Below are 115,343 nucleotides of genomic sequence, written 5' to 3' on the forward strand. Positions count from 1 at the left end.
AGTAGAGGTTGTTTATAAAATATATAAGAGGTAAAAAGGTGTTTCCACATAGGGAAACACCTTTTTTGTAGTTAAAATTGAGTGCTGGAAGGATCTTGAATAGTAGTCATGTTTTGTTTCACATCCCATAATAATTAGTTTGTAAAATACATTCGCTTTTCGGTGTGATAAGTCCTTTTTGTATCTTTGAATAGATATTTTTATAAAAGTTTATAAAATAGGCAAACGGAATGTTGAAATGTTTATTTTCAATGTGTTAAGATGATGAAGTGATAATAAACGATATTATAATTTGTTTGTTTTTAAATAAACCTTTTGGAGGAATGTTTAGTATGGGTGATATTTCAGAGAAGTTTTGGGATGCGTCGGTAGGGGAATTGAAGAAAGGGTATGTGTTTGATACGGAAGCAGAAGAATATATTTGCTTAGCTTGTGGAGAGACATTTATAAAAGGGGTTATTTATCAAGATAATCAAGTTTTGTATGAAGCAGAGAAGTTTGTACAGTTGCATATTCAAAACGAGCATACGTCTATGTTTGATTATTTATTAAATCTAGATAAGAAGTTTACAGGTTTAACCGATTTGCAAAAGAAAATGGTTCAATTCTTCCATATGGGACTTAATGATAAAGAAATTGTAAAAGAGATGGATGGTGGGAGCACATCAACAATCCGTAATCATCGATTTACATTACGGGAGAAGATGAAGCAAGCAAAAGTATTTTTAGCATTAATGGAATTATCAGAAGAAAAATCAAAAGTTCAATCTAAATTTGTTCCGATTCACAGAACAGCTACGATGGTAGACGATCGCTACAATATTACAGAAGAAGAAAACGATGAAGTGTTAAAAGCGCATTTTATAGAAGGATTAGATGGACCGCTGTCTAAATTTCCTAAAAAGCAAAAACGTAAATTAATTATATTGCGTCATTTAGTGAGAAAGTTTGATAGTAATAAAAAGTATACTGAAAAAGAAGTAAATGCAGTCTTAGAAAATGTATATCCGGATTTTGTGACTTTAAGAAGATATTTAATTGAATATGGTTTTATAGATAGAACAGCTGATGGAAGCCAATATTGGGTGAAATTATAAGAAATAGAGAAGGAAAATGAATAGAAGCACATAATTAAAACAACTATACAAAGAGATAAAAGTTAAAGAGAGTGTATGAAGTGAATAGTAAGAGTACGATTTGAAGTGTTAGAAGTTAGTATTTTAATGAGTAGACAGAATTGAAAAATTAGAAGAGAAATGGTTGGTGCAATTTCAACCATGTGGAGCACGGATATAGCCGTGTGGTCTCGAATTAAAAGGAGAAATGAAATTTGAAACCACCTACAGATAACAATAAAGAAGGTGTAGAGTCACAGAAGTCAGAAAAGGAAAATAAACCGATATGGAAATCGATGTCCATGTTTTTAGTTCCGTTACTATTAAGTAATGTATTACAATCAGTAGGACAATTATTTGGTATGGTAGTAGTAGGAAGATGGCTTGGTGTAAATGATTTAGCAGCTATATCGGCATTCTTCCCGTTATTTTTCCTACTCGTTTCATTTGTAATTGGAATTGGTTCTGGTAGTTCTATTTTAATCGGTCAGGCGTTTGGTGCTAAAAATGAAGAACGTTTAAAAGCTATCGTTGGTACGACGCTTACGTTTACTTTTATTATCGGAGTTGTATTGGCGATAGTAGGAAGTGTGTTTGCACTGGATATTATGCGCATTATGGGAACACCAGAAAACATTATTGATATAAGTGTACATTATGCGCGTATTTTATTTATATCTATGCCAGTTTTATTTTTATATTTTGCGTATACAACTTTTATGCGAGGGACGGGAGATTCCAAAACACCATTTTACTTTTTAATAGTTAGTACAGCACTAAATATGTTATTATTACCGATCCTTATTTTTGGTTGGTTAGGACTTCCGAAATTAGATGTTTACGGAGCAGCCTATGCTTCGGTTATATCTACAGTAATTACTTTTATTGTCATGCTAATGTATTTAAAGAAGAAAAATCATCCACTACAATTAGATAGGACAGTAAGAAAATATCTTCGTATGGACTGGGAGTTATTAAAGTTATTGTTACGCCTCGGTATTCCAGCGAGTATTAATATGATATTAGTTTCATTATCAGAAATCGCGGTAATCGCATTTGTAAATCGATATGGTTCAGATGCAACAGCGGCGTATGGCGTTGTGAACCAAGTAGCAAGTTATGTACAAATGCCAGCGGTTAGCCTCGGTATTACAGTATCAATTTTTGCAGCGCAATCAATTGGTGCGAACCAATTTGGTCGATTGCAGAAAGTTGTTAAGGCCGGAATTATTATGAATTACATCATTGGCGGTGTATTAATATCTCTTATTTATTTGTTCTCAAGAGATATTCTAGCACTATTTTTAACGAGTCAGAATACAATTGAAATTGCTCATAGCCTAATCATGATTACATTATGGAGTTACTTAATTTTCGGTCATGCACAAATTATTAGTGCGACAATGCGAGCTAGTGGTACAGTACTATGGCCAACTATAATCGGTGTTGTATCAATTTGGCTTGTTGAAGTACCTGTGGCGTATTATCTTTCTTACCATACGAGCCTTGGCATAGAAGGGATATGGATTGGGTATCCAGCTGCATTCATTGTCAGCTTAATATTACAGTATGCATATTATAAGCTTTCATGGCAGAAGAAACGAATTACACGATTAGTAAGTTAGAAGATGAAAATGAGGTGATGCCCTTTTGATTTCGTGCAATAGTAAATGGAATTATATCAATAATTTTTCGAATATATCTATCATAACTTGCAATATATCGGCAATTAGACAAAGTATATCGATTTACCAACAAATACTGACAATAGTAACAAGGCTATAAAAAGAAGAGGCGGTGCCAAAATATCATTTGGCACCGCCTCATTTTTTGTTAGCAAATGTCTATAAATAACTTTTCAAAGTTATGTCAAAATGTTGTCTAATGAGTTTTCCATTATTCATATAAAACTCCCAAGCTTTCTCTGGTTCACCGATAATTTCAAATGAATCTTCTGTAATATATAAAGCGCAATTATCTTCTAATGCAATGCCCTCTATATGACCTTGGTGAGTTTGTAAAAACGTATGGAAGGCATTCATTCTATTTAATTGATTGTAATGGGGGCAAAATCTTTTGTTAACAATACTCCAGCCACTACTTTCTATATAACCAGAACCTTCATAATCTGAACGGATGCTAGATGTGAACCAGCACATAGCACCGGCACTACATCCTGCAATAAGTGTTCCATGTTGTAAAGCAAATAGTAACTTTTCATCTAGTTTATGTTCTTTCCATTGTTCCAGCATTTGAACGTAATTTCCACCGCCAAGATAAATTAAATCGGCGGAATGAATCATCTCATCTATTTCATATTTAGTAGGTGTTTCGTTTATAATACGTAAAATTTGAACCTCACAATGTAATTGCTTTTCAAACGTTTCTAAAAATAATTTTATATAGTCTTCATCATCATGACTAGCTGTTGGAATAAATAATACTTTTGGGTATTGTTTATTTGTTAATTTTATAAGTCGTTCATTAATATGCAAGTGATTTGAATCTTGTAAATCACCGCCACCAATGACAGCTAATTTCATAGGAAAGCACCACCTAATAATATTTGTTATGTAAAAATTCGATAGCGGGGAGTTACATTCCTTCTGTGATTTAATGAATTAACAAGTGGAATGAATAATAAAAAATACAATTTAAAATATATTGAAATAGTAAGGGCTGTCGGTAGCTGTAGATAGCAAGGGATTAGAAGCAGTTTATTGATATATAATACTGGATACTATCGTTTCAAAGTATGGAAGTAATATGGTTAAATGAATATAACGACGTATTAATTAATATTGAATGAGTTTTTATAGTTAAAAGGTGCGGGAAATACCAGAGAATTTACAAAAGTGGCTTTTACTTTTTATAGGAACTTATTTTATTATATGGTAAAGTTATATCAATATATTTATTTGGTGTGAAATGAAAAGAGGGAGCGTGAAAGAGTGGATTTTCGATTTGAATTTACAACAAAACTGAGAGAATATTTAGATGATGAGAAGGATGAAAAAATAATAAAGGATGGACACAGAGATATAATTTTTCAGTATTTATATCCTTTAGAGAGTGAAATTGGCTTTGTTAAAAATCCTAATTTTACTTTTTTGGCATCAGGAAGACGTTCACATATAGTATTAGAAAATATTGAATTTAAAACAGAAGTAAACGTAGAAAGTAATGTAATTGAAATTATAAAAATAGTGGATAATGTCGTTATTCCATTGGATACTATCGTAGCAAAGGATCGGGAATTATTTGCACTAGGGCGTAATGAGAAATTTAGTGTGCAAATATTAGAATATTATCTCTTTGAGACATTTGGTGAGAAGTTAGGTTTACAATAACAACTATGTTGGCAGAAGATTAAGGTTTACAATGAACCTAACACGGTACAGGCTAATAATTAGTGGAAATTGTTAAAAAGCTAATTAAAAGTATCGTTTTACATCATTCATGTTTGACCTTTTATTTATTTCGTACTACAATCTGTAGTGTGAAAGGAGTTATAATATGTTTACTCAAAACTACAAGTTAAATGAGCAAGGATTAAATCACTTTTTCGGACCGCTTGAAGCGAAAATTATGGAAATTGTTTGGTCTACTCAAGGTATTACTATTAAAGAAGTACAGCAAAAATTAAGTGAAGAATCCCCGGTGAATTTTAATACTGTAATGACAGTTATGAACAGATTAGTAGAGAAAGCACATTTAGAAAAACATATTGTGAAAAGAAGTGGCATATATCGTGCTGCACAAACGAAAAAAGAATTTTTATCTAATCAAACGAAGAAAATGACACAGGAATTAATGGGTGAATTTGGAGATCTTGTTGTGAACCATATGATAGATGAGTTAGAGCAAGCTGATCCGTCTTTAATAAAAAGGTTAGAAGAGAAATTAAATCAGCTAAAAAAAGAGGACCGATAACATGAAGTGGCAAATGCGTAAAATCGTTTTGTTAGCAGTGAGTATTAGTGTTCTTTTTTTTAGTATGTTAGTATACTACGTCACATACCCATTTCTTTTTCAAAATAAAGCATTTTTTCTTTCACAGTTTTGTTTATTTGAATTGCAAAAGCATATGAGGGAACTATCAATACTCCGCATTATGATGGCTGGATTACTGTTATTTACTATATTCATTATAAGTAAAAGAATTTGGAAGCAGTTTTTTTATAGTAAAAGATTGAAGAAAAATCTCGTGTCTATTACAAGAAAAGGAAAGCGAGTATACGTATTATCGACGTTACAGATTACAGCATTTACAATTGGGTTATTTCGACCGAAAATTGTAATTTCAGAAGGGATGTTTCAGTCGTTTTCAGAGGAAGAAATTGATGCGATTGTTTTACATGAGGAGTATCATCAAAAAAATCGAGATCCATTAAAATTATTTTTCTTTACACTGTTAGTGGAAGGAATGATGTATATTCCTATATTAAAAGGGATGCTACAGCGTTATCATGTGTATCAAGAGCTATCAGCTGATAAATATGCGATGCAAAAAATGAAATCTTCATTCGAGCTAGGTAGTGCGTTATTAAAATTAATTAAAATAAAGACGATGGAAAATAAATGTATTACAGCTTCATTTGCGAAAACCGCAATTAATTTACGGATCGAGCAAGTGTTGAATGAAAAAGTTGTTAAGCTCAATATACCATTACATACAAATTCAGTATATGTTACGTTAGGGCTATTTTGTATGTCGATTGTACTTATTGTCGGAGAGTGCATATAGCCTCTTTTTTTACTTATTAGCACTACAACTCGTAGTGCAATGCGGAGGAATAAAATGAATGCAGCGGATCTAACAATTTGGCTAGTAGTGGGGCCAGGGGTACTTTCATTTATATCACCATGTTCTTTACCACTATATCCATCTTATTTATCATATATTACAGGATTTTAGAAATGAGGAGGCAGAAAAGTGAAGAAACTAATTGTTATTATATTAGCCGGGGCATTAATTTGGGCAGGAGCTAACTTTTATAATACTAAGAAAGAAGAAAAAGAAAGAAAAGCGAAACAAGCGGAGTTACAAGAGAAAGAAGTATTACCACAAGTGGGATTTAAAGCGCCGAACATAACATTAAAAGGATTAGATGGGAAGCTTTATTCGTTAAATGATGCAAAGGGAAAACCATATATTATTAATTTTTGGGCATCATGGTGTGGCCCATGTGAAATGGAGGCTCCTGACTTAGTTCGTTTGTATGATAAATATAAAAAGGATGTTGAAATCTTTGCGGTAAATGCAACTATCGGGGATCCAGTACAAGAAGCGAGCGCATTTGCAGATCGTCACGGATTTAAATTTCCTGTTCTATTAGATATGGATGGAGTAGCTGGAATCGATTATAAAGTATTCTCGTTACCAACGACATTTTTTGTTAATAAAGATGGAATTATAGTAGATCAAGCACGAGGGGTATTACCTCCAGAACAATTAGAAGAGAAGTTTAAGAAATTAATTGAGAATTAAGAGGGGATTTTATAGTGATGGAGTGGATAGTGAGGTTACAACCAGTATCGCTTATAATAGGAAGTCTATTTGGATTTATAATGATGAAACGAAAGATGAGGCACCAAAATGTATCATATGAAAAAATGATGGATGTTGTAACAAATGCTTTTCTTATCATCGTATTTGTATGGAAATTTGCACCGGCAATTTTAAATCCAGTATGGGCAATAGGATCGCCATTGCAAGCGTTATTAGCTGTAGGAAGTATTCAGCACATTATAGTGGGGTGCATAATTGCAAGTATATACATTGTTTGGAAAAGTAAAAAGAAGCAATTTTCGCTTCGTATTTTACTTGATGCATTGCCTTTTGGACTATGCATGAGTATTATTTTTTATTTTCTATTTCATCAAAAATTAGGTGTACAAACTACAGTGCCTTGGGGTGTGAAAATATATGAATCTAAATTTTTATATCATCCTATTTTCGTGTATGAAATTGTACTCGCACTTTGTATAATAGGCTCGTTATGGTTAAAGAATGAAAGATTAGGAAATAGAAAGAATATAAGCTTCTTTCTAATCTGTGAAGGAATAGCTCATATACTCCTTTCGCTAATTAGTGAACAAAACTCGATTCTATTGGGTCTGTCTATACAGCAAATAATGAGTTTTTGTGTTATTAGTTTAGGTATTTTGTTAGTGCCAAAAAAATAAAAATAGCCATGTACGGAGAGCATCCGTGCATGGCTATTTTTAATAGTTATTTTGTAATAGTTTGTTGTAAAAAGAGAATTATATTTCTCTCTTTACAAGTACAATTCAGAGGAGTATATTTACAGACAGAATAGCTCAATTTGTATTTGGCAGCCGAATATGTATCGCTTAATCCATTATGGAGCGGGGGAACCAAATTTGTGCATATGGCACTAGGGGTGAATCCTTTTTATAGGTAGGGCTACTCTCAAGGTCCGAATCCGACAGCTAACCTCGTCAGCGTTTTGAGAGGGGGGACTTGTGTATATAAAAACACTAGGTGCAACCTAGTGTTTTCTTTTTTTATTCTCTTAGTAGCAAAAAATGAAAATATGTATTCTTAAAGAGAGGGAGAAAAGAATGAGCTGGTTTACAAGTCTAATTACAATTGGTCTATTCGTGTTAATCGCAAAACCTATGGGAGATTATTTATATAACGCTTTTCAAAAGCATCATTCATTTCAAAAAGTATTTGGACCGATAGAAACAGTATTATTTAAAGTGACTGGAGTTAAAGGTCATAGTCAAAGTGGTAAAAGATATATCTTTTGCTTATTAATGACGAATTTTTCTTTTATTGTAGTCGTATATACTATTTTTAGGTTACAAGGAATATTGCCGTTAAACCCTAATCATTTTGAAGGATTAGAACCTACTTTAGCTTTTCATACAGCGATTACGTTTATGACGAATGCAAATTTACAACATTATGGTGGTGAAAGTAGTTTATCGCATTTTTCTCAAATGATAGGCGTAACGTTTATGATGTTCGCGGCTCCAGCAACTTCAATGGCGGTAGGTATTACATTTATTCGTCTATTGGCTGGGAAAAGAATTGGGAACTTTTTTGTTGATTTTGTTCAATCTATTATACGTGTACTTCTGCCGATTGCGTTTATAACATCATTGTTATTTGTATTATTAGGAGTACCGCAAACCCTTGATCCAACAGTAACTGTGAAAACGGTAGCAGGAACAATACAAGAGCTTCCACGCGGGCCGGTAGCTTCTTTATTATCTATTAAAGAACTAGGTGACAACGGTGGCGGATTTTTTGGAACGGTTTCTGCACACCCTTTCGAAAATCCTAATATGGTCAGTAATGTGTTGCAGATGGTATTACAAATGCTAATGCCAATGGCGTTTCCATTTGTATATGGGAGAATGGTCGGTAATCGAAAGCAAGGAAGAATGCTTTTTATATCAATGCTTATTCTTTTTATAATTGGTTTCTCGGTTCTTGCTACGACTGAATTAAAGGGGAATCCGCTGTTAAATCAATTAGGATTAGAAAGTTCACAAGGAAATATGGAAGGGAAAGAAACGCGTCTCGGTGTTATTTCTTCAGCTCTTTACGCGAATGTTACAAGTGCCTCTGGTACTGGTGGGGTCAATACGACTCATGACACGTTAACGCCAATTGGAGGGATGGTCCCGCTTGTAAATATGCTTTTAGGAGCAGTGTTTGGTGGTATTGGAGTTGGGTTTATGAATATAATCATGTATGCGATGATTGCTGTGTTTTTAGCAGGATTGATGATCGGCCGTACACCGGAATTTTTGAATAAGAAATTGGAAGGAAAAGAAATGAAGTTAATCGCGATTACGATTGTATCTCAGCCATTACTTATTCTTGGAGCGGCGGCAATTGCTTTTTCGACTTATCATGGAACGGATGCCATTTCCAATCCTGGTTTTCACGGTTTAACTCAAGTAATATATGAATATACGTCGTCAGCTGTTAATAATGGATCTGGATTTGAAGGGTTAAAAGATAATACACCGTTTTGGAATCTTTCAACTGGTATTGTAATGTATATTGGTAGGTATTTTGGAATCATTACAATGCTTGCTGTTGCAGTAGGGCTTAAAAAGAAGAAGATTATCCCTGAAACGATAGGAACCTTTCAAACTGATACTCGTTTATTTGGCGGGATTTTGTTAGGGACAATATGTATAGTAGGTGCATTAACATTTTTACCAGTGCTCGTACTTGGCCCAATTGCTGAATTTTTAACGATAATTTAACTGTATCATGTAATAAAGAAGGGTAATCCGTGTTTTTTAGGATTACCCAGTTTTCATTTTCATAATATGAACTAAAAAATCGGCGGAGTAACAGAAAATAAAACAATTGCATTTTTCTCGAATTGATTCACCCATTTATGCTTTAGATAAGCCGGTATTTTTACACTATCACCAGTTTCTAATATGTATTCCTCGTCATTTAAATACAATGTAATCTTCCCGTCTAATACAAATGCTAATTCTTCTCCTTTATGTTCTAAAGGATTTTCTGATGAAGAAGTATTTGGAGGAACAGTCATAATTGCTGTTGCTAAATTTCCTGTGAAATCAGGCGATAACAATTCATATGATAAATTATCAATAATCATTTTTTTTCGTTTATTAGAACGAACGATTAAATCGTCTGTATTTGTTTCTTCAAGTAAAAAACTAAATGTTGGAACATCAAGAGCTTTTGCGAGTACCTTTAATGTTTGAATGGAAGGATTAGCAGAACCACGTTCAATTTGACTAAGCATAGATGGTGTAATTTCAGCCAACTTTGCTAGTTCTTTACTAGTTAACCCTTTTTCTTTTCTTTGTCTTTCAATTTTTTTACCAATATCTATATTTTCCATAATAAATTCTCCTTAATATTTATTAAATTATATTTAAATAAATTAAATTAAAATTAACTAAAACTGAATTTTGTGTTAAACTATATTAAAATTAATTCAATTATAATTTATTGTATGGCTAGCTACAAGGATATGAGGAGGAAGAGGAATGAAGGAGATAGAGGCATTAAAAGAACGATACCCACTATTAAACAACCTTATTGCAACGGAAGAAGTATTTTGGGTGAACCCGAATACGGAAAAGTATGAAACGGCGATAAAAGGTTCACCGCTTAATGAAGAAAATGTAAAAAATGCAGAAGAGAGGTTAAAACGCTTCGCACCATATATTGCAAAGGTTTTTCCTGAAACGCAAGAAACGAGCGGAATTATAGAATCTCCTTTAGTGAAAATACCTACTATGAAACAATCTTTAGAGAAAAATTACGGGCAATCTATTTTAGGAGAATTATTATTAAAGTGTGATGGTCATCTTCCAATATCAGGATCAATAAAGGCAAGAGGTGGCATAAATGAAGTGTTGAAACATGCTGAGCAATTAGCTTTGCAGCATGGAATGTTAACTGAGCAAGATAATTATTCAATTTTAGATAGTGATAGATTTAGAGAGTTTTTTGCGAAATATTCTATTGCGGTAGGTTCGACAGGAAATTTAGGGCTTAGCATCGGTATTATGAGTGCGAAATTAGGTTTCAATGTGACAGTTCATATGTCAGCAGACGCAAAAGAATGGAAAAAAGATTTATTAAGAAGCAAAAATGTAAACGTTATTGAATATGAAGCTGATTATAGTAAAGCGGTAGAAGAAGGACGTCAACAAGCAGATGCTGATCCTAGTTGTTATTTTGTTGATGACGAAAATTCACATGACTTATTTTTAGGATACGCAGTAGCAGCGTCTCGTTTGCAAAAACAATTAGAAGAGTTAGAGATTGTAGTAGATGAAGAACATCCTTTATTCGTTTATCTTCCGTGCGGAGTCGGTGGGGGCCCAGGTGGAGTAGCATTCGGTTTAAAGTTATTGTATAAAGACAATGTTCATTGTTTCTTTGCTGAGCCTACGCACTCTCCATGTATGCTACTAGGTTTAATGACGGGACTTCACGATAAAATTTCCGTTCAAGAAATCGGCATTGATAATGTAACAGAAGCTGATGGACTTGCGGTAGGAAGACCATCAAGATTTGTCGGTAAAACGATGGAACCGTTTTTGAGCGGGAATTATACAGTAAGCGATGAAGAGTTGTATAGATTGTTAAAAGAACTGGCTGATACTGAAAACATTTACTTAGAGCCTTCTGCGTTAGCAGGTATGATAGGTCCGTTAAATGTATGTAAAGTTGAAAATGAGTATTTACAAAAACATCAGTTAATGGAAAAGGTAAAGAAAGGTACACATATTGTATGGGGAACTGGTGGGAGTATGGTACCAGAAGATGTAATGAGTGAGTATTATAAAAAAGGTGTGAAATTGACGTTAAAAGAAAAATGAGGCTATTTGCAGCCTCATTTTTCTTTTATTTATATGGAATGTTTAAAAAATAGGGAGGAGTAAATTATTATGACGAGTGTAAAAATAAAAGTGTATAGCAAATGTTCAACAAGAGCAGCTCCTATCCAGTCTCCTAGCTCTTTAGAAGTATCACTTTAAATACTCGGCATAAATGAATGAGTAATTCCCAAAAATGTATAAGTAAGAAATGTTCCATAAAACCTTCCTAATAAGATAACTAACCTTGACAAAAGGTATCCTCCAAATATAATTTCTTCTTCAATACCAATATTTTAATTAAATAGTAATAGAGATAATAAAACATTTCTAAATTTAGCCCATTTATTTTTTTGATACTTATAGGAATCATTATAAAAACTTTGTTATTTTCACCCTAGTTCTTTATAGTATAGATATAAAGGATTGCTAATATTGATTAAATATAATAAGAAAAGCTTTATTTTATATAATAAGAGGATGTGTGTATACGATGTCATTACAGACAAAATATATAGCGGGTATTTCGCTTGGAGTTATGGGGATAGGCTTTGCGGCTTCTATCCCTTTTCAAGGAACGGTAGCAGGGGAAATTATACAAGGGGGATTTGAAGCGGGATTAGTCGGCGGGCTTGCGGATTGGTTTGCGGTTACAGCTTTATTCCGTCATCCGTTGGGAATTCCGATTCCACATACAGCATTATTACCTAAAAATCGGAAGCGGGTAACAAAGGGGCTCGTTTCTACGTTAGAAAATGAATGGCTGACGAAAGAAAGTATTACAAGTAAAGTAAAAGAAATGCAGCTAGCACAAATGGTACTGCAAATTGCTGAAAAAGAGTTGCAGTCTGATGCTGTGAAAAAAGGGATTGTAACAATTGCTGAGAAAGCGATTCTTCAAATAGATACGGAAAAATTAGCGGTTATTATTGAAAAAGAATTAAAAACATATTTGCATACAATTGACACAAGTAACATATTAAAAATGCTTGTTGATCAATTAGTAGTGCAAGAATATGATGAAAAAACACTTGATTACATATTAGTAAAAGTGAAAGATTGGACGGCTCAAGATGAAGCTCGTTATCAGCTCGGAAGCTTAGGGATGAAGGCGATGGAAAACATAAAAGTAGATGGATTTTTACAGTTTACTTTGAAATCGTTTATGAATATTGTAGATGAAGATAAAATTGGAGGCATTTTGCAAAAGTTTATTATTAGCAATATTAACAGCTTGCAAGATGCTGATAATAGTACAAGACAACTTATAGTAATGAAGATTCGTCAAGAGCTTATAAATGTGAAAGAAAACGAAGCTTTATTACAGGAATTAGAGAATTGGAAAGAAAAATGGATTGCCAATTGGAATGCTACTGACAAAATAAAAGAGATGCTAGAGCAAGTACAACAAAGAGCAGTTACCTTCGTGCAAAATGAAGAATTTGCTAATAAATACCTTGTTCCATTTTTAAAAACACAAATTAATAAAGTAAAAGAAGACGCACTGACTGTTCAAAAAATAGAAGAGTGGTTACAAAAGCAAGTTGTCACGCTTGTTGAAAAAAATCATTCGAAAATTGGAAAGCTCGTACAAGAAAATCTTGATAAGCTAGATGATAAAACATTAATCGAAATGATTGAAAATAATGTGGGGAAAGATTTGCAGTGGATCCGTGTGAACGGGGCTGTTTGTGGCTTTATGATTGGATTAGTTTTAGAAGGAATTAAAGCGATTATATGAGAAAAACCTTCCACAAATGTGGAAGGTTTTTTACTTTTCGATAACGCTCATATTTAAATTATAAGCCTTCTCAATATTTACTTTATATGTCCCATTTCCTGTTTTAACCGTGTTTTTATACCAATGTTCTCGTTCGTTTAATTCTGGATTTTCTTCCGAAGAATTATCTTCTTTTTTCGTTAAGTTTTCTACTTGTTCCCAAGGTGTATTTCCGTAAGTTTCTTTTTGATTTGTTACGGCTGTTAAAGATACATCACTTTCTTTTGCTAAATGAACAGATACATTGGAACTTTCTTGTACAAACCAATTATTTTGTAATTGACCTGGATAAAGAGATAGTTCGTTATTTGAAGCGCGAATTTCCACATTTTTATTTTGCGGGAGTACAAGCGTTGGTTTCACCTGTGTTGCGGAGTTAAATAACGTATGCTGAACTGGTAATGATTTTAATGTTACGTACATCGTTTCTCCAGCCGTTTGAACTGAAAGAAAATCCTCTTGTTTTAAATTGAGTTTTTCATTTGCTTTCGTCGTCATTTCATATGTTCCGAGAAGATGAACTTGATTCGTGTTGCTACCTTCTATCGTTAGAGGATGGTTACCCGCATCTACTACAATTTTTGTAATAGATTCAGGCATACTAAGTTGCTCGGTAGGAATAGTACCAGTTTGTCTCGTTGTATTAATAGAATGACGTATTTCGTCTAGTAATCCAGTGGATAGTAAACAATAAAAAGCAATTCCTACGCTTCCTAAAACACCGATAAAGAAAATACTAAAAATATCATATTTAACAAAGGATTGCTCCTTCTTAGAAAATAGAAGGTAAAGTAAAATTTCAGTGCCAAGTATGATAAGTAAAACAGGCCACCATGCTGTTAGTATATCTAATGCTTGGACGCCTTTTACGACTGAAAATAGTAAAAAGCAACCTAATAAAATAATGGAAATCCCCATCGAGATGGTTCCAACACGCCATGTCCTCATTCTTTTGTCCCACCTTTGTTTTCTTTATTTCCAAGTAACAATTTAAAGCCGCCACCAATTAAGAGGAGCGCAACGATAGATGTTTGGAAATAGCGATAATACAGTTCGCTAAGATGAATATTAAATATAGTTGCAAAATAATCGTCTAAAATAGGAAGAAGAGTTTGATCTAATAAATAATAACCACCTAATGCAATTAACCCAATGCCGATCCATCTTTGATGATTTATAAAATAATCGATGATAGGTTCGTCATTTACGCGTTCTTTTCCGTATTTTGCTGTTTGCTGTAATGTGTCAAAAAAGCTATAAAACCAAATAATTGGTACTAAAAATAAAAACGCAGAGAGTCTTAATAAATCAAGTAAATAAATAGATAGTAAAAAGGCTGCCATAAGCTGAAGGCCACGGCGCTGTAAGCCTAAATACATATGTCCTGCTCCAGGAAACATTGCTAAAATAGAAGCGAATGTTTTACTTTTCTTTCCTTGTTCTCGATGCTCTTCAAATTCTTCAAAAATAGTACGATCATCTAGTTGCTCATCAAGTTCTTTTTTCTGTAGTTGCTGAACAACGTCAAAGAAGTTATAAATCCATAAAACAGGTAGCGTAATAAGGAAAATAAGGAAACCTTCTTGATGAGTTAGTAATGTAACAAATACAATCATGCTACCTAGGCCTGTGCATGCAACTAAAAATGTAAGACCACGCTGCATAAGTCCTAACTGAAAATGTCCAAGTCCAGGGATGATTGATAGGAGAATGATATAAAATCTTTCACTTTCTTTAGTAGTTTCTAGATTTTGTTCTGCATCTTGTTTTTGTGATTGATTTATAAGAGTAATGACTAGGTCAATTAAATTGATTGTCCATAAAGCTGTAAATAAAAATAGGAGAAGAAAAATAATTTTATGATCTCCGTAGAGAACTGTAATACCTGCTGTAGCAATAAATAGTAATAAAGCTCCTCCACTATATAAAATAAACCGTCCTATCTTTTTTAAATATAAATGTCCAAGCCCAGGAATTAGCCCTAATACAAGTGCTAAAAAGGGATTTTTATTCATGCTTTAAACCTCCGTCCTTTTTGGATGTGTGCACTGTTTTGTTTACAATTTGTTGTGAGATAGAAGTTTCATTTTCTTTAGAAGATTTCTCGAAATTAGATGTCGCTGTGAAAATATAATGGAATAAACCACTTACCATAAAAATGATTGTAGCCGCAGTCGCAATTATGTAATGAATGACCGTGCGCTTTAGCTGGTTTGATTTCATATTTTCATTAGGCTGTAACGTTTCAAAATTAATTTGCGCCATAACTTCGTTTGTAAATGAATCATCATTTATCATTGGAAGGTTTTCATGTTGTTCATCAATACTTTCCATATAAAGTGCTAAACAATGATCACATTCATAAAGGTGTTCTTCCATAGATTCACGTTCATTGCTTGCTATAAGATCTAGCGTATAATTGCTCCAATCTTCTTTTGCATAATGCGTCATAGAAACTCTTCCTCCTTCCAATGTTTTTTAATCCATTTTCTTGCCCTATACAGTTTCATTTCGACGTTCTTTACTTCGAGGTTTTCCTGTAAAGCAATTTCTTGATAGCTTTTTTCTTCTAAATAATGTGCGAGAACAACATCACGGTAATTTTCGGGTAGTTCTCTCAGTTTTTGAGCAATCAGTAATTTTTGCTCTTTCGTCAATAATAAAGCCTCAATATTATGAGAGGATTTTATATTTTCTTCAGTTTCTTTACATAAGGAGAGTTCTTCGTTTTCTCTAGCTTTTTTCCTCTTATAATCAATAGCGTGATTGGTGGCAATACGTGCCATCCACGTTTTTAAACCGCGAAATTGATAATTAGGGAGAGAGGCGTGAATTTTTACGAATACTTCTTGTGTCACATCTTTGGCATCTTCTTCATGTCTTAAAATAGAAAATATAACTTGGAAAATATAATGACGATACGTTTGTACAAGGATACGAAAAGCATGCTCACTTCCTTGTTGTGCTTTTTCAATTAATTGTCTTTCCTCAATCGTTCTCTCCCTCCTTTTTGACGCATTCTATTATATAGACGTCAGAAATGATAAGTCACCCTACACATGTTGTAAAAAAAGAATAATATATTTTTAGAGAAGGGGCTATATGAAAAAGGTGTGAAAAAATGGTAAGCAGAAGTATATAATGAGCAAGTAGGCAATGATACGAGGAGAAAGGATGTGAATGTTAGTAGGGGGAGGTCCATACTAGCAAACATGAAAATTAAAATATTAATAGCGGATGATAATTCATTTATAAGAGAAGGTATGAAGATTATTTTAAATACATACGAAGAATTCGAGGTATTAGAAACTGTAAATGATGGAAAAGAGGCTGTAGCGTATTGTAAAAAGCATGAAGTTGATATTGTGCTTTTAGATGTTCGTATGCCAAACATGAATGGGGTAGAGGCGACGAAGTTAATTTGTGAAGAGACAAAAACGAAACCTCTTATTTTAACGACGTTTGATGATGATGAATATATTTTGGACGCAGTGAAAAACGGAGCGAAAGGTTATTTATTAAAGAATAACGATCCGGAGCGTATTCGTGATGCAATAAAAGGAGTATATAACGGCCAAACTGTTATGCAAGATGTGGTGCTTGATAAAATTAAGAGTAATTTACTAGAAAATAAAGAAACGGAGTCTAAAATAGATAAGAGCCTTTTCACAGAAAGAGAGCTTAGTATTATCGCATTAATTGCAAAAGGATTTTCGAATAAAGAGATTTCAAAGCAACTTTTCATATCAGAAGGAACGATTGCAAATTATATTACATCTATTTTAGGGAAAACTGGACTTGAACATCGCACACAAATTGCGATTTATTACTTAACAGGGAAAGTAGATTAATGATATGGAATTTTGGTTAACTGTAAGTAAACTTATTGTCTTTTTATATATAGTGTTCAGCTACATTCATTTAAATGTTACGAACTTACCGTGGATTATACTTACTTTGCTTATATATCTTTCTATAAATGTGATGATTTCTATATTAAAAAAAGATACGTACAATAAGGCTTTAATCTGCGTGTCAGTTGGCGTAATCATACTGTTTACGTGGAAGATTCATCCGTTTTTTATTTTGTTTTTACCTTTGAACTTATATGAAATTGCAACTTATTATATAGAAAAGAAATGGTTAATCTTTTTCATTATGATCCTTCCTATTATTTTTATAGGTGAAGATATTCAAATGACGTATGGACTTATTAGTGCATTTTGTTTTTTTTCCTTAACGATAGCCCACCGCTATATAGCACGATTATTAAAACTCGAAATGCAAAATGATAAAATGAGAAAAGACATACAAAGACTTACGAAAAGTTTAAATGAAAATAAAGATTACATAAGGCAATCAGAATACACATTTAAGTTGGAGGAGAGAAATCGATTATCTCAAGAAATTCATGATAAAATTGGTCACTCGATGACGGGTGCGCTTATTCAAATGGAAGCAGCGAAGAGATTAATGGAAATAGATAAAGTGAAATCTGCTGAGTTATTACAAAATGCAATTCATATTTCGAAAGACGGCATTGAAAGCATTCGGATTACATTAAAAAATATGAAGCCACCAACAGAGCAAATCGGCATTCATCGTATGAAATTATTCATAGAGGAATTTGCCGGTAAGCATGATGTGAACATTCCTTTCGTATATAAAGGCGATTTAGATATGATTTCTCCAATTCAGTGGAAGATTATTGGTGAAAATGTTACGGAGTCGTTAACAAATGCGATGAAATATGCTGATGCAACAGTCATTTCAATAGATATTCACGTGTTGAACAAGGTGATTAAAGTTCAAGTAAAGGATAACGGGAAAGGTGCAGTTCTTGTTAAAAAAGGTCTCGGTATTATGGGGATGGAGGAGAGAACAGCGTCTGTAAACGGGAAAGTTATTGTAGATGGGACAAGTGGTTTTTCAGTAACAATGTTGTTGCCGATATAAGGGAATGGGACGAGGATGAATCATCTCATATGAAAAAAGTGAATAATCTCATGTGAAAAGAATGAACTTCTGCACTGAGCAGGTTCATTCTTTTTGTTTATAATAACAGCAGAGAAACCGAAATAGGGGTGAAATGATGAATACATTGGAAATTAAAAATTTAACGAAAAAATTTGGTGATTTCATCGCGGTAGATAATATGTCTTTATCTATTAAAGAAGGAGAAATATTTGGATTTTTAGGATCGAATGGTGCTGGTAAGAGTACAACGATAAATATGATTGCTGGGCTGTTAAGAAGTAATGAAGGTGAAATTAGCATACTAGGAAAAAATATAAAGAAAAATAATCGATTTGCGAAAATGAACATCGGTATTGTTCCGCAAGATATAGCAATATACGAAGAGCTAACTGCCTATGAAAATGTGAAATTCTTTGCCGGATTGTACGGACTAAGAGGAGCAGAGTTAAAAGCGAGAGTAGAGGAAGCACTTCAATTTGTAGGACTAAGTGATAAACAGAAAAGCTATCCAAAGAACTTTTCTGGCGGGATGAAACGAAGACTAAATATCGCTTGTGCAATCGCACATAGACCGAAGTTAATTATTATGGATGAGCCAACAGTTGGAATTGATCCGCAGTCAAGAAACTACATCCTTCAGTCTGTTCGAAAATTAAATGAAATGGGAAGCACAATCATTTATACGAGTCACTACATGGAAGAAGTAGAAGAGATTTGTACGAAAATCGCGATTGTAGATCACGGTAAAGTGATTGCAGAAGGAACGAAAGAACAGCTAAAAGCGATTATTACAGATACGAAAGATATTTGGATTGAAGTGAAGTCAGTAGAAAATCTAGAAGTAGAAAAATTAAAAGAGATAAACGGTGTGAAGGCTGTTCAAATTGAAGAGAACGTAATTAAAGTAAATTCTGATGCAGGATTAAATAATTTAAATAAAATTATTCAACACTTTATTAATCATGACATTGAAATTCGTTCGTTAGAGGAGCAGGCTCCGAACTTAGAAACAGTATTCCTTACATTGACTGGAAGAAACTTACGAGATAAATAAAGTGATTGTAAGAAAAGAAAAGGGAGGTCCATCGATTGAACATCTTTAATATTGCAGTTATGCACATTAAAAGAGATTTCAGAGACGTAAGAACTTTAGTTCTTATGTTGGCATTTCCGATTGTGCTTATGCTTGTATTAGGAACAGCGTTAAGTAACGCATTTAATAGCGATAGTCATTCGATTAAAGATATACAAGTGCTTTACAAAGATGAAGCGAGTAGCACGTTTTCTCAATCATTTGAAGCATTTACGAAAGAAGTCGATAAATCGGGTATTCATTTTAAAAAAGCTTCCGAAGGTATAGATGGGAAAGAAGCAGTGAAGCAAAATAATTATGCTGCATATGTAGAATTAAATAAAGATGGTGCGAAATTTTACGGAAGCGACAGAAGTAGTATTGAGGGAAGTATTGTTGAAGGAATGCTTACGACATTTGTTGATAAGTACAATGTAGCAGTTGAAGTTGCAAAAGTAGATCCGAGTAAGGTTAGTGCAGTTATTTCAAACGGAAATCATAATGATTATATTAAAGAAACATCTTTACAAGCTGCTAAAAAACCTGGTTCTATGGATTACTATGCGGTTGTAATGACGACAATGATTGCATTATATGGTGCGATGGGGGCAAGTTATTTAATTCGTGGAGAACGGGTACGTAAAACAGGAGATCGTTTAATTGCAGCACCTATAAGTAAGGCTGAAATTTTCATTGGGAAAGTGCTTGGTAGTCTTGTAGCGAATGCACTTTGTCTATTACTCGTTGTTTTATTTAGTAAATTTGTTTTTCAAGCGAATTGGGGCGACCATCTTGGAATCATATTTATTATTTTACTAACAGAAGTCTTTCTAGCAATTAGCTTCGGTTTAGGGATCGGATATATTACAAAAACAGGTGAGGCATCTAGAGCAATTATTATGGTTGTTGTGCAATTAGCTTCTATTTTTGGCGGTGCTTATTTCGTAGTGGAAGAAAATGTCGTTACGAATTTATCGCCATTAACATGGGCCAACACAGCCATTATGAAAATTATTTATGCAAATGACATAGGGGCGGCGCTACCGGTAATATCTTTAAACCTCGGAATTTCAGCAATCTTTTTATTAATTGCGATTATTGCATTACGTAGACGGGAGGGGCTATAGTATGAAAGATATTTTATGGCTCATACAAAAAACGTTATCTGTACTTCTGAAAAATAAAAAAGGGTTACTAATCATTATTAGCTTGCCGATAATAGGAACGCTCATCTCCTTTTCGATATATGGGAATGTAGGGCAAGGAACGTTAAATATCGGGGTTATAAATAAAGAAAATCAGCCTATCGCAAATGATACAGTGAAATTTTTAGAAGGACTCAATCATGTAAATGTTAGTAAAATTAAGGAATCTGAAGTGGAAGATAAACTCACTTCAAAAAAACTTGATGGTGTTATTACATTACAGTCTGGTTTTTCCGAAAGTGTTCGAGCAGGGAAACCGAGTCATATTGAAATTTCATCGATTAAAGGTGATCAAGTAACGGGGTTTATAAAATCATATTTATATAACTATGTTGATAATATCGCTGCGATTAGTAAAGTGGCAGGGACGGATCAAAGTACGTTTGACAGTATGTACGCTGGTTATCAAAAAAGTTCATTTAAAGTAAAGTCTGAGACACTTGAAGATACTTCGAAAAATAAAGATATGACAAATCAAACGATTGGTTATCTTATCATGTTTATGCTATTTTCAGCGATGAACTTATCAGGGTTTATTTTGAAAGAAAAAGAGAATAGAACGTATTTTAGATTATTGTCAACACCGATAGATGGAAAGAAATTTATATTATCTAATGTCGCGGTGAATATGATTATATTAACAGTGCAAATTGTCATTGCAGTATTATTTATGACGAATGTTTTTCATACGAATATAAATATGCCTTTCACAGTAATGATTGGTGTACTCATGATATTTGCTTTAATCGCAATTGGTTTATCATTAGTCATTGTGTCTTTTTCAAAAAGTTCAACTGCTTCAAATGCAATGCAGAATGTAGTTATTGTACCGACATGTTTATTAGCGGGATGTTATTTCCCATATGATATCATGCCGAAAACGGTACAAAAAATAGCTGATTTTTTACCGCAAAGCTGGCTAATGGACACGATTTCGAAATTGCAGCAAGGAATTCCGTTTTCAGAGTTGTATTTAAATATTTTAATCTTATTCGCCTTTGCGATAGCATTCTTCTTAATTGCGATTTATAAGTTTGGAAGAAATAATGATGCGAGGAATTTTGTTTAATATGAAAAGGTGTGGCGTGATGCCACACTTTTTTTGTTCATAATTTAGAGTATCTTTTGTAATATAGGAATACTTTTGTAGAGAACTTCATTATGTGAAGCATGCAAAATGTATTTATTACCATCTAAAAGAAAAACACTATGTAAAACAGCGTTACCGTCACCGTGTTTTGTAAGTATATCACCGACGACTTTGCCGTCTTCACATTCCAGCTTGGAATGTGAAGGGACGACTTGTAAATATTGAATTGTTTCCTCTCCATCCCCTGCAATGAGTGTAGTTTCAATATTTCTTTTCTGTATAATAAATCTATTTTCATTTAATGTATCGAGGAAAGGGTTTTTCGTTTGCATCTTACTATAAGGAAGAAATGTAATAAAAGAACCGGATCTTATAAATAAATAATTTCCGTAATCTTTACAAGGAATAACATCTTGTAATCCTGGAAAGTAACGGTGTATCGCCGCAACTTTATTCATTTTGTGTAATGTGCTTAAGTAGTGAATGTATTGTTCCATATAAAAATGAACGATATTTATTTTAGAAGAGGCATGGACAGGGAGACTACCTCCAGTCCAATAACTATAATTAGGCGGAGATCCAGCGCTTGGTGTACAAAGTATAATAAGTTGCTCCACATCATTTTCATATTCTTCACTTTGAATGTAAGAACGTGCAAGAAGTCCCCCCATACTATGACAAACTAAATTCAGTTTATCGCACCCTGTAAATTTTTTAACATAAGCAATCGTTTTTAATAAATATTTTTGAGTAGAGAAAGCTATATGCTGCCGCCAGTCATAAAAACAGATAAACAGGTTTTTATTTCGTTCATAGCCCATACTTTCTAACATCATGATGAATGGTTCGTAAACAAATGCAGAAAGTCCAAAGCTCCAATTACCAGTACCGGGAATAATAACATTACTCATTGAACCGAAAAGACCGGGTATAAAAATAATAGGAGTTTTTCTTATTTTCATATTCTGCTGCTCCTTTAACTTTTTAACATCCCCCAAAAGTGGGGAATACATTTTGTATGAAAATGTATTTTAATGAAACACTACGGATTAGAAAGTAATTTGAGCGGAAGGAAATTAAAATGATAAAAAAGATATTGCGAGTTGCTTCTATTATTATTGGTATATTCGTTTTTGTTTTAATTGGGATGCATATTGACGTTACGCTCGGACGGAAAATGGAAGCTGGGAAAAATATGCCGACAGAGTATACGCCTCATTATAGTGACTTTCAATTATATGTAGAAGGGAAATCATTATATGAGCAGCTATTTGAAGATATTAAAAAAGCAAAAAGCTCCATCTACACTTATTTTTACATTTTGTCGGATGATAAAAGTAGTTATACTTTTTTAAATTTATTAAAGCAGAAGGCGAGAGAAGGAGTAACCGTATATTTGTCGGTCGATTTAATTAATGATTTATCTTTTGACAGAAAGTTAAAAAATGAATTGAAAGAGCACGGTGTTCACTTTACATATAGTAGGAAACCTGAATTGCCATTTGGATTTTATTCTCTTCATCATCGGAATCATCGTCGTATTACGACGATTGATGGAGAAATTGGTTATACGGGTGGTTTTAATATAGGGGATGAGTACTTAGGAAAAGATAAGCGATTTGGATATTGGCGTGACTATCATGTACGGATAAGAGGAGAAGGAGCGAAAGATTTAGAAGAGCAATTTGCTTTAGATTGGAAACGAGACACGAAAGAAGATATAAAAAGAAGTACGAATAAGGCTAATAAGGGGAACACATTACATACTATGGCTAGTTACAATGGGCATCACGTCGCTGAAAAGTATATAGAGTTAATAAAACAAGCGAAGCATTCGATTGTAATTGCAACGCCGTATTTTATAGCGAAAAATAAAGAGTTAATGAATGCTTTAATTGGAGCACAAAAACGTGGTGTTACAGTAAAAATCCTTTGGTCATATAAACCAGATATTCCTCTTATTAAAGAGGCGGCATATCCATACATACGTCAAGCTGTTAAGCATAGAATTACTGTATATGGATATAAAAAAGGGATGTTCCATGGGAAGTTAATGCTTATTGATAATGAATTAACCGTTATCGGTACAACAAACTTTACTGCACGTAGCTTCTATATAAATGATGAGATGAACTTGTATATTCACGGTGGTCCTATCATAGCGCAAGCAAATGATGCGTTAACGCAAGATTTTCATGATTCGAAAGAGATGACGAAAGAATTTTTTGAGAGGTTATCTTTTTGGGAGCGTTGTAAGGAGAAATTGGCGGGATTAGTTGATTTTTATTTATGATAATTAAGGAAGAAAGGGCGTCTATAAAGGACACCCTTTTTTGATGAAAATGGTTATTTTTCATGTACAAGCTTAGTAACCTCATCATTAATCAACGTCCCCACATGTTCCCCTAAACATATTTTCTTCATGACTCCAGGCTCATCAAAGTTAAAGACGTGTGCCGGTAAATTGTAGTCCCGAGCAAGTAATAAAGCGGCTTGATCCATGACTTGTATGTTTTGCCTAACAACATCATTATAGTTTAGTTTTCGATACATTTTTGCGGATTTATTATGTTTTGGATCACTTGTAAATACCCCGTCTACGCCTTGTTTTGCGACTAAAATGGCGTCACTATTCATTTCAATGGCTCTTTGTACACTTGGATAATCTGTCGTAACGAACGGTTGCCCGTTACCACCACCGAAAATGACGATATAGCCGTTATCTAAATGATGTACTGCGCGTAGGCGAATATAAGGTTCAGCCACCGCATTAAAAGGGATGGAAGTCATAACGCGCACTTCTCTATCAGTTTTACTTGTTAAAACGCCGCGAAGCATTAAGCTGTTAATTATCGTACCTAACGTCCCGATATTATCAGCTTCTACACGATCAATTCCCCATTCTTCTGCTAGATGACCTCTGAAAATGTTACCGCCGCCAATGACGATAGAGACTTCGATATCTAAATCAACAATGGATAAAATTTCGTTTGCAATATGTTCTAATCGTTTGGAGTTAAAGCTATTTCCAGATTGATCAGCAAGTGCACCACCGCTTAATTTAATTAAGACACGTTTATATGGCTTCATAACAATTCCCCCTATATAAATGACAATAAAAAAGGAACAAAGGCGAATGCCCTTGTTCCTTACTAAGAAAATGAAAAAGAAAAGAAGAAGATAGGATGAATTGCTGTACATAATTTTTCATACCATCCACTCCTCTTCATTTCGATTTGTTGTAAGTATATATCTTTTTGATTATACGAAACAATCTGATTACTTATCAAGTATATTTTATCGTTTTTTAACAAAATGGTGTCAATGAAAAATAAAAGAAAAATATTTGAATTTTTTGTGACAAACTTGTAGGTTTTTGTATGATTTTGTAGGTTCGCTTATATCATGTGTGAGTAAGCTTTTATAAATTCAAATTGAAAGCGTTCGCATGAAGGGGATGAACATAAATGAAAAAATTCGGATTGGCAACACAAATTTTTGTCGCGCTTGTTTTAGGGATTGTAGTAGGGGCAATCTTTTATGGCAATAAAACGGCGATTTCTTATATTACACCAATTGGGGATATATTTATTCATTTAATTAAAATGATTGTAGTACCAATTGTTATTTCAGCATTAATTGTTGCGGTAGCTGGTGTAGGAGATATGAAGAAGCTTGGGAAACTGGGTGGTAAGACAATTCTTTATTTCGAAATCATTACGACGATTGCTATTTTAATGGGATTACTTGCAGCGAATATATTCCAACCAGGTACTGGCGTTGATATGAATAATTTACAGCAAAGTGATATTTCTTCTTATAAACAAACAGCAGATGCTACAGAGAAGAAAGGTTTTGCTGAAACGATTGTTCATATTGTACCAAAAAATATATTTGAATCTATTGCGCAAGGTGACTTATTACCGATTATATTCTTCTCAGTATTATTCGGTTTAGGAGTTGCGGCAATTGGAGAAAAAGGAAAGCCTGTTTTTAACTTTTTTGAAGGCGTACTCGAAGCGATGTTTTGGGTTACAAATCAAGTTATGAAATTTGCACCATTTGGTGTATTCGCATTAATTGCTGTTACGGTTGCGAAATTTGGTGTGGCCACACTACTTCCTTTAGGAAAACTAGTGCTAGCTGTATACGTAACTGTTATACTATTCGTTGTGATTGTATTAGGTATCAATGCGCGAATGGTAGGAGTAAACATTTTTACATTAATGAAAATTTTAAAAGAAGAACTTATTCTTTCATTTACGACAGCAAGTTCAGAAGCTGTTTTACCTAATATAATGAGAAAGATGGAAGAGTTCGGTTGTCCAAAGGCAGTTGCCTCTTTCGTAATTCCGACAGGTTATACATTTAACTTGACTGGATCAGCTATTTATCAAGCGTTAGCGGCATTGTTTGTTGCACAAATGTATGGTGTACACATGTCATTAACGGAGCAAATAACGTTATTATTCGTTCTCATGTTAACATCCAAAGGTATGGCGGGAGTTCCAGGTGCATCGTTCGTTGTTGTATTAGCAACGTTAGGATCAATGGGCTTACCGTTAGAAGGTATCGCATTAATTGCGGGAATTGACCGTATTTTAGATATGATTCGCTCAGCTGTCAATGTATTAGGAAATGCATTAGCTGCCATTGTTATGTCGAAGTGGGAAGGCGAATTCGATAATGAGAAAGCAAAACAATATGTAGAAGCAGTCAAACAAACAGAAGCAGCATAAGAAATCGTTAAGGAGTGAATAATCATGGCAACATTAACTGAAGTTAAAAATGGTGTACGAATTGAAAAAGATTTTCTAGGTGAAAAAGAAGTACCAATGTATGCGTATTATGGTGTACAGACTATGCGTGCAGTAGAAAACTTCCCAATTACAGGATACAAAATTCATGAAGGCTTAATTAAAGCGTTCGCAATTGTAAAAAAAGCAGCAGCACTTGCTAATGCAGATGTAGGAAGATTGGAATTGAAAAAGGGCGGTGCTATTGCAGAAGCATCACAAGAAATTCTTGATGGGAAATGGCATGATCATTTCATCGTTGATCCAATCCAAGGCGGTGCAGGAACTTCAATGAATATGAACGCAAATGAAGTCATTGCCAATCGTGCCCTTGAATTATTAGGAATGGAAAAGGGAGACTATCATTATATTAGTCCAAATAGTCATGTAAATATGGCGCAATCAACAAACGATGCATTCCCAACAGCGATTCATATTGCAACATTAAATGCATTAGAAGGCTTATTACAAACGATGGGTTATATGCATGATGTATTTGAATTAAAAGCAGAACAGTTCGATCATGTTATTAAAATGGGTCGTACACATTTACAAGATGCTGTGCCAATTCGTCTTGGACAAGAATTTAAAGCATACTCTCGCGTACTTGAACGTGATATGAAACGAATTCAGCAATCACGTCAACATTTATATGAAGTAAATATGGGAGCAACTGCAGTTGGTACAGGCTTAAATGCAGATCCAGAGTATATTGAAGCAGTTGTAAAACATTTAGCCACAATTAGTGAATTACCGCTTGTTGGTGCTGAAGATTTAGTAGATGCAACGCAAAATACTGATGCGTACACTGAAGTATCTGCAGCATTAAAAGTATGTATGATGAACATGTCTAAAATTGCGAACGACCTTCGACTAATGGCATCAGGTCCACGTGTTGGATTAGCAGAAATTATGCTGCCAGCTCGTCAACCAGGTTCATCTATTATGCCAGGTAAAGTAAACCCTGTTATGCCAGAAGTAATTAATCAAATTGCGTTCCAAGTAATTGGTAACGACCATACAATTTGCCTTGCTTCAGAAGCAGGACAATTAGAACTAAATGTTATGGAACCAGTACTTGTTTTCAACTTACTTCAATCTATTAGCATTATGAATAACGGTTTCCGTGCCTTTACAGATAATTGCTTAAAAGGAATTGAAGCGAATGAAGATCGCTTAAAAGAGTATGTTGAGAAGAGTGTAGGAATTATTACAGCCGTGAACCCTCATATCGGTTATGAAGCAGCAGCTCGCGTTGCGAAAGAAGCAATCGCAACAGGCCAATCCGTTCGAGAACTATGTGTGAAAAATGGTGTATTATCACAAGAAGATTTAGAATTAATACTAGATCCATTCGAAATGACACATCCAGGGATTGCAGGAGCAACTCTTTTAAAGAAAAATTAAAAGAAGAGGGGGGACAATCCCCTCTTTTTTGTTTACAATATAGAAATGCTATATATGAATAGAGGTAGGGATGTTATGAGTAAGTTTACAGTGGCTTCTAATGGTTCATTAGAAACGACATTAAGAGGAGTAGAAGTATTAGCAACACCACTTTTAAATAAAGGGGTAGCTTTCACGCAAGAAGAAAGAGAAGAGTTAGGGCTAAAGGGACTACTGCCGCCAGCGGTTTTAACGTTAGAAGAACAAGCACGCCGTGCATATGAACAATTTTGTTCTCAGCCGGATGATTTATTAAAGAATGTATACTTAACTGCGTTACATGATCGAAATGAAGTATTATTTTATCGTATACTAACAGATCATTTACGTGAAATGTTACCAATTGTATATACACCTACTGTTGGTGTAGCAATTCAAAGATATAGTCATGAATATCGTAAACCGCGCGGGGTTTATTTATCAGTTAACGATCCTTCAGGTATTGAAGAAGCGTTCGCAAATATCGGTGCAACAGCTGAAAATATTGACTTAGTCGTTGTAACAGATGGAGAAGGCATATTAGGAATTGGTGACTGGGGTGTTGGTGGTATTAACATTGCGATCGGAAAGTTAGCTGTTTATACGGCTGCAGTTGGAATCGATCCTAGTCGCGTATTACCGGTAATTTTAGATGTAGGTACAAACCGCGAAGATCTATTAAACAATCCATTTTATATTGGAAATCGCCACCCTCGTGTAACTGGTGAAGCTTACGATGAATTTATTGATACATTTGTACAAGCTGTAGGTAATAAGTTCCCGAAAGCACTTTTACATTGGGAAGATTTCAGTTCTCGTAATGCACGAAAAATTTTAGATAAATACCGTCATGACGTATGTACGTTTAATGATGATATTCAAGGCACAGGTGCAGTTTCACTTGCTGCAGTATTATCAGCAGTGAAAGCTTCTGGTGTACCTTTAAATGAACATCGTGTCGTTGTGTTTGGTGCTGGTACGGCTGGAATCGGTATCGCAGATCAAGTAAGAGATGCGATGGTTCGCGTAGGATTATCAGAGCAAGAAGCGCATGAACGTTTCTGGTGTATTGACCGTAACGGGTTAATTACAGATAATATGGAAGATCTTCTTGATTTCCAAATTCCGTATGCTCGCAAAGTAGCTGAAGTGAATGAGTGGAAGCAAAGTGATGCTATCGGACTTGCTGAAGTTGTGAAACATGTAAAACCGACAATTTTAATCGGTACATCAACTGTTGCTGGTGCATTCAAAGAGGAGATTATTAAAGAAATGGCTTCTCACGTAGAAAGACCAATTATATTACCAATGTCGAATCCAACGCCACTTGCTGAAGCGAAACCAGTAGATTTAATCGAGTGGACAGAAGGAAGAGCGTTAGTTGCAACAGGAAGTCCGTTTGAACCAGTTACATACAATGGTGTAACGTATGTTATTGGACAATCAAATAACGCACTTATTTTCCCAGGGCTTGGTCTTGGAACAATTGTTGTTCGTGCAAGCGTAATGACAGACGGTATGTTTGCGGCGGCAGCAGAAGCGGTTGCAAGTATGGTAGATACAAGTAAGCCAGGTGCGCCTATCTTGCCAGAAGTTGAAGAGTTACGTAATATTTCTGAAATGGTTGCAATTGAAGTAGCGAAAGTTGCAGTTGCAGAAGGTGTCGCTAGAGAAAGCTTAAGTGATAACGATATTAAGATAGCGGTAAAAGAATCAATGTGGAAGCCTGAGTATCGTCAAATAAAAGCGGTAGAAAAGGTTAGAATATAGAGAAAAAGCCCGTTTATAATAATAAGCGGGCTTTCCTTGTTCATTTTTGAAAAAATACATAGGAAGTGGCCCTTTTGAATTGGAATCAAATATGGAAGAAAGATATGTCTCTTGTAATCATTTTAATGGTAGTTGTTCCGATTGCTGGAGAGCTGAATTTTCATCCTTTCAACGATACGTTTCGTGTTAGCTTCGGGACACCGCTTTTCTTCTTTTTATTACTATTTTTAAGAAGAATACCAGCAGCAGTTGCAGGTATTCTTGTCGGGGTATTTGTAGTATTATTTCGCGTATGCCTGGACTGGATATTACAAGGGTCATTTCATATGACAGAATCATTTTATTTGCGCTATCCCGTGTTCTTTTATTATTTTATTTATGGAAGCCTATTTTCGCTTTGTAGGGTGAACAAATTCCATCAGAGGCCAATTATTATAGGTTGCCTCGGTATTACAATTGAAATTATTGCAAGTATGTCAGAACTTGCGTTTTATCACATGTTAGTGCTTGGCACAACAATAACAGTTTCTGAAGTGAATAAACTAATCATTATTGCTATTTTTCGTAGTTTCTTTGCGCTTGGTTTTTTAAATATGATGAATTTGTATGAAACAAAATTAAAAGAATCACAAGTGCGAAAAGAAAATGAGAAAATGTTGATGCACCTTTCTAATTTATATGTGGAATCTGTTCATTTGAAAAAAACGTTACAAAATGCGGAGTTAATTACACAAGAAGCGTATCAATTATATCGTAATTTACAAGCGAACGATGATTCGAGTAGTAAAACAGCATTGAAAATAGCGGGGGAAGTACACGAAATAAAAAAGGATAATCAAAGGATTTTTGCAGGGCTATCTAAATTGTTATTAGATAAAAATGTGGCTGAGTATGTAGAAGGTCATGAGCTTGCGGAAATGATTGTGAGAATAAATGAGAAGTACGCTGAAATGTTAGAAAAAGATATACGTTTTTCCAAACATATAGAAGGCGAGCATGCAGAATATCATGTGTATACGGTCTTATCAATTTTTAATAACTTAGTTGCAAATGCAGTTGAAGCAATTGAGGGTAGTGGTGTTATTATTATTAAGTTATATAAACCTGATAAACGTATATTTTTTGAAGTAATTGACGATGGACCTGGTATTGCGCAAAAATATAAGAAACTAGTATTTAAGCCGGGGTTTACTTCAAAGTATGATCAAACGGGAACACCGTCAACAGGAATTGGTCTTTCCTACATAAACGAAATGGTAACAGAACTCGGAGGAGAAGTAAGATTAGAAGATCGAGAAATTGGCGAAGGGTGTAAGTTTGTAGTTTGTTTACCGGAGTGCAGTTTAAAGCGGGAAGGGGAATAAAGTTGTTTTATTATATCGTAGATGATGATGAAGTTTTCCGCTCTATGCTTTCACAAATTATTGAAGATGGTGATCTTGGGGAAGTGATTGGAGAATCGGAAGACGGAGCTTTTATTGAAGCAGATCAACTAAATTTTAAAAAAGTAGATATTTTATTTATTGATTTATTAATGCCAATGCGAGATGGGATTGAAACAGTTCGCCATATTGCATCTTCTTTTTCAGGGAAAATCATTATGATTTCTCAAGTTGAATCGAAGCAGCTTATAGGTGAGGCGTATACACTTGGTGTTGAATATTATATTACAAAACCACTAAATAAAATTGAAGTTGTATCTGTTGTACAGAAAGTGATGGAACGTATTCGTTTAGAGCGTTCTATATATGATATTCAAAAATCATTGAATAACGTTTTCAAATGGGAACAGCCGCAAGTTCGAAATGAGCCAATGCAAGAAGGGAAAAGAATAGCAGATTCAGGACGCTATTTATTATCAGAACTCGGTATTGCGGGAGAGAATGGAAGTAAAGATTTACTTAGTATGCTGGAATATTTATATGGACAGGAAAAGGCACAAACATTTGAATTTGGATTTCCTGCGCTAAAAGATATCTTTCACCATATAACGATAAGAAAGTTAGAGAATATAGCTTCAGATGCAGATATAGATAAAGAGAGAAAAGCATCTGAACAAAGGGTACGAAGAGCGATTTATCAATCGTTAAACCATTTAGCTTCTCTTGGACTAACAGACTTTTCGAATCCGAAATTTGAAAGCTATGCGCCGAAATTTTTTGATTTCACTGTAATTAGAAAACGGATGACAGAAATGACGAAAGATGAAGTAGCAACTTCTGGGCATATACGTATTAATACGAAAAAATTTATTCAAGTGTTGTATTTTGAGGCGAAACGGTTGATGGAGATAGAATGAAAAAAGGTGCTTATAAATAAGCATCTTTTTTTGTTAAATCCGTATTTTATATTTTTGCGCATAGCATGTAAAATGTTAGTTAAGAGAAACTGGTTTTAAATTAAGGAAGTGTCAAAACAATGAGTTTTACATTAAACAAATCGATTATTAAAGAAGTATGCGGAGAGACCTCATATAAAAGAGGCGAAGCTTATTATAAATCAAATAAAGTGATAGTAAATTATTATGATGAAAATAAAGAAATTTGCGAAGCGACGGTAAAAGGGAACGAAGATTTTCATGTCACAGTAGAAAAAGCTAAAAAGGGTGATGTTGTTGCGAAATGTAGTTGTCCTTCATTAGCCTCTTTTCAAACGTACTGTCAACATGTTGCGGCTGTATTGTTATATATGAACTATAATCAGAAAACAGGTGGAAAGTTGCCCATTAGTAGCGAAAACATAAGCGGAAATGATCAATTAACGAGCGGTATGTTTCAGTTATTTGCAGAAAAACCATTAAGACCAAAAAGTAAACAACACCGTTTTGATACACGTGAAATACTTCATGTTGAATTTATATGTACACCAGTAGTTACGAAAAGTGGTGGGGCACTTCTAGGGATTCAGTTGAAGCTTGCCAAAACGTATTTCGTAAATCATATTAGAGAATTTCTTTCCAAAGTGGAGAAAAGAGAGTACTATAATTGTTTGAATGAATTTACATATACACCGGATGTACATAGCTTCAGGCAAGAAACCGATGCGATTATTCAGCAGCTCATTAAAATTTATCACAACGAAAAAATGTATGAGGATACGCTGGAAGTACATGCAAAACAAGATGATAGTATGATTTTAATACCGCCAGCGTCTTGGTCAGATATGCTTTCTTTACTTTCTAAAGTTGAGTTTGTGAGACTTAATCAAGATGGACAACCTTTTCATGGTTTACATATTTCAAAAGGACTACTTCCTTTACATTTTGAGTTTAATAAAGGGAGTAACGGTGGATTTACACTGTATATTGATGGTTTGCAACAAGTGGAAGTAATGGATACATACAGTTATGCTCTATTCGAAGGGAAACTGTATCGGTTGAACATGGAGGATTGCAAGCGGCTTATCGAATTACAAAAAATGATGAAGCGTTCTAGTAGTAATCAATTGTATATTCCGGCGGATAAGATGGAGCACTTTGTAGCAAAAGTTGTTCCAGGTTTAATGAAGCTTGGAACTGTGCGAATAGATGAGATAATATCAGATCGTGTTGAAACGCCCGCACTAAAAGCGAAATTATATTTAGATCGAGTGAAAAATCGTTTGTTAGCGGGTTTGGAATTTCATTACGGAAATGTTGTTATAAACCCGTTAGAAGAAGAGGGACAGCCGTCTGTTTTTAATCGTGATGAGAAAAAGGAAAACGAGATTTTAGAAATGATGAATGATAGCGCCTTTGCAAAGACTGAAGGCGGTTATTTTATGCATAACGAAGAAGCTGAGTATAACTTCTTATATCACGTCGTTCCAACGTTAAAAGGTTTACTTGATATTTATGCGACGACAGCAATCAAATTACGAATTCATAAAGGAGACACAGCTCCTCTTATAAGAGTTAGAAGGAAAGAGAGAATTGATTGGCTATCATTCCGTTTTGATATAAAAGGTATTCCAGAGGCAGAAATTAAAGGTGTATTAGTTGCTCTTGAGGAGAAACGAAAATATTATCGTTTAGCAAGTGGTTCTCTATTATCACTGGAGAGTAAAGAATTTAATGACATTAATCAGTTTATAAAAGAATCGAGTATTCGAAAAGAATTTTTAAAGGGTGAAGAAATAGATGTCCCTCTTATTCGTAGTGTAAAATGGATGAATTCACTGCAAGAAGGAAATGTTTTAAGTTTAGATGAATCTGTTCAAGAATTGGTAGAGAACATTCAAAACCCTAAAAAGTTAAAATTTATGGTGCCAAGTGGTTTAAGTACGATAATGAGAGAGTATCAAACATATGGATTCGAGTGGATGAAAACACTTGCTTATTATCGTTTTGGAGGTATTTTAGCAGACGATATGGGACTAGGGAAAACGTTGCAAAGCATTGCTTTTATAGATTCTGTTTTGTCTGAAATTCGAGAAAAGAAACTGCCTATATTAGTTGTTTCTCCGTCTTCCCTCGTTTATAACTGGCTTAGCGAGTTGAAAAAATTCGTTCCACATATTAGAGCTGTTATTGCAGATGGAAACCAAGTAGAGCGCCGAAAACTTTTAAAAGATGTATCGAAATTTGATGTAGTGATTACGTCATATCCTTTACTGAGAAGGGATATAAGGTTATATGCGCAGCCATTTCATACGCTATTTCTTGATGAAGCACAAGCATTTAAAAATCATACAACGCAAACTGCAAAGGCAGTAAAAACGATTCAAGCGGAGTACCGTTTTGGATTAACGGGAACACCTGTAGAGAATTCATTAGAAGAGCTATGGTCCATCTTCCACGTCGTCTTCCCAGAATTATTACCGGGGAGAAAAGAGTTCGGTGATTTAAGACGTGAAGATATAGCGAAGCGCGTAAAACCATTCGTGTTAAGAAGGTTAAAGGAAGATGTATTACAGGAGCTACCAGAAAAAATTGAGCACTTACAATCATCAGAACTATTACCGGATCAGAAGAAGCTTTATGCGGCTTATTTAGCGAAGTTAAGAGAAGAAACGTTAAAACATTTAGATAAAGATACGTTACGTAAAAATAAAATTAGAATTTTAGCTGGTTTAACGAGGTTAAGACAAATTTGTAATCATCCTGCATTGTTTGTTGATGATTACAAAGGAAGTTCAGCTAAGTTTGAACAGCTTCTAGAAATTTTGGAGGAGTGCAGAAGTACAGGGAAGAGAATTCTTATCTTTTCTCAATTTACGAAGATGCTTTCGATAATCGGGCGAGAATTAAACCGTAAAGCTATTCCATACTTTTATTTAGACGGAAGTACACCAGCGCAAGAACGTGTAGAGCTATGCAATCGGTTTAACGAAGGAGAAGGAGATCTATTTCTCATTTCTTTAAAAGCTGGTGGTACGGGTCTTAACTTAACTGGTGCAGATACGGTCATATTATACGATTTATGGTGGAATCCAGCTGTTGAACAACAAGCAGCAGATAGAGCGTATCGAATGGGACAAAAAAATACGGTGCAAGTTATTAAGTTAGTAGCCCACGGAACAATTGAGGAAAAGATGCATGAACTTCAAGAGAGTAAGAAAAATTTAATCGCTGAAGTGATTGAGCCAGGAGAAGAGAAATTATCCTCTATAACTGAGGAAGAAATTCGGGATATACTTATGATTTAAAATGAAAAAAGCTATTCTTTCAAATTTATGAGAGCATAGCTTTTTTGTTGTAATAATTATATTTTGTTTTGTACAAAGTAAAGAAATCAAATGCTATTTAGATTACTTCTTTGTGCCTTTACTTTTGTATGGTTTTGCAGCTTTTTTTTTCTTTGCACTAGATTGCCAACGGTTCCATCCTTTACTTCCTGTACCTTGTCCTACACCTTTTTTTGGTTTCGCTTTCGTTTTACTCATATGATCACTCCGTTATATAAAAAATCTTATTTGATAATAGCCAATGTTTTAGAAAAATACTCTCGATAAATGACTATGTTTGTTTTAAGTAAAAACAAACTGCTTGAATGCTATAGTATATCATGAAATTGCGAGTAAACTGAAAGGAATTATAAAGAAAATGAAAATAATAAGAAATACTGCGGATTCTATATTTCGAACGATTACATTAATTGTTGTGTATATGTTAGTTTCAGTTAGTGAGACGTTTTTTGGGGTGTCAAGGCAAAAGAAGTAAAGAGGCTATATTGGAAACAATCAATCAAGCCGTAAAATAAAGAATTGAAAAATATTTTAAAACTTTTTGTTGACTTTCTCTGTTTTTTGTATAGAATAATCATTAATAAAATGTTTCAGAGATGTGACAACAAACGACTATGAAAGGACGAGTAGTAGTAGGATGTAGTTTAAGCGAGTCAGGGACGGTGTGAGCCTGATACGAAGCCTATTATGAAGAACCTCCTGGAGTCGCTAACCGAAATCCTTTATAGGAAAGTAGACTTAGCCGGGAACTTCGCCGTTACAAGAAGAACAGTATCGAGATTTTTAATCTCCGTACTGTATAAGTGAGCAACCTCTGTTGCTAATTTGGGTGGTACCGCGGAACCAAAGCCTTTCGTCCCAGTTTTTTGGGAAAGAAGGGCTTTTTTTTGCTGGCTTTTTTCCACAACATCCAAACATTTTAGGAGGAAACCACCATGTATCAATCATTAATGACAGTAAGAGAGACTCAAATCGCAATTAAGGAAGTTAAAACATTTTTCGAGGATCAATTAGCAAAACGCCTTGAACTATTCCGCGTATCTGCACCATTATTCGTAACGAAAAAGTCAGGTTTAAACGATCACCTAAACGGTGTAGAACGTCCAATTGAATTTGATATGTTACATTCAGGAGAAGAATTAGAAATTGTTCATTCACTAGCGAAGTGGAAAAGATTCGCATTACATGAATACGGATATGAAGCTGGTGAGGGTTTATATACAAACATGAACGCAATTCGTCGTGATGAAGAACTTGATGCAACGCATTCTATTTACGTTGACCAATGGGATTGGGAAAAAATCGTTCAAAAAGAATGGCGTACTGTAGATTACTTACAAAAAACAGTACAAACAATTTATGGAATATTCAAAGATTTAGAAGATCACTTGTTTGAAAAGTATCCGTTCCTTGGAAAGTATTTACCAGAAGAAATTGTTTTCGTTACTTCTCAAGAACTAGAAGATAAATATCCAGAATTAACACCGAAAGATCGTGAACATGCAATTGCGAAAGAACACGGTGCAGTCTTTATTATTGGAATTGGTGATGCACTTCGTTCAGGTGAAAGACATGATGGACGCGCAGCTGATTATGACGATTGGAAGTTAAACGGTGACATTTTATTCTGGCACCCAGTACTACAAGCTTCATTCGAATTATCATCAATGGGAATTCGCGTTGATAGTAAATCACTTGACGAACAGTTAACGAAAACGGGTGAAGACTTCAAACGAGATTACGATTTCCACAAAGGAATTTTAGAAGACGTACTACCATTAACAATCGGTGGTGGTATCGGCCAATCAAGAATGTGCATGTACTTCTTACGTAAAGCACACATCGGTGAAGTCCAATCTTCTGTATGGCCTGACGATTTACGTGAAGCTTGTAAAAAAGAAAACATTCATCTGTTTTAATATAAAGTGAAACTTTAATCAGTGGGGGGCATCCCACGCTGATTATTAATTGAACCAATCGGGCTTTTACGGGCAGTTGATCTTCCACCTAACTTCTTTGTTTTACAGCCGAATGTTGAGGTGGGAGTCTTACTGCCCGTTAATGCGGGACAACTGTGAGGGAGAGTAGCTCAAACATAGAGCTATTCTCCCTTTTTTTATTATGTAAACGAATGGTTTACAGTGATTTTTACTAATAGTTACTTTTATTGATTATGAAGGAATGCAAGGGATTTTATTAGGAGTTGCGCTATTCATGATGGTTTTTTACTCTGATGTGAAGAGAGTTATTTGGAATGAATATAGATCGTTTTTTCAAGGGGAACAGCGAAGTGGTATAAATGATAAAAAGTGAGAAGGGTCTGTAATATTTCCTAGGAAAAGGGTATAACGAATAATTTAATTATTTTGTTGTGATTTTCGGATGTCGATAATATGTTAAAAAGCTGTTTGTATAGAGTGTTGAAATCTATACAAAGCAGCTTTTTATTTAGATAGGAAGGAAATAGATTAATATGATTTTTTGTAAGCTTTACTGAAAAATATTAAATTAGCCCATTTGCACTAAAGGCTCAATTTTCGCCATAAATGATTGATGAAGCGCTTCAACACCATCTACTAAGTGAATTCGGTCAATGACAACCGATACTTTAATTTCAGATGTACTTACCATTTTAATATGAATACCTGCTTCTTTTAAAGTAGTGAACATATTCGCAGCAACACCTGGGTTAGATACCATACCAGATCCTACAATTGATACTTTTGCTAAATGATTTTCATATTCTACAGATTCATAGTTAAGTGTTTCTTGATTTTGTTCTAACACCTCTAATGTTTCTCTTAAATCATTAGAATGGATTGAGAAGGAGAGGTGAACAGTTCCTTCATTTGTAATGCTTTGAATAATAATATCTACATTAATATGTGCTGCTGCTAATGTAGAGAAAACAGTTGAAAGGGAACCTTGTTCTAATCCTTTGATTGTGACGCGTGTAATATTATCTTCAAATGCAATACCTTTTACGATTGATTGTTGTTCCATGTTACATTCTCCTTTTACAATTGTTCCGTTTTCTTGTTCCATACTTGAGCGTACTTCTAAAACTACGTTATGATTTTTAGCAAATTCAACAGCGCGTGGGTGTAATACGCCAGCGCCGAGGTTTGCGAGCTCTAACATTTCGTCATAAGAAATTTCATCTAATTTATAAGCATCTTGTACTACGCGTGGGTCAGTCGTGTACACGCCTGTCACGTCCGTATAAATATCACATTTTTTTGCTTTTAGTGAAGCGGCTAATGCGACAGCAGTTGTATCGGAACCACCGCGACCAAGAGTTGTAATTTCATTTTCTTCACTGATTCCTTGGAAACCAGCGACTATAACAATCGTACCTTCAGTAAGATAGGACTGAATACGCTCAGTGTTAATGTCAGTAATCCGTGCACTACTATGTACAGATTCTGTCGTAATACCAGCTTGCCATCCTGTTAATGAAATTGCGTTATAACCTTTTGTTTGTAGTGCCATTGTTAATAAAGAAATGGTTACTTGTTCTCCTGTAGATAGAAGCATATCCATTTCACGTTTACTTGGACTTTCCGTAATAGCATTGGCGAGTGCTACAAGTTCATCTGTATTTTTCCCCATTGCTGAAACGACAGATACAACGCTATGACCTCGTTTATATTCTTCAATAATTAAATTTGCTACATGTTGAATACGTTCAATACTTCCGACAGAAGTACCACCAAATTTTTGAACAATTGTTTCCATTACGAATTCCTTCTTTCGTCCATTTTTAAGAATAGGTTAGGACATATACAAATCCCAATATCCCTGTAGTTACCAGAAAGACAAACAAAAAACACCACCTCAAATAAGTGAGGATGGTGCTGTTACAGGAAAAGGGAAACAGAAAACGGAGCTAATAAAAAAACCGCCAAAAAAGGAATATCATAAAAATGATATCTCTTTTTTGTAGATAGCTCTTCATATGTACACGTCTGTACATATGACAGTTCTGTTTCTATTCGAAAACAGCCCCAATCGATAAATGCAGAGAAATTTATCAATTTCGGCAACACTTCCTTTCTTCTAAACTCATAGACATCTCTGTGTCTCCTTTAGAATACTCATAAGCATTGCAACCTCTATCTCACGTTTTAGGCGAGAGTGTTTGAATTATAAAGTTGTTGGTAACATTTGTTTTATAATAATTTAAATTTTTCAGGGAATCAAGTGTTTTATATATTTTTTAAAAATTCTTTCTTTTTATTGAACTAGTTTGTGAAAAATGTAGCAAAATTAATTCATTGCCTGTACATTAAAAATATAGTACATAGGAGGTGGGAGAATGAAAAGGAAAAAGCCTATTTATGTTGCGACAGAAATGAAAACAACAATGGAGAAATTATGGGAATATACGCAGCAACCAGACATACATACAGAGTGGGATGCTCGTTTTACTGAAATTTCGTATTTAGAGAAAAAAGAAGGAGAACCACAGAAGTTTTTATATAAAACAAAGATTGGTTTTGGCCTTGAAATAGCTGGAGAAGGGGAATCGATAGGTGAAATAAGAAAAGAAACTGGAGAACGTATTTCTTCTTTAAAATTTTGGACAGACAATAAGCTATCACTTATACAAGTAGGGCGTGGTTATTGGAAGTATACACCGAATGGAGAACATATTCATTTTGAAACACAGTATGATTATGATACGAGATTTGGTCGTATAGGAAATTTGATAGATTTATATATTTTTCGTCCGTTATTAGGTTGGGTAACTGCATGGAGTTTTGATGCCCTCAAATTATGGTTGGAAAAAGGCCTTCATCCTAGTATGTTAATTAGAAGAACGATGACGTATTGGCTTGTTTGTTTTTTATTTGCTTTCGTATGGTTATATCAAGGAATGGTACCGAAAATGATTTTTATGCATCCAGAAGAAGTGAAGATGCTTTCTATACTTATTGGTTCAACTGAAAATAGTATTTTTGCTCTTAAAATAATTGGGTTATTAGAAATTATTTTTGGTGTTATATGGATATTCCCACTTCAAAAACGAAAACTATTTATATTGCATATTATATTGTTGATAGTCTTAACATTAGCGGCAGGATCTACGAATATCGCTAGTTTTACGCAACCATTTAATCCAATTACATTGAATTTTCTTTTAATGGGATTATCGATTGTCGGTTATATGAATAGTAGCGATTTACCAAGCGCAAAAAATTGTAAGAGGAAGAGAAAGGGATAAATGTATGGTTAATATTTATGAATGGTTATTAGGGAATGTCTATAAAAAACTTCATCCAAAATTACAGAAACGCTATGCGATTACAGAAGAAAATAGTTTTATAGGGGAAGGGGAAATGGATGAAATTTACGGAGGCTCTTTTTTCGTTAAATTGATATTAAAAGTTGCATCGAAGTTTCGAATGTTTTTCTCAGAGCGGGGAGAGAAAGTTCCATTTACGATACATAATACCGCTGAGCAGGATGAACATGGAAATGAATTTGTACGGTGGAATCGTACTTTTTATTTTCATAATAAGAAAAGATATTTTAACGCCGTTATGCAGTTGGATGAGGAGGGAAAAGAAATTGTAGATTATTTTGGTGAACCACATTTACTTGTTTCTACATTGAATTTTCATATTGATGAGGCGGGGGCAATGCATATTTCTTCAAAGAAGCAATGGTTTTTTATGTTTGGAAGAAAAATTCCGTTACCAAAATTTTTATACGGAGAGGCAAAAATTATTGAAAGCTATGATGACGCACTACAATGTTTTCGAATTCATGTACAAGTACGAAATTCGTTAATTGGTTCACTATTTTCATATAAGGGAACATTTGTGGAAAGGAAATAAATGAAATGACGAATATAATAATTGGACTTGCTTGTTATATTATATTTCTAATAGGCGAGTGGTCGAATTTAAATCCTGTTGAAGCAATTATACTATTATCTATTTTGTTATTCATACCGATGTCATTTTGTATTATTGATAAAAAAACAAGAAATAGATCGTATGTATTAATTTATAAATTTGTATCGTTTTTATATCCGATTGCTGCAGTTAGTGCGATGCTAGCTTTCATAACAAATCATTTCATCTTTGCGTTCTTTTGGTTTATGTATACAGGGATTATTGCATTATTTGGAGTAAGTAGATTGTTAGAAAGAGGATGGAAACCTATAGAAGAAACAGCTATTGATAGTGCGTTTATTTATTTGTTTTTAGGAGGTTCTTGGTTCTTTGCTTCTGTAGCGAAACTTCCAATTATGCACTTTAGTTCTGACATAGTATTACTCACAGCTGCACATTTTCATTACTCGGCATTTTTATTGCCGTTATCGGCTGGTTTACTTGGAAGGAAAAGAGAAAAGAGAAGTAAATTATATGACGTTATTATGTTTATCATCGTTGTTTCTCCTATGACAGTTGCGATAGGAATTACGTATTCGAGGGTATTTGAATTCTTTGCAGTGTTCATATATTTATGCGCCATTTATGGATATGGGATTTACGTTTGGAAAGCGAAATTCAATGTAATAAGTGCAAAGGTTCTCCTTACTATTTCATCTAGTACGCTTATGGTAACAATTATGTTTTCACTTGTATATTCATATGGGAATTTCAAACAAGTAATGACGATTACAATTGCACAAATGGTTTGGATTCACGGTGTTGTAAATGGAGTTGGAGTTGCATTACCGGCTTTTCTCGGTTGGATGATTGAAAAGAGTACTCCGAATTATAAGTACTATGGGAAACCAATGAGCCAATTAAGAGGGGATTCTACAGTTGGAGAGAGTTTTTTACATAATCAAAGCGTAGTAGATAGCAAGCGATACAGTGGTCTAGTTGATAAAATGAATGATTTTCATAGTGACACATTTGATGGAATGAAGGTTCCTTTAAGTATTATTCATTTTTATGAGAATACGAGGGAGTATCAGTTGCAAGCGAATATTAACTGGGCACGTTGGTGCCGTCCATTTGCATTTTGTTATGAAAAAATGAGTAAGCGTGTAGCGCAAATTCATTTAGGGATGGGCGGTAAGTGGGAAAAGATGAAAGGCTCTATCGTTAGTGTAAAAGATGAAAGTGATGGAAGAGAAAACGTAAGAGCTTGGCTAAGAAAAAATGAAGCAGGAGAGTCTATTTTTGTAGCTCTTTATTCAACACATACACACGAGAAAGAGACATACATGAATATCGCATTGCCTTTACCATATTCGAATATGACTGGTATTTTGAAATTGTACAATGATGCTAACCGCTTAATTATTACTAGTAAGCTAAGAAATAGTGGCAAGGGAGATGAAGGGATTTACTTACATACTCGTTTCTTTACACTACGTTTACCATTAGCAGAAACTTTTATTATTAAAGATGACGGGGATCTAATGCTAAAAGCTCACCATAGAATGTGGATATTCGGAATTGAGTTTTTAGAGATTCATTATGAGATTAAGAAAATAGAGAAGAAATAAGAAAAGCTTGGAGAGATGTCCAAGCTTTTTACAGTTTAAATATAATTTTATATTCCAAAATATACAATAATAATTGAACATGAAAAAGATAGTCGTATGTTAGCAGAAAAAATACAAAAACGACTAGTTTAAGCTCTAGATACAAGAGATTGTGGTGTGAAAGAAGACCTTTATGTAATAAGAGAAAATGAGATGCCTGCAGTATTAACTGAACTAGCATTTTTAGATAATAGTGCAGATTATGAGAAGTTGGCTTCAGAATCAGGAAGACAAATCGCTACAGAGGCAATTTATGCTGGTATTTTAGATTATTATGAGTGGAAAGGTTTCAATGTTTCAAAGTATCGTTTAGCTAAATAAAAATCATCGATTGCTAAGCCCATCGTCTATATAGAGATGGGCTTTTTATATAAATTTATGTAATTTTGTATCGGAATAAAAAGATATATTGTATTATGCTGATTATAAATAAAATAATGGTAGATTAGTTTATTTTTATCACGTATACTTTTACTGTTGACTAATTAAGAGTTTGTTAGTTTGATAGGGAAAATTTTATTATAAAGGGAGGCAAGTTAACACGGGACAAGCATATACATAACGTGTTAAAAAATTATGAAAAAAGTTATTACTAATGTGTTAGCAGCGACAGTCGCACTTCAAGTAGTGATGGCTCCAGCAGCTGCATTTGCAGCTGAAAAAGAATTTCCTGATGTTCCGAAAGGGCATTGGTCATATGAAGCAATTACAAATTTAACGTCAAAAGATATTATTGCAGGGTATGATAATGGTAAGTTTGGATTTGGTGATGTTGTAACTCGTGAACAAGTGGCAGCATTAATGTATCGTGCATTAAAACCAGAAGCGAAAAGCGAGTATAAAAATCCATACTCTGATATTAGTGCAGGAACAACAATGTTCCAAAAAGAAATTTTGACTTTAACGGATATGGGGATTTTTGTAGGTGATGGCAAAGGGACGTTTAGACCGAAAGATTCTCTAACTCGTGCTGAAATGGCTGTTATTTTGCAAAAAGCATTTAAATTAGAAGTGAAAGCACCACACACATTTAATGATGTAGATACAACTCCTTGGGCGAAAGATGCAATTAGTGCTTTGCAATCTAATGGTGTAGCAGCAGGGAATAATTTTGGCGGATTTGATCCATCAGGTGTATTAACGCGTGAAAGTTATGCACAACTTTTATATAAAGCAATGCAAGTGAAAAACGATATTCCGGTTGAACAACCATCATATATTAATCTAGATGTAACATTACCATCTAACGTAAAGGCACAAGAGATTGATAATTTCATTGGAAAGTATCATTCAGACAGTCCACTTGTTGGAACCGGACAAGATTTTATTAAAGCGCAAAATGAATATGGCGTGAACGCTTTATATTTAGCAGCACATGCAATCTTAGAATCTGGATACGGGAAATCAGAAATTGCATATCGTAAACATAACTTATTTGGATTAAGAGCGTATGATTGGGATCCATTCGCACATGCAAAATATTTACCGTCTTACGGATTAAGTATTTCATACAATGCTGATTATGTAAGAAAGAACTATTTAGAACAAGGTGCTAGGTATTTTAATGGTTACACATTACCTGCAATGAACGTTATGTACTCAACTGATAAAGAATGGGCTGGCAAAATCGCTAATATTATGGAGCGTATTAAACCTTTTAATAAGGCAGATTATCAAAATGCAAAACGCCTACCGAAAAATCCTAATACATTAAATGTAGAGGTATTAAGTGAAGCAATTCCATATAAAGATTATGCAAAAGATGCAACAGCTACTGTTCAATCGGTAGGATCTTACTATCAAGTTCCATTCCCGTTTAACAACCCAATTAAGAGTGTACCGAATGTTACACAAAATGAAGTTGGAAAATTAGAAAATGGTACAAAAGTAAATGTATATCGTGAAGATCCAAATGGCTGGGTAGAATTCTCACTTGAAAATGCTCCGGAAAAATATTGGACATTGAAGAAGAATTTAAAATTATAAAGTGGAAAGGTGTTTTCATATATGAAAACACCTTTTTTATTTATATTCATCACGTGATACTCCATATTATGTAAGAGCGATAGAATCATTATGATGTTCTCCTTTATGTTTTTGATATTTTTACCAAGAAGTAAATAGTTTCATATATAATTAAAATCAATGAAGAACGAATTTTCAGTATTTAATTTTAGAGATTAAGGTCTTTTGAAAAGAGGTGAGAGACATGCAAGGTGAAATACAAAAGGAAAAAAGTTTAGGTTATGTAGGAAAATTATTATTACCAGCTAAAGTATCACCACACTTTAAGTTTTTATGGATTGGACAATTACTCTCGACCTTGGGTAGTTCAATAACGATGGTGATTCTTCCTGTCGTTGTTTATTCATTAACTGGTTCAACAGTTGTAATGGGAATGACTATGGCAATGTACATGCTTCCTAATATTCTTGCGTTACCGTTTGCTGGATTAGTCGTGGATCGGATTGACCGGGTGAAATTAATGTTATTTACAGATATAATCCGCTGTATATTAATGCTATTACTTGCAACACTTATATTTATGGATTTGTTAACGATTACGCTATTATATGTACTCGTTGCATTATATGGACTTATGGAAGGTATATTTCAGCCGGCGTATTCAGCTGTAAGAGCGAAAGTATTTGTACCGGAAATTCGAAATGCAGCTAACGCATTAACGCAAATGAGTAATCAAGGTATACGACTAATCGGACCAGCTCTTGGAGGATTAATCGTTTCAGTTACATCTGCTGGAATAGGGTTTGGATTGGATGCAGTAACGTACTTGCTATCATTTTTATGTTTATTATTTTTAAAAGAAATAAAGTTTAATAAAGTACAGAAACTAGAAAAGAATAAAGTGAATTATAAAAAGGATTTTATGGAAGGTTTCCTCGTTCTAAAAAGTCATCCATGGTTATGGATTACAATTTTAGTTTTTTCATTCGTTAATATTTGTTATGCAGGAATTATAGTTGTATTAATTCCATGGTTGTTTAATGTTCATCATCATTTTGAAGCTTACGTGTATGGCTTGGGTATGGCTTCTTCTGGTGCTGGAGCTGTAATTGCAGCACTAATTTTTGGTGGGAAGCAGCAGTGGCATAAGAGAGGACTACTTGCTTATGGTGGTGTTTTAATAAGCGGATTGGCACTTTTAATTATGCCTTTCATTACTTGGGCACCTGCTTTAATAGCTTTAATGGCAATTGAAGGGTTCGGTATGATGATATTTGGGCTCATTTGGGAAACGAGTTTGCAAGAGCTTGTACCAGAAGAAGCATTTGGCAGAGTAGCGAGCCTTGATATGTTAGGATCTTTCGCTTTATTACCATTAGGGTATGTGGTCGTAGGCTGGTTAGCTACTGTAATAGGCGGCGAGGTAACAATTATAACGCTAGCCATTTTAGTAATCGTAACAATTGTATTGGCATTGTCTGTACCAAGTATTCGGCGGTTCGATTGATTATGTAGGCTAAAAGGAGATATGGCATATAATCGATTCATCTTAATTAAGCATTTGTCTAATGAAGAGCCTTCCGTACATATTTGGGCTAAAAAATTTGTGTGGATGCTACGAAAATGGATATTGCAAAAGAATTGACTGAAGCGATTCAATCTGGCTTTGTAAATAAAGACTAAGCCCTAATCTAATTAGGACTTAGTCTTCATTAAATACAAATGTTTGTTTCATTTTTTTACTCTCATTTACCGGATGACCGTTGTAAGAGAAAGTCGTTTCTTCCCAAGTAATAACGACTTCAAAATTATGGCTATTAAAGTCTAATGGGAATACCATGTAGTCAAAGCTCGTATGACTTTTTGAAACGTTCGAATTTGATGTAGTAGGTTTAAAGGTAGCTTTAGATGTAGGAGTGTTATCAAGTATTTCCACAGATACATTCGATACATCATTACCGATGTTTTTTACGAGTAAACTATACGTATCATATACACCTTGTTTTGGTTGTATCGCTTGCTTGTTTGAGTTATGAGATTTGTCAATTTCGATATACCATTGTTTAGACTTTGATGCAATTGGTAGCGACTGAAATGTATAGGCACTAGCTTGCATCGGGAGTGCTAAACATATAAGCGTAAAGAGAGTTACTATTTTTCGTTTCATGTTTTGAGAGCTCCCATTCTTTAATGGATTTATTTGTTATTATCTTCTCTTTTTGAGATAATATACCATGCTATTTAGAGGGAGGGTATATTGAAGGAACTAGCAAGTATGGGAAGCGGTATTTTTCTACAACTGTTATTTTTGTATATATTTATTTCTGGTGTTTTATTGGAACTCAATCCATGGTATGCGGTAGAGGTTTTTCGGCATAATTTCCTTGTTTTGTTTTTGTGATTAATAATAAATGCTTGCTAAAGGATGCTAAAAAGCATATCAGTGGGATTAATTTATTAATATAAAGAAGAGTCTAACCTCCAAAGGATAGATGCAGGTGGAGAGGTACGAGCGTTAGTCAAAAGGAATAAGAATATGAAAAAATTCCCAATAAATATGTTGAAATAACATTGTCATATAATAAGGGGGATTTGTTTTATGGAAAAAGAGCATCTTGCTAAAGTAGATTTAACGAAAAGTGTGGACTCCAAATCTAAGTACAATAAGAAACTCGAAAAATATCAAATGCGCTTATTGGCACTACAGCAAATTTTAAAAGAAGAGAAAATAGCTGTTATGCTTGTTATGGAAGGTTGGGATGCAGCAGGTAAAGGCGGAGCGATTAAGCGAGTAACTGAGCATCTTGATCCGCGTGGATTCCAAGTAAATCCAATTGGGGCGCCTGCTCCTCATGAAAAACGGTATCATTATTTGCAACGTTTCTGGCGGAAAATTCCTCAATATGGGCAAATTACTATATTCGACCGTTCATGGTATGGTCGTGTATTAGTTGAACGTGTTGAAGGGTTCGCCACAAAAGAAGAGTGGACGAGGGCATATGGTGAAATTAATGATTTCGAGAAGCTATTAACAGATGATCATTACATAATAGGAAAGTTTTTCTATCACATTAGTAAAGACGAACAGTTGAAACGATTTAAAGAAAGAGAGAACAATCCTCTTAAAAGATGGAAAATTACAGATGAAGACTGGCGAAATCGTGAAAAATGGGATGAGTATGTCGAAGCAATGGAAGACATGTTTGAAGAAACAAATAAGCCGAATGCTAAATGGAATATTATTGCGAGTAATGATAAATTATACGCTCGTTTGAAAACATTGAAAGAACTTATTTCATTAATTGAGGATCATTTTTTAGAACATAATATAGAATTACCTTCTTATTATTATGAAATAAAAGAAGGTAAGAAAGAGAAAAATGAGTCTATGCAAGATGCAGGGGTTAAATAGTAAAAAGGTTTGTATAGGAAATATGAAGGGAAGCTGTCTTGTAATTTGGTAAAACAAAATTACAGGACAGCTTTTTTAGTTAGAAACATTTTACAATTTACAGAATAAGGTATATAATCAATAATCATATTAACAATGTTAATATGATTATTGATTATATACTATGTGGGGGTCTTATTTTGAAGGGAAGAGATGTTGTTTTAGGTTTATTGATGGAAAAAGAATTGTCTGGTTATGATATTAAAATTGTGTTTGAAGATGTATTTACTCACTTTTTTGATGGAAGCTTTGGAATGATTTATCCAACTTTAAGACAATTGGAAAAAGAGGGGAAAATAAAAAAAGAGGTTGTTATGCAAGAAGGGAAACCGAATAAGAAAATGTACTTTATTACAGATGAAGGGCGTGAAGAATTTTATCAATACATGCAAATGGATGTAGAGAAAGATGTTTTACGTTCAGATTTTTTAATGAGGATGTATTTTGGTAATTATAGTGATGGTGCGACGATAAAACAATGGATTGAAGACGAAATTGAGAGGAAAGAAGCGTACATTGCAGATCTTCGTTTGAAATATGAAAAGTGGAGAGAAGGTATTACTTTTGTCGAGGAAATTTCACTCGATGTAGGTATCGCATCGTATAGTGCGCAAGTAGAGACGTTGAAGAGAAAATTAGAGCAGTTAGAAGCGAAAGAAAACAATAAAATAGAAGAATGAAAAACACGTTCACAATAAATAAAGGGGTAAATAAACATGGAGCAATCAAAAGGTATTAAGATTGTTTTTTTAATGTGCTTAGGTATTTTTCTTTGTATGATTGATACGACGATTATGAATATAGCCTTACCAGCTATACAATCAAGTGTGAATACTTCATTAGAAAAAATGTCTTGGGTATTAAATATTTATACAATGACGATTGCAGTACTTGCAATTCCACTAGGGCGAATAGCTGATATTTTTGGGAAAGCAAAGATGTATATTCTCGGTCTAGTAATATTTGGTGGCGGCTCAGTGCTTTGTGCTTTTGCAAATACAGGTGACTTCCTCATTTTTTCTCGTTTTATACAAAGTGTTGGAGCAGCAATTTTATTTCCGACAAGTATGGTAATTGGTGTATCAGCTATGCCTTTAGCAAAGAGGCATGTTGCACTTGGCATTTTAGGAGTAACACAGGGGTTGTCAGCTGCAATTGGTCCAGTAATAGGCGGGGTTATTACGCAAAATTTAGGATGGAGATGGGTGTTCTTCGTCAATGTTCCAATTTGTATTATTGGAATTATTTTATGCTGCATTATGCTACAAATAAAAAATGAAGAACGTATTATCTCGAAAGTTGATTGGATTGGACTTATATTAAGTAGTTCAGCAATTTTCTCTTTTACTCTCGTATTAGTGAAAGGGAATGCGTGGGGATGGCAAAGTAATATTGCTTGGTATTGTTATATAATTAGTATTATTTCTCTTGTTCTATTTGTTTTAGTCGAAAGAAAGATTCATAATCCGATGGTGAACTTAAAACTATTTAAAGATAGGATGTTTGTAGGAGCATCTATTGTTGTTGTATTAAGTAATTTATTTTTAATTGGCGTTACTGTATTGCTTCCAACTTTTTTGACAAAAATACAGCACCGAACGGAAATTGAAGCTGCCTTTCTGGTGACACCTATTTCAGCGATGATATTTCTTGTTTCACCATTTGCTTCACTATTAATGAGAAAACTTGGAAAAATAACTATTATTTTGTCAGGGTTTCTTGTTATGAGCCTAGCGTATTATTGGCTACAGATGATTGGAGTAAATTCAACAAATATCGAAATTATTATTCCATGTATGATATTAGGTGTTGGATATGGTTTAGTAGTGGGACCAATTACAGTTTTAAGCGCATCTTCATTTGAAGGAGAGTTATTAACAGCTTCTCAAAGTGTCGTATCGATGTTACGGCAAGTAGGTATTGTCTTAGCGGTAGCGATATTCGTATCTAACTTAACTCACAATTTATCTATAAATAAAGAGAATGTATATCATTATGCGGAAGAAAAAGTACGTAATATTCATGTGGATAGTGCTCAGCAAGCCGAGATATTACAAGTAACAAAAGAAAAAATAGAGAATCAAAGTATAGAAACAAATGTAGAAAAGAAACAAAATGAAACAATGGTGGGGTTAAGTAAAGAGAAAAAAGACGAATTAATTCACCAAAAAGTGGATGAGGTATTAATTGGAGTTCCAGTAGAATATAGAGATATAAAAAGAGAAGAAATTACGAGTCAAGTAACAAAAGAAGTTGAAAAACAAGAGGAGAATATAAAGAAAGAAATAGTCGTACTTTCAAATGATGTGAATCATTATGCTCAGAATCAGATGGCCACGAGTTTTACTGATTTATATAAAGCGAGTGTGCCAATTATTTTAGTTTGTGCTTTAGTAAGTTTGTTATTTTGGGAAGGAAAAGCTTTCAGTAAGAGAAAAGGGGAAAAGGGTAGTAGGGGAATTGTAAGGGAAATAGGCTAAATATGAATTGTATTTTAATTATGGGAAGTTAGCAGTCAAAAAAATAGTATAGAGTTATTTTGGGAACTCCTCGGTAATGGGCGAAACGTAAACTGTGGGGTTCTTTACTTTGTTCCTATCGGCATATGTATCACTGTCATTAAGTATTTGCTTTCATTCATTATCCGTCAAAATCACGTTTTCGAATTTTAGAAAGATAAATTGAATAGTATTAATAAGTTGTATAATTGTTTTTTTACATGTAATGAATGGGCACGTATCAAGTTCAAATAAAGGATGCATAATATTATTTTCATAGGATTTTAAACATATTTTTCAAAGGAGTGTTCTTTAAATGTTTATAAAACCTATAAATTTAGCGATTCGATTTTTTCTAGAATTATGTGCTCTTGCATCACTATGTTATTGGGGCTTTCAATTTTGGGAAAGTGTATATGTAAAATTTATTTTTTGTATTGGCTCACCACTACTTTTTGCGATAATATGGGGGATTTTCATTGCACCTAAAGCATCATTGAAATTGCCAGAACCATATAGGTTTATGTTGGAAATCATATTGTTTGGAGTTACCTCTGTTGCTCTATATGTTGTTGATCAAACAACCTTAGCTATTATTCTTGGAATGGTATTTATAATAAATCGCACTTTAATTATCGTTTGGAAACAATGATTTTTCTGCAGTATCTGTATAAAATCATATATCATGTAGTCTCATACTGTATTTTAATGCTAAGTTTCTTCACGAAAGAAACTTAGCATTATTTGGCTTTACTAATAGGAGAGAAATGGCAGTGTTAAAAATGGCAACCTTAAAAAATTATTTAAAATGTAGGAGTGACGAAATATGGATAAATTTAAATGTTTTAAATTTTGGGATTTTGTTGTTTTATAGTACATTAACAAGAGATATTAGTTTCATAGGGAGGTTGAGGAAATGATAGATACAGCAGATGCTTTAATAAGTAATCGTATGTATACAACAGAAGAGCAACAAAAATTATATAAACGAACGTTAATTATCGTAAGCATTTCACAAATGTTTGGCGGGGCGGGGTTAGCTGCTGGAATTACAGTAGGTGCACTTCTTGCGCAGCAAATGCTTGGAACGGATGCATTTGCAGGATTACCGGCTGCTATGTTTACTTTGGGATCTGCGGTAGCGGCTTTCATAGTAGGAAAGCTTTCGCAACGATATGGACGCCGAGTAGGACTTGCAACAGGTTTTATGGTAGGTGGACTTGGTGCTATTGGAGTTGTAATGGCAGCTGTAACAAAGAGTATTATTCTCTTACTTGCTTCTTTACTCATTTATGGTGCAGGTACAGCTACAAATCTACAAGCTCGTTATGCTGGTACGGATTTAGCGGATAAGAAACAACGAGCAACTGCTGTTAGTATTACGATGGTTATGACGACTTTCGGTGCGGTAGCAGGCCCGAATTTAGTAGGTGTAATGGGGAGTTTTGCTCATTCGATTGGAATTCCTGAACTTGCAGGTCCGTTCATCTTATCAGCAGCAGCTTTCATGCTTGCGGGTCTTATACTTTTCGTTATGCTTCGTCCAGATCCATTAATTATTGCTAACATAATAGAAAAATATAAACAAGAACATACATATAAAGGGCATGCGGTAACAAATGAAATGGTAGAAAATAAACGGGGCATTGCCGTTGGAGCAATTGTTATGATACTTACTCAAGTAGTTATGGTTGCGATTATGACTATGACCCCAGTACATATGGGACACCATGGTCATGGACTAAGTGAAGTAGGGCTTGTCATTGGATTCCATGTAGGGGCAATGTATCTACCATCTCTTGTTACAGGAGTTCTTATTGATAAAATTGGCAGAGCAGCGATGAGTATAGCTGGTGGAGTTATATTACTAGCTGCCGGTGTACTAGCTGCGATGGCACCAAACGACTCTTTAATACTATTAGTTGTAGCACTTTCTCTACTTGGATTAGGATGGAACCTTGGATTAATAAGTGGTACTGCTCAAATCGTTGATTCAACAGAGCCTTCTACACGTGCAAAAACACAAGGGAAGATAGATGCTTTTATTGCGTTGGCAGGAGCTTCTGGTGGAGCGATGTCAGGTATGATAGTAGCTAATTCAAGTTATGCGGCATTATCATTAGCTGGAGGGGCTGTAGCCTTATTACTTATTCCTGTTGTGATATGGTCTCGGAAAGGTGAATAAATTTCATGAAATTAAAAAGAGGTTCTAGTTATTTCTAGAACCTCTTTTAATACATTTAACTTAAATCCCACTCTACAATAAGCCCTAAATGCGTAAGCCCACCGCCAAATCCGTACAGTAAAAGTGTATCTCCATTATTTAATTTCCCTTCTTTTCTAGCTAAATCTAAAGCGAGTGGAATGGAGACGGAAGATGTATTTCCCAAATATTCCACACTCGTTAATGTTTTTTGAATAGATATTTTTGATTTTTCGCAAATGGATTCAATCATTCGCAGGTTAGCGCTATGTGGTATGAACCAATCTATATCATCTATTTGCAAATTTGCAGTATGTAATAGTTCTTTTATGCCGTGTGGTACAGTTCGTACGGCCCATTTATATACTTCTCTTCCATTTTGAACGATTTTTTCATTTGTTTGTAGTGGCGTGCTATTCATAGTAGTAGATAAATTTGTTCTGTACAGATGAATACCGCCTTCACCGTTTGTTCCCATGTGAGCAGCGATAAAACTTGGTTTGTTTTCGTCTTTTTCTAATAAAATAGCTCCAGCACCATCACCGAACAAAATACAGGTCGTTCTATCTGTGTAGTCTGTTACTTTAGATAATGTTTCAGTCGCTACGACTAGTACTTTTTGGTGGGTACCAGCAGTAATTAAGCTGTTACCGACATGTAGCCCATAAGTGAAGCCAGCACAGGTAGCGTTTAAATCAAAAGCAAGTGTATGGGGGATATTGAAGTGTTGTTGTATTTGACAAGCAACGCTAGGAAAGACATAGTCAGCAGTTGTTGTAGCGACGATAATGCAGTCAATATTTTCTAAGCTTTTCTTATACGTTGTACATAAGTTTTCGATTGCTTTAATGGCTAAGTGAGAGGAGTATTCTTCTTCACCAGCGATTCTTCTTTCCTTCATTCCTGTTCTTTGCACAATCCATTCATTATTCGTATGGACTATCTTTTCTAAATCGTTATTAGACAATACTTGATTTGGAACATAAGTGCCAATTGCGGTAATGCGAGATTTAGAATTCATAGGAACATCTCCTAACTATTTTTTATAACCTGATACTAATATGAGGTTATAAAAATGTCAATAAAGACTTTTATTGTATGGAAACGATAATGTTTAATTTACTATGGAGGAATTTGGCGAGTGACGTAAAAATAATATACGGGAAGCTTCTAAAATTGATAATGAAGGGAGTTGAGCCCCTTGAAAAGAATTTTGCACATGTTGCCTATTGTCGTTATTTGTAGCTTTATTCTTATTATTTTTCCAGAGAAATCTTATGCTTGTGACTGTATTAAAAAATCTCCAGAGGATGCATTTCAAAAAAACGATGTGGTGTTTGAGGGGAAAGTAGTTGAGGTTCAAAGGAAAGAGGGAGTTGGAACTGAAGTATTATTTGAAGTGAAGAAAATTTGGAAAGGGACAAGTTCTTCGCAAATTATTATATATACAAATGGTGGTGATTGTGTATTTCACTTTTTAGAGGGAGGAGAGTACTTAGTGTTTTCTTCTCAAAGGGGGGAAGAGAAACAATTATACACATATAGTTGCAGTGGAACGAAGAGATTAGATGAGGCAGGGATGGAGAAAAATGCTTTAAGTCATATTGCAAAAGAGTCTGTTCCATCGAAGAAGGTGAATTTAAAAGGGGATATGGCTAACGGTTTAAGCTGGTGGAAAGTTGCTATCATTTCTATAGGTGTGTTATTGATAATCGCTTTTGTTATTTTTATTGTGAGAAGAGCTCGCAAAAAATGACGATTAAAGTAAAAATACAAAGATTTTCTTTCTGTTTCTATAGGTGGTTTAATCTTGTGAAAGCGAAATACTTATGCTACACTTTATGTAACTTAAAATGAACGGAGGGGCTTCCTTTGATCTTAATCAGATTACGTCTCAATACTTTGTGCCGATAATTGAATAGCGCTCAAAGGCTCTGTCTGTGTACAGAGTGAACGGGATTGGTCTGCCTATTTTAAAGGAACCCTTTTATTAAGCTTATATGTGAAAAAGAGGGAGGGACGAATACGCCCTCTTTTTGTTTTGCCTTTATAAATAGAATGGGGTGATATAGGTGAACACTTGTTGGACGCTTATACCATCTTGGGACTTTTTGACTATGTAATAGGACGAGAGCATTGCTTTCTTCTATTTCTTTGGTGAACCCTTATCCGTTTACGAAAACACAGGCAGTGACCTGTGTTTTTTATTTTGCGTAATCGAAATGGAGGAATAAATATATGGAAGAATTATTACAAAGAGCAGTTTTAGTTGGTGTAAATTTAGGTAATGAAAGTGATTTTGCATATTCGATGGAAGAGTTAGAAAATCTTGCAGAAGCTTGCGATGTAGAGGTAATTGGGCAAGTGACGCAAAATTTACAACGAGTAAATCCATCTCATTATATTGGAAAAGGAAAGATTGAAGAAGTAGCGGCCTACGTAAAAGAAATAGACGCGAATATGGTCATCTTTAATGATGAATTATCTCCATCACAAATTCGAAATCTAGAGGGAGATTTAGAATGTAAGGTTATTGATCGTACCATCTTAATTTTAGATATTTTTGCGCAACGTGCGAAAACGAAAGAAGCGCAGTTGCAAGTAGAAGTAGCGCATCTTCAGTATATGATGCCTCGTTTAATCGGTCTTCGTGAATCTTTAGGAAGACAGAGTGGTGGTGTTGGCACGAAAAATAAAGGTGTCGGTGAGAAGAAATTAGAGTTAGATCGTCGTAAAATCGAAGAGCAAATTTCAGTTTTAAATAAAGATTTAGAAGCACTTGTTGCCCAGCGTCAAACACAGCGAAAGCAACGTAAGAAAAATGAAATACCAGTTGTAGCATTAGTAGGCTATACGAACGCAGGAAAGTCAACGACGATGAATGCAATGCTTGAAATATATAATGGCACGGAAGAAAAACAAGTATTTGAAAAAGATATGTTATTTGCGACGTTAGAAACATCTGTACGAAATATTGATTTGCCAGATAATAAATCTTTTTTATTAACGGATACAGTTGGATTTGTTAGTAAATTACCGCATCATCTTGTAAAAGCTTTCCGCTCAACGTTAGAAGAAGTAGCCGAAGCAGATTTACTTATTCACGTTGTAGATTACGCAAATCCAAATTATGAACAATTAATTGATATTACAAATGAAACGTTAAAGAAAATTGGCGTGGAAAATATCCCGACAATTTATGCATATAACAAATCAGATATGGTAGATGTTGAAATTCCAAAAGTACAAGAAGATCGCGTTTATTTATCAGCGAAGAAACATGTTGGAATTGAAGAGCTTGTAGAAATGATCCGCTCACACATTTATAAAGAGTATACAAAGTGTGAAATGTTAATTCCGTATGATCAAGGACAGGTAGTTTCTTATTTCAATAATCATGCGCACGTGTTATCTACGAGTTATGAAAACGAAGGTACGAAAATTGCACTAGAATGTAAGACGAGTGATTATGAGAAGTATAAGCGCTTTGCTATTTAATAGAAAAAGGCGATCCTAATATGTTTTAGGATCGCCTTTTTCTTATTCTTCAATATAAGCCCATTTATAAGAGTAGATTCCAGCAAATGGACGAATAACAACACCTTGTACGGTTGGTCGTTCTAAATATACAAGTCCTGATTGGAAAATTGGAGCAATGGCTGCATCGTCTTCAATTAAAATTTTCTCAGCATCTTGGAACGCTTTCCAGCGTGCTGATAAATCAGTTACTAAAGTAGAGCTCGTTTTTTCAATTAATTCGTCGTACCGTTTGTTTGAATAGCTCATTTTATTAAAAGGTCCATCTGTGACGAACATATTTAAAAATGTTGTAGGATCAGGATAATCTGGTCCCCATGTAGAAAGTGAAATTTCAAAGTCACCATTTCCTTCGCGATCTAAAAATGCTTTTACTGGAAGTGGTTGTAACGTAATTTTTAATCCCGGTAAATTTTTCTCGAGTTCACCCTTTAAAAACTCGCTAATTTTTTTATCGTTAGACTCATCCGTTGTTATGATTGAAAGAGAAGCATTTTGTAAATTTGTTTCTTTTTTCGCAGTTTCCCATAGTTTTTTTGCTTCGTTTACATTTGTTTCTACTTTTACATTACTTGTACTGCGAAAATCTTTATTGTCAGGGCCTTTTACGAATCCTTTTGGAACGAAGGCATTCGCAGGTATTGAACCATTATTTAAAATCGTTGTTGCGATTCCTTGTTTATCAAAGGCAAGAGAGATAGCTTTTCGGGCATTTTTATTTGCTAATAAAGGATTCTTCTGACTAAAACGGAAAAATGTCATGGAAGGGCGTTCCATTTTCTTTAAGCTAGGATCCTTTTGGTATTTGTCGACAAACTCTGAATTAATCGTGATACGGTCTACTTGTTTACTTTCGAATAAATTAACAGCTGTTGAAGTATCTTTCACTATATTTACATTAATTTCATTCAATTTCACATTTTTATTATCCCAGTAATTTGGATTCTTCGTCATTTTGTAACTCGTATCATGTTTCCATTCACTTAATTGGAACGGCCCGTTATAAACTACATTTGCAGCTTCAAGTCCGTAATTTTTCCCTTGAGCTTCTACTACTTTTTTGTTTTGAGGATAAAATGTTGCAAATCCCATTAAACCTAAAAAGTATGGAACAGGGTGCTCTAACTGTACTTCTAACGTGTTATCGTCAATTGCTTTTACACCGAATGAATCGATTGGCAATTCTTTTTTATTTATTTTTTCAGCGTTTTTAATATCGAACATGATGTGTGCATATTCAGAAGCAGTTTCCGGATTTACGGCGCGCTTCCATGCGTATTCAAAATCATGAGCGGTGACTGGATCACCATTTGACCATTTTGAATCGTGTAATTTAAATGTGTATGTTTTTCCGTCTTCACTTAGTTTGTATGATTCAGCAGCTGCAGGAACAGGTTTGTTATCAGGTCCAGGCATATATAATCCTTCCATTACGTTGTTTAAAGCAGCGTAAGAAAACCCATCGGTTGCGATAGATGAATCGAGTGTAGAAATTTCCCCAGATTCTACAATGTTTAATACTTGTTGTGACGATTCTTTTTTCTTTTTTCCAGTAGTTGTTGCCTCATGTTTTTGACCACATGCTGTCAAAAACATAGATAATGTGATTGAGAGTGCAACGATTCCTTTTGTTTTTTTCTTCATAGTTGACATCCTTCCCTTCATCTCTGCCTTAGTATAAAAGAAAATATAGAAAATTTCTATAAATAAATCCGATAAAACATATAGAAAAAATATATTTTATAAGAAGTTGTATTTCTGGAAAAAGAAATGAAACCAGTATAGAATAGAAATGTTTCAAAACTCAGAATTTACTCTGATTAAAGTCTTGATTTATTACAGCCCTTCCCGAACGAGAAAACCCATCGCCTTTAGGCATGGGATGAAAGTGAGGTTGGATACAGAGTACCACTAAAAATCGCAAGGTTCGTGGTACTTTAAGTATCCAAAGTATAGGTAGTTTCTTCCGGTCTTTTTGTTGTAATTTTTCGAAAATAAATGATATATTGTAACGAGAATCAATGATGATAGAAGAACGTTTCAAAGTGTTTGAGAGAAAAATCTCCTCGTCTCATGCAGTTGCAAAGTTTATGGACACGTTCTTATTTTGTTTCTATTGCTAGAAATGTATCAAATGAACGATGCTGAAAATCAAAAAAACAAGGGGATGAAACGTATGTCACAGACCCTAACAGTGAAAGTGAAATTGATTCCAACAATAGAACAAATCCGTTTATTGGAACAAAGTAGTCACGAATATATCAAAGTTATAAATACACTTGTATCGGAAATGGTTAAAGCAAAGAAAACTACGAAAAAAAGCACAAAAGATATTGAAGCAAATATCCCAAGTGCGGTGAAGAATCAAGCGATTAAAGACGCGAAAAGTTTGTTTGCTACAAAAGTAAAGAAAAGCCATTATAAAATCATTCCGATTCTAAAAAGACTTGTTTGTGTATGGAACAATCAAAATTATTCATTTGACTGTACTTATATTTCCATTCCATTTATGGTAAATGGAAAGTCAACTCGTTTAAAGGTTCGAGCTTTATTAACAGATAAAAATAATCGCAATTTAGATTTGTTAAAACATAAGTTAGGTACACTTCGTATCATAAAGAAATCGAATAAGTGGATGGCCCAAATAGCTGTCACGCTTCCTACAAATGAAAGGGCGGGAACGAAAATTTTAGGAGTAGACTTAGGTCTCAAGGTCCCCGCTGTAGCAATCACAGATGATGATAAGGTTCGTTTCTTTGGAAATGGTAGACAAAACAAATGTAAGAAGCGTAAGTTTCGTTGTATTCGTAAGAAATTAGGAAAAGCCAAAAAAGTGAATGCGATTCGGCGATTGGATGATAAAGAACAAAGATGGATGCAAGATAAAGACCACAAAATAAGTCGTGAAATTATTGATTTTGCGATTGCAAATCATATTTCTGTCATTCGATTAGAACAATTAACGAATATAAGACAGACGGCAAGAACAAGCCGTAAAAACGAAAAAAACCTACACACTTGGTCATTCTATCGTTTGTCAAAATTTATTGAATATAAAGCGATATTAGCTAATATTCAGGTTGAATATGTGAATCCAGCTTATACAAGTCAAAGCTGTCCGAAATGTGCTGAAAAGAACAGGGCACAAGACAGAAAGTACAAGTGTCCATGTGGGTTTGAGACACACCGTGATATCGTTGGGGCGATGAATATTCGCTACGCAACTGTGATTGATGGTAACAGTCAATCAGCCTAAGCACCTATATGGTCTGGTTTAGGAGGGGCAATGGGATGCCCTCATCTTGAAGGCTGTTCAAAACAGAAATGGACTGCGAACGCTTAGTCATTCAAGAATCCCGCCCGTAATTCCGTAAGGATTCGGGCTTGCGACTTTAGTCGTGGGAGTCTCAAACTTACTGTAATAAATATATATTTTGTAGAGGGAGGAGAGATTCATATATGCAGGCAGTTTCACAAAAAAATGCAGTAGAAACATCGACAATATACCGTATACTATTTGCAATTAGTTTCGGACATTTTTTAAATGATTCGATGCAAGCGGTTGTGCCGGCGTTGTTTCCTATTTTGGAAAAAACGATGAATTTATCCTATATGCAAGTAGGATGGATTGCGTTTGCATTAAATATGACGTCATCGATTATGCAGCCGGTTTTTGGTATGTATTCGGATAAGAAGCCGTCACCATTCTTATTACCGCTCGGTATGTTTTCGAGTATGCTTGGGATGATTGGACTCGCATTTGCACCGAATTTTATTATTGTTATTATTTCTGTTTTATTTATTGGATTAGGTTCTGCAGTCTTTCATCCAGAAGGTGCCCGAGTTGCTTATATGGCAGCAGGTGCAAAACGAGGTTTAGCACAAGCGATTTATCAAGTGGGAGGAAATACAGGGAACTCTCTGGCACCAATTTTTACAGCGCTCATTTTCGTTCCGCTCGGTCAAATTGGTTCTCTTGGTTTTACTGCTTTCGCAGCGGTAGGGATTGTATTGTTAATCTTCGTTTCAAATTGGTATAAAAATGAATTAATGAATGGCGTTGTAAGAAGAAAGAAACGAGCTGCGCTTGAGGCTGAAAATGCGATTGTAAGTACGCACATTAAATTTGTTATTTTGCTTCTTGTTTTTCTAACATTCGTACGTTCTTGGTACGGTGCTGGTATCGGGAATTTCTATCAATTTTATTTAATAGAGCATTACGGTTTATCTATAAAAAATGCACAGTATTTCGTCTTTGCTTTTATGATTGCAGGGGTGTTAGGGACTTTCTTCGGTGGTCCGTTAGCAGATCGATTCGGTAAGAAAAAGATAATTGTATTTTCAATGCTCGGTTCAGCGCCGCTTGCACTTTTATTACCTCACGTTTCGCTCGTGTGGGTTGTACCGTTATTTTTATGTATCGGTTTTATTAGTTCAAGTAGTTTTAGTGTAATTGTTGTCTATGCGCAAGAGCTTGTTCCTGGAAAAGTAGGGATGGTATCAGGATTAATTGTAGGCCTTGCGTTTGGTCTTGGAGCATTAGGTGCTGTAGTTCTTGGGAAATTGGCTGATATGTATAGTCTTCAGTTTATTATGCTATTATGTAGCTGTTTACCATTAATTGGACTGACTTCATGGTTACTGCCAAATGATAAGAAAACGATAGAATAGGGGATGCGCTATGAAATTATGTGAAAACATTACAGAATTAATAGGAGATACACCTGTCGTCCGATTATCTAAATTTATTCCAGAAGACGCAGCGGATGTGTATGTAAAACTGGAAATGTTTAATCCGTCGCGGAGTGTGAAAGACCGTGCTGCTTATAATTTACTTCATGCTGCTGAGGAAAATGGACTTATAAAACCTGGTGATACAATTATTGAACCGACAAGTGGAAATACAGGAATTGGTTTAGCGATGAATGCAGCTGCTAAAGGATATAAAGCTATTTTAATTATGCCAGATAATATGTCAAAAGAGCGTATTAATTTATTGAAAGCATACGGAGCAGAAGTAGTTTTAACACCAGCTGAACAAAGAATGCCAGGAGCAATTGCGAAGGCGGTAGAGTTACAAAAACAAATACCGAATAGTTTCATTCCACAGCAATTTGAAAACCCAGCAAATCCGAATATTCATCGCTATACGACTGCACTTGAAATTTATGAACAAATGGATGGAGAGCTTGATGCATTTGTAGCAACGGCAGGAACGGGTGGAACAATTACGGGGACAGGTGAAACGTTAAAAGGGAAACTACCCAACTTATATATTGCAGTAGTAGAACCGAAAGGATCACCAGTTTTATCTGGTGGTGTTCCAGGCCCTCATAAACTAGTAGGAACAAGTCCTGGTTTTATTCCAAAAAACTTAAACACAGAAGTGTATAACGAAATTATTCAAATTGCAGATGAAGAGGCATTAACTACTATGAGAAACTTAGCAAGACAAGAAGGCTTATTAGTAGGACCATCTTCAGGAGCTTCTGTTTACGCTGCGATAATGATAGCGAAACGTTTAGGCACTGGCAAAAAAGTTTTATGTATTGCACCAGATACAGGTGAACGTTATTTGAGTATGGGATTATTTGAATAAAAACGATAGAAACACCTTAATGGTGCAATAGCCACTATTAAGGTGTTTGTTTTAGGTTATTAAGAGAGGTGAAGGACGATGAAACTATTGAAACCAAAATATAAATATAGCGAACAAATTATGGAGTATAGGCAGGCATTTTCTAATTCAGGAGAACAACCACACGGTAGTTGTTCTTTACAAAATTTTGATTCATTTGATGAATGGTTTGAAAAAGTGAGTATACAAGAAGTAGGAGAAAACTTACCATCTAATCGAGTGCCGTCTAGTCAGTTTTTAAGTGTTGAGAATGGAAAAATAATAGGTTTTGTGAATATTCGACACAGGTTAAATCCAGAGTTATTGTTGGAAAGTGGTCATATTGGGTATAGTATTCATCCCGATGAACGTCGAAAGGGATATGCTACTAAACAACTTCAACTTTCATTAGCTGAAGCGAAAAAATTAGGTTTGAAGAAAGTGTTAATAACTTGTGATAAAGCGAATGTTGGTTCGGCTAAAACAATTCAAAAGGTTGGCGGTGTGTTAGAGGATGAAGTTGTTTCTTCTAATTCTGATGAAATTGTGCAGCGTTACTGGATAGAAATATGATTGAGTTAATTTTGAAAAGGTGAAAGTGGTAAAGGGAATATAAGATGTAATATCGAAATAGATAAATGTAAATAAAGGAGAATGATCTAGCTTTAGGGGGAAATGAAATGGGATTAAAAGAGAAAGCGATAGAAATGTCGGAGATTTATAGGGAAAATCCGAAAGTTGAAGCTATTATTTTAGCAGGCTCTGTAGCGAGAAAATTAGAAGATGAACATTCAGATATTGAATTGCATATATTATGGTCATCACCACCAGAGGATGAGGATCGTCAAGGGCCTATTAACAATATTGGTGGAACGATTTTATCATATCATCCTTACGAGGAAGAAGAATGGTCGGAAACATATTTGACGAAAGAAGGAATTAAACTAGAGATTAGTAATTTTTTAACAGTGACAGTAGAAAAGGTTATTTCAGAAGTTGTAGAGCAGTATGATATAAATTATGAGAAACAATGTATTGTATCATCGGTTCATGATGGTGTGAGTTTGTATGGAGAAGTGAAAGTGAATGAATTAAAAGGTAGAGTATCGGCATATCCAGACGAACTAGCGAAACGAATGATTTCAGAAAATCTATGGTTAAGTAATCGTTGGCATAATCGCAAGGCACTTTTGAAGCGGAAAGATTGGCTTATGCTTTATGATATTATTTGTGAAGTACAAAGAAATATATTTGGGGTCTTATTTGGTCTGAATAGAATGTATGTGCATCATCCTGCATTTAAATGGATGCCATATAATGTGGAACGAATGACTATTAAACCTGAAAATTTATATGAACGTATGGCGGACACGTTAATAGGGAATCCGGAATATAGTGTGCAAGAATTAGAGTTGCTAATAGGAGAAGTGGTGCAATTAGTTCATACATACGCTCCAGAAGTAACTATTGATGAGCAAGAAAAATCTATTTTTTATTTTGTGAAATAGAAAATGAAAACAAACATTTCTAACCTTGGTTCTTTTTGTATAAAGAGGTTAAGGGAGATGTTTGTTTTCTATTTTTCTATGAAGTTAAATTGTTTATTTAATTTCTTTTTTGTCTCTTCGCTCATTTCAATAATGCGAGACCAATATGCCTTTGTAATCGGATTATATTCTACTCTAACGGTGACACTCTTTTGAGAATTTATATTTAAATATCCAATAATCACTTTTGTCACCATCTTTGCAAGGTTGAACTTCTAATTAAAGAAGCGCATTACATACATAAATAAATACTGTTAAATCGTTTTGTTTTATAAAGAATTTGAAAATGATACAATTGAATTACAGGGAAAATTTGTTATTATCTATTTATTATAATTGAAATAAGAAAACAGTAATAAGGGGGAAGTTATGGGTTTTTTTAATAGGTTTTTCAAAAAAGTTGAACAAGTAAACAATCAAGAAGCAACTCTACATGAATTAAATGAAGAATTGTATGTTGAATCTCCGATAGAAGAAGCAAATGGATATTGGGTATCGATGGCACAAAACATAATTATTAATGCTGTAAAGGCGGCTGACAATAATGTGGAACGTGCATTCGTTTTACTGAACTTGAAAAAAGGTGAGGCTTCATTTGATATTTTCTATCAAATAAACGGGCAATTGTATTTTTGGGATCAGCTAGAAAATGAGACTATAAAAAATAGAATTCAGAACGAGTTGTTACCTCAAGCCTCAGAAGTTTCAAATGCAGTAAATCAGCAATTTAATGAAGCTGAACATCCTACAATTTCCTTTGCAGAATTACAATTTGAATGGGAAACAAAAGCCTGGTTTTCACATATTATCTGGGAAGATGATTCTGCCGCTCAATTGCCAAAAACTCAAATATTAAATGAGTGGTTTAACTTAATCCAAAAGGAAACTAAGAATAAACCGCTGGATAGTGACACAAAATTCTCTTGGTATCCATCAAACTCTTAAACATCTAATAGTAATTGAAAGAAGGTGGAGTTTCAAGAGTAGCATCTTGAGACTCCATTTTTATGTTGATAAGAAAAAATCTTCATGTGCTTAAAGTACTAGAAAATCTCCAAAATAAGAACGAAGCTTAATTTGCATAATCTATTTATTGTCAAAAGATATAAAAATGTTTTTGGTACTTAATAATATTCGCTCGATGGACATGTGGTAATGATAGGGAAAATGAATTTTGATGTAGAAATGTTAACTTGGGAAAGATGAATAACATCATAATGGAGATTAGATAGGAATCGTGATGCCGGTTAAGGTTCGATTGGTGAGGGCTAATAATCAGGGGGAAGAACCCCACTGATTATAGTATTATTTTATTTCACTAACTTTCCTAGTACAGGTAAACGTTGAATACGATCACCGAGAATATGAGAAGCAAGTCCGCTCGTTAATACGAATAAAAGATAAACAAGTCCTCCTGCTGCTGCACATATAAACACAATAATCAGTGATTCTATATAAGATTGGCCAGGAATAATCCAACTTATAAATGCTCTTAATGCAATTACAACAGCAGACATTGCTGCGGAGTATATCGTAATAAGAAATACTGTTTTTGTTGTTTCACCAATTTTGAATTTCGCAAACTTAATGATGCAGTACAACATAATAATATTTGAAACGAGATATCCAAGAATTGTGCCGAGTACAGCACCGTGTCCGCCAAATAAATGTAAGAGCGGTGTATTCAATAAAACCTTAACGAGGATACCGACTGAGAATGCAATCATTGTTTTTCTTTGATAATCAATTCCTTGTAATATAGCTGCGGAAACTGTGAAAATCGCACTTAATATAGCAGAAGGTGCAAATGAAATTAAATATTGCGATCCCCCAAGTGCAATTTCAGGATTTACATAAACCATGCGGAATGCATCGTAAGCGATACTAGCTAAACCGAATGCGGCTGGGATAGTGAAGAATAACAATACTTGGAATATCTTTGAAATTTGTTCTTGTAATTCATCTAGCTTCCCGCTTGTATAAGATTTCGTAATAGCTGGAATTATCGTTAATGAGAATCCAGTTGCAAGTGAAGCTGGAATCATAATTAACTTTTGGGCATAGTTCGTTATATAAGCGAAGACTGCATTCGCGGTTTCTAAAGGCTCTCCCATCGCTCTAAGGACATCAGCGACTGTATATTGATCTACTAGCGTATAAAGTGGAATCGCAATACCGACAAATACAATTGGAATTGCATATCGAAGTAATTCCATATAAATATTTTTTAACGGAATATCGGATGCTCTTGACTTTAGCTCGCCTTCAGGAGGTTTTAATCCATTATATTTTTTCCAGTACAGCATTAAAATTGAGACGCTGGCAAGTGCCCCGATAACAGCGCCAAATGTAGCAACTGCAACAGAAGAGGCTACTGAACCTCCTAATAGTTTTGAGACAATAAAACTACCAACTAAAATGAAAACGACACGTGCGATTTGTTCTACGACTTGAGAAACAGCACTTGGTTTCATATGTTGAAAGCCTTGGAAATAACCACGTGTAACACTCATAGCGGGTACGATAATAAGCGCGAAACTTAATGCTCGCATCGTAAGCGTTACGTCGGCGATAAATTGTGGATCTGGCGTTTTTGAACGAATAATAAATTGTGATATGTATGGTGCTCCAATAAATAAAATTAAAAATCCTAAAAAGCCCATAAACAGCATCAATTTTACGCTAGAGTTGTATAATTTTTTACTTGTACTATAATCACCAAGCGCATTATGTTTTGCAACAAATTTGGAGACGGCAATAGGAATACCAGCTGTTGAAAAACTTAATAAAATACCGTACCAAGAGTATGCATATCCGTATAAAGCGACCCCTTGCGTTCCAACTAATAATTGAAAAGGGAAGAAGTATATAAAACCTAAAATTCGTGAAATCATTGTTGCACCACTTAATAAAGCAGTGCCTTTTAAAACTTTTGAAGTAGACAAAATCCTTTCCTCCTACTCGTGCTGTCTTGCATTCATCGTATACTACTATAAACCCGCTAGAGAAGTTAATACAGTATAAACCATAAATGTTCTAATACTATTCATACAAAAGTCATATTTTGAATTTTTAAACAGAATGTAATACATAAAAATTCAAAATATGAGTTGACACTATTTTTAATGTATGATAAAAATGATAGTAATCAATTCGGAAAATAATATTTGGGCAATGAAAGGGTATAGTAGTGAAAATCTCCCTATTTCAGAGAGCTGATGGTTGGTGTGAATCAGTATATAGATTATTCATGAAGTTCGTCCTGGAGCATCTTTCATAAATCTTACATTGTGAGGAAATGAAAGACGGTAGTGCATACCGTTATCAAATAAAGTGGTGAAGATTTTTTTCACAACTAGGGTGGTACCGCGATATATATCGTCCCTACGTATTTACGTAGGGACGTTTTTTATTTAGGTCTTACTTAGTTGTGTCTTCATAACTAGGGTGGTACCGCGATATTTTATCGTCCCTACGTATTTACGTAGGGGCGTTTTTATTTAGGTCTTACTTTTTGTGTATCTTCATAACTAGGGTGGTACCGCGATATTTTTGTCGTCCCTACGTGTTTACGTAGGGGCGTTTTTTTATTAGGGAGGAAGGGAGTGTATTAGAAAATAGTATTGATAGAACAATATAAATACCGAATTGTAAAACAGAAAAAAGATAAAGAGAGGAGATAAACAAATGAATTCACAGCAATGGACATCGAAATTAGGCTTCATATTAGCTGCAGCAGGTTCAGCAATTGGTCTTGGGGCGATTTGGAAATTCCCATATATGGCCGGCATCGGAGGAGGCGGCGCGTTCTTCCTTATTTTCATCGGTTTCACATTATTAATTGGTTTACCGCTATTATTAGCCGAATTCGTTATTGGAAGAAGTACACAAAAAGAGGCCGTTGATGCATACAGAGAAATTGCACCTAAAACGCTATGGCCGTGGTTAGGTAAGTTGGGGATTGTAACATGTTTCATATTACTTTCTTTCTACAGTGTTGTAGGAGGTTGGATTCTATTATATTTATGGAATGCGATTACAGGTAGACTATGGGAAGGAAATGGGGCATACGAAGCTACGTTTGGTGAAATCATTTCCAATCCGTATTTAGCGGTTGGATCACAGCTATTATTCATCCTTATTACTATTTTTATCGTAAGTAAAGGTGTACAAAATGGTGTTGAAAAAGTAAATAAATATTTCATGCCAGCACTATTCGTTTTATTCTTTATATTAATTGTTCGTGCACTTACATTAGACGGTGCTGGAGAAGGAGTTCGCTTCTTCTTACAACCTGATTTCTCAAACGTAACGTCAGAAATTATTTTATATGCAATGGGGCAATCGTTCTTCTCGCTATCTGTCGGTGTAGCCGTTATGGTAACGTATAGCTCATACTTACCGAAAGAAGAAAGTTTACCGCGTTCAGCATTTTCTATTGTAGCTTTAACGCTCGTTATTACATTACTTGCAGGACTTGCAATTTTCCCAGTTGTGTTCGCATTTGGAATGGAACCATCTCAAGGACCGGGACTATTATTTATCGTATTGCCAGCTATTTTCAGTAAAATGGCGTTCGGAAAATTATTCTTCATCGTTTTCTTATTACTATTCTTCTTTGCTACTATTACATCAGCAATTTCGATGTTAGAAATTAGTGTTGCGTCATTAACATCAAAAGGTAAAGGGAAACGCGAAAAAATGGCCTTAATAGTTGGGTTATTAATCTTCGTTGTTGGTGTACCATCAGCATTATCATTCGGGATTTTAAGTGATCTCAAGATTTTTGGAAAGACTGTCTTTGATTTAGCAGATTATGCGGTTAGTAACGTATTAATGCCACTAGGCGTATTACTGGTTTCCATCTTCGTTCCTTTAAAAATGAAGAAAGATGTATTAATGAAAGAGCTTGGCGTAAGTAAAAATAAAGGCTATAAACTATTCGTATTATGGTTATTCTTACTTCGCTATATTGCACCAATTGCGATTATTATCGTATTCCTAAATGTATTAGGAATTATTTAATCTAAAGCGCTAGTCTATCGTTTTAACGAAAGGCTAGCGCTTTTTCTTTAAGAAAGCATGGAAGGTGCAAGGTGAGAGGATTTGTCATATAATAAAATGCAAAAGGTATATTAGGAGGTGTTTATATGGCGATTATAATTCAATTGCCAGACACTGCAACGTCTCATGCAAAGCCAAGTATGGAAATGGCGATACTTTGCGTGAGGTAGACAAGTAATATACAATCGCCCAAATGAGCTCGTATCATTTTTTATATTTGGCTTTGCACCTTATTGAAATGAACCATAAAAAATAAGGGGCGAGCAGAAATGAAATACGTAAAAGCTGCGACTGTTTTACCAGAAAGTTTAATTATTGAAATTCAAAAGTATGTACAAGGTGAAACAATTTACATTCCAAAACAAGAAACGGAACATTATAAATGGGGTACACAATCTGGAGGAAGAAAGCAATTAGATGAACGAAATAAAGCAATTAAGGATGCGTTTAAAAGTGGAATTGCTATTCATCAACTTGCTGAAAAGTATTTTCTGTCCGGGGAAACGATTAAGAAAATCGTGTATTCTAAATAAGGAAGCCGCCTCTAATGGGAAACCTAGAGGCGGTTTTGTTATGTAAAGTTCTTTTGTAAATCGTCTTTTACATACCGTAAAACATGATTATTGTATACAATGATACTAGATCAACAATTTGTATGGAGTGATAAAGATGGAAGCTTTTATTAGAAGTGATCAATATAATTTTATAAAATCACAAGCTTATATTTTAGCAAATGGACATGCGACAGCAAATGATCGAGGGGTTATTGCGGCACTGAAATCTCTTGCTATTGAAAAAGTGCTAAATGTCTTTGAGAATTTGGCTACCGAACAAAAAGAGTTAATTGATATGGTATTAACAGTCGAAAATAGAGAAGATGCAGAATCATTTTTACTGAAAATAAATCCGTATGTAATTCCGTTTCAGGAAGTTACAGCACAAACGTTAAAAAAATTATTCCCTAAGGCAAAAAAATTAAAACTTCCTGATATGGAAGAAATCAATATGAAAGAAATATCATATTTGGGCTGGATTGATAAAGGCTCGAGCAGGAAATTTATTATAGCGAAAAACAATAAAAATAAGTTTGTTGGCCTACAAGGAACATTCCAAAGTATAAATAAAAAAAGTATTTGTTCATTATGTCATGGGCATGAAGAAGTAGGAATGTTCTTAGTTGAGATAAAGGGTGATGTACCGGGAACTTTCGTTAAAAAGGGAAATTATATTTGTAAAGATAGTGTGGCTTGTAATCATAATATGAAATCACTTGATAAGTTGAACGATTTTATTGAGAGATTGAAAAAGTAATTCTAGAAATAAGTATGCATTACAATGGAGCCTTCAGGAAATGAACTGGAGGTTTTTTCATGTTTATTGGAGAAAGGTATTTCTGTGGAAAAATAAAAGTGAGGTGAGGACAGATAATGTCAGCTAAGAAAAGAAGGGTGATAAATGAATTAAAGCTTTGGACATTAACAGTAATCGTTCTTATCATCGTTTTGTATTTCTTCCAAAGATAATAAAACTCCATGTTTTTTCAAAAAGATGAAAAAACATGGAGAGAGTGTGTTATTTTTTTGACCAATTTTCTTTAATAAATTCTTCACGCCCAGATTCTTTTTGCTCGGTAGCATATTTCTCTGGATTCTTTTTATAGAAATGTTGGTGGTATTCCTCTGCTTCATAAAAAGGTGCAGCTGAGCGAATTTCAGTCACGATAGGATCTTTAAATATACCGCTTTCTGCTAGAGTTTGCTTCGATTTTTCTGCAAGCTCTTTTTGTGTTTCATTATGATAAAAAATTGCTGTGCGGTAAGAGGGACCACGATCGAAAAATTGCCCACCATCATCAGTTGGATCAATTTGTGGCCAATATAAATCAAGTAATTTTTGATACGGGAAAATAGAAGGATCGAATGTAATTTGAACGACTTCTAAATGTCCTGATATCCCTGATTTTACTTGTTCGTATGTTGGATTTTCAATGTGACCACCTGCGTATCCAGAAGTGACTTTTTGGATGCCAGGAAGTTCATCAAATGGTTTTACCATACACCAAAAACAACCGCCTGCAAAGGTAGCGAGTTCGTATGTTTTTTCAGACATTGCTGTAATCCTCCTAAATATATATGTTTTATATAGTATTATATAGTTGGTTTTATTACGCAATAGAAAAGATTTGAAAATATATGTTTTTTATACGAAAGATTCTATGCCCACATCAATTTATTGACCGTTTCTCAGTAACAATCAGAGGGAAAAGAAAATCAGTAGTATAGGTACGCTTCTACTCCTCCCAGGTAATTGAAAGCTTTAATGTTAGTAGCCTACGCGTTTATTGTTGCATGCATAAAGAATATTGATAAAAGCGTCCTGTGAAAAACTTGATGAAATATTTTATCAAGTTTTTTATTCACGTAATAATTAATACATATAATGTAGTAATTGTGTGAATTCTTCTACATTATATATATGGATATAGAAGAAGTAAATATTTTGTCATCAATTGTAGAAAAAATGTTAAAATTCTGCATGTAAATGCTTCCGAATATAGATTGGTAATTGAATTATAGTTTTCTATAATTTATATTGATAAAGATTATCAATATCTTTAGGGGAGAATAGGGAGGATTACAAACATGAAGAAGTTGTTATCAGTTTCTTTAGCTGCCATGATGGCATTAGGGACATTGGCAGGATGCGCGTCAAAAAAAGAGGAAGACGTAGCGGCTAAAACAAAGAAAAAAGAAGAGAGTAAAGTAGTAAACGTTTATACAGCACGTCACTATGAATCGGATGATAAATTATTCGAATCCTTTACAGCAGACACAGGTGTTAAAGTTAATGTTGTAAAAGGAAAAGCAGAAGAATTAATTGAACGTTTAAAACGAGAAGGGGAAAGCACTGAAGCTGATTTATTTATTACAGTGGATGGTGGTGTGTTGAATACAGCTAAGAAAAATGGCGTATTACAACCAGTAAGTTCTAAAGAAATTGATAAAAACGTTCCAAAAAATTTACGTGATAAAGATAATGAATGGATTGGTCTTGCAACACGAGCTCGTGTTCTTGTTTATGCAAAGGACCGTGTGAAGCCAGAACAATTGTCTACATATGAGGATATTGCAACAGCGAACTGGAAAGGGAAAGTGTTAGCAAGATCTTCTACAAGTTTATATAACCAATCATTATTAGCTTCATTTATTGCATTAAATGGTGAGCAAAAGGCAGAGGAATGGGCAAAGGGTATTGTTGAAAACTTTGCACAGGATCCACAGGGCGGCGATCGTGATCAAGCGAAAGCAGTTGTTGCTGGTAAAGCGGATGTCGCAATTATGAATACGTATTACGTTGGATTATTAGCGAATTCTCAAGATCCAGAAGAAGTAAAGGTCGCGGAAAAGTTAGGTGTATTCTTCCCTAACCAAGATACAACAGGTACACACGTTAACATTAGTGGCGCTGGTTTAGTAAAACATAGTAAAAATAAAGAAAATGCAGTGAAATTAATCGAATACTTCACAAGTGAAAAAGCACAAACAGAATTATCAAAAGCAAACTTTGAATTCCCAGTTAATAAAAAAGCAGAAATGCCAGAGCTATTAAAATCATGGGGTACATTTAAAACGCAAAAAATAGACTTTGCTGTACTAGGTGAAAATAACGCGAAAGCAACACAAATCTTTAATAAAGTGGGTTGGAAATAAACATGAAAAAACAGCATTTCTTACGAATGCTGAAACAAAATATGAACAGTTGGGTAGCCATTAGCCTCGTTGGAGTAGCTATTGTTTTGCTACCCAATTTTTTCATTGTGATCAGTTTGTTTCAGAAGGTTAACGAGAATTGGCAGCACATTAAAGATTATATGTTACGTGATTACATATGGAATACTTTGCAATTAGCTTTTTTCACCGGGATATGTACGATTATTGTCGGTGTGACACTAGCTTGGCTAGTCGCGGCATATGATTTTCCACTAAAAAAGCTATTTCGATGGATGTTTGTGTTACCTTTAGCGATTCCGCCTTATATTGCAGCCTATACATATAGTGGAATGCTAAGTTATACAGGAGTTGTGCAACGTTTCTTTCGTAATACGTTAGAATGGAAGGTAGATACATCGTATTTCAATATTATGTCGATTCAAGGTGCCGTATTTATTTTTACGATAACTTTGTTTCCTTATGTATATATCATTACAAAGTCGTATTTAGAAAATCAAAGTGCTTCGTTAATAGAAAATGCACGTTTACTAGGGAAAAACCAATGGCAAGTATTCTATCAGGTTGTATTACCTATTTCACAAGTCGCAATCGTTGGAGGAGTAAGTTTAGTAATATTAGAGGTGCTAAATGATTACGGAGTAGCAAGTTATTTTGGGATTCAAACTTTTTCAACAGCAATTTTTCAGACTTGGTTTGGAATGTATGATGTGGATTCGGCGGTTAGGCTTGCAGCGATTTTAATGGTTGGAGTTATTACTTTCTTATTCATTGAAAAACTATTACGAAACCGTAAAAAGTTTAGTGCTACAACGAGTAAGACAAAGGCGTTAACACCAATTCGATTAAAAGGATGGAAAGGCTTATTAGCGTTGTCGTATTGTGTATTGATTTTCTCCTTTTCATTTGCTATTCCGTTCATACAAATGATTTCATGGGCGTTATTAACGTATGAAAGTGTGTTACAGACACAATTTATTGAATTAATAAAGAATACATTGTTTGTAGCATTGCTAGCAACAACAATTATTATTGTTCTTTCTATTATGATTGCAAATGTGTGTCGTGTTCAAAAAAATTCATTTTCCAACGTATTAACAAGGTTTGTTTCAATTGGTTACTCTATTCCTGGTGCCGTATTAGCTATTGGTGTACTTACATTATTTATTTCAGTAGATAAAGGGTTATCTACACTATATGAATGGGTAGGTACAGATCGAAAACTTGTCTTAAGTTTATCGATAGTTATGGTCATTTTTGCTTATGTAATACGATACTTAGCAATCGGATTTAATTCTATTGAAGCTGGTTTTGAAAAAATGGGGACGAAGTATTATGAAGCATCACGTATGCTAGGGTTTGGGATGACAAAAACCTTTATCAAAGTGGATTTACCACTTATGAAAGGTACTATTATTAGCGGTTTTATTCTTACTTTTGTAGATATTATGAAAGAACTTCCGTTAACGTTAATTTTACGCCCATTCAATTTTGATACGTTAGCAACGAAAACATATCAATTTGCAAGTGATGAGCGAATACAGGAAGCATCAATTCCAGCGTTAATTATTGTTTTGATTAGTATGGTATCAGTATATATCTTTTATCGTTTAGAGAAGAAGGAGGCGTAGTAATGTTTTTTGAAATGAATAATCTTAGCTTCCGTTATAAAAATGCAAAACAAGATGTTATTGATGGGCTGTCTATTTCAATTGAAAAAGGTGAAATTGTTGGGATTCTCGGGAAAAGTGGCAGTGGGAAAAGTACATTACTTCGCCTAATTGCAGGATTAGAGTATCCTTCATCAGGTAGCATTGAAATAAAGAATAAAACGATTGTAGATGATGAACATTTTCTTGTTCCAGAAAAACGAGAAGTGGGAATGGTCTTTCAAGACTATGCATTGTTTCCACATTTAACGGTGGAGAAAAATATTAAGTTTGGTTTACATCATTTCCCAAAGAGTGAGCAAAAGAATCGATTGCTACATATGCTAGAGCTTATTGATTTAAAAGGATTTGAAAAGCGTTATCCATATGAATTGAGCGGTGGACAGCAGCAGCGTGTGGCGTTAGCGCGTGCGCTAGCACCTAATCCATCCATCCTTTTAATGGATGAACCATTCAGTAATCTAGATGCAGATTTAAGAGGAAAGATTCGTCAAGAATTGAAGAATATATTAAAAAAAGAAGGAATGACATGTATTTTTGTTACACATGATCGAGAGGATGTAAATGCTATTTGTGACCGAGTAATAAATATGGAGTAAAGTATGATCGGAAAGATACTTCCGTTGAAAAGAAGATGTAGATGAATTGTATCGAAAAATTTATATCCCCCTGATTTCTCATACGTAATGGGAATCAGGGGGGATAAATAAAGAATAACGTGAAAACAAGCATTTGATATCAAAAGTAAATAAAATTTTGTTTAGGTGTGATTCAAAATGTTAGTTGGATGAAGGTTAAGTTTATTAAAAAATCCAAAAAATATATTGACAATGAAAAGAACAAAGTCCTATAATACGTTTAATAAATAAAAGTTAATTAAGAATCTTCTGACTTTATATTTTATATATGCAGAGAAGAGGAAAGTAGATGATTATGATCGTTTCAGAGAGCTGCTCCAAGGCTGTGAGAGTAGTAACAATCGAATCATTGAAGATCACCTCGGAGCATCGCTTGCGAAAGGGAAACTGAGTAGAGGGCGGCGGCATCGTCTCCGGTAAAAGGACGGGGGTCTGATTGGACCTACAGAGCTTATATTTCGTGAGAAGTGTAAGGAAGCTGAGTGGTAACGCGAAACTCTCGCCTCAGCAATCAAAGCTACTATTAAGTAGTAGTTGATTGCTGAGGCGAGAGTTTTTATTTAAAAAAATAGATTAAGTAAGAGAAGAAATGTATAAGAAGGGATTGGACAAAATGAGAAGTGACATGATTAAAAAAGGTTTTGATAAAGCTCCACATCGTAGTTTATTAAAAGCAACTGGTTTAAAAGATGAGGATTTTGATAAACCATTCGTAGCAATTTGTAATTCTTTTATTGAAATTATTCCAGGTCATAAGCACTTAAATGAGTTTGGGAAACTCGTAAAAGAAGCAGTGCGTGCAGCAGGCATGGTTCCATTCGAATTCAATACAATTGGAGTAGATGATGGTATTGCGATGGGGCATATCGGTATGCGTTATTCACTTCCGAGCCGTGAAATCATTGCAGATTCAGTAGAAACAGTTGTAAATGCGCATTGGTTTGATGGGATGATTTGTATTCCAAACTGCGACAAAATTACGCCGGGAATGATGATGGCTGCACTTCGTGTAAACATTCCAACTGTATTTGTTTCAGGTGGACCGATGGCAGCTGGGAAGACTTCTAAAGGGGAAGTTGTCGATTTGAGTTCTGTGTTTGAAGGGGTAGGAGCCTACCAATCTGGGAAAATTTCAGAAGAAGAATTAAAGGATATCGAAGATCATGGCTGTCCATCTTGCGGCTCTTGTTCCGGTATGTTTACAGCGAACTCTATGAATTGCTTATGTGAAGTACTAGGCTTAGCATTGCCTGGTAACGGTAGTATTTTAGCAATTGACCCAAGGCGTGAAGAGTTAATTAAACAAGCAGCAGAAAAATTAAAAATTTTAATTGAAAGAGATATTAAACCACGCGATATTGTAACAGAAGAAGCAATTGATGATGCGTTTGCGCTTGATATGGCGATGGGTGGATCAACGAATACAGTATTACACACGCTAGCTCTCGCACAAGAAGCGGGTTTAGATTACGATATGAACCGCATTGATGCAGTTTCAAGACGTGTACCGCATTTATGTAAAGTAAGTCCAGCTTCTAATTGGCATATGGAAGATATTGATCGCGCGGGAGGGATTAGTGCAATTTTGAAAGAGATGAGCCGAAAAGAAGGGGTACTCCACCTTGATCGTATAACTGCTACTGGGCAAACGTTGCGAGAAAATATTGCTCATGCAGAGATTAAAGATAAGGAAGTTATCCATTCTCTCGAAAATCCTCATAGTGAAGAAGGGGGATTACGTATATTAAAAGGAAACCTTGCGAAAGACGGAGCGGTTATTAAAAGTGGGGCAACAGAAGTAAAACGATTTGAAGGACCTTGCGTTATTTTTAATTCACAAGATGAGGCGCTTGCCGGCATTATGCTTGGGAAAGTCAAGAAAGGAGATGTAGTTGTTATTCGTTACGAAGGACCAAGAGGCGGACCTGGTATGCCGGAAATGTTAGCACCAACGTCAGCAATTGCTGGTATGGGATTGGGGGCAGATGTTGCACTTTTAACTGATGGTCGTTTCTCTGGTGCTTCACGTGGTATTTCGGTAGGGCATATTTCACCAGAAGCAGCTGCGGGAGGAACGATTGCACTTCTGGAACAAGGGGATATAGTTTGTATTGATGTTGAGGAACGATTGTTAGAAGTAAGAGTTAGTGATGAAGAATTAGAGAAGCGTAAAAAAGAATGGAAGCGACCAGAACCAAAAGTGAAAACTGGCTGGCTTGGACGCTATGCACAAATGGTAACATCAGCGAATACAGGTGCAGTTCTGAAAATCCCGAATTTTGATTGAGCCAATATAAAAAAGAGATAAGGATGATATAAAATGGTGCAAAATGTAAAGGAGAGAGTGAAAATTGAAGATATCTTAATGGCTCATAATTGCATGAAAGATATCGTTATTAAAACACCGCTACAACGTGATACAGTTTTATCTGAGAAATACGAATGTGACGTATATGTGAAGCGAGAAGATTTACAAGTTATCCGTTCTTTCAAAATTCGTGGTGCGTACAATTTAATCCAAAGTTTATCGAAAGAGCAATTACAAAATGGTGTTGTTTGTGCAAGTGCTGGTAATCATGCACAAGGAGTTGCTTATACGTGTAATTTATTGAAGATTCCGTCTAAAATATTCATGCCGACAACGACGCCTAAACAAAAAGTATCACAAGTTGAATTTTTCGGCGGCGATTTCGCAGGAATTGTATTAGTTGGAGATACGTTTGATAGTTCTTTCCAAGAGGCGCAGCGCTATTGTGAGCAGAATAGGATGACATTTGTTCATCCGTTTGATGATCCGTATGTCGTTGCTGGTCAAGGAACAGTTGCTGTTGAAATTATGCACGATATGGAGAAACCAGTTGATTATATATTTACAGCAATTGGTGGTGGTGGATTAGCATCAGGAATCGGTACATACGTAAAAGGTGTAAGCCCAACTACAAAAGTAATCGGTGTAGAACCAATGGGGGCTGCATCTATGAAAGAATCCTTTTTACAAAATGAAAATGTCGCATTAGATAGGATTGATAGTTTTGTTGATGGCGCAGCTGTTAAAAAGGTAGGAAAGTTAACATTTGAAACTTGTAAAGATGTAATTGACGACATTGTTTTAGTGCCAGAGGGAAAGGTTTGTACGACAATATTAGAATTGTATAAGAAAAATGCGATTGTAGCGGAGCCAGCTGGTGCGCTATCTATAGCGGCGCTTGATCTATACAGAGATGAAATAAAAGATAAAACGGTTGTGTGTACGTTGAGCGGTGGGAATAATGATATTGATAGAATGCAAGAAATGAAAGAACGTTCGCTCATTTATGAAGGGTTAAAGCATTACTTCGTTATTGAATTTCCACAACGTTCAGGGGCACTACGAGAATTTCTTGATAAAGGATTAGGACCGGAAGATGATATTACCCGCTTTGAGTATATTAAGAAACATAATAAAGAGAACGGGCCTGCATTAGTGGGAGTAGAATTGAAACATAGAGAAGACTATGAGGCTTTAATTACTCGTTTTCAAGAAAATAACATTCAATTTATGGAGCTTAATAAAAATCCTGTATTGTTTGATTTACTTATTTAATAGAAATAGAAAGAGAGCTAATAATAGCTCTCTTTCTATTTTCGTTTATTAATTATCTTACCACTTTCATCAATTTCTACATCAGTAGAAACAGTTTGTAAATATTGAAGTGCTTTTTTCTTCTCTTCTTCATTCACAGGAGAAATTTGATTGTTTCGTATTATATAAGGATTGAACGACATTTGAACATCTTTCCCTTTAAACGTTAAGGTCAAAACGCCTGTTTCGGCACTTTTTCCGTTTACGTAGCTCGGGAATAAAAAGTTTCCTAATGAGTAAGCTACAGGAACCTTATTGTGATATTCAAATCCTTGTAGCCAATGCGGGTGACTTCCAACGATAGCGTCAGCACCTGCCTCTACCATTTTAGGAACATATTGTTTTTGATACTCTACCGGGCGATTTGATTTTTCAACGCCCCAGTGCATATAGACGATTACATAGTCTGCATCTTTCTTTTGCTCTTGAATCGTTTTTGTGACAAGATCTAGATCATATCCGTTTGTAACGCCTGGTTTATTGTCACCAGCTACCCAATTAAAGTTAGGCATAAAGCGTACGAAAGAAAGAAATTTAAACTTTTTCCCTTTTACAGTTAGTTCACGAGCTGTATAGGCATCTTCAGCATTTTTTCCGGCTCCAGTGTAAGGTAGTTTTAATTTTTCGACGTGAGAAATGGTGTCTAGTAGTCCATCTTGTCCATAATCAAGCGTATGGTTATTGCCAATATTGACAATATCGTATCCAGTATTTTTAATTGCTTGTAGTGTAGATGGATCGCTTTTTATCCAAAATTGTTGACCAGGCACTCTTTTTTCTTTTGTTGTAAATGCAGACTCTAAATTAATAAAGGAGATATCAGCCTTCGTTATTTCCTCTTTTACGTGTTGAAACGGATAATCAGCCCCGTTCTTTTCAATTATGGGACGTAATTGCCAATCGAACATCGTATCACCAGAGAAGGTGAGTGTAATTTCAGGGTCTTCGGTTTTCTTTTCGGTCGTTGAATTTGCCTTGCTTGATGCGTTTTGTATATCTGGTTTATTTTTTGCTTTTGAAATGTAAGTGTAATTGATTAATAAAACAATTGGTGTAATGAAAAAGGCTATTAAAATAAGTCGTTTTAATAAAGTTTTCATAGCTACCGTCCCTTTTGTGTTATCCCGCTTTATTTAATTAGTAAATAGTAAATAGTAGGAGATGAAAAACCTCCCACTGACTAAAGTCTCACTTTGTACCGTAATCGTGAACTTCCACGATGATGCTCATAATGGATGTAGTAAAAGTAAGTTATAACTAGATTCATAGATGTGAAAAAGCGAGTTTTTAATAGTGAAAATCATTTGTTAATATTCATAATATTAAGTTAACATATAGATAACCTTTAAATCAATGTGTAATCCAGAATGTAGTAATAAAGAATTCAGAGGGTGGAGAATGTAAAATGGTTATATTAGGAGCAGTTGTAAATGGGGTTTGTATTATAGTTGGTACTTTACTTGGTAAATTATTTAGTAATATTCCAGAAAGTATGAAAGGAACGATTATGCACGCAATTGGTTTAGCGGTCACGGTACTGGGACTCCAAATGGCATTGAAGAGTGAAAATTTTCTCGTTGTGATTTTAAGTTTAGTGATTGGAGCGGTAATGGGGGAATGGCTACAATTAGAAGAAAGGTTAAAATGTTTAGGAGATTGGCTAGAAAATAAAGTTGGATCGAAAGGTAAAGGAAGTATATCAGAAGGTTTTGTAACAGCTACTCTTATTTTTGCAATTGGCGCGATGGGGATACTTGGTGCATTGGATAGTGGTATTCGCGGGAATCACGATGTTTTATTTACGAAGGCGATTATCGATGGGTTCATTTCTATTATATTGACGACAACTCTTGGAATTGGCGTAGTATTTTCAGCGATTCCAGTTATCTTATATGAGGGAGCAATAGCAATCTTCGCAACGCAAATTAATAGTTTTGTACCAGAGAAGTTAATGAATCAATTTATAGTTGAAATGACAGCAACGGGCGGTATTATGATTTTTGCAATTGGATTAAACTTACTTGGATTTATTAAAATTAAAGTAGCAAATTTACTTCCAGGTATATTAGTAGTTGGAGTAATTGTTTCTATTATATATGGATACGGTTTGATATAAAATTGTTAAGGAAAGTGATATATATGGAGCAAACCCAATTCACAAAACGTGTACACAAAATATTGGAGATTGCAGTAGGAGAGGCTGGGTGTAATAAAGGTATTATTCATCCTGTTCATTTATTCATAGGTGCTTGTAAGGAAGGTACAGGAGTGTGTGGCGAGTTATATATGTATTTATTTCACAAGATGGGTATGGATTTTTTAGCAGAAATATCATTACTACAACGATATTATGTAAATGAAGAAAAGCGGATATGAGTATGCAATTATAGGACAAGCAGGTCCGATTGAGTTTTATGAGCGATGCTGCAATGCACGTTTAATACCTGTAGGGGATAATTAACCACCTTCCTTTGCTACAATGCAAAGGAAGGTGGTTTTATATGGAGAAAATAGTATAGGAACACAGGGAGTATTTTTGAAAAAGATTGATTCTGTTACAAAAACTTGTTTTCTATACAAAAATAGCGCGAGTTATAGGGTTTTATAATATATAAAGCAAATTACTAAACTTTTTCCAGGAAACGGTGTAGAATGGGTATCGAATGAAAGAAGGTGTGAAAATGGCCAGCTGGAAACGAAATTTAATGATTTGTTGGCTAGGTTGTTTTACCACTGCAGCCGGTATGAGTTTAGTAATTCCTTTTTTATCTTTTTATATTGAGGAACTAGGAGTGACTGGCACTTCTAGTATTGCACAGTGGTCGGGACTTGCATTTGGTGTAACATTTTTAATGGGGGCGATCGTATCACCGATATGGGGAAAGCTTGGTGATATACATGGACGGAAATTGATGCTTATTCGTGCGAGTCTTGGTATGGCGATAATTATGACGCTTATGGGGTTTGTGACAGATGTGTATCAATTAGTCGCACTTCGGTTTTTAATGGGAGCGGTATCAGGTTTCCTTTCTACAGCGATGACATTTATTGCAGCAGAAACTCCGCAAGAACATTCAGGTTGGGCAATTTCTACAATTTCAACTGGAGGCGTGAGTGGTTCATTACTTGGGCCAATACTTGGAGGTTATTTATCTGAGTTAATCGGAATGCGCCATGTCTTTCTAGTAACAGGAGCTTTCTTATTCCTTTCCTTTCTCATCGTCTTTTTCTTCTTACATGAAGAGAATCACTCTGCTAAAGCAAAAAAGGCACAACCGAAAAAAGTATGGACGATGGTCCCAGCAAAACATTTAATAATAAGTTTATTTGTGGCAACGTTTATTATTCAGCTTGCAAATATGTCAATTCAACCTATTATTACGTTGTACGTAAAGCATTTGGCAGGACCAGGAACAAATCATATTGAAATGATTGCAGGTGCAGTCATGTCTGCGACAGGATTAGCAGTTATTTTGGCAGCTCCTAAGCTAGGAAGATTATCAGATCATATTGGACCTCAAAAAACTTTAGTTGTAGCGTTGTTTGCTGCAGGAATTATTTTTATCCCGCAAGCATTTGTAACCTCAGCTTGGCAACTATTAATACTTCGTTTTTTATTAGGTATTGCACAAGCAGGATTATTACCTTCCGTACAAACTCTACTAAAACAACATACACCAACCCATGTAACGGGACGAATATTTGGATATAATCAGTCGTTTCAGTTTTTAGGAAATATGATTGGGCCAGTACTTGGTGGGCAAATTGCAGCTCATGCAGGCTTCCAATATGTTTTCTTCTCTACATCATCACTTTTATTTATTGCGTGTATTTGGGTATATTTTCATAGTAAGAACGCGGAATTATCAGAGAAGCAACATTTGGAAGTTAGTTAACAAGGTGAATGAAAAAAGGAAAAGGATGAAGCAATATACGCTTCATCCTTTTTCATTAAAATTGAAGACAAAGATAGCTTAACGTACCGAGCTCGTAGCTACGGTGAATGACGGTTCCTTTATTTTCACCGCTTCCCATTGCGATAAATAAAGGAACGAAATGTTCTGCTCTTGGCACAGCTAATTGTGCATGAGGAGCATTCTTTTCCCAATTAAACAATGTATCTTTATCATTAGTCTGCATATGATTTATAATCCAATCATCAAATTCAATTGCCCACTTTTCAGGTGTTGTTTCATTCCATTTGAGTGCTCGTAAATTATGAACGGTAACACCGCTGCCAATTACTAAAATATCTTCTTGTCCAAGTCCTTTTAGTGCCTCTCCAATTTCAAATTGCTCTTTTGCAGGAAGGAAAGGATTTACTGATATTTGTACGACAGGAATATTTGCTTCTGGATACATACGATGTAGGAGTGTCCATGAGCCGTGATCTAAACCTCTCGTCGTATTTTTATGGACTGGAATTCCTTTGTCTTTAAATTTCGCTTCCAGCATAGTTGCAATGTGGGAAGAACCTTTAGCTCGATATTGTATTTCATATAACTCGGGAGGGAATCCACCGAAATCATAAATTGTTTCATATTCGTCATCTGAAGAAGAAATCGTCAATACTTCACTTTCCCAGTGAGCGGTGAAAATAGCAATTGCTTTCGGTTTATATGTTTCTCCAAGTTTTTTTAAAAATCGTGTATAGTCTGTATCTTGAATAGCAAGCATTGGTGAACCATGTGCTAAAAATAATGATGGCATCATAATTGAAACCTCCTAAAAATATGATAATTACTTTATGTAAGTAACTATATAATTTTATTGTTGGTTCGTCAAGGTAATAGTTTAGAATGTAATCGGAAAAATAGATCATTTGTCATAATGAAAGCAATTGCATATAATACATAATAAGAATAATGAATGCATATTCATATTAAAAGAAAATATACATAATAGATTTGGGAGGTGTCGAAATGAACATACAGGAAAATTTCGTTACGGCATTGGATGAATCGGAAATTTATTTACGCAAGTGGTTACCAGAAGACAATCTGCGGGGGATTGTTCAAATTGCACATGGTATGACAGAACATGCAGGTGTGTATACAGAATTTATTGATGCTTTATTAGAAGCAGGATACGGTGTTTATGCTCATGATCATAAAGGACATGGGAAAACAGTGATAAGAGAAGAGGACTATGGTCATTTTGAGCCAGATATAGGCTGGAATCAGGCTGTGTCTGATGTTCTTTTTGTATCGGAAACGATAAAAAAAGAACAGAAATGTCCACTGTTTTTACTTGGACATAGTATGGGTTCTTTTTTATCAAGACGAGCTGTCCAACTTAAAGGCGAACTATATGATGGATTTCTTATTTCAGGAACTGGGGGGAATCCAGGGTTTTTAGGCGTCATTGGTCATAAAGTAGCGACAATTGAGATGAAACTACGCGGAGCAAAAACGAAAAGTCCGATGCTAAACTTCTTATCTTTCGGAAATTTCAACTCACACTTTAAGCCGAATCGTACGAAATTTGATTGGCTATCTTCAGATATAAGTCAAGTTGATAAATATATTGCTGATCCATTCTGTGGATTCATTTGTACGACGAGCTTTTATCGAGAATTATTTCATGGTGTACTTGAAGTAAATAGATTAGAAGAATATGAGAAGACTCCGAAAAATCTTCCAATACATATTTTCTCTGGAGATCGTGATCCTGTTGGGGATATGGGGAAAGGTGTAAAAGAAGTATATGAAAACTATAAAAAATGCGGTGTGAAAGATGTAACACTTCGTTTATATGAAAATGGTAGACATGAAATGTTCCATGAAGTGAATAGAGAAGATGTATTTCAAGATTTGATTTCATGGTTAGAAGAGCATATTGTATAAGAAGAAACCTCACTTCATGCTGAAGTGAGGTTTTTTGAGAAATTGGAGGATTGATTATGAGTGAATTTGTAAATAAAGAATATGTAGAAATAGATTTTCAAGATGTTTGGATAAAAGAAGAGGAATTGAAAAATTGCACCTTCATAAAATGCCGTTTTAGAGGGATAGATGCATCAGAAGTTTTTACTCAAAATTGTAATTTTATAGAATGTGATTTTACTGGTACTCTTTTTAATGCTTCTATCCATCAAGGAACTACGTTTGCTAATTGTAGGTTTTTTGGTGCGAATTTATTTGTATCTAAGTTTGAAGAATGTAAAATGACTGGTTCTGATTTCGAAGAGGCTAATTTAGACGGAATAACAATTATATCAGGCGATTGGTCATATACGAATTTAAGGTTTGCGAACTTAAGTAAACAAATTCTAAAGGGTATTCGTTTAATTGAAGCTGACTTATATGAATGTAATTTAGAAAAAGCAGATTTGCGTGAGGCGGATTTAACGGGCGCACAATTAGGCAAAGTAAAACTTAGCGGTGCAGATTTAAGAGGAGCTGTAGTGGATAGAATTGATTTTAAAGCTTTTGATTTAAAAAACGTGAAATTAGATATAGCGCAGGCGGTTGCAGTTGCGAGATGTTATGGAGCGAAGGTAAATTAAATAATTTTAAAAAATATTTTCTATATATGAGGCTATTTTATTAGCAAGAGTCGATGTTAATAGTGTAGATACATAGATTAGCAAGTTGATTTCTAATCTATGAAAATAAAAGGTTTTTTGAATTACTTTCCGAATCATTTTAGTAGTTTACATATCGAAGGTGAGGAAAAAGAATCATGAAGATAAGAGAAGCTTTATTAAGTGAAGCAAATGAATTAAGTAAACTCGCACTACATTCAAAAGCTACATGGGATTATAGTGAAGAATTTATTTTAGCTTGTAAGGAAGATTTAACGATTTCAGAGGATTACATAAAAAAAAATTTTGTATATGTTTTAGAAAATAATAATACAAAGATTGGATTTTTCTCATTTTTATGTAATGAAAATGCTCTCGATTTCCTATACATCCACCCTTGTTATAAAGGAAAAGGATACGGAAAAATACTTTGGAATTTTGTTATAGAAAAAGCAAATGAACTAAGGCTAAACAGCTTTACGATTGATAGTGACCCAAATGCGAAAGGGTTTTATTTGAAAATGGGGGCAAAGTTAATCGGTGAGACACCATCAACAGTGTATAAAAATCGTCTTTTACCTCTTTTACAATACGATGTGTAAAACTACCGATGTCAGGGGATGCTGAAAATGGATAGCATAAAGATTAAACAAATATATGAAGCATTAAGAAAATCTTGGTCAATAGAAACGAGTTCTAAGTGGACGAGCGAAAACCCAGCAAAGGGACAATGTGGTGTAACGGCCCTTATTGTTCAAGAATTATGCGGGGGAGAGATAAAAAAGACGAAGATAGGAGAAGTGTGGCATTTTTACAATATGGTAGATGAGAAAAGACATGATCTTACGTGGAGCCAATTTCATGAAAAATTAAAATATATGGACATTAAGTCGAGTCGTGAAGAAGCATTTGCAGATACGAATGAAATACAATATGACAGTTTGAAGGAAAAGATAGCTAAAGAATTAAAATTATCTTTTGACTCTTAATCTCTAATAAGTTACTATAATGGTGGTAACTAATTAAAGGGAACTACATAGAGTTGAAAGGGGAAATACTTTTGAAAACAGCTTATGTAAGCGCTGCGATTGTAACGTTAAATGAACAAAATGAAGTGTTAGAAAACGGATATATCATTGTAGAAGATGATCGAATTATAGAAGTGAATAGTGGAGAAATCCCTTCTTATTATGAAGTGAATGAAGTAATAGACATGAAAGGAAAGTGGATTTTACCAGGGCTTGTAAATACACATACACATGTTGTTATGAGTCTTTTAAGAGGTATCGGAGATGATATGTTATTACAGCCGTGGCTAGAGACGAGAATTTGGCCTTTAGAAGGTCAATTTACTCCGGAACTTGCCGTTGCTAGTACGGAATTAGGGTTACTTGAAATGGTGAAAAGTGGTACGACAACATTCTCTGATATGTTTAACCCAATTGGAGTAGACCAAGATGCAATTATGGAAACGGTATCAAAAAGCGGAATGCGAGCTGCTGTTTCAAGAACTTTGTTCAGCTTCGGAACGAAAGAAGATGAAAAGAAAGCGATTGAAGAGGCTGAGAAATATGTGAAGCGCTATTATAAGGAAAGTGGTATGTTAACTACGATGGTTGCACCGCATAGTCCATATACATGCTCTACAGAAATGTTAGAAGAGTGTGCACGTATTGCAGTAGAAAATCAAACTATGGTTCATATTCACCTTTCTGAAACGGAGCGTGAAGTACATGATATTGAAGCAAAATACGGGAAACGTCCAGTAGAATATGCGGCAAGCTGCGGGTTATTTAAGCGACCAACAGTCATTGCACATGGCGTTGTTTTAAATGAAAATGAGCGTGCTTTCTTGGCAGAACATGATGTTCGGGTAGCTCATAATCCGAATAGTAATTTAAAACTAGGCTCTGGTATAGCGAATGTAAAAGCGATGCTAGAAGCTGGGATTAAAGTAGGAATTGCTACAGATAGTGTTGCGTCTAACAATAATTTAGACATGTTTGAAGAAATGCGTATTGCGACTTTATTACAAAAAGGTATTCATCAAGATGCAACGGCATTACCAGTTGAAACAGCTCTTTCTCTTGCGATGAAAGGAGCAGCTGAAGTAATTGGGATGAAACAAACAGGATCACTTGAGCCTGGAAAGTGTGCCGATTTTATTACAATTGATCCATCTAATAAGCCGCATTTACAACCAGCAGATGAAGTGTTATCACATCTTGTATATGCAGCAAGTGGAAAAGATATAAGTGATGTAATAATTAACGGAAAGCGTGTCGTTTGGAACGGTGAATGTAAAACATTAGATGAAGAGCGTATAATATTTGAAGCGAGTCGTTATAAACGAGGTTTACAAAGATAGGTATTTAAATGTACGTTGAGAAAGCTATCCTTTCTAGGAAATAGAATAGGGTAGCTTTTTTTGTTGAACGAATAAATATTCAATGTAATGTCGCATCTTTCTATTGATATTTCTGCTATAATATATAACGTTTTATAATATTTTATTTTTAAGGAGAGCAATTTATGAAGCGAAAAAAGAGCCGTTTAATGGTAATGGCACTTGTTACATCTTTATTTTTAACAGCTTGTACTAATAAAGCTAATAAAAGTAATACAGAGGCTCAAAAACAAGTGTTAAATCTAACAGTATCAGAAGAAATTCCTTCTCTTGATACTGCGAAAACGATGGATGGTACATCAGCGCACGTTATGCAAAACATATTTGAAGGGTTATATGTACTAGATGATCAAGATAATCCTATTCCCGCTGTAGCAAAATCGTTTGAAAGAAGTGAAGATGGTAAAAAATATATATTTGATTTGCGTAAAGATGCAAAGTGGTCAAATGGAGACCCAGTAACAGCAAATGATTTTATGTTTGCGTGGAGACGAGCGGTAAGCCATGAAACAGCGTCTCAATATGCGTACATGCTGTTTTATATAAAAAATGCGAAAGAGATAAATAAGGGAGCAATTCCTCTTAATGAACTTGGGGTAAAAGTAGTAGATGATTATACGTTAGAAGTTGAACTAGAACAGCCGACTCCGTATTTTTTACAGTTGCTAGCGCTACCGATATACTTACCGCAGCAGGAATCATTTTTGAAAGAACAAGGGCAAAATTATGGACTTGAGCCTAGTAATCTCATATATAATGGTCCATTCGTGTTAGAGAAATGGAAGCATGAACAAGAATTTCAATTAAAGAAAAATAATACATATTGGGATAAAAAGAAAGTGAAATTAGATGAAATAAACTTTCAAATTGTAAAAGATACAATGACAGCTGTAAATTTATATGAAGCTAGTAATCTTGATCGCGTAGCTATTAATTCACAATTTGTAGACAAGTATAAAGGGAAAAAAGAATTGCATATGTCGAGCGATCCTGGAATTGCGATGCTTCGATTTAATGAAAAAAATAAAGCGTTAGCAAATAAAAAAGTTCGTCAATCTATTTCCTTAGCGTTAAATAAAGAAGATTTTGTCGCTCATTTTATTAATAATGGGGCGAAGTCTGCGAATGGACTCGTACCAGAAGGTCACAAAAATGAAGAGACAGGTAAAGATTTCAGAAAAGAAAATGGAGATATTTCTCCATATGATTTACCAAGAGCAAAAAGTATTTGGGAAGAAGCGAAAAAAGAACTTGGGGTAGAACAGGTAACAATGGAGTTCTTAACGTTTGAACAAGATAACGCAAAACGTATGGCGGAATATATAAAAGGTGATTTAGAAAAGAACTTGCAAGGATTAACGATACAAATTAAACAACAGCCATTTAAACAAAAGTTGCAATTAGAACAAACAGGTGAGTACGATATATCTATGGTAATTTGGGGACCAGATTATAAAGACCCTATTAGTTATTTAGAGCCATTTACGACAAGCAATCCAAATAATAAAATGAGTTACTCCAATCCTCATTACGATGAGCTAATAAAAAAAGCTGAAAATGATTTTGTACTAGATCAGACAAAAAGATGGGAAGCGTTGCAAGAAGCTGAACGTATCGTATTAGAAGACGCTGCGATAGCACCGCTTTATCATATTGGTTCAGCTTATGTACAAAAGGATTATGTAAAAGGAATTGATAAGCATCAATTTGGTGGTGTTTATACTTATAAGAATGCTTATATCGCTAATAAGTAAAATTATTTATTCTAAAAAAGAAACCTGACTTTTAAAAGTCAGGTTTCTTTTTTTACACATAATTTCTATTAAACCGATTTTAATAAAGAATAAAAATTCGTATCATATGGGATATCATTTTGATACATATAGTTTTTTAGAACCCCTTCTTTTTCAAACCCTAATTTTAATAGCACTTTATTTGAAGCTTCATTTTCAAGAAATACAATTGCCCCAATCCGTTTTAAATGAAGCGTGTGGAAACCGTATGATATAACTTCAGACACTGCCTCAGTAGCATATCCATTTCCCCAGTGTTCAGGGAAAAAGGCATAACTTATATTTGCTCGTTTATGCTCAGAAGACCAATCATGAAAACCAATTGTTCCAATGATTCCTTTCTTGTTTTTTAATTCGATTCCCCATTTTATGCCGTTTCTTGCATTGTAACTCAACTTAAAATTATTAATGATTTGTTTTACTTGATCTACATTCTCTAATGGTTTTTGGCCATAATACCGCAATACTTCAGTATTAGAAAAGCAATGTAATATACCTGTCGCATCTTCTTCGGTAAGTTCTCGCAAAATGAGTCGATCGGTTTTTAATAGAGGAAACATGTCTTCGCTCCTTTTCATATGAAAATAGAATGTATTTGTTATTATATAATTTAATCTGAAAATAAAGATTATTCAAGGTGTAGTGGCGATTTTAATTTATGTTAAACTTAATTGTGGAATATATTTCAAAAAGAGGTTTATATATGGAGAAAAACTCAATTTTAATCGTAGACGATGATCGAGATATTATTCGATTCATAAATGTAAATTTAAAGCAAGAAGGTTTTACGGTTTTTAGTGCTGACAACGGAGAAGAGGCATTAGAGATATTGAATAATAATAATATTCAACTTGCTATTCTTGATGTTATGATGCCTCAAATGGATGGGATTGAATTGTGTAGAAGGATAAGGGAGACGCATAGTATTCCGATTATGTTTTTAAGTGCAAAATCATCAGATGTAGATAAAGTAATCGGATTAAGTACAGGAGCAGATGATTATATCGTAAAGCCATTTAGTACAATTGAATTTATTGCAAGGGTGAAAGCTCAATTAAGAAGATATACATATTTTAATCAAAATACTGTTCAAGTAATTGAAAAGAAAATAAACATTAGAGGTTTAGAAATAGATGAAGTGTCGAGAGCAGTGATGCTATATGGACAGGCAATTAATCTTACGAAAACTGAATATGATATATTGCAGTTAATGGCAGCTGCAAGAAATCGTGTTTTCACAATTGAAGAAATATATGAAAGTGTTTGGAATGAAAGGGCTCATGAAAGTAATAATACGGTAATGGTTCATATTGCTAGGTTAAGAAATAAAATTGAGGGCAATCCAAAAGAGCCGAAGTTTATACAAAATGTTTGGGGAGTCGGATATAAAATTGGAGATTAAATTATTACAAGGAATTAGAGCTAAATTCTTTTTCGCATTCATATGTAGTATTTTGTTTGCTACGGTAAGTATCATATTAGTTCAAATTTTATTTGGAAGTATATATAGTGATGTTATCGCGCTAGAGGAAAGATATTCATTTCTTTATTTTATAGTTTTTCTTCTTTTAACCACTATATATTTTGCATTACTGACAAAAACAACTATAAAAAGATTGAATGAGATTAACCAGTGTGTGAAGGAAATAAGCAATGGTAATTTGGAAATACATATACCTATTTCGAAAAGCGATGAGATTGGTGAATTAGCGACGAATGTTAATAGAATGGCCCAAAGTTTAAAAGAGTCTATTGAGAATGAAAAAAAATCACAGGAAATGAAAAATGAAATGATTAGTAATATTTCGCATGACTTACGAACGCCTGTAACATCTTTAATAGGTTATGCTGATCTATTAGGAAATAAGCTTCATTCAAATATAGAAGAATGTGAACAATATGTAAGTGTATTAAAGCGAAAGAGCTATGAATTAAAAAGTCAGGTAGATGATTTGCTAGAATACTGTCAAATAAATTATAGAGAAAAAGAATTACATAAAGATGTAATAAATATGAAAGCATTAATTGAACAAATTATGATTGATTTTGTACCACAATTAGATGATGCCAATATGAGCTTTTATATTAAAAGTGATGAGGAGCTACATGTGGAAGTTGATGTAGCACTTATAGTGAGACTATTGGAAAATGTAATTAGTAATAGCATTATGTACGGGAAAGATGGAAAGAAAATTTTGATTCGAATTTCAAAAAGAGAAATGAATGTTGAAATAGAAATTAAAAATTTTGGGCAACGCATTCCAAAGGAGAATCTTCCTTACGTTTTTGAAAAGTTTTACCGTGGTGAAAAATCACGTAGCTCTCATACGGGTGGAAAAGGAATGGGACTTGCGATTGCGAAGAGCATAGCACATCTTCATAAAGGGGATATAGCGGTGCGTAGTAACGATGAAGAAACAGTTTTTACTGTTACTTTATCACAATATAATAAAACGTAAGAAAGTCGTAAGTATTTCTTTCATATGTCGTAAATTTTACTTCGTATCATGGAGAATAAAGATATGAGAGTAGGGATACAGCATGTGGAAGAAATTCATATTAATAATTTTAGTTGTTGTTTTAATTACAAGTTGGAGTTTAATTTATTTAGCTAATGGTGTTGTATCAGTTTTTGCTTGGTGGAGCATACAAATTTTCAGCTTGTTTTCTATCGTTATTTTACTGGGCTCATTGATCATTGTTGTATGGGAAATGGCCTTTAGAAAATGTATAGATAAAGTGATGATTTTTATTATTCTTTTTTCTTTTATTGGGGCTTGGCCCGCGGGGTGGTTTGGTGGAATGGGGAGGATTGCTTATCCGGCAGAAGTAGATTCCATGACTCCAAAAGTAGTAGTCCGTTTTCCATTGCATCAACGAGCGCTAATAGGATGGGGTGGTGATCGGCTTGATACGAATTATCATGTGATAAAACCAAATGAACGATGGGCATATGATATTCTTATTCCGCCTGCTGAAGTGAAGAGTATTAAGTTAGAGGATTACGGAATATATGGGGCAGAAGTAGTAGCGCCAGCTTCAGGAACAGTCGTATCAACTCAAAATGATGAAAGAGATTTAGTTCCAGGGACAGATGATTTTGAATCAATGGCTGGTAATCATATTTATTTACAGTTAGATGAAACAGGGACATATTTGTTTATTGCACATTTAAAGAGAGATTCCATCAAAGTGCGTGAAGGACAACATGTAAGCGAAGGGGAAGTCATTGCTCAAGTTGGTAACTCGGGAAGTTCAAGTGAACCACATTTACATATCCATCATCAAAGACAGGATCCATCCAAGACGAGTATGTTTTTTACGGAAGGATTGCCACTTTATTTTCGAACTGAAAAAGGTGCAGTGATGCCGGAAAGAGGCGAATATATAAAATGGAATTAGGGGGAAGCGCTGATGTGGGAGAAGCATTACGTTGAAACTGATAGAGGGGAATTTGAGTATTTTAAAAAGGGAGAAGGAAAACCACTTTGTGTAACACATTTATACAGTGAGTTTAATAGCAATGGCAACTTATTTGCCTCTGCATTTACGAATCTTTACACAGTGTACCTTATAAATTTAAGGGGGTGTGGAAATTCTACACACGACACAACTGAATTTAATCTAGGAATAGTAGATTCTGTACGTGATTTAGAGGCAATACGTGAAGCGTTAAATATTAAAGAATGGACGTATGCAGGTCATTCAACAGGCGGGATGCTTGCTTTACAGTATGCGGTAATGTGTCCAGAGAATCTTGTGAAAATTATAGCTGGTGGGTTATGTGCATCAGCTGAGTATATGAATCACAAAAATAGTATTTATTGTAGAGAGAACAATCAAAATGCTCGTTTAAAAGAAATATTTGCAGTGCTCAGGGACACAGCTTCTACAATTGACGAGAGGCGTACGGTAAGTAAAGAGTGGACAATGATGTCTTTGTATAATGAATCAGCATATGACGAAATGATAACTAGACCAAATAGCGGTAAAACAATATCAAAACGTCTTGATTACTTTTCTTACAAGGAGTTACCTACATTTGATTTACGTCCACAATTAGAGAGTGTATATATAGAGGCTCATATTTACGCTGGAATTTATGATGCACAGTGTCCACATGAATGTGCAATTGAAGTGGCGGAACTTATGCCAAATGCAATATTGTCGACATTTGAATACAGTAGTCATTTTCCGTTTATTGAGGAAGAGAAAGAGTTTAAAAAGTTTGTTGAAAGAACAGTGTAGCATGTAAATAGAAGATACAATAATGAGTCGAAAAAAATATTAATTTAACAATAAAATTTAAAATTAATAAGAGAAGGCTGTCTCTAAAACAATCTTTGGGACAGCCTTCTTCTTTCGTTATCCTGCAAATGTTTGATACAGTAAGAAAATGTTTAAAACAATAACGAGTGCAGCGATTATCCATGCAATGAATGTTGTAATGCGATGGTTAACGAGTGCGCCCATAATCTTCTTATTACTTGTAAACATAATAAGTGGTACTAATGCAAAGGCAATACCGAACGATAAGACAACTTGGCTCATTACGAGAGCGTAAGTTGGGTTTACACCTAAAGCGATAATAGCGAGAGGTGGAATCATTGTTATAAATCGGCGTAAATATAACGGAATATGCATTCGAATGAATCCTTGCATAATAATATCACCTGACATTGTACCGACCGAAGAGCTAGATAATCCGGCTGATAAGAGTCCGATTCCAAATAAAGCAGCGGATACAGGGCCGACTAAATGACTAAATTGATTAAATGCAACATCTAAATCCTCAACATGTAGACCGTTTTTAAAGAATAGTGCAGCAGCAACAATTAGCATACTTGCATTAATTGCTCCTGCGATAACCATTGCAATAATAATGTCGATGAATTCGAAGCGGAAAATCTTTTTCTTTTGTTCATCATTTGTTCCGACTACGCGGCGCTGCGTTAAGGCCGAGTGTAAATATATTGCGTGCGGCATTACGGTTGCGCCTAAAATTCCAGCCGCTAATAAGATGCTATCCACACCTTGGAATTTTGGAGTAAATAGTCCTGAAAGAAGAGGGCCTAATTCCGGTTTTGCGTAAAAGACTTGGACACCAAAAGCGATAACAACGATAAAAATCATTCCTGTAATAATAGCTTCTAATGGACGAAAGCCTCTGCGTTGAAATTCAAGAATAATAAATGACCCAACCGCTGTAATTAAAGCAGCTGGTAACATCGGAATTCCAAATAGTAAGTATAAGCCGAGTGCTGCCCCAATAAATTCAGCTAAATCTGTAGCCATAATAACGAGTTCCCCTTGAATCCATAAACCAATGGAAACTGGTTTGGGGAAGTTTTCGCGAGCTACTTCAGGAAGGTTTCTCCCAGTAGCGATTCCTAATTTAGCTGATAATGTTTGAATTAATACAGCCATTAAATTAGAAGCGAGTATTACCCAAAGTAATAAATACCCATATTGTGATCCAGCCGCGATATTTGTAGCGAAGTTCCCGGGATCAATATAGGCAACTGATGCGATGAAAGCAGGCCCTAAGAATGGTAACAGTCTTTTAAAGCCTTTTGTTTGTCCGCTTAACACTAAATGGGCTGATTGAACTGTTGTACTTTGAGAAGGGACTTGTTCATCTTTTGTTATATCTTTATTCATAGTAGTTTTCCCCTTTGAAATCTTAACTTGATGAAATTATTGTATTTATTCTTGCTCATTATTTCAATACATTTAAATATATTATGTGGCAATTTCATTTGAACATAAAAGTTTCCTTAATGCAAATTATATGACTGCATGCAATGAATGGTGTAACGATGTAAAAATATTTTGGGAGTTTATGGTTGCTGAATAAGGGGGAAGATAATAAATTAAAGGGTTGTTTTTGAAATTTATGTGAACATAAAGCCTATATTACAGCATATTAATTGATGGAAATGAAATTGTATGATATATAATATATTGGGATTACAACATAACCGTAGTGTTTTGTTCTGTAATCTTGTTTTTATTTCTGTTAACTTATAGAAAAAATTGTAAATAGAAGAAAATGTGCTGACTATGTAAACTTTTTCTTATTATATATGTTTTGATATGAACGTTAACTTATACATGATTTTAAAATTTAGATAGGTGGTAGAAATACATTGGCAACTACAAAACCATATAGAGTATTACTGTATTACATGTATACAACAATTGAAAACCCAGAAGAATTCGCTGCTGAGCATTTAGAATTTTGTAATTCACTTGAATTAAAAGGAAGAATTCTTGTAGCAACAGAAGGAATTAACGGAACTTGTTCGGGAACTGTTGAACAAACAGAGAAATACATGGAAGCAATGAAGAACGACCCACGCTTTGATGGAATCGTGTTTAAAGTAGATGAAGAAGATGAGCATGCGTTCAAGAAAATGCACGTGCGTCCTCGACCGGAGTTAGTTACACTTCGTCTAGAAGATGACATTAATCCGAAAGAAATAACTGGGAAATATTTAGAGCCAAAAGATTTCTATGAGGCAATGAAACAAGATGATACAGTTATCATTGATGCACGAAATGATTATGAGTTTGATTTAGGACACTTCAAAGGTGCAATTAAACCTGATATTGAATCATTCCGTGAATTACCAGATTGGATTAGAGAAAATAAAGAAACACTTGAAGGTAAAAAGATTTTAACGTACTGTACAGGCGGAATTCGTTGTGAGAAGTTTTCTGGTTGGTTAGTTCGAGAAGGTTATGAAGATGTAGGTCAGCTTCACGGCGGAATTGTAACTTACGGAAAAGATCCAGAAGTACAAGGTGAACTTTGGGATGGTCAATGTTACGTATTTGATGAGCGTATCTCTGTACCAGTAAACCGAAAAGAGCACGTTATTGTAGGTAAAGATCACTTTACGGGTGAACCGTGTGAGCGCTATGTAAACTGTGCAAATCCAGAATGTAACAAGAAAATTTTATGTTCTGAAGAAAATGAAGCAAAACATTTACGTGCATGTTCTCATGAATGTCGTGTGCACCCACGTAATCGTTATGTAGCACAACACGAATTAACAGAAGAGCAAGTAGCTGCTGCATTAGAGCAAATCGAAGCAGGGAAGTAAGCAGAATTAGTGTAATAAAAAAAGAGGCTATTCCAAAGTTCATTTTGGAATAGCCTCTTTTTTATTATATATAGCTATTGTCAGTTTTTGTCGGCCAATCGATATATCTTAAAAATCGTTAATATATTCGAAAAATCACCGATAAAAATTTCATTTACTAACGTACGGCACGCATTACAAAATTGAAAAATCATCTTTTGGAGCCAAGAGTCTTTAATTCTTATCCTCTTTCTCTTTCACAGCAGACAATACAGTTTGTTTTACCCATGCTTTACGATTCCTATGTTGTATAGCCCATTGGTATAAACCTTGCACACCTAAAATAAGTGAAATGACTATGCCGCTAAATGCGATTAAAAGAGCAAAATATTCTAGGGGTGAAGATATATGATTTGAATCAGTGTTTTTTAAAAGGTCAATCATAGTAAACCCTAGCATTTGGCCCACTACAGAGTAGAGGGTTAAAATTAATAATAAAAGGCTATCTTTTTTAGAGGCAACATTTTCTTGATATTTAAACAAACTATCAAGATTTTGTTTCGCATTCGTGAACAGTATTTCAATATTGAAAAGCTTTCTTAAACGAAAGAAAATATCTTCACTTTGTGACTGAGATACTAATTCTAAAGAAAAATAATTAGCTGTAAACGAATTGATAGAGTAAATTAACTTCTCTATCTCATTTGTATCCTGTTCAATATTTAGTTCAGCATAAGCGTTTGCCATTTTTAATAATACAATTTTATGAAATAAATTTAATAATAAAGCGTAATAATATTCCCCATACATTTGGCTAGCAAGTTTAGCTATTTTATTATCATCTTCGTTCGTAATACATGTGAAAATATGTTCTTCCATTATGAAATAACGATTAGGAGCCCACCTTTGATAGGCGTGCTGTTTTAAGTAATCATTAATATAAGGGAGATTGTTCGCACTTACATATGGTTTACCATTACTTGATAATCCAGAAAGACTGGAAGTACGATAAACATCAATAACGTTAAGTTCCATATTTTCTTTTAGCGATAACAAAGTTTGCACGTACATTCTTTGGTCTTCAAAGAAAGGAAAAGTTTGAAAGTAAGAACTTCTTAATCTTTTCTTTTCAAAAAAATCTGTTAAGCCGTTAAATAAATAACCGAAAATGAATTTTTCAACTTGGGAATATTTTTTCCCATCGCATGTTATACAAATGTTTTCGTCCGTTTCATTTCTCGTTTCAAGTACACGGAATCGTGTAGCGAATTCTATTGCGTCTGATAGTGTCATATTTGGAGAGATGTTAACTTCAGTTCGAATTGTTAGGAACCCAAGTTCATAAGGGCATAATGTTACATCGATTGAGTGCACTGTGAACGGGACAGAGATTAGATTTGTTGTTAAATGTCCGTTTAAATTGAGATCTTTAGAATAGCGCTGTAATCCTTTTTGATGCTCAGAATGAGGAAAGAGAATTTTATTCGTAAATGAAAGATAGTATGCTTCCATATTTTGATGTGAAACATGAAACTCCCCGTAATATGTATTTTCATCTTCGAGATGATCGAGTCGAAAGGGCCGGAAATCATTTTTTTGTAAGAAAGGGAACATATTTTGTTCATATCCACTTTTGAACGAAAATGGGAAAATAAATTGAAAAATAGCTGTTGATACATATTTTTCTTCGATTGTTTGTATTGCCTCCATTTACATAGTTTCCTTTCAATATAAGCTATAGAAACAACATGCCCAAATCCTCTTAAAAATAACCACTGTTTTTCGCTCGATTAAGAATGAAAATTCATCTTATTCATTAGGGGACATGTACAATATTATGTATACTAAAAGTAGTATTATCATGTTTTGAAAAGGGGGATGTAATATGCGCATTTTAGTATTAGGAGCTGGAGGCGTTGGTGGATTTTTTGGTGGACGACTAGTAGAGAAGGGAGAAGATGTTACTTTTCTCGTTCGTAGTAGACGGAAACAACAATTAGAGGAAAAAGGTCTTGTTATTCGAAGCGTTAATGGAGACTTTTCATTTCAACCGAAATTAATAACGAAAGAAGATATCACTGCTCCATTTGATGTGATTTTATTTTCAACAAAAGCATATCACCTAAAAGAGGCAATAGTAGATTTGAAATCATTTGTAGGTGAGAATACAGTCATAATCCCATTATTGAATGGTATGGCTCATTTATCACTATTACAAAAAGAGTTTGGTGAGGAAAAGGTGATTGGTGGTTTATGCTTTATTGAAACGACATTAAATAGCGAAGGGGATGTCGTACAAACTAGTGCTGCAAACAGACTTGTATTTGGGGAAATTAAGCCTCAAGATTCAGAGAGGATGCAACGTATTTCGAAAGTATTTGCGGGTACGAAAGCTAGTTTTATTTTAAGTGAAAATATTTTGCAGGACATGTGGCACAAATATTTATTTATCACCGTAATGTCAGGAGTGACAACATTAATGCGTGCGCCAATAGGGCCGATTCGTGAAAGTGAAGGTGGACGTGAATTTATCCGAAATGTATTTGAGGAATCTATGCAAATTATGAGGGCATTTGGAGCTCCAGTTAAGGATAATATTGTTGAGGAACATATGAAAACAATTGATAAAATTTCTTATGATATGAAGTCCTCTATGCAGCGTGATATGGAAAAAGGTTCGCTCGTTGAAGGGAAACATTTGCAAGGATACTTATTGGAATTAGCGGAGCAATTTTCTATAAATGTGCCTTTATTAGGCGGTGTATATCAAAATTTAAAGGTATATGAAGAAACGATCTTAAGCGAAAAAAAAGTACAATTTTAATAGTATGAAAAAAGGGAAAGGATAGCAAAATATAAATACGTTGCTATCCTTTTTTATGTTCATTTTTGACAATCTACTCGTTTCTTTCAGTTCTTTTTGTCGTGTTTCTCTCTTTTTCACGGTTACCATATAACTGATTAATTTCATTTGCTACTGTATCTAAATATGAATCGGAAAAAAGTGGCTTCTTTTCTTTAGACATATGGGTCTCCTTTGTGGATTTTTTAGTATTCATTATGCATGTTTAGCGGTGGATTATGCGCAATCATTTTAAATTTTTTCGTTTTTAAAATTTTTGTTTACTTTTTGAAAATAAAGGAGTATTATAATCCACAGTTTCAATTTTCTAAATCGCTGAGACCGCATGGTGCGGGGGACCCGTTTTAATGGATTAGTGCATAATTCAATGGGGTGAATCCTTGAAAAAGGTAGGGCTACTCATAGGCCCGAATCCGACAGCTAACCTCGTAAGCGTTATATTGAGAAGGAAGGTGGAGCTTGTGCGACAAAAAAATTAATGTCTACAAGTCTATTCGTTATGGCTTGTAGACATTTTTGCTTTCTGAAGAAATAGTTTATTGGTTGTGACTAGCAGAATGGTTCGTACAAAATTATTGGAGAGTGGACAGCAGTGGTTTCATCTATAAAAAAATTTTTAATTGGAAGACCGTTAAAATCAACCGAGTTAGGAGAACAAAAGCTTAATAAAACGAAGGCGTTAGCGATTTTATCTTCTGACGCATTGTCATCGGTTGCTTACGGTCCAGAGCAAATTTTAATTGCATTAACAGGTCTTGGAGCAGTAGCTTATTGGTATTCAATTCCAATAGCTGTTGGAGTATTAGTATTATTGACAGCTCTTATTTTATCTTATCGACAAATTATTTTTGCTTATCCACATGGCGGGGGAGCATATGTGGTGTCAAAAGAGAATTTAGGGATGAATCCAGGCTTAATAGCAGGAGGATCTTTATTAGTCGATTATATTTTAACTGTTGCAGTAAGTGTATCTGCAGGTACAGATGCGATTACGTCAGCTTTTCCTAGCTTACATGCGCATAATGTAATTATTGCGGTTATATTTGTTATATTAATTACTATTTTGAATTTAAGAGGGGTAACGGAATCAGCTTCCATTTTAGCATATCCTGTTTATTTATTTGTTCTAGCACTATTTATATTAATTGGTGTAGGGATATACAATATTTTAACTGGTCACGTTTCACCGACTTTACATTCGCCAATTGGAACACCAGTTGCGGGAATTAGCTTATTTTTACTGTTACGAGCGTTTGCATCAGGAAGTTCTGCTTTAACAGGTGTTGAAGCAATCTCTAATGCAATCCCGAATTTTAAAGACCCTTCTCCTAACAATGCGGCAAAAACATTGCTTGCGATGGGTGCTTTACTTGCCGTTTTATTTTCGGGAATTGTCTTTTTAGCTTATTATTATGGCATTAATCCAAGTAAACAAGTAACGGTTGTTTCACAAATCGCTGAACAAACATTTGGACGTAATTTCATGTACTATTTCATACAAGGTACAACAGCTTTAATATTAATTCTTGCTGCTAATACAGGATATTCTGCCTTTCCATTATTGGCGGTTAATCTTGCGAAAGATAAGTTCATACCGAGAATGTTTACGATTAGAGGAGACCGTCTAGGATATTCAAACGGTATTATTATACTTGGGATTGCTTCGATTATTTTAATTGTAGCTTTCCAAGGGAAAACAGAACACTTGATTCCGCTATATGCGGTAGGGGTATTTATTCCATTTACACTTTCTCAAACTGGAATGGTACTAAAATGGCTTCGTGAAAAGCCTGAAGGATGGATTTTACGATTATCAATTAATTTAACGGGTGCAGTTATTAGTTTTATCGTAATGAGTATGTTCTTTTTAACTAAGTTCTCACAAGTTTGGTCAATCCTTATTTTCTTACCTTTCATTATCTTCTTGTTCCATCGAATTAAGAAGCATTATGATGCAGTGGGCGATCAATTAAGTTTAAAAACTTGTGAGCGAATTGTTCCGATTGAGGGGAATGTGATTGTCGTTCCTGTAGCTGGCATGACTCATGTAGTAGAAAATTCATTGAATTATGCTAAGGCTCTTTCTGCAGATCAAGTTATCGCTGTATATGTTGCTTTTGACAGAGAAGAGGAAAAGAAATTTGAAGAGAAATGGAAGAAGTGGCAACCTGAAGTAAGGCTTGTTACATTACATTCTCATTATAGAAGTATTATTCAGCCGCTAACTAAGTTCATTGATACAGTGCAATATAAAGCGAGTGAATCAAATTACCGAGTTACGGTCGTTATACCACAGTTCATTCCGAAAAAAGGTTGGCATAACATTCTTCATAATCAGTCTAGTTTATTAATTCGTGCGTATTTACTCTATAAAAGAAATGTTGTTATTACGACAGTTCCATATCATTTGAAAAAGTAAGAAGATTTTTTAAGGATAGCTTCACGAAAGTGAAGCTATCCTTTTTGTGTATATGCTATGCATAATTGCATACGGGGTTAAAAGATATATTAATATAATTTTATTGGTTATGAGTAAGTAGTATTTTCTGTTGTGATATATGGATATTTTAATCGAGAAAGTGAATTGAATTTTATTTTGGGATAAGGACATGAGAGCTTGAAAATAAAGGGAATTAAAATACTTCTTTACGGTAGATAAATAGCTGTGTTTAAATGACCTTACAGTACAAAACTTAAATGGAAACAAAACGAAATTTCATATTTTCATACGTTAATTAGTTTAAAATGAATAATATTTTTATGTAATATATTCACTGTGTGAATGTGGGAATTGAGATAAAATAGAAATTTTATACAATATTATTCATACTAAGCGCATATGAAAAGTTATGAAATGTTTTATAACAATAAGTAAGTACTGTAGCAATAAAATTTGAGAGAGGTGGTTAGTACATGAATCACGATGAGAACGTTCTCTATTTTTAACCATCTCAATATATGTAAGAAAATAAAATAATACAATGCGATATTAATAGTTGCTAATACATAGGAGGAGTTAAAGTGAAAAAGACTTTAATTACAGGGTTATTGGTTACAGCAGTATCTACGAGTTGCTTCGTTCCTGTAAGCGCTTACGCTAAGGAGGGGCAAACAGAAGTGAAAACAGTATATGCGCAAAATGTAATTGCTCCAAATACATTATCAAATTCAATTAGAATGTTAGGATCACAGTCACCGCTCATACAAGCATACGGATTAGTTATTTTGCAACAACCAGACATTAAGGTAAATGCTATGAGTAGTTTGACGAATCACCAAAAGTTTGCTAAGGCGAATGTACGAGAGTGGATTGATGAATATAATCCGAAGTTAATTGACTTAAATCAAGAGATGATGAGATATAGCACTAGATTTAATAGCTATTATAGTAAGCTCTATGAACTAGCAGGAAAAGTAAATGAAGATGAACAGGCCAAAGCAGATTTTACAAGCGCATATGGGAAATTACAAGTGCAAGTACAAACGATCCAGGAGAGTATGGAGCAAGACCTATTAGAATTAAATCGATTTAAATCGGTATTAGACAAAGATAGTAACAACTTATCAATTAAAGCTGATGAAGCAATAAAAACACTGCAGGGATCAAGTGGAGATATTGTGAAATTAAGAGAAGACATAAAAAGAATTCAAGGGGAAATTCAAGCTGAACTAACAAACATTTTGAACAGACCACAAGAAATTATTAAAGGTTCTATTAATATCGGAAAACAAGTATTTACAATCACTAATCAAACTGCACAAACGAAAACAATTGATTTTGTTTCTATCGGTACTTTAAGTAATGAAATTGTAAATGCTGCAGATAGTCAAACGAGGGAAGCAGCTCTTCGTATTCAACAAAAGCAAAAAGAGCTACTACCACTTATTCAAAAGTTATCACAAACTGAATCAGAGGCGACTCAAATTACATTCGTTGAAGATCAAGTAAGTAGCTTTACAGAACTAATTGATCGCCAAATCTCAACTTTAGAAACGTTATTAACGGATTGGAAAGTTTTAAATAATAATATGATCCAAATTCAAACAAACATTGAAGAAGGCACGTATACAGACAGTAGTTTACTTCAAAAACATTTCAATCAACTCAAAAAAGTAAGTGATGAAATGAATAAGCAAACAAATCAATTTGAAGATTACGTTACAAACGTTGAAGTACATTAAAAAGAAAAATAATTAGCGATATAGGGAGAGAAGAAAAATGACAAAAAAACCTTATAAAGTAATGGCTCTATCAGCACTTATGGCAGTATTTGCAGCAGGGAACATTATGCCAGCACATACTTATGCAGCAGAAACTGCAGTAAAACAAGCTCCAGTTCATGCGGTAGCAAAAGCTTATAATGACTATGAAGAATACTCATTAGGACCAGAAGGCCTGAAAGATGCAATGGAAAGAACAGGTTCAAACGCTTTAGTAATGGATCTGTACGCTTTAACAATTATTAAACAAGGTAATGTTAACTTTGGAAATGTAACGTCGGTTGATGCTGCTTTAAAAGGTAAAGTGATTCAGCATCAAGATACGGCTAGAGGAAATGCAAAACAATGGTTAGATGTATTAAAGCCACAGCTTATTTCAACGAATCAAAATATTATTAATTACAATACGAAGTTCCAAAATTATTACGATACTTTAGTTAAGGCTGTAGATGAGAAGGATAAAGCAACACTTACGAAAGGTCTAACTAGATTATCAAGTAGTATTAATGAAAATAAAGCGCAAGTAGATCAGTTAGTAGAAGATTTGAAGAAATTCCGAAATAAAATGACTGGGGATACTCAAAACTTCAAAAGCGATGCAAATCAAATTACATCTATCTTAGCTAGTCAAGATGCTGGAATTCCGCTTCTGCAAAATCAAATCACAACGTACAATGAAGCAATTAGCAAATATAATGCAATTATTATCGGTTCATCTGTTGCGACAGCATTAGGACCAATTGCAATTATCGGTGGCGCGGTTGTTATTGCTACTGGAGCAGGAACTCCGCTAGGAATCGCATTAATTGCAGGCGGAACAGCAGCTGTAGGTGGTGGAACAGCTGGAATTGTACTAGCTAAAAAAGAACTTGATAATGCACAATCGGAAATTCAAAAAATAACAGGACAAATTACAACTGCTCAATTAGAAGTAGCAGGTTTAACAAACATTAAAACACAAACAGAATATTTAACAAACACTATCGATACTGCAATTACAGCATTGCAAAATATTTCAAACCAATGGTATACAATGGGATCAAAATACAATTCTTTACTTCAAAATGTAGATTCAATTAGTCCAAACGACCTTGTTTTCATTAAAGAGGATTTAAACATTGCGAAAGATAGCTGGAAAAACATTAAAGACTATGCAGAAAAGATTTATGCTGAAGATATTAAAGTAGTAGATACGAAAAAAGCATAATCGAATACGGATCGTTAGAGCGTTAAGTATTGATGAATGATTTGAAGCTCCTGTTCAGTTGTGAGCAGGAGCTTTTTATATCCTTATAAAGAGAATAGGTGAAAAGTATGCAGAAAAGATTTTATAAAAAATGTCTTTTAACGCTAATGATTGCTGGGGTGGCAACGAGTAATGCGTTTCCTTTACATCCTTTTGCAGCAGAACAAAACGTAAAGACACTACAAGAAAATGCGAAAAATTATTCTCTTGGTCCAGCAGGATTCCAAGATGTAATGGCGCAAACGACATCAAGCATATTTGCAATGGATTCATATGCAAAACTAATTCAAAATCAACAAGAGACTGATTTGAGTAAAATAAGTTCAATTAATGGTGAGTTAAGAGGGAATATGATTCAGCATCAAAAAGATGCAAAAATTAACGCAGTATATTGGCTAAATGAAATGAAACCTCAGATTATGAAGACAGATCAAAATATTATTGATTTTAATAATACGTTTCAGACATACTATAATCGTTTATTAGCAGCGATTGATCAAAAAGATAGTGTGAAGCTTAAAGCGGATTTAGAAAAATTGTATGCGGACATTTTAAAGAATCAAAATGAGGTAGACGTATTATTAGGGAATTTAAAAGCTTATCGCGATAGAATGGCGAAGGATACAAATAGCTTTAAAGCAGACTCGAATCAATTAACAGCGATTTTAGCAAGTACGAATGCTGGTATTCCAGCTCTGGAACAGCAAATTAATACATATAACGATTCGATTAAAAAGAGTAACGATATGGTCATTGCTGGTGGGGTACTTTGCGTAGCGCTAATTACATGTCTTGCTGGCGGACCGATGATTGGGATTGCGAAAAAAGATATTGCAAATGCAGAACGAGAAATAGCCAATTTAAAGGATAGAATTTCTGGAGCACAAGCAGAAGTGGCAATTTTGACAGATGTGAAAAATAAAACAACAAATATGACAGAAACAATTGACGCAGCAATTACAGCATTGCAAAATATATCAAATCAATGGTATACGGTAGGTGCAAAATATAATAATTTACTACAAAACGTAAAGGGAATCAGTCCTGAAGAATTTACCTTTATAAAAGAAGATTTAAATACGGCGAAAGATAGCTGGACAGATGTAAAGAATTATACAGAAAAATTACATGAAGGTGTGGCGAAGTAAACAGTGGACTAGTTCCGCTGTTTATTTTTTATCCTGTTTTTGTGAAAGCTGAAATTGTAATTTTATAACACCCCAGAACAAAATAATGTACATTTTTTGCTGAAGGTACCGATCTTCTTATCACAGGGTATTTGCTTTTCTTGGTATGATAGTGATGTCGTAAGCCCCATTTATAAAAATAGATCCTAATAGAAATTTATATAACTCTTTCAAATAAGTACAATCTTTACAATAGAACCATATATACTATATGAATGTATACAATAAATATAATTAAAGGAGAATAGAACTTGATAAAACATATACTCAGTTTCATTCTTGGAATAAGTGTTATATTAAGTGGTTCCTTTTGGGTTATTCCTCATACTCTCGAAGCAATTGACAGTAATGTAAGCAATATTACTCGCAACAAAAAGTATTTTAGTAATCTATATGACTATGATATTTATCTTTGGATGATTGCAAACCTTATATTTATCGTTTTTTGTGCAATTACTGTTCTTATATTAAAGTTACCTAATTATAAGAAGAAAAGTACTCATATAAAAAAATATAGGTATACAAATCAGCCGAAAAAAGCAAAGAAAAGGCGTCGTAAATAATTGTTTTTGATAAAACAATATACATATTTTATTTTGGACAACATAGGGGTACCACCACATCGCTATTAAACTAAGAAAATACAACTACTCCCAGAACGAAAATTTGAGCTAAGTTGTAATAAAAAAACATTTTTTCGTTTTTGGGTGTTAAAATCGTTAAATTGATAGGCATATATCGGTACTCTTAACTGGATAGTATAATTATTTATATTAACAACTAAGACAATCAAACGGATTTTAGTTGAAGAACAAGTCATAATAAAAGGCTGTTTAATATATTAAATAGTTTATGTTCTTTTGTTTTTCTAAATTTAATAGCTAAGAAGAAAATAGGAATTAGAGGAGGGGGAAAATTGAGATTTTTTACGATATTTGCATCAAGGAATGATACAAGTGATGTAGAAGGTTTCATTACTCAAGTTTTCCAAAATGGGTTCAAGGTTGAACGCAATAAAAATGAATATACCATTCAATCGAAAAGACTATTTGGCAAAAATAAAATTATTATTCGGGTGGATTCTGAAGAATCATCTCCTGATTATTTTTCCAATAATATTCCTGGAATGATGCACATGTACGATCAAATTGAATTTCAAGAAGAACATCTTAAGAGGATGGTTTTGGCACAAATTTCTGTAATTAATACCATAATTGCTATAGAGACGAAGAAGGATTATAGTGATGAATACGTGGAGCTGTTTCTTAAATTACTTAATCAGGTAAACGGTATTGGTTTTATCCCTGATCGAACTCTCATCGGGAAGGATGGAAAAGTAATCGTATTTCCGGATGGATCCTCTGGTCCTTCGGAATTTACTCCTCAAGCATGTACGAACAAAATAATGGGACAGAATAGTACTTCTACCGATGGGGAGAAAAGAAAACAGAAATCGATAAGCTACCTACAAGATAAAGGTATTCCATATATCGAAGGATTGCCTCAATTGCCTCCTTTGACAAGTATTCAGTTAAGAAATCGAGAAGAGATTACGAAGAGAGCAGTAGCTTTGTTGATTGTCATACAATATGCTTGTGATGTTGCCCAAGAAGGAGATTTGGAAACTTCCAAAGAGTTTGTCATGGGGCTGCTGAACAAATTTGATGTGGTTGAATCATTAACGAAGCAGGAAAGAAATTTCCTAAATTCAGAGCAACCTGACGAGAAAGGAGCGGTACAGATTGCATGGCAGTATGAAGCCCAATGGGTATTACTTTGGTCAATAGGTCTCGTGAATACACTGAAATTTCCAAAAGAAATCTGTGACTGTCATTATGCAATTAAACTTGTTTCTGATTGTAGTTCTTTTAATGAATTTTATCAAAAAACAAAATTGCGAAGTGCAGAAGAGATTTTGGACGAGGCCGACCTCGTTTATCGGCTTCATTGGGCTTGTGTGCATGATAGAATTAATGCGAGAGAAGCAACTGCAGGTATGCAGGAAAGTATTGTTATTGAAAGAAGAAGGGGCTTGTTTTGGCTAATCAATTATAAAAATGAAGATTGGGATTGCATCTCCATGGATACATAATCTATATTCTTTGTTCAGTAGAGCTTTTGTATTTTATATAATAAAATTATTGCTTCATCAGTTCGATCTCTTATAGAAAAACGGACGGAAATTCCATAGGTATGAGAAAAAACAGTCTTTGATATCCTAGGCCTCATATACAACTTTTCTATGTTAAATAACTTGATTCTACCGTACATTTTGAACGGATTTGTTATCGTTACTGCAGAAAAAGCGTGAATTAAATATTAATCGATTTACATGTTTCACGCGTATCTATATTGAGTTTGTAAATATCCACAATAAGGTTTCATTGTATATATTAAGTGAAGTAGAAGTTCAGTTAGATAAAATTCGGTAGTCGAATTTTTTTGCATAAAGCTGTATAATGCTTGTAACGAAAAGGAAATACAGGAAAGGATATGTATTGAGTTACTATGGATAAAGATAAACAACAATTAAGCGTTGAAGTTGCAAGATTATATTATCAATCAGATTATAGTCAGCAAGAAATTGCTAATAAATTAAATATTTCAAGACCTACGATTTCTAGATTATTAAAGTATGCAAAAGAAAAAGGGTTTGTTCAAATTAGTATAGCTGATCCATTTGCTGATTTAGATAACGTAGGGAATTTACTTAAAGAAAAGTATAATTTGTTAGAGGCTCATGTTGTATTTTCTCCTGTACCAGAATATGCAACGATTACGGAGTACATTAGTAAATATGCTGCTGAGTATATGGAAAAGACAGTTGAAAACGGTGATATCGTTGGTGTTAGCTGGGGAATGACGATGTATGAAATCGCTAGAAAAATCGTACCGCAACATGTAAAAGGGGTAGAGGTTGTTCAATTAAAAGGTGGCATTAGTCACTCGAGTGTAAATACATATGCGAATGAGACAATTGCTTTATTTGCAGATGCTTTTCAAACGACGCCAAGAAATCTACCACTTCCAGTTATATTTGATAATGCGGTAACAAAAGAATTAGTAGAGCAAGATAGACATATTCATCATATTATCGAAATGGGAAAACAAGCAAACATTGCAATTTTCACTGTCGGAACAGTGCGTGATGAAGCGTTATTATTCCGATTAGGATATTTAGATAAGGATGAAACGAGCTTACTGAAAAAACAAGCGGTCGGTGACATTTGTTCACGTTTCTTTGATGGAGACGGAAATATTAGTAGCGAAGAAATTAATCAGCGTACAATTGGAATTGAGTTAGAAGAATTAAAGTTAAAGAAACGTTCTATTTTAGTTGCAGGTGGTAATAGAAAAATAAAAGCAATTGATGGAGCGTTAAGTGGTGGGTATGCAAATGTGCTAATTATAGATCAGCATACGGCGAAAGAATTGTTACATTATCAAAAAGGTTAGAAATAAAAGGCTTTCTCAAAAGGATACTTTTGAGAAAGCCTTTTATTTTTAGTATGAATAAATCAATGTGTAGTACCTTGTAAAGTATTTGTAAGGAACGCTCTTTGATTGATCTCCTTTTTCAAAAATTAGTGAGTTAGCCATAATATCTCTATCTACAAAACTCCATCCATCTTGTTCCATCTTTTCGATAAAAGGTTCCATTTTTCCTCGTTTTACTAAGTATGGTGATTGCTCATCTATCGAACTTACTTCTACCATCTCTTTATCGTGAATAACCATTTTAGACATAGCTAAAGCAAATGGAATGGGGTTACCTTCTTGGAAAATAACATCCCTTTTTTGAAAAATAAATATGGATAGTAAGGTGCATACTAGCAATGTGAATATAAAGAATTTTGATTTTAACAAGGGGATCACATCCTTTCAATTACGAGTTTACACTATTTTCAATTTATCTCAATAAATTCCTTCGTGGAAAAGAATGAACAAAATTTCAAAAGTGTATTTACATTTGTTCAACTAAGAGTTAGAATGAAGTTGTTAAAAGATATGAGGAGTGAAGATAATGAACATTGCAAAGTTAATTGACCATACAATTTTAAAAGCTAATTCTACAAAAGAAGATGTTATGAAAGTAATCGAAGAAGCAAAGGAATATAAATTCGCTTCTGTTTGTATTAATCCTACATGGGTAAAGCTAGCTGCTGATGAATTAGCTGGACATGATGTAGATGTTTGTACTGTAATCGGTTTCCCATTAGGAGCAAGCACTACTGAAACAAAAGCATTTGAAACAAAAGATGCTATCGCAAAAGGTGCAACTGAAGTTGATATGGTAATCAACGTTGGTGCTTTAAAAGATGGCGACAATGAACTTGTTGAAAAAGATATTTATGAAGTAGTACAAGCAGCAAAAGGAAAAGCTCTTGTAAAAGTAATCATTGAAACTTGTCTATTAACAGATGAAGAGAAAGTACGTGCTTGTGAATTATCAGTGAAAGCTGGTGCTGATTTCGTAAAAACTTCAACTGGATTCTCAACTGGCGGAGCAACTGCAGAAGATATCGCATTAATGCGTAAAACAGTAGGACCAAACGTTGGTGTAAAAGCATCTGGTGGCGTTCGTACACGTGAAGATGCAGACAAAATGGTAGCTGCTGGAGCTTCTCGCGTTGGAGCTAGTGCTAGTGTTGCAATCGTATTAAATGATGCAAAAGGTGCTACAGATAACTACTAATTAATAATGAAGTAAAGAGCAATAGATACACGTTTAAAGTAAAGTGTATCTATTGCTTTAACAATTGAAAAAAATGTAAGCGGATACGAATGGGAGGAGACGGCTTATGAAATACTTAATCGGTGTTTTAGGCCTCGTATTGATTTTAGGTATCGCTTGGCTTGCTAGTAATGATAAAAAGAAAGTCAAATTTCGCCCAATCATAACGATGGTTATATTACAATTCATTTTGGGATTTTTATTATTAAATACGAGTATTGGGAATATATTAATTAGCGGAATCGCTGATGGTTTTGGAGAATTATTAAAGTATGCCGCTGATGGTGTCAATTTCGTATTTGGTGGATTAGTAAATCAAAAAGAGTTTTCATTCTTTTTAGGGGTATTAATGCCAATTGTATTTATATCAGCGTTAATAGGTATCTTACAACATATTAAAGTACTGCCTTTTATCGTGAAATATATTGGTCTAGCTTTAAGTAAAGTAAACGGTATGGGGAAACTTGAGTCATATAACGCGGTAGCTTCTGCAATTTTAGGACAATCTGAAGTGTTTATTTCAGTAAAAAAACAACTAGGATTATTGCCAGAAAAAAGAATGTACACTTTATGTGCATCCGCAATGTCTACAGTTTCAATGTCTATCGTTGGATCGTACATGGTTTTATTGAAGCCGCAATATGTAGTAACCGCTTTAGTACTTAACTTATTTGGTGGTTTTATAATTGCTTCTATTATTAACCCATATGAGGTTACTGAAGAAGAAGATATGTTAGAAGTACAAGAAGAAGAGAAAAAGACCTTTTTTGAAGTATTAGGGGAATATATTATAGATGGATTTAAAGTTGCGATTACAGTAGCAGCTATGTTAGTTGGTTTCGTTGCTCTGATTGCCTTTATTAATGCATTATTTAAAGGTGTAATCGGTATCTCATTCCAAGAAATTCTTGGCTATGTATTTGCACCATTTGCATTTATTATGGGTGTTCCGTGGCATGAAGCAGTTAATGCCGGCAATATTATGGCAACAAAATTAGTATCAAATGAATTTGTTGCGATGACAGATTTAGCACAAGGAAACTTTAATTTCTCAGCTAGAACAACAGCGATTATATCTGTATTCTTAGTTTCATTTGCAAACTTCTCTTCAATTGGAATTATTGCAGGAGCAGTGAAAAGCTTAAATGAAAAACAGGGGAATGTAGTAGCAAGATTCGGCTTGAAATTACTTTTCGGTGCAACATTAGTAAGTTTCTTATCAGCAACGGTTGTTGGCTTACTATTTTAATAGATTCATATAATATGAAAAGGAATGGTGATTGTAATGAGAATGGTAGATATTATTGCGAAAAAACGTGATGGAAAAGAATTAACGACTGAAGAAATTAATTTCTTTATTAATGGTTATACAGACGGAAGTATTCCTGATTATCAAGTGAGTGCACTTGCAATGGCAATCTTCTTCCAGGATATGACGGATCGTGAACGCGCAGACTTAACAATGGCAATGGTTGAGTCTGGAGAAACTATCGACTTATCAGCAATTGAAGGCATTAAAGTAGATAAGCATTCAACTGGCGGTGTTGGTGATACAACAACATTAGTATTAGGACCATTAGTTGCTGCTTTAGATGTACCGGTAGCAAAAATGTCTGGGCGTGGTTTAGGTCATACGGGCGGAACAATTGATAAATTAGAAGCAGTGGAAGGATTCCACGTTGAAATTACGAAAGAGCAATTCATTGATATTGTAAACCGTGACAAAGTGGCAGTTATCGGACAAACAGGAAATTTAACACCTGCTGATAAAAAAATCTATGCGCTACGTGATGTAACAGGAACAGTAAACTCAATTCCTTTAATTGCAAGTTCGATTATGAGTAAAAAAATTGCAGCTGGTGCTGATGCGATCGTACTTGATGTAAAAACAGGTGCTGGTGCATTTATGAAAACAGAAGAGGATGCAAAAGAATTAGCACATGCAATGGTACGTATCGGAAATAATGTTGGACGTCAAACGATGGCAGTTATTTCAGATATGTCACAACCTCTTGGTTTTGCGATTGGTAACGCTCTAGAAGTGAAGGAAGCAATTGATACTTTAAAAGGTGAAGGTCCAGAAGATTTAACAGAATTAGTACTTGTATTAGGTAGTCAAATGGTTGTACTTGCGAAAAAAGCTAATACATTAGAAGAAGCCCGTGAAATGTTACTGGAAGTTATGAAAAACGGAAAAGCAACTGAGAAATTTAAAGAGTTCTTAAGCAATCAAGGTGGAGACAGCTCGATTGTAGATAATCCAGAAAAAATGCCACAGGCGAAGTATGTAATTGATGTACCTGCTAAAACTTCAGGTGTTATTTCAAACATTGTTGCAGATGAAATCGGTATCGCAGCTATGTTACTTGGTGCAGGCCGTGCAACGAAAGAAGATGAAATCGATTTAGCTGTAGGTTTAATGTTACGTAAAAAAGTTGGCGATGCAGTAAAAGAAGGCGAGCCATTCGTAACGATTTACGCAAATCGTGAAAATGTAGAAGATGTAAAAGCAAAAATTTATGAAAATATTTCTATCTCTGAAACAGCAGTGGCTCCTAAATTAGTTCATACAGTTATTACTGATTAATCATAATTACATTTACTTTGAGGAGGAAATAATATGGATAAGAAAAAATATATTGAAGAAGCAAATAAGATGTTATCAAAAGCGTATATTCCGTATTCAAAATTTCCTGTTGGTGCAGCGTTAGTTACGAAAGAAGGTAAAATCTATACTGGTTGTAATATAGAAAATGCTTCTTACGGATTATGTAACTGTGCAGAAAGAACGGCAATCTTTAAAGCAGTATCAGAAGGTGAGCGCGACTTTAGTTATTTAGTCATTACAGGCGAAACTGACGGACCAATTTCACCATGTGGTGCATGTAGACAAGTTATTGCTGAATTTTGTGATCCGAAAATGCCTGTTTTACTAACGAATGTAAAAGGCGATGAAAAGGAAGTGACGGTCGAACAGTTGTTGCCGGGTGCTTTCTCAATTGAAGATTTAAAATAAGATAAAAAGGGCCTTCCACAATCAACAGTTGTGGAAGGTCTTTTTTGTATAAAAAGAACAATGTAATATTCTGTTCATATTCCGTTCATAAACTTTGAGTAAAATGATTGCAGCGAATATGGAAAGTGACGATATGAATTGTCGTTCTACAGCAGGAGGAATATAATGAAGAAATTATATAATGCAGCATTCATGTACTTAATTATTGGTTTATTATCAGGTGTATTTGCAAGAGAGTATACAAAAGCACAAGGAATTAAAGGATCCACTATGTTACAGCTAGTGCATACACACGTATTAGTATTAGGATTCATATTCTTTTTGGTTGCTTTAGCTTTATTTAAAGTGTTTCATGTACAAGAAACAAAAAGCTTCCGCGCATGGTTTGTTGTTTATAATGCAGGATTAATTTTTACTATCGCTACAATGGTATTTAGAGGTCTTCTACAAGTAAACGGAACGGACTTTAACGGTTTAAGCCATATGGCTGGATTAGCTCATGTCATTATTAGTGTCGGGCTTGTTTGGTTTATGATTTTGCTAAAAAAGTCGTTTAAATAGATAGGAGTGGAGAATATGAGTTTAGCACTTTTATCAAGTATCGTAGCAGTTTGTATGGCCGTTGGAGTAATGTTTCTTCGATTTAAGTCAGCGAAAAAACCGGTAACGAAAAAGAAAATTATATTACCGCCAATCTTTATGAGTACTGGCGCATCGATGTACTTCTTACCAGAGTTTCGGTTAACATCGTTAGAAATAGTAGAGGCAATTAGCGTAGGACTTATTTTCTCTATATTTCTTATTAAAACAACTAAGTTTGAAATAAGAGGCGAAGATATATATATGAAACCGTCAAAAGCGTTCATATTTATTTTAGTTGGTTTATTAGCTGTACGGGTAGCATTAAAATCATATTTAAGTCAATCGATTGATTTGGCGCAATTAAGCGGGATGTTTTTCTTACTTGCCTTTGCGATGATTGTATCGTGGAGAATTGCTATGTATCGCTCGTATACTAAATTAGAAAAGACAATAAAAAGAGCTGGAATTTCTATATAGGAATTCCAGCTCTTTTTATGTTTTATTGAATGTATTCTTTAACGCGGAGCTCATTCGCTAAATGTCAAACGGTCTTGGGCATGCTGTAAAGCAATAGGAGTAACGTTCTCGCCGCTAGGATCTACAATTTTTGTATTTAATAAAATGGAATCTAAACTTCCGCGAAATTCTTTCGTATAGCTTTTTCTTAGCGTTTGTTGCTCTTTTTTTTCTGCACTATTTAATCCTAAAGTTTTTTCTTTTTTTGCTAATTCGTTAATACGGAATAAAATGTTTTTCATTTTGTTCACCCCTTATTTTAAATTAAATTAGTTACTTACTAATTTATAGTTATTTTAACTCGTATAGTTTGGTATGTCAACACCATCTACAAATGGGTTAAAAATTGACGAAAAATTATAACAATAATAAAATGAATAACAGAGGACAATTAGTTTTAAAAGCATACATAGAACGCTAGGGGGATTATTATGAAGTCAACATTTTTTGCTCAAAATAGAGAACGATTAAAGAAAACATTACCAGATGAATCAATTACTATTTTATTTGCCGGACAAGCACCTCATATGTCAGCGGATGCACACTATAAATTTGTGCCGAATCGTAATTTTTACTATTTAACAGGAATCGATGAGCCAAATGTTATTTTCATGTTAAAAAAGTTTGGGGATAGTGTAGAAGAAACTCTTTTCATTGAAAAATCAGATCCAGTGCTTGAGAAGTGGGTTGGAAAAACAGTTTCTAAAGAAGAAGCAGAGAAATTATCAGGTATAAAGAAAGTTGTATATATAGAGAGCTTTGAAAAAATAATGTCAAATACACTTTTCACCGAAAATGTGAAATATGTGAATTTAGATTTGGAGCTTCGTGAGTGGAAAGGTACAGAGACGAAA

100 protein-coding genes, 6 pseudogenes, 3 riboswitches and 3 other annotated features (1 of these 112 only partly in view) are annotated in these 115,343 nt (G+C 34.4%); of the genes and pseudogenes, 83 read left to right on the plus strand and 23 right to left on the minus strand.

Annotated elements, in window-relative coordinates:
* The first annotated feature begins 332 nt into the window (after window positions 1-332).
* Window positions 333-1,097 (plus strand): DUF2087 domain-containing protein, encoded by a 765-nt coding sequence (locus MR109_RS09610; RefSeq protein WP_025148979.1) that lies wholly within the window; start codon window positions 333-335, stop codon window positions 1,095-1,097.
* A gap of 233 nt (window positions 1,098-1,330) precedes the next feature.
* Window positions 1,331-2,740, plus strand: a complete 1,410-nt coding sequence (locus tag MR109_RS09615; RefSeq protein WP_071720788.1) for an MATE family efflux transporter — start codon at window positions 1,331-1,333, stop codon at window positions 2,738-2,740.
* A gap of 219 nt (window positions 2,741-2,959) precedes the next feature.
* Here the strand turns inward: MR109_RS09615 and MR109_RS09620 are convergent, their stop codons facing one another.
* Window positions 2,960-3,658, minus strand: coding sequence for a peptidase E (locus MR109_RS09620; RefSeq protein ID WP_002171309.1), 699 nt, complete (start codon window positions 3,656-3,658; stop codon window positions 2,960-2,962).
* A 408-nt stretch (window positions 3,659-4,066) separates the two neighbouring features.
* Between MR109_RS09620 and MR109_RS09625 the strand changes: the two genes are divergently transcribed.
* The 7 genes and pseudogenes from MR109_RS09625 (at window position 4,067) to kdpA (ending at window position 9,371) form a co-directional block, all read left to right on the plus strand.
* Entirely contained in the window at window positions 4,067-4,465 is a 399-nt protein-coding gene (locus tag MR109_RS09625) for a DUF3942 family protein (RefSeq protein ID WP_098473082.1), read from the plus strand.
* Between the two features lie 166 nt (window positions 4,466-4,631).
* Window positions 4,632-5,048, plus strand: coding sequence for a BlaI/MecI/CopY family transcriptional regulator (locus MR109_RS09630; protein ID WP_048373406.1), 417 nt, complete (start codon window positions 4,632-4,634; stop codon window positions 5,046-5,048).
* Window position 5,049: 1 nt separating this feature from the next.
* On the plus strand, window positions 5,050-5,862 hold the full coding sequence (locus MR109_RS09635) for a M56 family metallopeptidase (protein ID WP_242271881.1): 813 nt from the start codon (window positions 5,050-5,052) through the stop codon (window positions 5,860-5,862).
* Between the two features lie 54 nt (window positions 5,863-5,916).
* Window positions 5,917-6,027 (plus strand): annotated as a pseudogene (locus MR109_RS09640) (cytochrome c biogenesis protein CcdA); the annotation flags it as partial.
* 24 nt (window positions 6,028-6,051) lie between these two features.
* Window positions 6,052-6,606 (plus strand): TlpA family protein disulfide reductase, encoded by a 555-nt coding sequence (locus MR109_RS09645; protein WP_242271882.1) that lies wholly within the window; start codon window positions 6,052-6,054, stop codon window positions 6,604-6,606.
* A 14-nt stretch (window positions 6,607-6,620) separates the two neighbouring features.
* The gene (locus tag MR109_RS09650; protein ID WP_242271883.1) at window positions 6,621-7,304 is read left to right on the plus strand and encodes a prolipoprotein diacylglyceryl transferase family protein; all 684 of its coding nucleotides are present in this window, start codon (window positions 6,621-6,623) and stop codon (window positions 7,302-7,304) included.
* Window positions 7,305-7,459: 155 nt separating this feature from the next.
* A riboswitch (cyclic di-AMP (ydaO/yuaA leader) is annotated at window positions 7,460-7,602 on the plus strand.
* A gap of 101 nt (window positions 7,603-7,703) precedes the next feature.
* Window positions 7,704-9,371, plus strand: coding sequence for a potassium-transporting ATPase subunit KdpA (gene kdpA / locus MR109_RS09655; RefSeq protein ID WP_178940304.1), 1,668 nt, complete (start codon window positions 7,704-7,706; stop codon window positions 9,369-9,371).
* Between the two features lie 71 nt (window positions 9,372-9,442).
* On the opposite strand, the gene MR109_RS09660 is transcribed toward kdpA, so the two are convergent.
* A complete protein-coding gene (locus MR109_RS09660) occupies window positions 9,443-9,988 on the minus strand; it encodes a helix-turn-helix domain-containing protein (protein ID WP_048373415.1) in 546 nt (181 codons plus the stop codon).
* 148 nt (window positions 9,989-10,136) lie between these two features.
* Between MR109_RS09660 and MR109_RS09665 the strand changes: the two genes are divergently transcribed.
* Window positions 10,137-11,480, plus strand: coding sequence for a D-serine ammonia-lyase (locus MR109_RS09665; protein ID WP_242271884.1), 1,344 nt, complete (start codon window positions 10,137-10,139; stop codon window positions 11,478-11,480).
* A gap of 490 nt (window positions 11,481-11,970) precedes the next feature.
* Window positions 11,971-13,218 (plus strand): DUF445 domain-containing protein, encoded by a 1,248-nt coding sequence (locus MR109_RS09670; protein ID WP_242271885.1) that lies wholly within the window; start codon window positions 11,971-11,973, stop codon window positions 13,216-13,218.
* A 30-nt stretch (window positions 13,219-13,248) separates the two neighbouring features.
* On the opposite strand, the gene exsE is transcribed toward MR109_RS09670, so the two are convergent.
* From exsE to MR109_RS09690, 4 genes are read right to left on the minus strand one after another with little or no spacing between them, the layout of a single operon-like run.
* Window positions 13,249-14,205 carry an exosporium protein ExsE gene (exsE, locus tag MR109_RS09675; RefSeq protein WP_242271886.1) on the minus strand — a complete coding sequence of 319 codons (957 nt, stop codon included), beginning with the start codon at window positions 14,203-14,205 and terminating at the stop codon, window positions 13,249-13,251.
* Entirely contained in the window at window positions 14,202-15,272 is a 1,071-nt protein-coding gene (locus MR109_RS09680; protein ID WP_242271888.1) for a hypothetical protein, read from the minus strand. Before MR109_RS09680 ends, exsE begins: the two co-directional genes overlap by 4 nt.
* Window positions 15,265-15,708, minus strand: a complete 444-nt coding sequence (locus tag MR109_RS09685) for a hypothetical protein (protein WP_242271891.1) — start codon at window positions 15,706-15,708, stop codon at window positions 15,265-15,267. The genes MR109_RS09680 and MR109_RS09685 overlap by 8 nt, the downstream gene beginning before the upstream one ends.
* Window positions 15,705-16,250: an RNA polymerase sigma factor gene (locus MR109_RS09690; protein ID WP_308197272.1), complete on the minus strand. Its 546-nt coding sequence runs from the start codon at window positions 16,248-16,250 to the stop codon at window positions 15,705-15,707. The genes MR109_RS09685 and MR109_RS09690 overlap by 4 nt, the downstream gene beginning before the upstream one ends.
* A 219-nt stretch (window positions 16,251-16,469) precedes the next feature.
* Here MR109_RS09690 and MR109_RS09695 point away from each other — a divergent pair, with 219 nt between their 5' ends.
* The 5 genes from MR109_RS09695 (at window position 16,470) to MR109_RS09715 (ending at window position 21,580) form a co-directional block, all read left to right on the plus strand.
* On the plus strand, window positions 16,470-17,108 hold the full coding sequence (locus tag MR109_RS09695) for a response regulator transcription factor (RefSeq protein WP_025148965.1): 639 nt from the start codon (window positions 16,470-16,472) through the stop codon (window positions 17,106-17,108).
* 4 nt (window positions 17,109-17,112) lie between these two features.
* Window positions 17,113-18,213, plus strand: a complete 1,101-nt coding sequence (locus MR109_RS09700) for a sensor histidine kinase (protein WP_242271893.1) — start codon at window positions 17,113-17,115, stop codon at window positions 18,211-18,213.
* 136 nt (window positions 18,214-18,349) lie between these two features.
* Entirely contained in the window at window positions 18,350-19,288 is a 939-nt protein-coding gene (locus MR109_RS09705) for an ABC transporter ATP-binding protein (RefSeq protein WP_098473092.1), read from the plus strand.
* 35 nt (window positions 19,289-19,323) lie between these two features.
* The gene (locus MR109_RS09710) at window positions 19,324-20,433 is read left to right on the plus strand and encodes an ABC transporter permease (protein ID WP_242271894.1); all 1,110 of its coding nucleotides are present in this window, start codon (window positions 19,324-19,326) and stop codon (window positions 20,431-20,433) included.
* A gap of 1 nt (window position 20,434) precedes the next feature.
* On the plus strand, window positions 20,435-21,580 hold the full coding sequence (locus MR109_RS09715; RefSeq protein WP_242271895.1) for an ABC transporter permease: 1,146 nt from the start codon (window positions 20,435-20,437) through the stop codon (window positions 21,578-21,580).
* A gap of 44 nt (window positions 21,581-21,624) precedes the next feature.
* Here the strand turns inward: MR109_RS09715 and MR109_RS09720 are convergent, their stop codons facing one another.
* Window positions 21,625-22,563, minus strand: a complete 939-nt coding sequence (locus tag MR109_RS09720) for an esterase/lipase family protein (protein ID WP_242271896.1) — start codon at window positions 22,561-22,563, stop codon at window positions 21,625-21,627.
* Window positions 22,564-22,682: 119 nt separating this feature from the next.
* Here MR109_RS09720 and MR109_RS09725 point away from each other — a divergent pair, with 119 nt between their 5' ends.
* The gene (locus tag MR109_RS09725) at window positions 22,683-23,894 is read left to right on the plus strand and encodes a phospholipase D-like domain-containing protein (RefSeq protein WP_242271897.1); all 1,212 of its coding nucleotides are present in this window, start codon (window positions 22,683-22,685) and stop codon (window positions 23,892-23,894) included.
* Between the two features lie 53 nt (window positions 23,895-23,947).
* Here the strand turns inward: MR109_RS09725 and pyrH are convergent, their stop codons facing one another.
* Window positions 23,948-24,691 (minus strand): UMP kinase, encoded by a 744-nt coding sequence (pyrH, locus tag MR109_RS09730; RefSeq protein ID WP_242271898.1) that lies wholly within the window; start codon window positions 24,689-24,691, stop codon window positions 23,948-23,950.
* Between the two features lie 377 nt (window positions 24,692-25,068).
* Between pyrH and MR109_RS09735 the strand changes: the two genes are divergently transcribed.
* From MR109_RS09735 to MR109_RS09760, 6 genes are all read left to right on the plus strand, one after another.
* The gene (locus tag MR109_RS09735) at window positions 25,069-26,340 is read left to right on the plus strand and encodes a cation:dicarboxylate symporter family transporter (protein ID WP_048373442.1); all 1,272 of its coding nucleotides are present in this window, start codon (window positions 25,069-25,071) and stop codon (window positions 26,338-26,340) included.
* A 24-nt stretch (window positions 26,341-26,364) separates the two neighbouring features.
* The gene (gene aspA / locus MR109_RS09740; RefSeq protein ID WP_098473097.1) at window positions 26,365-27,804 is read left to right on the plus strand and encodes an aspartate ammonia-lyase; all 1,440 of its coding nucleotides are present in this window, start codon (window positions 26,365-26,367) and stop codon (window positions 27,802-27,804) included.
* Window positions 27,805-27,879: 75 nt separating this feature from the next.
* Window positions 27,880-29,592 (plus strand): oxaloacetate-decarboxylating malate dehydrogenase, encoded by a 1,713-nt coding sequence (malS, locus tag MR109_RS09745; RefSeq protein ID WP_242271899.1) that lies wholly within the window; start codon window positions 27,880-27,882, stop codon window positions 29,590-29,592.
* Window positions 29,593-29,657: 65 nt separating this feature from the next.
* Complete coding sequence (locus MR109_RS09750) at window positions 29,658-30,956, plus strand: sensor histidine kinase (protein ID WP_242271901.1); 1,299 nt, start codon at window positions 29,658-29,660, stop codon at window positions 30,954-30,956.
* A 2-nt stretch (window positions 30,957-30,958) separates the two neighbouring features.
* Complete coding sequence (locus MR109_RS09755) at window positions 30,959-31,891, plus strand: response regulator (protein ID WP_025148953.1); 933 nt, start codon at window positions 30,959-30,961, stop codon at window positions 31,889-31,891.
* Between the two features lie 119 nt (window positions 31,892-32,010).
* A complete protein-coding gene (locus tag MR109_RS09760) occupies window positions 32,011-35,217 on the plus strand; it encodes an SNF2 helicase associated domain-containing protein (RefSeq protein WP_242271903.1) in 3,207 nt (1,068 codons plus the stop codon).
* A 102-nt stretch (window positions 35,218-35,319) separates the two neighbouring features.
* Here the strand turns inward: MR109_RS09760 and MR109_RS09765 are convergent, their stop codons facing one another.
* Window positions 35,320-35,454, minus strand: a complete 135-nt coding sequence (locus tag MR109_RS09765) for a DUF3934 domain-containing protein (RefSeq protein WP_000047591.1) — start codon at window positions 35,452-35,454, stop codon at window positions 35,320-35,322.
* Between the two features lie 407 nt (window positions 35,455-35,861).
* Window positions 35,862-36,120, plus strand: a binding site (T-box leader).
* 71 nt (window positions 36,121-36,191) lie between these two features.
* Between MR109_RS09765 and asnA the strand changes: the two genes are divergently transcribed.
* Window positions 36,192-37,175 carry an aspartate--ammonia ligase gene (gene asnA / locus MR109_RS09770; protein WP_002171334.1) on the plus strand — a complete coding sequence of 328 codons (984 nt, stop codon included), beginning with the start codon at window positions 36,192-36,194 and terminating at the stop codon, window positions 37,173-37,175.
* Between the two features lie 229 nt (window positions 37,176-37,404).
* Window positions 37,405-37,569: pseudogene (locus MR109_RS09775) on the plus strand (helix-turn-helix domain-containing protein); the annotation flags it as partial.
* 195 nt (window positions 37,570-37,764) lie between these two features.
* On the opposite strand, the gene MR109_RS09780 reads toward MR109_RS09775, so the two are convergent.
* Window positions 37,765-38,994 (minus strand): aspartate kinase, encoded by a 1,230-nt coding sequence (locus MR109_RS09780; RefSeq protein WP_242271905.1) that lies wholly within the window; start codon window positions 38,992-38,994, stop codon window positions 37,765-37,767.
* 201 nt (window positions 38,995-39,195) lie between these two features.
* Window positions 39,196-39,382: riboswitch (Lysine riboswitch) on the minus strand.
* Between the two features lie 192 nt (window positions 39,383-39,574).
* Between MR109_RS09780 and MR109_RS09785 the strand changes: the two genes are divergently transcribed.
* The 6 genes and pseudogenes from MR109_RS09785 to MR109_RS09810 all read left to right on the plus strand — a co-directional run bounded on the left by MR109_RS09785 (window position 39,575) and on the right by MR109_RS09810 (window position 46,241).
* Window positions 39,575-40,483, plus strand: coding sequence for a DoxX-like family protein (locus MR109_RS09785; protein ID WP_242271907.1), 909 nt, complete (start codon window positions 39,575-39,577; stop codon window positions 40,481-40,483).
* Window positions 40,484-40,487: 4 nt separating this feature from the next.
* Window positions 40,488-41,099, plus strand: coding sequence for a DUF4166 domain-containing protein (locus MR109_RS09790; RefSeq protein WP_242271910.1), 612 nt, complete (start codon window positions 40,488-40,490; stop codon window positions 41,097-41,099).
* A gap of 5 nt (window positions 41,100-41,104) precedes the next feature.
* A complete protein-coding gene (locus MR109_RS09795) occupies window positions 41,105-42,730 on the plus strand; it encodes a YndJ family protein (RefSeq protein ID WP_242271912.1) in 1,626 nt (541 codons plus the stop codon).
* A 78-nt stretch (window positions 42,731-42,808) separates the two neighbouring features.
* A pseudogene (locus MR109_RS09800) lies at window positions 42,809-43,090 on the plus strand (N-acetylmuramoyl-L-alanine amidase family protein); the annotation flags it as partial.
* Between the two features lie 255 nt (window positions 43,091-43,345).
* A complete protein-coding gene (locus MR109_RS09805; protein WP_002171340.1) occupies window positions 43,346-44,755 on the plus strand; it encodes an S-layer homology domain-containing protein in 1,410 nt (469 codons plus the stop codon).
* Window positions 44,756-44,978: 223 nt separating this feature from the next.
* A complete protein-coding gene (locus MR109_RS09810) occupies window positions 44,979-46,241 on the plus strand; it encodes an MFS transporter (RefSeq protein ID WP_242271914.1) in 1,263 nt (420 codons plus the stop codon).
* 195 nt (window positions 46,242-46,436) lie between these two features.
* Here the strand turns inward: MR109_RS09810 and MR109_RS09815 are convergent, their stop codons facing one another.
* Window positions 46,437-46,901 carry a hypothetical protein gene (locus tag MR109_RS09815; RefSeq protein ID WP_242271916.1) on the minus strand — a complete coding sequence of 155 codons (465 nt, stop codon included), beginning with the start codon at window positions 46,899-46,901 and terminating at the stop codon, window positions 46,437-46,439.
* Between the two features lie 90 nt (window positions 46,902-46,991).
* Between MR109_RS09815 and MR109_RS09820 the strand changes: the two are divergent.
* The 6 genes and pseudogenes from MR109_RS09820 to MR109_RS09845 form a co-directional block, all read left to right on the plus strand.
* A pseudogene (locus tag MR109_RS09820) lies at window positions 46,992-47,105 on the plus strand (alpha/beta hydrolase); the annotation flags it as partial.
* Window positions 47,106-47,333: 228 nt separating this feature from the next.
* Window positions 47,334-48,146 carry a polyphosphate kinase 2 family protein gene (locus MR109_RS09825; protein ID WP_242271918.1) on the plus strand — a complete coding sequence of 271 codons (813 nt, stop codon included), beginning with the start codon at window positions 47,334-47,336 and terminating at the stop codon, window positions 48,144-48,146.
* Window positions 48,147-48,325: 179 nt separating this feature from the next.
* Complete coding sequence (locus MR109_RS09830) at window positions 48,326-48,865, plus strand: PadR family transcriptional regulator (RefSeq protein ID WP_242271919.1); 540 nt, start codon at window positions 48,326-48,328, stop codon at window positions 48,863-48,865.
* Between the two features lie 36 nt (window positions 48,866-48,901).
* Window positions 48,902-50,665, plus strand: coding sequence for an MFS transporter (locus MR109_RS09835; protein ID WP_242271920.1), 1,764 nt, complete (start codon window positions 48,902-48,904; stop codon window positions 50,663-50,665).
* 334 nt (window positions 50,666-50,999) lie between these two features.
* Window positions 51,000-51,335: a YrdB family protein gene (locus MR109_RS09840; protein WP_242271921.1), complete on the plus strand. Its 336-nt coding sequence runs from the start codon at window positions 51,000-51,002 to the stop codon at window positions 51,333-51,335.
* A 264-nt stretch (window positions 51,336-51,599) separates the two neighbouring features.
* The gene (locus tag MR109_RS09845; RefSeq protein WP_242271922.1) at window positions 51,600-52,868 is read left to right on the plus strand and encodes an MFS transporter; all 1,269 of its coding nucleotides are present in this window, start codon (window positions 51,600-51,602) and stop codon (window positions 52,866-52,868) included.
* 55 nt (window positions 52,869-52,923) lie between these two features.
* On the opposite strand, the gene MR109_RS09850 is transcribed toward MR109_RS09845, so the two are convergent.
* Window positions 52,924-53,907, minus strand: a complete 984-nt coding sequence (locus MR109_RS09850) for a ketoacyl-ACP synthase III (RefSeq protein ID WP_178940282.1) — start codon at window positions 53,905-53,907, stop codon at window positions 52,924-52,926.
* A gap of 180 nt (window positions 53,908-54,087) precedes the next feature.
* On the opposite strand from MR109_RS09850, the gene MR109_RS09855 reads away from it, so the two are divergent.
* A complete protein-coding gene (locus tag MR109_RS09855) occupies window positions 54,088-54,642 on the plus strand; it encodes a cobalamin biosynthesis protein CbiN (RefSeq protein ID WP_178940281.1) in 555 nt (184 codons plus the stop codon).
* 482 nt (window positions 54,643-55,124) lie between these two features.
* Window positions 55,125-56,384: a GTPase HflX gene (hflX, locus tag MR109_RS09860; RefSeq protein WP_242271923.1), complete on the plus strand. Its 1,260-nt coding sequence runs from the start codon at window positions 55,125-55,127 to the stop codon at window positions 56,382-56,384.
* 42 nt (window positions 56,385-56,426) lie between these two features.
* Here the strand turns inward: hflX and MR109_RS09865 are convergent, their stop codons facing one another.
* Window positions 56,427-58,067: a peptide ABC transporter substrate-binding protein gene (locus tag MR109_RS09865; protein ID WP_242271924.1), complete on the minus strand. Its 1,641-nt coding sequence runs from the start codon at window positions 58,065-58,067 to the stop codon at window positions 56,427-56,429.
* Between the two features lie 396 nt (window positions 58,068-58,463).
* Here MR109_RS09865 and MR109_RS09870 point away from each other — a divergent pair.
* From MR109_RS09870 to MR109_RS09900, 7 genes and pseudogenes are all read left to right on the plus strand, one after another.
* Window positions 58,464-58,571 (plus strand): annotated as a pseudogene (locus MR109_RS09870) (IS200/IS605 family transposase); the annotation flags it as partial.
* A gap of 28 nt (window positions 58,572-58,599) precedes the next feature.
* Window positions 58,600-59,679, plus strand: a complete 1,080-nt coding sequence (locus MR109_RS09875) for a transposase (protein ID WP_242271925.1) — start codon at window positions 58,600-58,602, stop codon at window positions 59,677-59,679.
* Window positions 59,680-59,882: 203 nt separating this feature from the next.
* Entirely contained in the window at window positions 59,883-61,094 is a 1,212-nt protein-coding gene (locus MR109_RS09880; protein ID WP_242271928.1) for an MFS transporter, read from the plus strand.
* 10 nt (window positions 61,095-61,104) lie between these two features.
* Window positions 61,105-62,022 carry a cysteine synthase A gene (cysK, locus tag MR109_RS09885; protein WP_048375904.1) on the plus strand — a complete coding sequence of 306 codons (918 nt, stop codon included), beginning with the start codon at window positions 61,105-61,107 and terminating at the stop codon, window positions 62,020-62,022.
* Between the two features lie 78 nt (window positions 62,023-62,100).
* The gene (locus MR109_RS09890; protein WP_242271930.1) at window positions 62,101-62,613 is read left to right on the plus strand and encodes a GNAT family N-acetyltransferase; all 513 of its coding nucleotides are present in this window, start codon (window positions 62,101-62,103) and stop codon (window positions 62,611-62,613) included.
* A 107-nt stretch (window positions 62,614-62,720) separates the two neighbouring features.
* Window positions 62,721-63,548 (plus strand): DUF4037 domain-containing protein, encoded by an 828-nt coding sequence (locus MR109_RS09895; RefSeq protein ID WP_098790472.1) that lies wholly within the window; start codon window positions 62,721-62,723, stop codon window positions 63,546-63,548.
* A gap of 408 nt (window positions 63,549-63,956) precedes the next feature.
* Complete coding sequence (locus MR109_RS09900) at window positions 63,957-64,532, plus strand: hypothetical protein (protein ID WP_025148934.1); 576 nt, start codon at window positions 63,957-63,959, stop codon at window positions 64,530-64,532.
* Between the two features lie 365 nt (window positions 64,533-64,897).
* Here MR109_RS09900 and MR109_RS09905 read toward each other — a convergent pair whose 3' ends face one another.
* A complete protein-coding gene (locus MR109_RS09905) occupies window positions 64,898-66,532 on the minus strand; it encodes a putative polysaccharide biosynthesis protein (protein WP_242271932.1) in 1,635 nt (544 codons plus the stop codon).
* Window positions 66,533-66,752: 220 nt separating this feature from the next.
* Window positions 66,753-66,976 (plus strand) — a binding site (T-box leader).
* A gap of 298 nt (window positions 66,977-67,274) precedes the next feature.
* On the opposite strand from MR109_RS09905, the gene MR109_RS09910 reads away from it, so the two are divergent.
* From MR109_RS09910 to MR109_RS09920, 3 genes are all read left to right on the plus strand, one after another.
* A complete protein-coding gene (locus MR109_RS09910) occupies window positions 67,275-68,612 on the plus strand; it encodes a sodium-dependent transporter (protein ID WP_242271933.1) in 1,338 nt (445 codons plus the stop codon).
* Window positions 68,613-68,920: 308 nt separating this feature from the next.
* Window positions 68,921-69,184 (plus strand): CD3324 family protein, encoded by a 264-nt coding sequence (locus MR109_RS09915; protein WP_002171359.1) that lies wholly within the window; start codon window positions 68,921-68,923, stop codon window positions 69,182-69,184.
* Window positions 69,185-69,320: 136 nt separating this feature from the next.
* Window positions 69,321-69,962 carry a FusB/FusC family EF-G-binding protein gene (locus tag MR109_RS09920; protein ID WP_025148931.1) on the plus strand — a complete coding sequence of 214 codons (642 nt, stop codon included), beginning with the start codon at window positions 69,321-69,323 and terminating at the stop codon, window positions 69,960-69,962.
* A gap of 261 nt (window positions 69,963-70,223) precedes the next feature.
* Here the strand turns inward: MR109_RS09920 and msrA are convergent, their stop codons facing one another.
* Complete coding sequence (msrA, locus tag MR109_RS09925) at window positions 70,224-70,760, minus strand: peptide-methionine (S)-S-oxide reductase MsrA (RefSeq protein ID WP_098473115.1); 537 nt, start codon at window positions 70,758-70,760, stop codon at window positions 70,224-70,226.
* Window positions 70,761-71,293: 533 nt separating this feature from the next.
* Between msrA and MR109_RS09930 the strand changes: the two genes are divergently transcribed.
* From MR109_RS09930 to ilvA, 5 genes are all read left to right on the plus strand, one after another.
* The gene (locus MR109_RS09930; protein WP_071720711.1) at window positions 71,294-72,361 is read left to right on the plus strand and encodes a Fe(3+) ABC transporter substrate-binding protein; all 1,068 of its coding nucleotides are present in this window, start codon (window positions 71,294-71,296) and stop codon (window positions 72,359-72,361) included.
* 2 nt (window positions 72,362-72,363) lie between these two features.
* Window positions 72,364-74,010: an ABC transporter permease gene (locus MR109_RS09935; RefSeq protein WP_025148928.1), complete on the plus strand. Its 1,647-nt coding sequence runs from the start codon at window positions 72,364-72,366 to the stop codon at window positions 74,008-74,010.
* 2 nt (window positions 74,011-74,012) lie between these two features.
* Window positions 74,013-74,648: an ABC transporter ATP-binding protein gene (locus tag MR109_RS09940; RefSeq protein WP_242271934.1), complete on the plus strand. Its 636-nt coding sequence runs from the start codon at window positions 74,013-74,015 to the stop codon at window positions 74,646-74,648.
* 303 nt (window positions 74,649-74,951) lie between these two features.
* Window positions 74,952-75,197, plus strand: a binding site (T-box leader).
* 103 nt (window positions 75,198-75,300) lie between these two features.
* Window positions 75,301-76,974 carry a dihydroxy-acid dehydratase gene (gene ilvD, locus MR109_RS09945; RefSeq protein ID WP_002171362.1) on the plus strand — a complete coding sequence of 558 codons (1,674 nt, stop codon included), beginning with the start codon at window positions 75,301-75,303 and terminating at the stop codon, window positions 76,972-76,974.
* 33 nt (window positions 76,975-77,007) lie between these two features.
* On the plus strand, window positions 77,008-78,270 hold the full coding sequence (ilvA, locus tag MR109_RS09950; protein WP_242271935.1) for a threonine ammonia-lyase IlvA: 1,263 nt from the start codon (window positions 77,008-77,010) through the stop codon (window positions 78,268-78,270).
* Window positions 78,271-78,305: 35 nt separating this feature from the next.
* On the opposite strand, the gene MR109_RS09955 is transcribed toward ilvA, so the two are convergent.
* Entirely contained in the window at window positions 78,306-79,409 is a 1,104-nt protein-coding gene (locus MR109_RS09955) for a CapA family protein (protein WP_002171364.1), read from the minus strand.
* A 305-nt stretch (window positions 79,410-79,714) separates the two neighbouring features.
* Between MR109_RS09955 and MR109_RS09960 the strand changes: the two genes are divergently transcribed.
* The 3 genes and pseudogenes from MR109_RS09960 to MR109_RS09970 all read left to right on the plus strand — a co-directional run bounded on the left by MR109_RS09960 (window position 79,715) and on the right by MR109_RS09970 (window position 82,205).
* On the plus strand, window positions 79,715-80,425 hold the full coding sequence (locus tag MR109_RS09960; protein WP_025150624.1) for a DUF554 domain-containing protein: 711 nt from the start codon (window positions 79,715-79,717) through the stop codon (window positions 80,423-80,425).
* Between the two features lie 23 nt (window positions 80,426-80,448).
* Window positions 80,449-80,670 (plus strand): annotated as a pseudogene (locus MR109_RS09965) (GNAT family N-acetyltransferase); the annotation flags it as partial.
* Window positions 80,671-80,990: 320 nt separating this feature from the next.
* A complete protein-coding gene (locus MR109_RS09970; RefSeq protein ID WP_002171367.1) occupies window positions 80,991-82,205 on the plus strand; it encodes a multidrug efflux MFS transporter in 1,215 nt (404 codons plus the stop codon).
* 55 nt (window positions 82,206-82,260) lie between these two features.
* Here the strand turns inward: MR109_RS09970 and MR109_RS09975 are convergent, their stop codons facing one another.
* Window positions 82,261-83,022 (minus strand): DODA-type extradiol aromatic ring-opening family dioxygenase, encoded by a 762-nt coding sequence (locus MR109_RS09975; protein ID WP_242271936.1) that lies wholly within the window; start codon window positions 83,020-83,022, stop codon window positions 82,261-82,263.
* A 209-nt stretch (window positions 83,023-83,231) separates the two neighbouring features.
* Here MR109_RS09975 and MR109_RS09980 point away from each other — a divergent pair, with 209 nt between their 5' ends.
* The 6 genes from MR109_RS09980 to MR109_RS10005 all read left to right on the plus strand — a co-directional run bounded on the left by MR109_RS09980 (window position 83,232) and on the right by MR109_RS10005 (window position 88,996).
* Entirely contained in the window at window positions 83,232-84,155 is a 924-nt protein-coding gene (locus MR109_RS09980) for an alpha/beta hydrolase (protein WP_242271937.1), read from the plus strand.
* Between the two features lie 56 nt (window positions 84,156-84,211).
* Window positions 84,212-84,817 carry a pentapeptide repeat-containing protein gene (locus tag MR109_RS09985; RefSeq protein ID WP_048375939.1) on the plus strand — a complete coding sequence of 202 codons (606 nt, stop codon included), beginning with the start codon at window positions 84,212-84,214 and terminating at the stop codon, window positions 84,815-84,817.
* 176 nt (window positions 84,818-84,993) lie between these two features.
* Window positions 84,994-85,437 carry a GNAT family N-acetyltransferase gene (locus MR109_RS09990; RefSeq protein WP_048375940.1) on the plus strand — a complete coding sequence of 148 codons (444 nt, stop codon included), beginning with the start codon at window positions 84,994-84,996 and terminating at the stop codon, window positions 85,435-85,437.
* A gap of 27 nt (window positions 85,438-85,464) precedes the next feature.
* Window positions 85,465-85,824 carry a YunG family protein gene (locus MR109_RS09995; RefSeq protein ID WP_242271938.1) on the plus strand — a complete coding sequence of 120 codons (360 nt, stop codon included), beginning with the start codon at window positions 85,465-85,467 and terminating at the stop codon, window positions 85,822-85,824.
* Window positions 85,825-85,877: 53 nt separating this feature from the next.
* Window positions 85,878-87,203, plus strand: coding sequence for a bifunctional S-methyl-5'-thioadenosine deaminase/S-adenosylhomocysteine deaminase (locus tag MR109_RS10000; RefSeq protein WP_242271940.1), 1,326 nt, complete (start codon window positions 85,878-85,880; stop codon window positions 87,201-87,203).
* Between the two features lie 164 nt (window positions 87,204-87,367).
* Window positions 87,368-88,996, plus strand: coding sequence for a peptide ABC transporter substrate-binding protein (locus tag MR109_RS10005; protein ID WP_242271941.1), 1,629 nt, complete (start codon window positions 87,368-87,370; stop codon window positions 88,994-88,996).
* A 68-nt stretch (window positions 88,997-89,064) separates the two neighbouring features.
* On the opposite strand, the gene MR109_RS10010 is transcribed toward MR109_RS10005, so the two are convergent.
* Entirely contained in the window at window positions 89,065-89,595 is a 531-nt protein-coding gene (locus MR109_RS10010; protein WP_071720690.1) for a GNAT family N-acetyltransferase, read from the minus strand.
* Window positions 89,596-89,738: 143 nt separating this feature from the next.
* Here MR109_RS10010 and MR109_RS10015 point away from each other — a divergent pair, with 143 nt between their 5' ends.
* The 4 genes from MR109_RS10015 (at window position 89,739) to MR109_RS10030 (ending at window position 93,283) form a co-directional block, all read left to right on the plus strand.
* On the plus strand, window positions 89,739-90,437 hold the full coding sequence (locus MR109_RS10015) for a response regulator transcription factor (protein WP_242271942.1): 699 nt from the start codon (window positions 89,739-89,741) through the stop codon (window positions 90,435-90,437).
* Window positions 90,403-91,494, plus strand: coding sequence for a sensor histidine kinase (locus MR109_RS10020; protein WP_242271943.1), 1,092 nt, complete (start codon window positions 90,403-90,405; stop codon window positions 91,492-91,494). The genes MR109_RS10015 and MR109_RS10020 overlap by 35 nt, the downstream gene beginning before the upstream one ends.
* Window positions 91,495-91,576: 82 nt before the next feature.
* The gene (locus tag MR109_RS10025; protein ID WP_242271944.1) at window positions 91,577-92,437 is read left to right on the plus strand and encodes a M23 family metallopeptidase; all 861 of its coding nucleotides are present in this window, start codon (window positions 91,577-91,579) and stop codon (window positions 92,435-92,437) included.
* Between the two features lie 12 nt (window positions 92,438-92,449).
* A complete protein-coding gene (locus MR109_RS10030; protein ID WP_242271945.1) occupies window positions 92,450-93,283 on the plus strand; it encodes an alpha/beta fold hydrolase in 834 nt (277 codons plus the stop codon).
* A gap of 117 nt (window positions 93,284-93,400) precedes the next feature.
* Here MR109_RS10030 and MR109_RS10035 read toward each other — a convergent pair whose 3' ends face one another.
* Window positions 93,401-94,696: an Nramp family divalent metal transporter gene (locus tag MR109_RS10035; protein ID WP_242271946.1), complete on the minus strand. Its 1,296-nt coding sequence runs from the start codon at window positions 94,694-94,696 to the stop codon at window positions 93,401-93,403.
* Window positions 94,697-95,184: 488 nt separating this feature from the next.
* Here MR109_RS10035 and trhO point away from each other — a divergent pair, with 488 nt between their 5' ends.
* Window positions 95,185-96,144: an oxygen-dependent tRNA uridine(34) hydroxylase TrhO gene (gene trhO, locus MR109_RS10040; protein WP_071720681.1), complete on the plus strand. Its 960-nt coding sequence runs from the start codon at window positions 95,185-95,187 to the stop codon at window positions 96,142-96,144.
* Between the two features lie 213 nt (window positions 96,145-96,357).
* Here trhO and MR109_RS10045 read toward each other — a convergent pair whose 3' ends face one another.
* Complete coding sequence (locus MR109_RS10045) at window positions 96,358-97,833, minus strand: hypothetical protein (protein ID WP_071720679.1); 1,476 nt, start codon at window positions 97,831-97,833, stop codon at window positions 96,358-96,360.
* A 175-nt stretch (window positions 97,834-98,008) separates the two neighbouring features.
* Between MR109_RS10045 and panE the strand changes: the two genes are divergently transcribed.
* The gene (panE, locus tag MR109_RS10050; protein ID WP_242271948.1) at window positions 98,009-98,947 is read left to right on the plus strand and encodes a 2-dehydropantoate 2-reductase; all 939 of its coding nucleotides are present in this window, start codon (window positions 98,009-98,011) and stop codon (window positions 98,945-98,947) included.
* Window positions 98,948-99,020: 73 nt separating this feature from the next.
* On the opposite strand, the gene MR109_RS30040 is transcribed toward panE, so the two are convergent.
* On the minus strand, window positions 99,021-99,149 hold the full coding sequence (locus tag MR109_RS30040; protein ID WP_048375881.1) for a hypothetical protein: 129 nt from the start codon (window positions 99,147-99,149) through the stop codon (window positions 99,021-99,023).
* Window positions 99,150-99,289: 140 nt separating this feature from the next.
* Window positions 99,290-99,436: riboswitch (cyclic di-AMP (ydaO/yuaA leader) on the plus strand.
* 142 nt (window positions 99,437-99,578) lie between these two features.
* On the opposite strand from MR109_RS30040, the gene MR109_RS10055 reads away from it, so the two are divergent.
* From MR109_RS10055 to MR109_RS10085, 7 genes are all read left to right on the plus strand, one after another.
* Entirely contained in the window at window positions 99,579-101,405 is a 1,827-nt protein-coding gene (locus tag MR109_RS10055) for an APC family permease (protein ID WP_242271950.1), read from the plus strand.
* A 602-nt stretch (window positions 101,406-102,007) separates the two neighbouring features.
* Window positions 102,008-103,168 (plus strand): non-hemolytic enterotoxin NHE subunit A, encoded by a 1,161-nt coding sequence (gene nheA / locus MR109_RS10060; RefSeq protein ID WP_242271951.1) that lies wholly within the window; start codon window positions 102,008-102,010, stop codon window positions 103,166-103,168.
* A gap of 37 nt (window positions 103,169-103,205) precedes the next feature.
* Complete coding sequence (gene nheB, locus MR109_RS10065) at window positions 103,206-104,414, plus strand: non-hemolytic enterotoxin NHE subunit B (RefSeq protein ID WP_242271953.1); 1,209 nt, start codon at window positions 103,206-103,208, stop codon at window positions 104,412-104,414.
* Window positions 104,415-104,521: 107 nt separating this feature from the next.
* Window positions 104,522-105,601 (plus strand): non-hemolytic enterotoxin subunit C, encoded by a 1,080-nt coding sequence (gene nheC, locus MR109_RS10070; protein ID WP_242271955.1) that lies wholly within the window; start codon window positions 104,522-104,524, stop codon window positions 105,599-105,601.
* 290 nt (window positions 105,602-105,891) lie between these two features.
* Window positions 105,892-106,203 carry a hypothetical protein gene (locus MR109_RS10075; RefSeq protein ID WP_098473133.1) on the plus strand — a complete coding sequence of 104 codons (312 nt, stop codon included), beginning with the start codon at window positions 105,892-105,894 and terminating at the stop codon, window positions 106,201-106,203.
* Window positions 106,204-106,556: 353 nt separating this feature from the next.
* Window positions 106,557-107,732, plus strand: coding sequence for a DUF4272 domain-containing protein (locus MR109_RS10080; RefSeq protein ID WP_242271958.1), 1,176 nt, complete (start codon window positions 106,557-106,559; stop codon window positions 107,730-107,732).
* 416 nt (window positions 107,733-108,148) lie between these two features.
* Window positions 108,149-109,096, plus strand: coding sequence for a sugar-binding transcriptional regulator (locus MR109_RS10085; RefSeq protein WP_025151438.1), 948 nt, complete (start codon window positions 108,149-108,151; stop codon window positions 109,094-109,096).
* Between the two features lie 48 nt (window positions 109,097-109,144).
* On the opposite strand, the gene MR109_RS10090 is transcribed toward MR109_RS10085, so the two are convergent.
* Window positions 109,145-109,507, minus strand: coding sequence for a hypothetical protein (locus tag MR109_RS10090; RefSeq protein ID WP_071720664.1), 363 nt, complete (start codon window positions 109,505-109,507; stop codon window positions 109,145-109,147).
* 157 nt (window positions 109,508-109,664) lie between these two features.
* Between MR109_RS10090 and deoC the strand changes: the two genes are divergently transcribed.
* The 6 genes from deoC to MR109_RS10120 all read left to right on the plus strand — a co-directional run bounded on the left by deoC (window position 109,665) and on the right by MR109_RS10120 (window position 114,450).
* Window positions 109,665-110,336, plus strand: coding sequence for a deoxyribose-phosphate aldolase (gene deoC / locus MR109_RS10095; protein WP_001017433.1), 672 nt, complete (start codon window positions 109,665-109,667; stop codon window positions 110,334-110,336).
* Window positions 110,337-110,442: 106 nt separating this feature from the next.
* Window positions 110,443-111,624, plus strand: coding sequence for a NupC/NupG family nucleoside CNT transporter (locus MR109_RS10100; protein ID WP_242271960.1), 1,182 nt, complete (start codon window positions 110,443-110,445; stop codon window positions 111,622-111,624).
* A gap of 36 nt (window positions 111,625-111,660) precedes the next feature.
* Window positions 111,661-112,962, plus strand: coding sequence for a pyrimidine-nucleoside phosphorylase (locus tag MR109_RS10105; RefSeq protein ID WP_002171388.1), 1,302 nt, complete (start codon window positions 111,661-111,663; stop codon window positions 112,960-112,962).
* Between the two features lie 33 nt (window positions 112,963-112,995).
* Complete coding sequence (locus MR109_RS10110) at window positions 112,996-113,391, plus strand: cytidine deaminase (RefSeq protein WP_000358532.1); 396 nt, start codon at window positions 112,996-112,998, stop codon at window positions 113,389-113,391.
* 165 nt (window positions 113,392-113,556) lie between these two features.
* Window positions 113,557-113,952, plus strand: coding sequence for a DUF2871 domain-containing protein (locus MR109_RS10115; protein WP_002171389.1), 396 nt, complete (start codon window positions 113,557-113,559; stop codon window positions 113,950-113,952).
* Between the two features lie 15 nt (window positions 113,953-113,967).
* Window positions 113,968-114,450, plus strand: coding sequence for a CcdC family protein (locus MR109_RS10120; RefSeq protein ID WP_002171390.1), 483 nt, complete (start codon window positions 113,968-113,970; stop codon window positions 114,448-114,450).
* A 50-nt stretch (window positions 114,451-114,500) separates the two neighbouring features.
* Here MR109_RS10120 and MR109_RS10125 read toward each other — a convergent pair whose 3' ends face one another.
* A complete protein-coding gene (locus tag MR109_RS10125) occupies window positions 114,501-114,731 on the minus strand; it encodes a DUF896 domain-containing protein (protein WP_242271962.1) in 231 nt (76 codons plus the stop codon).
* A 189-nt stretch (window positions 114,732-114,920) separates the two neighbouring features.
* On the opposite strand from MR109_RS10125, the gene MR109_RS10130 reads away from it, so the two are divergent.
* Window positions 114,921-115,343, plus strand: the 5' portion of a protein-coding gene (locus MR109_RS10130; protein ID WP_242271965.1) for an aminopeptidase P family protein. 861 nt of this gene lie beyond the right edge of the window; 423 of the gene's 1,284 nt are visible here — the first part of the coding sequence; its start codon is at window positions 114,921-114,923; its stop codon lies off the right edge, out of view.

It is taken from the genome of Bacillus cereus group sp. BfR-BA-01310 (genome assembly GCF_022664325.1).
In the GTDB taxonomy this organism is placed as follows: domain Bacteria; phylum Bacillota; class Bacilli; order Bacillales; family Bacillaceae_G; genus Bacillus_A; species Bacillus_A paramycoides.

Coding starts and splice junctions, on each gene's coding strand:
- MR109_RS09610 (WP_025148979.1), top strand. CDS start 333: ATGGGTGATATTTCAGAGAAGTTTTGGGATGCGTCGGTAGGGGAATTG.
- MR109_RS09620 (WP_002171309.1), bottom strand. CDS start 3,658: ATGAAATTAGCTGTCATTGGTGGCGGTGATTTACAAGATTCAAATCAC.
- MR109_RS09630 (WP_048373406.1), top strand. CDS start 4,632: ATGTTTACTCAAAACTACAAGTTAAATGAGCAAGGATTAAATCACTTT.
- MR109_RS09635 (WP_242271881.1), top strand. CDS start 5,050: ATGAAGTGGCAAATGCGTAAAATCGTTTTGTTAGCAGTGAGTATTAGT.
- kdpA (WP_178940304.1), top strand. CDS start 7,704: ATGAGCTGGTTTACAAGTCTAATTACAATTGGTCTATTCGTGTTAATC.
- MR109_RS09660 (WP_048373415.1), bottom strand. CDS start 9,988: ATGGAAAATATAGATATTGGTAAAAAAATTGAAAGACAAAGAAAAGAA.
- MR109_RS09665 (WP_242271884.1), top strand. CDS start 10,137: ATGAAGGAGATAGAGGCATTAAAAGAACGATACCCACTATTAAACAAC.
- MR109_RS09670 (WP_242271885.1), top strand. CDS start 11,971: ATGTCATTACAGACAAAATATATAGCGGGTATTTCGCTTGGAGTTATG.
- exsE (WP_242271886.1), bottom strand. CDS start 14,205: ATGAGGACATGGCGTGTTGGAACCATCTCGATGGGGATTTCCATTATT.
- MR109_RS09680 (WP_242271888.1), bottom strand. CDS start 15,272: ATGAATAAAAATCCCTTTTTAGCACTTGTATTAGGGCTAATTCCTGGG.
- MR109_RS09685 (WP_242271891.1), bottom strand. CDS start 15,708: ATGACGCATTATGCAAAAGAAGATTGGAGCAATTATACGCTAGATCTT.
- MR109_RS09695 (WP_025148965.1), top strand. CDS start 16,470: ATGAAAATTAAAATATTAATAGCGGATGATAATTCATTTATAAGAGAA.
- MR109_RS09700 (WP_242271893.1), top strand. CDS start 17,113: ATGGAATTTTGGTTAACTGTAAGTAAACTTATTGTCTTTTTATATATA.
- MR109_RS09705 (WP_098473092.1), top strand. CDS start 18,350: ATGAATACATTGGAAATTAAAAATTTAACGAAAAAATTTGGTGATTTC.
- MR109_RS09715 (WP_242271895.1), top strand. CDS start 20,435: ATGAAAGATATTTTATGGCTCATACAAAAAACGTTATCTGTACTTCTG.
- MR109_RS09720 (WP_242271896.1), bottom strand. CDS start 22,563: ATGAAAATAAGAAAAACTCCTATTATTTTTATACCCGGTCTTTTCGGT.
- MR109_RS09725 (WP_242271897.1), top strand. CDS start 22,683: ATGATAAAAAAGATATTGCGAGTTGCTTCTATTATTATTGGTATATTC.
- pyrH (WP_242271898.1), bottom strand. CDS start 24,691: ATGAAGCCATATAAACGTGTCTTAATTAAATTAAGCGGTGGTGCACTT.
- MR109_RS09735 (WP_048373442.1), top strand. CDS start 25,069: ATGAAAAAATTCGGATTGGCAACACAAATTTTTGTCGCGCTTGTTTTA.
- aspA (WP_098473097.1), top strand. CDS start 26,365: ATGGCAACATTAACTGAAGTTAAAAATGGTGTACGAATTGAAAAAGAT.
- malS (WP_242271899.1), top strand. CDS start 27,880: ATGAGTAAGTTTACAGTGGCTTCTAATGGTTCATTAGAAACGACATTA.
- MR109_RS09760 (WP_242271903.1), top strand. CDS start 32,011: ATGAGTTTTACATTAAACAAATCGATTATTAAAGAAGTATGCGGAGAG.
- MR109_RS09765 (WP_000047591.1), bottom strand. CDS start 35,454: ATGAGTAAAACGAAAGCGAAACCAAAAAAAGGTGTAGGACAAGGTACA.
- asnA (WP_002171334.1), top strand. CDS start 36,192: ATGTATCAATCATTAATGACAGTAAGAGAGACTCAAATCGCAATTAAG.
- MR109_RS09780 (WP_242271905.1), bottom strand. CDS start 38,994: ATGGAAACAATTGTTCAAAAATTTGGTGGTACTTCTGTCGGAAGTATT.
- MR109_RS09785 (WP_242271907.1), top strand. CDS start 39,575: ATGAAAAGGAAAAAGCCTATTTATGTTGCGACAGAAATGAAAACAACA.
- MR109_RS09790 (WP_242271910.1), top strand. CDS start 40,488: ATGGTTAATATTTATGAATGGTTATTAGGGAATGTCTATAAAAAACTT.
- MR109_RS09795 (WP_242271912.1), top strand. CDS start 41,105: ATGACGAATATAATAATTGGACTTGCTTGTTATATTATATTTCTAATA.
- MR109_RS09805 (WP_002171340.1), top strand. CDS start 43,346: ATGAAAAAAGTTATTACTAATGTGTTAGCAGCGACAGTCGCACTTCAA.
- MR109_RS09810 (WP_242271914.1), top strand. CDS start 44,979: ATGCAAGGTGAAATACAAAAGGAAAAAAGTTTAGGTTATGTAGGAAAA.
- MR109_RS09815 (WP_242271916.1), bottom strand. CDS start 46,901: ATGAAACGAAAAATAGTAACTCTCTTTACGCTTATATGTTTAGCACTC.
- MR109_RS09825 (WP_242271918.1), top strand. CDS start 47,334: ATGGAAAAAGAGCATCTTGCTAAAGTAGATTTAACGAAAAGTGTGGAC.
- MR109_RS09835 (WP_242271920.1), top strand. CDS start 48,902: ATGGAGCAATCAAAAGGTATTAAGATTGTTTTTTTAATGTGCTTAGGT.
- MR109_RS09840 (WP_242271921.1), top strand. CDS start 51,000: ATGTTTATAAAACCTATAAATTTAGCGATTCGATTTTTTCTAGAATTA.
- MR109_RS09845 (WP_242271922.1), top strand. CDS start 51,600: ATGATAGATACAGCAGATGCTTTAATAAGTAATCGTATGTATACAACA.
- MR109_RS09850 (WP_178940282.1), bottom strand. CDS start 53,907: ATGAATTCTAAATCTCGCATTACCGCAATTGGCACTTATGTTCCAAAT.
- hflX (WP_242271923.1), top strand. CDS start 55,125: ATGGAAGAATTATTACAAAGAGCAGTTTTAGTTGGTGTAAATTTAGGT.
- MR109_RS09865 (WP_242271924.1), bottom strand. CDS start 58,067: ATGAAGAAAAAAACAAAAGGAATCGTTGCACTCTCAATCACATTATCT.
- MR109_RS09875 (WP_242271925.1), top strand. CDS start 58,600: ATGTCACAGACCCTAACAGTGAAAGTGAAATTGATTCCAACAATAGAA.
- MR109_RS09880 (WP_242271928.1), top strand. CDS start 59,883: ATGCAGGCAGTTTCACAAAAAAATGCAGTAGAAACATCGACAATATAC.
- cysK (WP_048375904.1), top strand. CDS start 61,105: ATGAAATTATGTGAAAACATTACAGAATTAATAGGAGATACACCTGTC.
- MR109_RS09890 (WP_242271930.1), top strand. CDS start 62,101: ATGAAACTATTGAAACCAAAATATAAATATAGCGAACAAATTATGGAG.
- MR109_RS09895 (WP_098790472.1), top strand. CDS start 62,721: ATGGGATTAAAAGAGAAAGCGATAGAAATGTCGGAGATTTATAGGGAA.
- MR109_RS09900 (WP_025148934.1), top strand. CDS start 63,957: ATGGGTTTTTTTAATAGGTTTTTCAAAAAAGTTGAACAAGTAAACAAT.
- MR109_RS09910 (WP_242271933.1), top strand. CDS start 67,275: ATGAATTCACAGCAATGGACATCGAAATTAGGCTTCATATTAGCTGCA.
- MR109_RS09915 (WP_002171359.1), top strand. CDS start 68,921: ATGAAATACGTAAAAGCTGCGACTGTTTTACCAGAAAGTTTAATTATT.
- MR109_RS09920 (WP_025148931.1), top strand. CDS start 69,321: ATGGAAGCTTTTATTAGAAGTGATCAATATAATTTTATAAAATCACAA.
- msrA (WP_098473115.1), bottom strand. CDS start 70,760: ATGTCTGAAAAAACATACGAACTCGCTACCTTTGCAGGCGGTTGTTTT.
- MR109_RS09930 (WP_071720711.1), top strand. CDS start 71,294: ATGAAGAAGTTGTTATCAGTTTCTTTAGCTGCCATGATGGCATTAGGG.
- MR109_RS09935 (WP_025148928.1), top strand. CDS start 72,364: ATGAAAAAACAGCATTTCTTACGAATGCTGAAACAAAATATGAACAGT.
- MR109_RS09940 (WP_242271934.1), top strand. CDS start 74,013: ATGTTTTTTGAAATGAATAATCTTAGCTTCCGTTATAAAAATGCAAAA.
- ilvD (WP_002171362.1), top strand. CDS start 75,301: ATGAGAAGTGACATGATTAAAAAAGGTTTTGATAAAGCTCCACATCGT.
- ilvA (WP_242271935.1), top strand. CDS start 77,008: ATGGTGCAAAATGTAAAGGAGAGAGTGAAAATTGAAGATATCTTAATG.
- MR109_RS09955 (WP_002171364.1), bottom strand. CDS start 79,409: ATGAAAACTTTATTAAAACGACTTATTTTAATAGCCTTTTTCATTACA.
- MR109_RS09960 (WP_025150624.1), top strand. CDS start 79,715: ATGGTTATATTAGGAGCAGTTGTAAATGGGGTTTGTATTATAGTTGGT.
- MR109_RS09970 (WP_002171367.1), top strand. CDS start 80,991: ATGGCCAGCTGGAAACGAAATTTAATGATTTGTTGGCTAGGTTGTTTT.
- MR109_RS09975 (WP_242271936.1), bottom strand. CDS start 83,022: ATGATGCCATCATTATTTTTAGCACATGGTTCACCAATGCTTGCTATT.
- MR109_RS09980 (WP_242271937.1), top strand. CDS start 83,232: ATGAACATACAGGAAAATTTCGTTACGGCATTGGATGAATCGGAAATT.
- MR109_RS09985 (WP_048375939.1), top strand. CDS start 84,212: ATGAGTGAATTTGTAAATAAAGAATATGTAGAAATAGATTTTCAAGAT.
- MR109_RS09990 (WP_048375940.1), top strand. CDS start 84,994: ATGAAGATAAGAGAAGCTTTATTAAGTGAAGCAAATGAATTAAGTAAA.
- MR109_RS09995 (WP_242271938.1), top strand. CDS start 85,465: ATGGATAGCATAAAGATTAAACAAATATATGAAGCATTAAGAAAATCT.
- MR109_RS10005 (WP_242271941.1), top strand. CDS start 87,368: ATGAAGCGAAAAAAGAGCCGTTTAATGGTAATGGCACTTGTTACATCT.
- MR109_RS10010 (WP_071720690.1), bottom strand. CDS start 89,595: ATGTTTCCTCTATTAAAAACCGATCGACTCATTTTGCGAGAACTTACC.
- MR109_RS10015 (WP_242271942.1), top strand. CDS start 89,739: ATGGAGAAAAACTCAATTTTAATCGTAGACGATGATCGAGATATTATT.
- MR109_RS10020 (WP_242271943.1), top strand. CDS start 90,403: ATGTTTGGGGAGTCGGATATAAAATTGGAGATTAAATTATTACAAGGA.
- MR109_RS10025 (WP_242271944.1), top strand. CDS start 91,577: ATGTGGAAGAAATTCATATTAATAATTTTAGTTGTTGTTTTAATTACA.
- MR109_RS10030 (WP_242271945.1), top strand. CDS start 92,450: ATGTGGGAGAAGCATTACGTTGAAACTGATAGAGGGGAATTTGAGTAT.
- MR109_RS10035 (WP_242271946.1), bottom strand. CDS start 94,696: ATGAATAAAGATATAACAAAAGATGAACAAGTCCCTTCTCAAAGTACA.
- MR109_RS10045 (WP_071720679.1), bottom strand. CDS start 97,833: ATGGAGGCAATACAAACAATCGAAGAAAAATATGTATCAACAGCTATT.
- panE (WP_242271948.1), top strand. CDS start 98,009: ATGCGCATTTTAGTATTAGGAGCTGGAGGCGTTGGTGGATTTTTTGGT.
- MR109_RS30040 (WP_048375881.1), bottom strand. CDS start 99,149: ATGTCTAAAGAAAAGAAGCCACTTTTTTCCGATTCATATTTAGATACA.
- nheB (WP_242271953.1), top strand. CDS start 103,206: ATGACAAAAAAACCTTATAAAGTAATGGCTCTATCAGCACTTATGGCA.
- nheC (WP_242271955.1), top strand. CDS start 104,522: ATGCAGAAAAGATTTTATAAAAAATGTCTTTTAACGCTAATGATTGCT.
- MR109_RS10085 (WP_025151438.1), top strand. CDS start 108,149: ATGGATAAAGATAAACAACAATTAAGCGTTGAAGTTGCAAGATTATAT.
- deoC (WP_001017433.1), top strand. CDS start 109,665: ATGAACATTGCAAAGTTAATTGACCATACAATTTTAAAAGCTAATTCT.
- MR109_RS10100 (WP_242271960.1), top strand. CDS start 110,443: ATGAAATACTTAATCGGTGTTTTAGGCCTCGTATTGATTTTAGGTATC.
- MR109_RS10105 (WP_002171388.1), top strand. CDS start 111,661: ATGAGAATGGTAGATATTATTGCGAAAAAACGTGATGGAAAAGAATTA.
- MR109_RS10110 (WP_000358532.1), top strand. CDS start 112,996: ATGGATAAGAAAAAATATATTGAAGAAGCAAATAAGATGTTATCAAAA.
- MR109_RS10115 (WP_002171389.1), top strand. CDS start 113,557: ATGAAGAAATTATATAATGCAGCATTCATGTACTTAATTATTGGTTTA.
- MR109_RS10120 (WP_002171390.1), top strand. CDS start 113,968: ATGAGTTTAGCACTTTTATCAAGTATCGTAGCAGTTTGTATGGCCGTT.
- MR109_RS10125 (WP_242271962.1), bottom strand. CDS start 114,731: ATGAAAAACATTTTATTCCGTATTAACGAATTAGCAAAAAAAGAAAAA.